General features: G+C 57.2%; 108 protein-coding genes (2 of these 108 only partly in view). 65 read left to right on the top strand and 43 right to left on the bottom strand.

Annotation, left to right across the window (positions count from 1 at the left end; genetic code table 11):
* From ACIQT8_RS19180 to rplS, 3 genes are all read right to left on the bottom strand, one after another.
* On the bottom strand, positions 1-530 hold the 5' portion of the coding sequence (locus ACIQT8_RS19180) for an amino acid ABC transporter permease (protein WP_400968729.1). It extends 232 nt beyond the left edge of the window; only the first 530 of its 762 coding nucleotides appear in the window; it begins with the start codon at positions 528-530; its stop codon lies beyond the left edge, outside the window.
* Between the two features lie 82 nt (positions 531-612).
* Positions 613-1,410, bottom strand: a complete 798-nt coding sequence (locus ACIQT8_RS19175; protein WP_400968393.1) for a transporter substrate-binding domain-containing protein — start codon at positions 1,408-1,410, stop codon at positions 613-615.
* A gap of 125 nt (positions 1,411-1,535) precedes the next feature.
* A complete protein-coding gene (rplS, locus tag ACIQT8_RS19170; RefSeq protein WP_138795244.1) occupies positions 1,536-2,075 on the bottom strand; it encodes a 50S ribosomal protein L19 in 540 nt (179 codons plus the stop codon).
* 266 nt (positions 2,076-2,341) lie between these two features.
* On the opposite strand from rplS, the gene ACIQT8_RS19165 reads away from it, so the two are divergent.
* The gene (locus ACIQT8_RS19165) at positions 2,342-3,088 is read left to right on the top strand and encodes a sulfite exporter TauE/SafE family protein (protein ID WP_400968389.1); all 747 of its coding nucleotides are present in this window, start codon (positions 2,342-2,344) and stop codon (positions 3,086-3,088) included.
* Here the strand turns inward: ACIQT8_RS19165 and trmD are convergent.
* The 5 genes from trmD to ffh all read right to left on the bottom strand — a co-directional run bounded on the left by trmD (position 3,070) and on the right by ffh (position 6,774).
* Positions 3,070-3,774 carry a tRNA (guanosine(37)-N1)-methyltransferase TrmD gene (trmD, locus tag ACIQT8_RS19160; RefSeq protein ID WP_400968386.1) on the bottom strand — a complete coding sequence of 235 codons (705 nt, stop codon included), beginning with the start codon at positions 3,772-3,774 and terminating at the stop codon, positions 3,070-3,072. The two genes, ACIQT8_RS19165 and trmD, sit on opposite strands and share 19 nt — an antisense overlap.
* A 3-nt stretch (positions 3,775-3,777) precedes the next feature.
* Positions 3,778-4,344: a ribosome maturation factor RimM gene (gene rimM, locus ACIQT8_RS19155; RefSeq protein WP_138795247.1), complete on the bottom strand. Its 567-nt coding sequence runs from the start codon at positions 4,342-4,344 to the stop codon at positions 3,778-3,780.
* A 120-nt stretch (positions 4,345-4,464) separates the two neighbouring features.
* Positions 4,465-4,842 (bottom strand): 30S ribosomal protein S16, encoded by a 378-nt coding sequence (rpsP, locus tag ACIQT8_RS19150; RefSeq protein WP_138795248.1) that lies wholly within the window; start codon positions 4,840-4,842, stop codon positions 4,465-4,467.
* Positions 4,843-4,873: 31 nt separating this feature from the next.
* Complete coding sequence (locus tag ACIQT8_RS19145; protein WP_138795249.1) at positions 4,874-5,191, bottom strand: chorismate mutase; 318 nt, start codon at positions 5,189-5,191, stop codon at positions 4,874-4,876.
* A gap of 14 nt (positions 5,192-5,205) precedes the next feature.
* On the bottom strand, positions 5,206-6,774 hold the full coding sequence (ffh, locus tag ACIQT8_RS19140; protein ID WP_138795250.1) for a signal recognition particle protein: 1,569 nt from the start codon (positions 6,772-6,774) through the stop codon (positions 5,206-5,208).
* A gap of 328 nt (positions 6,775-7,102) precedes the next feature.
* Here ffh and ACIQT8_RS19135 point away from each other — a divergent pair, with 328 nt between their 5' ends.
* The 7 genes from ACIQT8_RS19135 (at position 7,103) to ACIQT8_RS19105 (ending at position 14,513) form a co-directional block, all read left to right on the top strand.
* Positions 7,103-8,182 carry an MBL fold metallo-hydrolase gene (locus tag ACIQT8_RS19135; protein WP_400968381.1) on the top strand — a complete coding sequence of 360 codons (1,080 nt, stop codon included), beginning with the start codon at positions 7,103-7,105 and terminating at the stop codon, positions 8,180-8,182.
* A 113-nt stretch (positions 8,183-8,295) separates the two neighbouring features.
* Positions 8,296-9,198, top strand: coding sequence for a diaminopimelate epimerase (dapF, locus tag ACIQT8_RS19130; protein WP_400968378.1), 903 nt, complete (start codon positions 8,296-8,298; stop codon positions 9,196-9,198).
* Positions 9,195-10,469, top strand: coding sequence for a tRNA (N(6)-L-threonylcarbamoyladenosine(37)-C(2))-methylthiotransferase MtaB (mtaB, locus tag ACIQT8_RS19125; protein WP_400968375.1), 1,275 nt, complete (start codon positions 9,195-9,197; stop codon positions 10,467-10,469). Before dapF ends, mtaB begins: the two co-directional genes overlap by 4 nt.
* A 23-nt stretch (positions 10,470-10,492) precedes the next feature.
* Positions 10,493-11,956, top strand: a complete 1,464-nt coding sequence (ftsY, locus tag ACIQT8_RS19120; protein ID WP_400968372.1) for a signal recognition particle-docking protein FtsY — start codon at positions 10,493-10,495, stop codon at positions 11,954-11,956.
* A gap of 2 nt (positions 11,957-11,958) precedes the next feature.
* Positions 11,959-12,609 (top strand): septation protein A, encoded by a 651-nt coding sequence (locus tag ACIQT8_RS19115; protein WP_138795255.1) that lies wholly within the window; start codon positions 11,959-11,961, stop codon positions 12,607-12,609.
* On the top strand, positions 12,606-13,202 hold the full coding sequence (locus ACIQT8_RS19110; RefSeq protein WP_400968369.1) for a DUF2585 domain-containing protein: 597 nt from the start codon (positions 12,606-12,608) through the stop codon (positions 13,200-13,202). Before ACIQT8_RS19115 ends, ACIQT8_RS19110 begins: the two co-directional genes overlap by 4 nt.
* Before the next feature lie 123 nt (positions 13,203-13,325).
* On the top strand, positions 13,326-14,513 hold the full coding sequence (locus ACIQT8_RS19105) for a GGDEF domain-containing protein (protein WP_400968367.1): 1,188 nt from the start codon (positions 13,326-13,328) through the stop codon (positions 14,511-14,513).
* Positions 14,514-14,534: 21 nt separating this feature from the next.
* On the opposite strand, the gene ACIQT8_RS19100 is transcribed toward ACIQT8_RS19105, so the two are convergent.
* From ACIQT8_RS19100 to ccmA, 5 genes are read right to left on the bottom strand one after another with little or no spacing between them, the layout of a single operon-like run.
* Positions 14,535-15,134, bottom strand: coding sequence for a DsbE family thiol:disulfide interchange protein (locus tag ACIQT8_RS19100; protein WP_400968364.1), 600 nt, complete (start codon positions 15,132-15,134; stop codon positions 14,535-14,537).
* Positions 15,131-15,304, bottom strand: a complete 174-nt coding sequence (ccmD, locus tag ACIQT8_RS19095; protein WP_400968361.1) for a heme exporter protein CcmD — start codon at positions 15,302-15,304, stop codon at positions 15,131-15,133. Before ccmD ends, ACIQT8_RS19100 begins: the two co-directional genes overlap by 4 nt.
* Positions 15,305-15,308: 4 nt before the next feature.
* Positions 15,309-16,070: a heme ABC transporter permease gene (locus tag ACIQT8_RS19090; RefSeq protein WP_400968358.1), complete on the bottom strand. Its 762-nt coding sequence runs from the start codon at positions 16,068-16,070 to the stop codon at positions 15,309-15,311.
* Between the two features lie 59 nt (positions 16,071-16,129).
* Positions 16,130-16,789, bottom strand: a complete 660-nt coding sequence (gene ccmB, locus ACIQT8_RS19085; RefSeq protein WP_138795260.1) for a heme exporter protein CcmB — start codon at positions 16,787-16,789, stop codon at positions 16,130-16,132.
* A complete protein-coding gene (gene ccmA / locus ACIQT8_RS19080; RefSeq protein WP_400968354.1) occupies positions 16,789-17,430 on the bottom strand; it encodes a heme ABC exporter ATP-binding protein CcmA in 642 nt (213 codons plus the stop codon). The genes ccmB and ccmA overlap by 1 nt, the downstream gene beginning before the upstream one ends.
* Before the next feature lie 272 nt (positions 17,431-17,702).
* On the opposite strand from ccmA, the gene acnA reads away from it, so the two are divergent.
* The 3 genes from acnA (at position 17,703) to ACIQT8_RS19065 (ending at position 22,027) form a co-directional block, all read left to right on the top strand.
* Entirely contained in the window at positions 17,703-20,396 is a 2,694-nt protein-coding gene (gene acnA, locus ACIQT8_RS19075) for an aconitate hydratase AcnA (protein ID WP_400968351.1), read from the top strand.
* A gap of 201 nt (positions 20,397-20,597) precedes the next feature.
* A complete protein-coding gene (locus tag ACIQT8_RS19070; protein ID WP_138795263.1) occupies positions 20,598-21,338 on the top strand; it encodes a thioredoxin family protein in 741 nt (246 codons plus the stop codon).
* 296 nt (positions 21,339-21,634) lie between these two features.
* Positions 21,635-22,027 (top strand): DUF2794 domain-containing protein, encoded by a 393-nt coding sequence (locus ACIQT8_RS19065; RefSeq protein WP_400968348.1) that lies wholly within the window; start codon positions 21,635-21,637, stop codon positions 22,025-22,027.
* 109 nt (positions 22,028-22,136) lie between these two features.
* Here ACIQT8_RS19065 and ACIQT8_RS19060 read toward each other — a convergent pair whose 3' ends face one another.
* The 3 genes from ACIQT8_RS19060 to ACIQT8_RS19050 all read right to left on the bottom strand — a co-directional run bounded on the left by ACIQT8_RS19060 (position 22,137) and on the right by ACIQT8_RS19050 (position 26,348).
* Entirely contained in the window at positions 22,137-22,874 is a 738-nt protein-coding gene (locus ACIQT8_RS19060) for a Bax inhibitor-1/YccA family protein (RefSeq protein WP_138795265.1), read from the bottom strand.
* A gap of 217 nt (positions 22,875-23,091) precedes the next feature.
* On the bottom strand, positions 23,092-25,641 hold the full coding sequence (locus tag ACIQT8_RS19055) for an ABC transporter permease (protein WP_400968345.1): 2,550 nt from the start codon (positions 25,639-25,641) through the stop codon (positions 23,092-23,094).
* On the bottom strand, positions 25,638-26,348 hold the full coding sequence (locus tag ACIQT8_RS19050) for an ABC transporter ATP-binding protein (protein WP_262523407.1): 711 nt from the start codon (positions 26,346-26,348) through the stop codon (positions 25,638-25,640). Before ACIQT8_RS19050 ends, ACIQT8_RS19055 begins: the two co-directional genes overlap by 4 nt.
* Before the next feature lie 92 nt (positions 26,349-26,440).
* Between ACIQT8_RS19050 and ACIQT8_RS19045 the strand changes: the two genes are divergently transcribed.
* Positions 26,441-27,091, top strand: a complete 651-nt coding sequence (locus ACIQT8_RS19045; RefSeq protein WP_138795268.1) for an arylesterase — start codon at positions 26,441-26,443, stop codon at positions 27,089-27,091.
* A gap of 68 nt (positions 27,092-27,159) precedes the next feature.
* A complete protein-coding gene (thpR, locus tag ACIQT8_RS19040) occupies positions 27,160-27,753 on the top strand; it encodes an RNA 2',3'-cyclic phosphodiesterase (protein ID WP_400968341.1) in 594 nt (197 codons plus the stop codon).
* On the opposite strand, the gene ACIQT8_RS19035 is transcribed toward thpR, so the two are convergent.
* Positions 27,687-28,166 (bottom strand): low molecular weight protein-tyrosine-phosphatase, encoded by a 480-nt coding sequence (locus tag ACIQT8_RS19035; protein ID WP_400968338.1) that lies wholly within the window; start codon positions 28,164-28,166, stop codon positions 27,687-27,689. The two genes, thpR and ACIQT8_RS19035, sit on opposite strands and share 67 nt — an antisense overlap.
* A gap of 80 nt (positions 28,167-28,246) precedes the next feature.
* Between ACIQT8_RS19035 and ACIQT8_RS19030 the strand changes: the two genes are divergently transcribed.
* The 7 genes from ACIQT8_RS19030 (at position 28,247) to ACIQT8_RS19000 (ending at position 34,049) form a co-directional block, all read left to right on the top strand.
* A complete protein-coding gene (locus tag ACIQT8_RS19030) occupies positions 28,247-28,552 on the top strand; it encodes a 4a-hydroxytetrahydrobiopterin dehydratase (RefSeq protein ID WP_400968336.1) in 306 nt (101 codons plus the stop codon).
* A gap of 51 nt (positions 28,553-28,603) precedes the next feature.
* Positions 28,604-28,984 (top strand): YkvA family protein, encoded by a 381-nt coding sequence (locus tag ACIQT8_RS19025; RefSeq protein ID WP_138795271.1) that lies wholly within the window; start codon positions 28,604-28,606, stop codon positions 28,982-28,984.
* 296 nt (positions 28,985-29,280) lie between these two features.
* Positions 29,281-29,784: an invasion associated locus B family protein gene (locus tag ACIQT8_RS19020; protein WP_138795272.1), complete on the top strand. Its 504-nt coding sequence runs from the start codon at positions 29,281-29,283 to the stop codon at positions 29,782-29,784.
* Between the two features lie 204 nt (positions 29,785-29,988).
* Positions 29,989-31,227: a 23S rRNA (adenine(2503)-C(2))-methyltransferase RlmN gene (rlmN, locus tag ACIQT8_RS19015; RefSeq protein ID WP_400968334.1), complete on the top strand. Its 1,239-nt coding sequence runs from the start codon at positions 29,989-29,991 to the stop codon at positions 31,225-31,227.
* 108 nt (positions 31,228-31,335) lie between these two features.
* Positions 31,336-32,289 (top strand): ABC transporter substrate-binding protein, encoded by a 954-nt coding sequence (locus tag ACIQT8_RS19010; RefSeq protein WP_262523401.1) that lies wholly within the window; start codon positions 31,336-31,338, stop codon positions 32,287-32,289.
* An 87-nt stretch (positions 32,290-32,376) separates the two neighbouring features.
* Positions 32,377-33,258: an ABC transporter permease gene (locus ACIQT8_RS19005; protein ID WP_400968332.1), complete on the top strand. Its 882-nt coding sequence runs from the start codon at positions 32,377-32,379 to the stop codon at positions 33,256-33,258.
* On the top strand, positions 33,255-34,049 hold the full coding sequence (locus ACIQT8_RS19000; RefSeq protein WP_138795275.1) for an ABC transporter ATP-binding protein: 795 nt from the start codon (positions 33,255-33,257) through the stop codon (positions 34,047-34,049). The genes ACIQT8_RS19005 and ACIQT8_RS19000 overlap by 4 nt, the downstream gene beginning before the upstream one ends.
* A 30-nt stretch (positions 34,050-34,079) precedes the next feature.
* Here ACIQT8_RS19000 and ACIQT8_RS18995 read toward each other — a convergent pair whose 3' ends face one another.
* Both ACIQT8_RS18995 and ACIQT8_RS18990 read right to left on the bottom strand, forming a co-directional pair.
* A complete protein-coding gene (locus ACIQT8_RS18995; RefSeq protein ID WP_138795276.1) occupies positions 34,080-34,727 on the bottom strand; it encodes a LysE family translocator in 648 nt (215 codons plus the stop codon).
* A 135-nt stretch (positions 34,728-34,862) separates the two neighbouring features.
* On the bottom strand, positions 34,863-35,717 hold the full coding sequence (locus ACIQT8_RS18990) for an SDR family NAD(P)-dependent oxidoreductase (protein WP_400968329.1): 855 nt from the start codon (positions 35,715-35,717) through the stop codon (positions 34,863-34,865).
* Positions 35,718-36,051: 334 nt separating this feature from the next.
* On the opposite strand from ACIQT8_RS18990, the gene ACIQT8_RS18985 reads away from it, so the two are divergent.
* Positions 36,052-37,275, top strand: coding sequence for an argininosuccinate synthase (locus ACIQT8_RS18985; RefSeq protein ID WP_138795402.1), 1,224 nt, complete (start codon positions 36,052-36,054; stop codon positions 37,273-37,275).
* 60 nt (positions 37,276-37,335) lie between these two features.
* Here ACIQT8_RS18985 and ACIQT8_RS18980 read toward each other — a convergent pair whose 3' ends face one another.
* From ACIQT8_RS18980 to ACIQT8_RS18970, 3 genes are all read right to left on the bottom strand, one after another.
* Complete coding sequence (locus tag ACIQT8_RS18980; RefSeq protein WP_400968326.1) at positions 37,336-38,532, bottom strand: multidrug effflux MFS transporter; 1,197 nt, start codon at positions 38,530-38,532, stop codon at positions 37,336-37,338.
* A 3-nt stretch (positions 38,533-38,535) separates the two neighbouring features.
* The gene (locus ACIQT8_RS18975) at positions 38,536-38,997 is read right to left on the bottom strand and encodes a MarR family winged helix-turn-helix transcriptional regulator (RefSeq protein ID WP_138795279.1); all 462 of its coding nucleotides are present in this window, start codon (positions 38,995-38,997) and stop codon (positions 38,536-38,538) included.
* A 135-nt stretch (positions 38,998-39,132) separates the two neighbouring features.
* Positions 39,133-39,558, bottom strand: coding sequence for a hypothetical protein (locus ACIQT8_RS18970; protein WP_400968322.1), 426 nt, complete (start codon positions 39,556-39,558; stop codon positions 39,133-39,135).
* Positions 39,559-39,730: 172 nt separating this feature from the next.
* Here ACIQT8_RS18970 and ACIQT8_RS18965 point away from each other — a divergent pair, with 172 nt between their 5' ends.
* The 4 genes from ACIQT8_RS18965 (at position 39,731) to ppa (ending at position 45,172) form a co-directional block, all read left to right on the top strand.
* Positions 39,731-41,791: a M3 family metallopeptidase gene (locus tag ACIQT8_RS18965; protein WP_400968319.1), complete on the top strand. Its 2,061-nt coding sequence runs from the start codon at positions 39,731-39,733 to the stop codon at positions 41,789-41,791.
* Positions 41,792-41,939: 148 nt separating this feature from the next.
* Positions 41,940-43,760: a translational GTPase TypA gene (typA, locus tag ACIQT8_RS18960; RefSeq protein ID WP_138795282.1), complete on the top strand. Its 1,821-nt coding sequence runs from the start codon at positions 41,940-41,942 to the stop codon at positions 43,758-43,760.
* A 198-nt stretch (positions 43,761-43,958) separates the two neighbouring features.
* On the top strand, positions 43,959-44,465 hold the full coding sequence (locus ACIQT8_RS18955) for a GNAT family N-acetyltransferase (protein WP_138795283.1): 507 nt from the start codon (positions 43,959-43,961) through the stop codon (positions 44,463-44,465).
* Between the two features lie 173 nt (positions 44,466-44,638).
* Complete coding sequence (ppa, locus tag ACIQT8_RS18950) at positions 44,639-45,172, top strand: inorganic diphosphatase (RefSeq protein ID WP_138795284.1); 534 nt, start codon at positions 44,639-44,641, stop codon at positions 45,170-45,172.
* Between the two features lie 107 nt (positions 45,173-45,279).
* Here ppa and ACIQT8_RS18945 read toward each other — a convergent pair whose 3' ends face one another.
* Complete coding sequence (locus tag ACIQT8_RS18945; RefSeq protein ID WP_138795285.1) at positions 45,280-45,570, bottom strand: YggT family protein; 291 nt, start codon at positions 45,568-45,570, stop codon at positions 45,280-45,282.
* A 135-nt stretch (positions 45,571-45,705) separates the two neighbouring features.
* Here ACIQT8_RS18945 and ACIQT8_RS18940 point away from each other — a divergent pair, with 135 nt between their 5' ends.
* Positions 45,706-46,941, top strand: a complete 1,236-nt coding sequence (locus tag ACIQT8_RS18940) for an MFS transporter (RefSeq protein WP_400968313.1) — start codon at positions 45,706-45,708, stop codon at positions 46,939-46,941.
* Positions 46,942-46,956: 15 nt separating this feature from the next.
* On the opposite strand, the gene ACIQT8_RS18935 is transcribed toward ACIQT8_RS18940, so the two are convergent.
* From ACIQT8_RS18935 to hemC, 6 genes are all read right to left on the bottom strand, one after another.
* Positions 46,957-47,688, bottom strand: a complete 732-nt coding sequence (locus ACIQT8_RS18935) for a glutamine amidotransferase (protein ID WP_400968310.1) — start codon at positions 47,686-47,688, stop codon at positions 46,957-46,959.
* A complete protein-coding gene (locus ACIQT8_RS18930) occupies positions 47,678-48,166 on the bottom strand; it encodes a TerB family tellurite resistance protein (RefSeq protein WP_138795288.1) in 489 nt (162 codons plus the stop codon). Before ACIQT8_RS18930 ends, ACIQT8_RS18935 begins: the two co-directional genes overlap by 11 nt.
* Positions 48,167-48,182: 16 nt before the next feature.
* Positions 48,183-49,799: a heme biosynthesis protein HemY gene (locus ACIQT8_RS18925; protein WP_400968306.1), complete on the bottom strand. Its 1,617-nt coding sequence runs from the start codon at positions 49,797-49,799 to the stop codon at positions 48,183-48,185.
* A gap of 4 nt (positions 49,800-49,803) precedes the next feature.
* A complete protein-coding gene (locus ACIQT8_RS18920; protein ID WP_400968303.1) occupies positions 49,804-51,153 on the bottom strand; it encodes a mitofilin family membrane protein in 1,350 nt (449 codons plus the stop codon).
* A 73-nt stretch (positions 51,154-51,226) separates the two neighbouring features.
* On the bottom strand, positions 51,227-51,967 hold the full coding sequence (locus ACIQT8_RS18915; RefSeq protein ID WP_400968300.1) for a uroporphyrinogen-III synthase: 741 nt from the start codon (positions 51,965-51,967) through the stop codon (positions 51,227-51,229).
* Positions 51,968-51,971: 4 nt separating this feature from the next.
* Positions 51,972-52,901, bottom strand: a complete 930-nt coding sequence (hemC, locus tag ACIQT8_RS18910; protein WP_400968297.1) for a hydroxymethylbilane synthase — start codon at positions 52,899-52,901, stop codon at positions 51,972-51,974.
* Positions 52,902-52,973: 72 nt separating this feature from the next.
* Between hemC and tsaD the strand changes: the two genes are divergently transcribed.
* From tsaD to ACIQT8_RS18885, 5 genes are read left to right on the top strand one after another with little or no spacing between them, the layout of a single operon-like run.
* Positions 52,974-54,071 (top strand): tRNA (adenosine(37)-N6)-threonylcarbamoyltransferase complex transferase subunit TsaD, encoded by a 1,098-nt coding sequence (tsaD, locus tag ACIQT8_RS18905; protein ID WP_400968294.1) that lies wholly within the window; start codon positions 52,974-52,976, stop codon positions 54,069-54,071.
* Positions 54,071-55,054, top strand: coding sequence for an NAD(P)H-dependent glycerol-3-phosphate dehydrogenase (locus ACIQT8_RS18900; protein ID WP_400968291.1), 984 nt, complete (start codon positions 54,071-54,073; stop codon positions 55,052-55,054). Before tsaD ends, ACIQT8_RS18900 begins: the two co-directional genes overlap by 1 nt.
* Positions 55,055-55,082: 28 nt before the next feature.
* Complete coding sequence (locus ACIQT8_RS18895) at positions 55,083-55,376, top strand: YciI-like protein (protein ID WP_400968288.1); 294 nt, start codon at positions 55,083-55,085, stop codon at positions 55,374-55,376.
* Between the two features lie 6 nt (positions 55,377-55,382).
* Positions 55,383-55,826, top strand: coding sequence for an EVE domain-containing protein (locus ACIQT8_RS18890; RefSeq protein ID WP_138795296.1), 444 nt, complete (start codon positions 55,383-55,385; stop codon positions 55,824-55,826).
* 10 nt (positions 55,827-55,836) lie between these two features.
* Positions 55,837-56,481, top strand: coding sequence for a class I SAM-dependent methyltransferase (locus ACIQT8_RS18885; protein ID WP_400968285.1), 645 nt, complete (start codon positions 55,837-55,839; stop codon positions 56,479-56,481).
* Positions 56,482-56,524: 43 nt separating this feature from the next.
* Here ACIQT8_RS18885 and ACIQT8_RS18880 read toward each other — a convergent pair whose 3' ends face one another.
* Complete coding sequence (locus ACIQT8_RS18880) at positions 56,525-56,893, bottom strand: hypothetical protein (RefSeq protein WP_400968283.1); 369 nt, start codon at positions 56,891-56,893, stop codon at positions 56,525-56,527.
* Positions 56,894-57,198: 305 nt separating this feature from the next.
* Between ACIQT8_RS18880 and sdhC the strand changes: the two genes are divergently transcribed.
* From sdhC to ACIQT8_RS18805, 15 genes are all read left to right on the top strand, one after another.
* A complete protein-coding gene (sdhC, locus tag ACIQT8_RS18875; RefSeq protein ID WP_138795299.1) occupies positions 57,199-57,591 on the top strand; it encodes a succinate dehydrogenase, cytochrome b556 subunit in 393 nt (130 codons plus the stop codon).
* 12 nt (positions 57,592-57,603) lie between these two features.
* The gene (gene sdhD, locus ACIQT8_RS18870; protein ID WP_138795300.1) at positions 57,604-57,984 is read left to right on the top strand and encodes a succinate dehydrogenase, hydrophobic membrane anchor protein; all 381 of its coding nucleotides are present in this window, start codon (positions 57,604-57,606) and stop codon (positions 57,982-57,984) included.
* A 7-nt stretch (positions 57,985-57,991) separates the two neighbouring features.
* On the top strand, positions 57,992-59,836 hold the full coding sequence (gene sdhA / locus ACIQT8_RS18865; protein ID WP_138795301.1) for a succinate dehydrogenase flavoprotein subunit: 1,845 nt from the start codon (positions 57,992-57,994) through the stop codon (positions 59,834-59,836).
* Between the two features lie 17 nt (positions 59,837-59,853).
* Positions 59,854-60,633, top strand: coding sequence for a succinate dehydrogenase iron-sulfur subunit (locus tag ACIQT8_RS18860; protein ID WP_138795302.1), 780 nt, complete (start codon positions 59,854-59,856; stop codon positions 60,631-60,633).
* A 205-nt stretch (positions 60,634-60,838) separates the two neighbouring features.
* Complete coding sequence (locus tag ACIQT8_RS18855) at positions 60,839-61,378, top strand: protease inhibitor Inh/omp19 family protein (RefSeq protein WP_138795303.1); 540 nt, start codon at positions 60,839-60,841, stop codon at positions 61,376-61,378.
* 50 nt (positions 61,379-61,428) lie between these two features.
* Entirely contained in the window at positions 61,429-62,592 is a 1,164-nt protein-coding gene (zapE, locus tag ACIQT8_RS18850) for a cell division protein ZapE (protein ID WP_138795304.1), read from the top strand.
* A 179-nt stretch (positions 62,593-62,771) separates the two neighbouring features.
* Positions 62,772-63,734, top strand: coding sequence for a malate dehydrogenase (gene mdh, locus ACIQT8_RS18845; RefSeq protein ID WP_138795305.1), 963 nt, complete (start codon positions 62,772-62,774; stop codon positions 63,732-63,734).
* Between the two features lie 31 nt (positions 63,735-63,765).
* The gene (gene sucC, locus ACIQT8_RS18840; RefSeq protein ID WP_138795306.1) at positions 63,766-64,959 is read left to right on the top strand and encodes an ADP-forming succinate--CoA ligase subunit beta; all 1,194 of its coding nucleotides are present in this window, start codon (positions 63,766-63,768) and stop codon (positions 64,957-64,959) included.
* Between the two features lie 19 nt (positions 64,960-64,978).
* On the top strand, positions 64,979-65,881 hold the full coding sequence (sucD, locus tag ACIQT8_RS18835; protein ID WP_138795307.1) for a succinate--CoA ligase subunit alpha: 903 nt from the start codon (positions 64,979-64,981) through the stop codon (positions 65,879-65,881).
* Positions 65,882-66,052: 171 nt separating this feature from the next.
* The gene (locus ACIQT8_RS18830; RefSeq protein ID WP_138795308.1) at positions 66,053-69,049 is read left to right on the top strand and encodes a 2-oxoglutarate dehydrogenase E1 component; all 2,997 of its coding nucleotides are present in this window, start codon (positions 66,053-66,055) and stop codon (positions 69,047-69,049) included.
* 56 nt (positions 69,050-69,105) lie between these two features.
* Positions 69,106-70,323 (top strand): 2-oxoglutarate dehydrogenase complex dihydrolipoyllysine-residue succinyltransferase, encoded by a 1,218-nt coding sequence (odhB, locus tag ACIQT8_RS18825; RefSeq protein WP_400968274.1) that lies wholly within the window; start codon positions 69,106-69,108, stop codon positions 70,321-70,323.
* A gap of 66 nt (positions 70,324-70,389) precedes the next feature.
* On the top strand, positions 70,390-71,037 hold the full coding sequence (locus tag ACIQT8_RS18820; RefSeq protein WP_400968271.1) for a LysE family translocator: 648 nt from the start codon (positions 70,390-70,392) through the stop codon (positions 71,035-71,037).
* Positions 71,038-71,101: 64 nt separating this feature from the next.
* A complete protein-coding gene (gene lpdA, locus ACIQT8_RS18815) occupies positions 71,102-72,508 on the top strand; it encodes a dihydrolipoyl dehydrogenase (protein WP_138795310.1) in 1,407 nt (468 codons plus the stop codon).
* 110 nt (positions 72,509-72,618) lie between these two features.
* Complete coding sequence (locus ACIQT8_RS18810; protein WP_400968268.1) at positions 72,619-73,119, top strand: cytochrome b; 501 nt, start codon at positions 72,619-72,621, stop codon at positions 73,117-73,119.
* A 121-nt stretch (positions 73,120-73,240) separates the two neighbouring features.
* Positions 73,241-73,729, top strand: a complete 489-nt coding sequence (locus ACIQT8_RS18805; RefSeq protein WP_400968265.1) for a DUF2867 domain-containing protein — start codon at positions 73,241-73,243, stop codon at positions 73,727-73,729.
* On the opposite strand, the gene ACIQT8_RS18800 is transcribed toward ACIQT8_RS18805, so the two are convergent.
* On the bottom strand, positions 73,713-74,807 hold the full coding sequence (locus ACIQT8_RS18800) for a TraB/GumN family protein (RefSeq protein WP_400968262.1): 1,095 nt from the start codon (positions 74,805-74,807) through the stop codon (positions 73,713-73,715). The genes ACIQT8_RS18805 and ACIQT8_RS18800 overlap by 17 nt on opposite strands.
* Before the next feature lie 80 nt (positions 74,808-74,887).
* Positions 74,888-75,835 (bottom strand): tyrosine recombinase XerC, encoded by a 948-nt coding sequence (locus tag ACIQT8_RS18795; protein ID WP_400968260.1) that lies wholly within the window; start codon positions 75,833-75,835, stop codon positions 74,888-74,890.
* Between the two features lie 121 nt (positions 75,836-75,956).
* Between ACIQT8_RS18795 and ACIQT8_RS18790 the strand changes: the two genes are divergently transcribed.
* From ACIQT8_RS18790 to fdhD, 8 genes are all read left to right on the top strand, one after another.
* Positions 75,957-78,173, top strand: a complete 2,217-nt coding sequence (locus ACIQT8_RS18790) for a primosomal protein N' (protein ID WP_400968257.1) — start codon at positions 75,957-75,959, stop codon at positions 78,171-78,173.
* Between the two features lie 78 nt (positions 78,174-78,251).
* Positions 78,252-78,638 carry a phage infection protein gene (locus ACIQT8_RS18785; protein ID WP_400968254.1) on the top strand — a complete coding sequence of 129 codons (387 nt, stop codon included), beginning with the start codon at positions 78,252-78,254 and terminating at the stop codon, positions 78,636-78,638.
* A 261-nt stretch (positions 78,639-78,899) separates the two neighbouring features.
* A complete protein-coding gene (locus ACIQT8_RS18780) occupies positions 78,900-79,466 on the top strand; it encodes a F0F1 ATP synthase subunit delta (RefSeq protein ID WP_178340610.1) in 567 nt (188 codons plus the stop codon).
* A complete protein-coding gene (gene atpA / locus ACIQT8_RS18775; RefSeq protein ID WP_138795318.1) occupies positions 79,466-80,995 on the top strand; it encodes a F0F1 ATP synthase subunit alpha in 1,530 nt (509 codons plus the stop codon). The genes ACIQT8_RS18780 and atpA overlap by 1 nt, the downstream gene beginning before the upstream one ends.
* A 28-nt stretch (positions 80,996-81,023) precedes the next feature.
* A complete protein-coding gene (locus ACIQT8_RS18770; RefSeq protein ID WP_138795319.1) occupies positions 81,024-81,902 on the top strand; it encodes a F0F1 ATP synthase subunit gamma in 879 nt (292 codons plus the stop codon).
* A gap of 23 nt (positions 81,903-81,925) precedes the next feature.
* Positions 81,926-83,377 carry a F0F1 ATP synthase subunit beta gene (gene atpD, locus ACIQT8_RS18765; protein ID WP_138795320.1) on the top strand — a complete coding sequence of 484 codons (1,452 nt, stop codon included), beginning with the start codon at positions 81,926-81,928 and terminating at the stop codon, positions 83,375-83,377.
* A 125-nt stretch (positions 83,378-83,502) separates the two neighbouring features.
* Positions 83,503-83,913 carry a F0F1 ATP synthase subunit epsilon gene (locus tag ACIQT8_RS18760; RefSeq protein ID WP_138795321.1) on the top strand — a complete coding sequence of 137 codons (411 nt, stop codon included), beginning with the start codon at positions 83,503-83,505 and terminating at the stop codon, positions 83,911-83,913.
* Between the two features lie 231 nt (positions 83,914-84,144).
* On the top strand, positions 84,145-84,957 hold the full coding sequence (gene fdhD, locus ACIQT8_RS18755; RefSeq protein WP_400968248.1) for a formate dehydrogenase accessory sulfurtransferase FdhD: 813 nt from the start codon (positions 84,145-84,147) through the stop codon (positions 84,955-84,957).
* A gap of 12 nt (positions 84,958-84,969) precedes the next feature.
* Here fdhD and ACIQT8_RS18750 read toward each other — a convergent pair whose 3' ends face one another.
* From ACIQT8_RS18750 to ACIQT8_RS18730, 5 genes are all read right to left on the bottom strand, one after another.
* The gene (locus ACIQT8_RS18750; RefSeq protein WP_400968245.1) at positions 84,970-86,745 is read right to left on the bottom strand and encodes a methyl-accepting chemotaxis protein; all 1,776 of its coding nucleotides are present in this window, start codon (positions 86,743-86,745) and stop codon (positions 84,970-84,972) included.
* Between the two features lie 333 nt (positions 86,746-87,078).
* The gene (locus ACIQT8_RS18745; protein WP_003504949.1) at positions 87,079-87,555 is read right to left on the bottom strand and encodes a chemotaxis protein CheW; all 477 of its coding nucleotides are present in this window, start codon (positions 87,553-87,555) and stop codon (positions 87,079-87,081) included.
* A gap of 168 nt (positions 87,556-87,723) precedes the next feature.
* Positions 87,724-91,878: a translocation/assembly module TamB domain-containing protein gene (locus ACIQT8_RS18740; RefSeq protein ID WP_400968242.1), complete on the bottom strand. Its 4,155-nt coding sequence runs from the start codon at positions 91,876-91,878 to the stop codon at positions 87,724-87,726.
* Between the two features lie 45 nt (positions 91,879-91,923).
* Entirely contained in the window at positions 91,924-93,849 is a 1,926-nt protein-coding gene (locus ACIQT8_RS18735; protein WP_400968239.1) for an autotransporter assembly complex family protein, read from the bottom strand.
* 174 nt (positions 93,850-94,023) lie between these two features.
* Positions 94,024-94,275: a YMGG-like glycine zipper-containing protein gene (locus ACIQT8_RS18730; RefSeq protein WP_004443753.1), complete on the bottom strand. Its 252-nt coding sequence runs from the start codon at positions 94,273-94,275 to the stop codon at positions 94,024-94,026.
* A gap of 374 nt (positions 94,276-94,649) precedes the next feature.
* On the opposite strand from ACIQT8_RS18730, the gene hemA reads away from it, so the two are divergent.
* Complete coding sequence (gene hemA, locus ACIQT8_RS18725; RefSeq protein WP_138795326.1) at positions 94,650-95,867, top strand: 5-aminolevulinate synthase; 1,218 nt, start codon at positions 94,650-94,652, stop codon at positions 95,865-95,867.
* Positions 95,868-95,901: 34 nt separating this feature from the next.
* On the opposite strand, the gene dxr is transcribed toward hemA, so the two are convergent.
* Positions 95,902-97,095, bottom strand: coding sequence for a 1-deoxy-D-xylulose-5-phosphate reductoisomerase (dxr, locus tag ACIQT8_RS18720; RefSeq protein ID WP_400968726.1), 1,194 nt, complete (start codon positions 97,093-97,095; stop codon positions 95,902-95,904).
* 134 nt (positions 97,096-97,229) lie between these two features.
* Here dxr and ACIQT8_RS18715 point away from each other — a divergent pair, with 134 nt between their 5' ends.
* Together ACIQT8_RS18715 and ACIQT8_RS18710 are read left to right on the top strand one after the other, a co-directional pair.
* Positions 97,230-97,919, top strand: coding sequence for a phosphatase PAP2 family protein (locus tag ACIQT8_RS18715; RefSeq protein ID WP_138795327.1), 690 nt, complete (start codon positions 97,230-97,232; stop codon positions 97,917-97,919).
* Between the two features lie 36 nt (positions 97,920-97,955).
* Positions 97,956-99,206, top strand: coding sequence for an FAD-dependent oxidoreductase (locus tag ACIQT8_RS18710; RefSeq protein WP_400968233.1), 1,251 nt, complete (start codon positions 97,956-97,958; stop codon positions 99,204-99,206).
* A gap of 14 nt (positions 99,207-99,220) precedes the next feature.
* Here ACIQT8_RS18710 and ACIQT8_RS18705 read toward each other — a convergent pair whose 3' ends face one another.
* Genes ACIQT8_RS18705 through ACIQT8_RS18690 form a run of 4 tightly spaced genes read right to left on the bottom strand, consistent with a single transcriptional unit; the run spans position 99,221 to position 103,120 of the window.
* Positions 99,221-100,144, bottom strand: a complete 924-nt coding sequence (locus tag ACIQT8_RS18705) for an ROK family protein (protein ID WP_400968723.1) — start codon at positions 100,142-100,144, stop codon at positions 99,221-99,223.
* Between the two features lie 3 nt (positions 100,145-100,147).
* The gene (nagA, locus tag ACIQT8_RS18700) at positions 100,148-101,320 is read right to left on the bottom strand and encodes an N-acetylglucosamine-6-phosphate deacetylase (protein WP_400968231.1); all 1,173 of its coding nucleotides are present in this window, start codon (positions 101,318-101,320) and stop codon (positions 100,148-100,150) included.
* Positions 101,317-102,339, bottom strand: coding sequence for an SIS domain-containing protein (locus tag ACIQT8_RS18695; RefSeq protein WP_138795329.1), 1,023 nt, complete (start codon positions 102,337-102,339; stop codon positions 101,317-101,319). Before ACIQT8_RS18695 ends, nagA begins: the two co-directional genes overlap by 4 nt.
* A gap of 25 nt (positions 102,340-102,364) precedes the next feature.
* Positions 102,365-103,120, bottom strand: coding sequence for a GntR family transcriptional regulator (locus ACIQT8_RS18690; RefSeq protein ID WP_262523373.1), 756 nt, complete (start codon positions 103,118-103,120; stop codon positions 102,365-102,367).
* 429 nt (positions 103,121-103,549) lie between these two features.
* Between ACIQT8_RS18690 and ACIQT8_RS18685 the strand changes: the two genes are divergently transcribed.
* From ACIQT8_RS18685 to ACIQT8_RS18665, 5 genes are all read left to right on the top strand, one after another.
* Positions 103,550-104,731, top strand: a complete 1,182-nt coding sequence (locus ACIQT8_RS18685; protein ID WP_138795331.1) for a Gfo/Idh/MocA family protein — start codon at positions 103,550-103,552, stop codon at positions 104,729-104,731.
* A gap of 11 nt (positions 104,732-104,742) precedes the next feature.
* Positions 104,743-105,627 carry a carbohydrate ABC transporter permease gene (locus ACIQT8_RS18680; RefSeq protein ID WP_138795332.1) on the top strand — a complete coding sequence of 295 codons (885 nt, stop codon included), beginning with the start codon at positions 104,743-104,745 and terminating at the stop codon, positions 105,625-105,627.
* Positions 105,624-106,481, top strand: a complete 858-nt coding sequence (locus ACIQT8_RS18675) for a carbohydrate ABC transporter permease (protein WP_138795333.1) — start codon at positions 105,624-105,626, stop codon at positions 106,479-106,481. The genes ACIQT8_RS18680 and ACIQT8_RS18675 overlap by 4 nt, the downstream gene beginning before the upstream one ends.
* Before the next feature lie 40 nt (positions 106,482-106,521).
* Positions 106,522-107,754 carry an extracellular solute-binding protein gene (locus ACIQT8_RS18670; protein WP_138795334.1) on the top strand — a complete coding sequence of 411 codons (1,233 nt, stop codon included), beginning with the start codon at positions 106,522-106,524 and terminating at the stop codon, positions 107,752-107,754.
* 195 nt (positions 107,755-107,949) lie between these two features.
* A complete protein-coding gene (locus ACIQT8_RS18665; protein ID WP_262523370.1) occupies positions 107,950-109,062 on the top strand; it encodes an ABC transporter ATP-binding protein in 1,113 nt (370 codons plus the stop codon).
* A gap of 134 nt (positions 109,063-109,196) precedes the next feature.
* Here the strand turns inward: ACIQT8_RS18665 and ACIQT8_RS18660 are convergent, their stop codons facing one another.
* The gene (locus ACIQT8_RS18660) at positions 109,197-109,682 is read right to left on the bottom strand and encodes a hypothetical protein (RefSeq protein ID WP_400968223.1); all 486 of its coding nucleotides are present in this window, start codon (positions 109,680-109,682) and stop codon (positions 109,197-109,199) included.
* Positions 109,683-109,924: 242 nt separating this feature from the next.
* Here ACIQT8_RS18660 and ACIQT8_RS18655 point away from each other — a divergent pair, with 242 nt between their 5' ends.
* The 3 genes in view from ACIQT8_RS18655 to ACIQT8_RS18645 are tightly spaced (at most 45 nt apart) and all read left to right on the top strand, a layout consistent with a single transcriptional unit that may run on beyond the window.
* Entirely contained in the window at positions 109,925-110,788 is an 864-nt protein-coding gene (locus ACIQT8_RS18655; RefSeq protein WP_262523368.1) for a MurR/RpiR family transcriptional regulator, read from the top strand.
* A 33-nt stretch (positions 110,789-110,821) separates the two neighbouring features.
* Entirely contained in the window at positions 110,822-111,604 is a 783-nt protein-coding gene (locus ACIQT8_RS18650; protein ID WP_400968220.1) for an SDR family oxidoreductase, read from the top strand.
* 45 nt (positions 111,605-111,649) lie between these two features.
* On the top strand, positions 111,650-113,434 hold the 5' portion of the coding sequence (locus ACIQT8_RS18645; RefSeq protein ID WP_400968217.1) for a beta-N-acetylhexosaminidase. It continues 135 nt past the right edge of the window; the window shows 1,785 of its 1,920 coding nt (coding positions 1-1,785); it begins with the start codon at positions 111,650-111,652; the stop codon falls past the right edge of the window.

Raw genomic sequence — 113,434 nt, 5'->3', positions numbered from 1 at the left:
CTCAATGCCTGTGGCAACACAATCAGTCTGAAACGATGATAGCGATTGAGACCGAGCGCTTTCGCAGCCTCGATCTGCCCGGATGATACCGACTGAATGCCTGCCCGAAAGATTTCGGCAATGAAGGCGGCATAACAAATCGCCAGAGCAATGATTGCACGCCATGTCAGCGAGACGTCGCGCACCAACAAGGGCTCAAGCAATCCGCTCTCAGCCAGAGGTACAGTCAGCCAATTATAGAGACTGACAAGTCCCGGCGTGCCGACAAAGGCGATGTAAAAGAGCAGGACGAGAACCGGTATGCCGCGGATCACTTCGATGTAAAATCGAGCGAACTGTCGCAACACGATGTTGTCGGCCATGCTGAGTAGTGAAATGCCAAGGCCCAGAAGTGTCGCGAGGACGAAGGCGACTAGCGTCACGAAGATCGTTATACCGATACCCTTCGCGACGGTGGTGAAAACCTGGGTGTAAAGGTCATTGACTGCGATTAGGGCCGCAAGCCCGATGCCAATGGCAAGGATCGCCATCAGCCACCACGGAAAATCCTCGTCATTCTTCGTCTGTCCGGCACTCAAAACGATTTCGTCCCCATCACATCGCCGACTCAGGTCATTCGCCGAGCTTGTAATCCAGGAACCACTTCTTATCGAGAGCCGCTAAGGTGCCATCGGCCTTCAGAGCCGCAATGGCCGCATTTACGGGCGCGACAAGATCGGAGCTCTTCTTGAAGATGAAGCCGAAATCATCGCCCCCCAATGGATCGCCGATCAGCTTCAGAGCGCCTTTCGAGACTTCCACATATCCTTTGCCCGCCACGCCATCCGTGAGCACGAGATCGACATCGCCCGTCATCAAAGCCTGGACGCTGGCGCCGAAGGTTTCTACGAGCCTGATGCGGGGGTTCTGTTCATTGCCATCGAGAATATCGTAGACGGCCGTATAAAAGGGGGTGGTTCCTGCCTGTGCCCCGACCAGGCCTTTTTCAAAGGCCGCAAAGCTCTTTGCGTCGGTGAAGCGCGTTTCGGCGGAACGCACCAGCATGAACATTTCAGAGCGCATGTAGGGGTCGGAAAAATCGACCTTCGCTTTGCGTTCATCCTTGATGCTGATGCCGGTCATGCCGATGTCGTACTGCCCGTCCGACACGGCCTGGATCATCGCATCCCAGGAGATATTCCGGTATTCGAGCTTGAAGTTCAGCCGCTCGGCGATCGCCTTCATGGCATCGTATTCCCAGCCGATCGCATCGCCTGATTTCGGATCGATGAACTGCAGCGGCGGGTAGGCATTCTCGGTCACCACGACAACGGTACGCCCCTTGAGGTCGGGCAGTTCGGCCGCGCGCGCCAGAAGAGGAGCGGTGCTCAGAGCGGCGAGGGTGGCGAGGAACAGGCGTCTGGTGGTCACGAGGCATCTCCTGAAAGAGTTTTCTCGAAAATGCACGGTTGCGACGGCTGGGGCAAGTAAAGAGCGGGCAACAAAAAAGGCGGTCCAAAGACCGCCTTTTCGAAAAAATCCCGTAATGGGAAATCTTATTCTGCTGCGCCTTCAGCAGCCTTTGCTGCTTCTTCCGCTGCCTTTGCTTCTGCGGCTTCGGCTGCTGCCTTCTCGGCTGCGAGAGCCTGTGCTGCTGCAACCTTTTCAGCTTCCAGACGTGCCTTTTCGTCGGCAATAGCCTGACGCTCGGCTTCGTTCAGCTTGCGAGCGCGCGTACCGGTGTTTTCAACGATACGTGCAGACTTACCGCGACGGTCGCGCAGGTAGTAGAGCTTCGCGCGGCGAACCTTACCACGGCGTACGACTTCAACGCCTTCAACCAGCGGAGAGTAAACCGGGAATACGCGCTCAACGCCTTCGCCGTAGGAGATTTTGCGAACCGTGAAGTTCTCGTTCAGGCCGCCGCCGGAGCGGGCGATAACAACGCCTTCGTAAGCCTGTACGCGGGTACGGTTACCTTCCGTAACGCGAACGTTGACGCGAACCGTGTCGCCCGGAGAAAAGTCTGGCAGGGTGCGCTTGGCTTCGATCTTGGCAGCCTGTTCGGCTTCCAGCTGCTGAATGATGTTGGTCATGTTAACCTCTAATTTCTTCTGAAACAGCCAGAGCGCTCAACATCTCATCCTTCGGTCACAGCCTCGGGATCGTGCCTTTCGGCAGGAGCGGGTTCGCCATTCTTTGCTTGCGGTTAAGGGAGTTTTCCCATTTCCACGCGGGCACATACACGACGACGCGCCTTTTGTCATCCCTTTTGTGACAATATTTTATCTTCCGCTCGTTGATCGAGGCGGTTGTCGGGATCGAGCTTCGCCTTTATGGCATGAGAACCTTGGGAGGGGCCATGTCCATTTTTATCGTTCTTCTGCTTTTCGCGACCGGCTTTCTTTCGGGCGTCGTGAATGCCATTGCCGGTGGCGGCACATTTCTGACTTTCGGGGCAATGACACTTGCCGGTTTGCCGCCAATCGTTGCCAATGCCACGTCCGCCATTGTGCAGTTTCCCGGTTACATCACCTCTGTGATCGCCTATGGCCCGGAAATTCGCAAACACTGGCGCGAGGCAATCTTGCTCTCAGCCGTTTCCGTGGTGGGTGGACTGGCCGGCGCGTTACTTCTCCTGTCGCTTGATAACCCTTCTTTCCGCCAACTGGTGCCGTGGCTGCTGCTTGCCGCGACAGCAGTATTTGCGGCGGGGCCGTGGCTGCGTCCGAGATCGAGCGATGAGCGCTCTCCAGGCAATCTGCCGAGCCTTGTCTTCCAGGGGGTAGCATCGGTTTATGGCGGCTTCTTCGGGGCCGGTATGGGCATCATGATGCTCGCCATTCTGGGCGTCACGTCCGGCGGCAGTTATCATCATCTCAATGCGCTGAAAAATCTGCTGTCGGTGGTGATTGCCATCATCGCGATTACGATCTTCGTCAGTGGTGGCGTCGTGTCGTGGTGGGCGGCACTCATCATGTTTCCGGCAGCCGCACTTGGCGGTTATGCTGGTGTTCACGCGGCAAGGCGGGTGCCGCAATGGATCATCCGATGGCTTGTCATTGCCGTCGGGCTGGTGTTGACGGGCTATTATTTCCTGTCGGCCTGAGACGCAGGCTTGTCCAGCAGGTCCGGACGACGTTCTTTTGTCAGCGCCAGCGCTTGAGCCTGCCGCCATTTATCGATGGCGGCATGATTGCCGGAGGTCAGAACGGCAGGAATGTCGCGTCCTTCCCATATCTGCGGTCGGGTATAATGCGGATGCTCCAGCAATCCGCCTTCAAAGCTCTCATGAACGCCTGAGAGATCGTTGCCCATGACGCCCGGCAAGATCCGAACAATCGCGTCGAGAAGTGTCAAGGCCGCCGGTTCTCCGCCGGACAGAATGTAGTCGCCGATGGAAACCTCTTCCAGTTCGCGCGAATCGATCACACGCTGGTCGACACCCTCGAAGCGACCGCAAACAATGATTGCGCCCTCACCAGCGGCGAGTTCGCGAACGCGCTCCTGGGATAAGGGTTTGCCACGCGGGCTCATCAGTAGGCGCGGGCGCGTATCGCCTTCGGATACACGATCGATGGCTGCGGCCAGAACGTCCGGTTTCAGCACCATCCCGGCACCACCGCCAGCAGGTGTATCATCGACGCTGCGGTGTTTGTCCGTCGTGAACTCGCGGATCTGCACCGCTTCCAGTGACCATTGCCCTTTATCTAGGGCCTTGCCTGCCAGAGAATAGCCAAGGTGGCCCGGAAACATTTCCGGGTAGAGCGTCAGGACGGTAGCCTTGAAGGTCATGGATTATTTCTTGCCGAACGGCGAAACGCCGGTTTCGTCCTTGTCGTCGGGATTGTCGATCAGGCCTGCCGCCATGGGATCGATCAGAATTTTTCCGGCATCGAGATCGATTTCGAGAACTGCGGCTTCCGAAAAGGGGATCAGCGTCGGGCGTCGGCCGGCACCCTTCAGTTCCAGCAGATCGCCTGCACCGAAATCAAATACGGCACTGACCGCGCCATAGCTGTTTCCTTCGGCATCGACGGCTTCCAGCCCTTCGAGATCGGCGTAATAAAATTCGTCGTCATCCAACTCTTCGTCGGGCAGGTTGTCGCGATCGACAAAGAGTTCCAGCCCGTTCAGGGCTTCGGCGGCATTGCGGTCGTTGACGCCTCTGAAGCGGATGACCACGACGTTCTTGCCTTCGCGAACTTCCAGTATCTCGAAGACGCGGCCATCGGCGCTGACCAGATTGCCGTAGTCGCCCAACGCCATTGGATCGTCCGTATACGAACTCACTCGCACTTCGCCGCGCAGGCCCTGCGCGCCGCCAATCTTTGCCATGAGAACCGGGTTTTCCAGTTTTGCCATCGGGCCGTCCGTCATCTGGTGTTTATCGTCTTCGGTTTATGGCGTTTTCACAGCACAATAAACCAAAAACGGGCGGCGCGGTAAACCACGCCACCCGCTCTTCAAGCGATCGCTTGCAGATTATTCTGCAGCAGAAGCTTCTGCGGCAGCAGCAGCGGCGTCTTCAGCCTTCTGCTTCTTCTCAGCAACGCGCTCCAGAGCGCGCTTGCCCGGCTTTGCCTTTTCAGGGTTGTTGCGAGCGTCGCGCTCAGCCAGGCCAGCTTCTGCGAGGAAGCGCAGAACGCGGTCGGTCGGCTGTGCGCCCTTGGCGATCCATTCCTTGATAAGGTCAACCTTCAGCTCAACGCGCTGCGGGTTATCCTTTGCAAGCATCGGGTTCCAGGAACCAACCTTTTCGAGGAAACGGCCGTCGCGCGGCGAACGGGCGTCAGCAACGACGATCTGGTAGTACGGACGCTTCTTGGAACCGCCGCGGGCGAGACGAATTTTCAGTGCCATGTTATTTACTCCTTGAGGTGTTTTCCGCCGGTCAGGCGGTTTTTTCGTTGCCGCCATGTTCGGCGGCGATTGCTTCATGATGCCGGATGACTTCGGTGATGATGAAGTTCAGGAACTTCTCGGCGAAATCCGGGTCCAGATTGGCGTCCTTTGCCAGACGGCGAAGGCGATCGATCTGGTATTCCTCGCGCGCCGGGTCTGCCGGCGGCAAATTGTATTTTGCCTTCAATACGCCCACTGCCTTGGTGCAGCGGAAACGTTCGGCAAGAATGTGAACCAGTGCGGCGTCGATGTTGTCGATCGACTGGCGGTATTCTGAAAGCTGGGCCTTCACTTCGGTCGTGGTCATGATGTCCCCCTGCCTTACTTCTTCTTCGGAAAGCCGGGCAGGCCCGGAAGTCCACCAAGACCGGGCAGTTTGCTGCCCAAGCCGGGAAGTCCGCCGGGCAAGCCCTGTCCAAGACCTGGCGGCATGGCGCCAGGCTTACCGAGGCCTGCAGCTTCTGCCTGTTTCTGCAGCGCTTCCAACTGCTTGGGATCGATGTTCGACAGGTCGGGCATACCGCCCATTCCACCAAGACCCATCTTGCCCGCAAGGCCACCCATCATCTGTTTCATGATGCCGCCCTTGCCCTTGCCGCCCATGGCTTTCATCATGTCGGCCATGCCGCGATGCATCTTGAGCAGCTTGTTGATCTCGGCAGCGTCGGTGCCGGAACCGGCGGCGATGCGCTTCTTGCGGCTATGCTTGAGAATATCCGGGTTGGCGCGCTCTGCCTTGGTCATAGAAGAGATGATGGCGATCTGGCGGTCGAACATCTTGTCATTCAGACCGGCGGAGGCCATCTTGTCCTTCATGCCGGCCATGCCGGGCATCAGACCCATGATGCCGCCCATGCCGCCCATCTTCTTCATCTGGCGAAGCTGGTCGGCGAGGTCGTTCAGGTCGAACTTGCCCTTGGCCATTTTTTCGGCCATGGCCCGCGCCTTCTCGGCGTCGATATTTTCCGCAGCCTTTTCGACCAGCGAAACGATGTCGCCCATGCCGAGAATACGGTCGGCGATACGGCGCGGATGGAACTCGTCGAGTTCGCCCATGCGCTCGCCGGTACCAATCAGCTTGATTGGCTTGCCGGTAACGGCGCGCATCGACAGAGCCGCGCCGCCGCGACCGTCGCCATCCATACGGGTCAGAACAAGACCGGTGATACCGACACGCTCATCGAAATTGCGCGCGAGGTTGACGGCGTCCTGACCTGTCAGGCTGTCGGCTACCAGCAGAATTTCGTGCGGGTTGGACTTTTTCTTGATCTCGGCCATTTCCATCATCAACGGTTCGTCGATGTGGGTGCGGCCTGCGGTGTCGAGGATCACGACGTCATGGCCACCAAGCTTCGCGGCCTGTACTGCGCGCGAGGCGATGTCGGTCGGAGACTGGCCGGCGATGATCGGCAGCGTATCGACGCCAGTCTGGACGCCAAGCTGTCTGAGTTGTTCCTGTGCGGCGGGGCGGCGCGTGTCGAGAGATGCCATCAGCACCTTCTTCTTCTCGCGATCCGTCAGGCGCTTGGCAATCTTGCCGGTGGTTGTGGTTTTACCGGAGCCCTGAAGGCCCACCATCATGATGACGACGGGGGCTGCGGCATGAAGGTCGATGGAGACGCCTTCTGTGCCCAGCATTTCGACAAGCTCGTCATGAACGATCTTGACGACCATCTGGCCAGGTTTGATGGATTTCAGGACGGCTGCGCCGACCGCTTTTTCACGCACCTTGTCGGTAAAGGAACGAACGACTTCAAGCGCCACGTCTGCTTCAAGAAGCGCACGGCGAACCTCGCGCAGAGCTGCGGAAACATCGGCTTCCGTCAGTGCGCCACGGCCGGTCAGTCCATTCAAAATGGAGCCAAGGCGGTCCTGGAGGCTTTCAAACATCGTCTTTTCCTTCTTCGTTCCGGGGTTTCCGAAACGTCGGTGCTTTTGCTGTCAAAAACAAGACGCAAAGCCAAAAAGCACCCGAGGGCGCATCGCGCTGTCGGGTGTTGACCTCCGGGATCTCTTTATACCTTTTCGGGTCCCGGTCGGTGGCTTGGAGTCTTGAAACTGCCAGCTAATCGGGCCGGATAAACAGTAAAGCCGGGCGAAAGTCAAGGCGTGCAGGCATTTTAGCTGACATGCGCCCGCAGTGACGACTTCGTGAGGGCGCATTTATGCGGCGCAATGTGCCTTGAACGCGGCCATGAGGCTTCTTATAGCTTTTGTTATGAAACGTCGAAACTTCTTCCGCCTTGCTGCAATCGGCACGCTTGCTCTGGCAGGCGGCGGGCTTTTTGCAAGCCGTTCCAATGCTGGCGCCTATTATTCCGGTCCGGCGTCCGACCATTTCGATGGTGTGCGTTTCTTCAATCCCGGCGGTGCGCCGCCAGGCGGTTTTCTCGATCTGATGAAATGGCGGTTCAACGGCCAGAAATCCACCTGGCCGGAAGACTATCCGAGCCCTTTTCCCCTGGCAAAACCCAGCGAACGGGTCGTGGGCAAGGATTTACGCATTACCTTCGTCGGCCACGCTTCCTTTCTCATTCAGACGGCGGGGCTGAACATTCTCGCCGATCCTGTCTGGTCGGAACGCACCAGCCCTTTCAGTTTTGCTGGGCCAAAACGCGTCAATGCTCCCGGTATCCGTTTCGAGGACTTGCCGCCGATCGATGTGGTGCTGATAACGCACAATCACTACGACCACATGGATCTTGAAACGCTTCATCGACTGCATGTGAACCACAAGCCTCTGTTTGTCGCACCGCTTGGAAACGATGCGATCATCCGTACGCGCGTCGAGGCTGCACGGATTTCGACGGGGGACTGGGGCGATATTGTTGCTGTCGGTCCGGATGTGAAAATCCACTTCGAGCCCTGCCATCACTGGTCAGCGCGCGGGCTGAACGATCGGCGTATGGCGCTCTGGGCGGCCTTCGTCATCGAAACGCCGGGTGGCAAGATCTATCACATTGGCGATACCGGCTTTCATAATGGTCTCAACTATCATGCCATGGCCAAGAAGCACGGCGGCTTCCGTCTCGCCAACCTGCCTTTCGGAGCATATGAACCGCGCTGGTTCATGAAAGGCCAGCACCAGAACCCTGCAGAGGCAGTCGAGGGCATGAAGATTTGCGGCGCTGCCTATGCCTGCGGTCATCATTGGGGAACGGTTCAGCTCACTGATGAAGCCATCGATGCACCGGTCATTGCACTCAAGGCGGCACTGAGCGAACATGGGGTTGCAGACGGTCGTTTCCGGCCTATGCGTCCCGGCGAAGTGTTCGATGTGCCAGTCACCTCGTCCTAGGCGTTTCGGCGCGCCCGGTCTGGTAATTTACTGCCTTTTCCGCCATATAGGGCGAAAGTACCGGATCGATCCGGTGCGCGTTTCCATTTTTAGCGGTTTTCAGGTTCAGAACGATGGCGGATACGGTCGAATTTGCAAAGATGAACGGGCTTGGCAACAAGATCCTGGTTGTCGACATGCGCGGCCGCAAGGATATGGTCAGTGCTGAGGCTGCGGTTGCGCTCAATACCGATCCGGCGACGCAGTTCGACCAGATCATGGCCATTCACGACCCGCGCACAAGTGGAACGGACGCCTATATTGATATTCTAAACTGCGATGGGACCAAGGCGCAGGCCTGCGGCAACGGAACGCGCTGTGTGGTGCAGGCGCTGGCCTCGGAAACAGGGAAGAAGGTTTTCACCTTCCAGACGGTCGCGGGTATCCTCAATGCCGTGGAACATGAAGACGGGATGATCTCCGTCGACATGGGGCTTCCGCGTTTCCGCTGGCAGGATATTCCGCTTTCGGAAGAGTTCCACGACACAAGCCGCATCGAATTGCAGATCGGACCGATCGATAACCCGATCCTGCATTCGCCTGCCGTGATGTCGATGGGCAATCCGCATGCCGTGTTCTGGGTGGATCGTGATCCGATGAGTTTCGATCTCGAGCGCATCGGGCCGCTTCTCGAAAACCACCCGATGTTTCCTGAGAAGGCCAATATCACACTGGCGCAGGTCACATCCGATAGCGCCCTGCGCACGCGGACCTGGGAGCGTGGGGCAGGGCTTACACTTGCCTGCGGTTCGGCTGCGTGTGCTGCGGCGGTGTCGGCCGCCCGAACAGGTCGTACCGGAAAGTCGGTGACCATCGATGTCGCTTCCAGCCCGATCCGCGTGCCGCTGACGATCGAATGGCGCGAAGATAATCATGTCATCATGACAGGTCCCGCTGAATGGGAATGGTCGGGGTCGGTTGATCCTGCCACGGGTACATGGCAGCGCGATGCCGCTGCCGAGCAGGGGGCGATATGAGCGGCGTCGAGGTCATAACCTTCGGCTGCCGTCTCAATACCTATGAATCGGAAGTGATGCGGGCGGAGGCGGAAAAGGCCGGGCTCAACAACGCTGTTCTCGTCAATACCTGTGCTGTCACAGGCGAAGCCGTACGGCAGGCCCGTCAGGCGATCCGTCGTGCGCGACGCGACAACCCGCATGCACGCATCATCGTTACAGGCTGTGCCGCGCAGACCGAAAAACAGACTTTTGCCGACATGCCGGAAGTCGATGCCGTGCTTGGCAACGAAGAGAAGCTGAAAAGCGCCTCTTACCGCTCCCTTCCCGATTTTGGCGTTTCGGCCGAAGAGAAGCTACGCGTCAATGATATCATGAGCATCAAGGCGACAGCGCCGCAGATGGTCAAGCATATTGACGGGCATGTCCGCGCCTTCATTCAGGTGCAGAATGGCTGCGATCATCGCTGCACCTTCTGCATCATTCCCTATGGCCGCGGTAACTCCCGATCCGTACCGATGGGCGCGGTGGTGGAGCAGGCCCGCAAGCTGACGGAAGGCGGTTATCGCGAAATCGTTCTGACAGGGGTAGATGCAACCAGTTACGGCGCTGATCTGCCGGGTGAGCCGTCGCTCGGATATCTGGCAAAAACACTTTTGAAACAGGTGCCGGAAATCCTGCGCCTGCGGCTTTCCTCCATCGACAGCATCGAAGCCGACAAACATCTGATGGACCTGATTGCCGACGACCCGCGCTTCATGCCGCACCTGCATCTTTCGCTACAGCATGGCGACGACATGATCCTGAAGCGTATGAAACGTCGCCATTTGCGCGACGATGCAATCCGTTTCTGTCGCGACGTGCGGGCGCTCCGGCCAGACATTGCCTTCGGGGCCGACATGATTGCCGGTTTTCCGACCGAAACCGAAGAAATGGCGGAAAACGCTGCAACGCTCGCGGAAGAGTGCGGGATTTCCAGTCTGCATGTTTTCCCCTACAGCCCGCGTCCCGGAACGCCGGCGGCGCGTATGCCGCAGCTTGATCGCGGCCTGATCAAGGAGCGGGCTGCCCGACTGCGCGAACGCGGTGAGGCGTTGAAGCATGCCCATCTCGAGACTATGGTCGGTTCTGTGCAGACGATCCTCGTGGAGAATAACGGTTTTGCCCACACCGACAATTTCACGCTCGTCGAAGCACCTGCACTGATGCCGCGCACGCTTGCGCAGGTTGCGATTACGGGCCACAACGGCAAACATCTCAGCATGGAGCTTCTGGCTGCGAATGCGGCCTGACGCTCACAAGACACGGAACACTCATGGCCCTCGGCTTCATCAAGAAAGTCTTTTCATTCGGTAAGGATAAGGCCGAGACAGGCGAGAAGCCGCTCGACGATTCTGCGCCCGCCAAAGATGACGCGCTTTCATCCTTTGAAGAGGTCCTGCATGAAGCCGAAGCGACCGCTCCGCTCGCGGATGATCCTGTCCTTGCCGTCGAGGTGGAGACAGCCGGTGGCCCTTCACCTGATGACGTCGCTGTCGATTTGAACGAAGACGAGGCGGCTTCCGAGGAGGAGGACGCGCCTATTCTGCCCGGTAGCGAACAGGTTGGTGAGATTGGCATGGTGCCGCTTTCGCTGCTTGAGGCCGAGGCTGCGGCAGAAGAGGAAGCCCTCCAGCCCGAGCCGCTTCCCGAGGTTGTTCAGCCTGTCGAGGTTGTTGAAAGCGCCGATCTGGCGCCAGAGACCAATATCGATGACACGCCTGAAGTCGAGGAGACCTCTCTGCCGGCCGTTGCGCCATCCCTGCCAAAGGGTTTTTCGTCGGCCAGCGAGCGTGTCGAACCCGTGGACATTGCTCCGGCGGCCAAGCTGACCTGGTTTCAACGTCTGCGCGCCGGGCTTGCCCGCACCTCTTCACAGCTGACAAGCCAGATTTCGGCACTCTTCACCAAGCGCAAGCTGGATGAGGACACGCTTGATGAGCTTGAGGATCTGCTCATCCAGTCTGACCTCGGCGTCGAGACAGCCATGCGCATTACTGGTGCCCTGTCTTCGGAGCGTTACGGCAAGGATGTCAGTGGCGAAGACGTGGCGCGTATCATGGCCGGCGAGATTACCAGGGTTCTTGCCCCTGTCGCCAAACCGCTCGAGCTTGATCTTTCTCACAAGCCGCATGTCATTCTGGTCGTGGGTGTCAACGGCACCGGTAAAACGACGACCATCGGCAAGCTGGCTGCCAAGCTTTCCGGCTCCGGCCTCAAGGTCATGCTGGCGGCGGGCGATACGTTCAGAGCCGCTGCCATCGAACAATTGAAGATCTGGGCAGACCGCACGGGTTCGGAGTTCATCGGTACCAAGCTCGGTGCTGATGCCGCCGGTCTCGCTTACGACGCATATGAGCAGGCGCTGGCGAAAAAGAGCGACGTGCTGATTATCGACACAGCCGGGCGTCTGCAGAACAAGGCCGAACTGATGGCGGAGCTTGAGAAGATCGTGCGCGTGCTTGGCAAGCTCGATCCGGATGCGCCGCACACCGTTCTTCAGACGCTTGATGCGACCACCGGTCAGAATGCCATGAACCAGGTGGAAATTTTCCGCAACGTCGCGGGCGTTTCGGGCCTGATTATGACAAAATTGGATGGCACGGCCCGAGGCGGTATCCTCGTTGCCATTGCTGCAAAACACAAGCTGCCGGTCTACTTCATCGGCGTGGGCGAAGGCGTGGACGATCTGGAGCCGTTCGAGGCGGAGGATTTCGCCAAGGCCATCGCGGGAGTTTGAGTATGGATATCGAAAGCAATTCCAAGGAAAGCGAAAAGATGGTGGCGGAGATCAGCCCGCTGCTGAAATTTGTGCTCGAGCTTGGCCCGCTGCTTGTTTTCTTCTTTGCCAATTCGCGTGGTGAATGGCTTGCGACGCATTTCCCGGTCCTGACGGAATTCGGCGGCCCGATCTTCATCGCTACCGGCCTGTTCATGATTGCCACGGCGCTGGCGTTGAGCATCTCCTGGTTGCTGACTCGCAAGCTGCCGATCATGCCGCTGATTTCCGGTATCGTGGTGCTGGTGTTTGGCGCCCTGACGCTCTGGCTGCAGAACGATACCTTCATCAAGATGAAGCCGACCATCGTCAATGCGCTGTTCGGCGTTATCCTTTTGGGCGGGCTGTTCTTCGGACAGTCGCTTCTGGGTTACGTCTTCAACTCGGCATTCAAGTTGACGGATGAAGGCTGGCGCAAGCTGACCCTGCGCTGGGGCGTGTTCTTCCTGTTCCTGGCGGTACTGAACGAGGTCGTGTGGCGTATGTTCACCACCGACACCTGGATCGCGTTCAAGGTGTGGGGTACCATGCCGATCACGATCATCTTCACCATGGCACAGATGCCGCTCGTCATGCGTCACTCGCTTGAGCCGCTGAACAAGGACGACAAATGACAGTTGCGGAGATGCCGGCTTCCCGCTCGAGCGCGCTGAAGTGGTTTGGTGTTGCTGCCGGGCTTCTTCTTTTGCAGATCGTCATTCTCTATTTCATGGGCCGCATTCCGATCTGTGAGTGCGGTTACATCAAGCTGTTCGAGCCAGGTGTGAATACGCCGGGAAATTCGCAACATCTTGCCGATTGGTACACTCCCTCGCACATCATTCATGGCTTCCTGTTTTACTGGTTCGCCTGGCTGCTGTTTCGCAAGAAGCCGCTCATCATGCGGCTTTCGCTCGCGGTTCTGGTTGAGGCGGCGTGGGAAATTCTCGAAAACTCGCCTATTATCATTGATCGTTATCGTACTGCGACCATGGCGCTTGGTTACACCGGTGACAGCATTTTGAACTCTGCCATGGACACGATCTTCATGGCGCTCGGCTTTCTGTTCGCGGCCCGTGTTCCGGTCTGGCTGACCGTCATCATTGCCATTTTCTTCGAAATATTCACTGGCTGGCTGATCCGCGATAACCTGACACTCAATGTCGTCATGCTTGTCTGGCCGGTTGAGGCTATCAAGGAATGGCAGAGCGCGCTCCCGCAAATGTGAATGGTATGATCCCGCCTTGAGCCATAATGGGCCGGATCTTCCCGCATGGGGCAGGTTTTCTTAACTGGCAACTGATAGCGTCCTTGGTTTCAAACCCAAGATTCTGGTTTCGGGCAGAAGACGTTGCAAGATAATTTCGCCTACCTGCTTCCTTTCATCATGCTGACATTCGGCGTGATATTTCTGTTCCTGCAGAGGATCGGTCATGCCTCGTCGTTGTACTGGGGTATCGGCTATCTTTCTGCTTGCGCCGGTTTTGCGACACCTTTGGTGCTGGGTGCCTTGCCGTTCGAAGTGCAAGCCATTCTTTCCAACCTTCTGTTTTTCTCCGCCTTCTTCTTTTACGGCCATGCTTTGCTGGTGCATTTCCAGCGGCCAACCTACACGAAAGCCCGGCTGTCGATCGTCTTCCTGGCTTTCGTGCTCGTTTCCTTCCATGTCTTTGTCACACCCGATCTGAAACGCGAACTGGTGATTGGCGATACTGTCGTCGCCATATTGCTGGCCTGGCCTGTCTGGATGGTGCGAAAGCGCCCTCAGGTATTGGCTGACAAGGTCTTGATGGCGGCTGTGTCGCTGGTTGTGCTTGAAACCATTTTCAGGATCATTGTGCTGATCGTGATGACCCCGCACGGGACCATGGTCGAACTGGGGGAATTCTTCGAGTCCGACTATGCCTTCTACATGCAGGTCGCTGCGAGTATCTTCGGCTTTCTGATGGCGCTTGCCGTCCTTGCAAGCCAGATATCTGTCATCGTGGACAGGCATCTGCATGCCGCGGAACATGATCCGTTAACGGATGTGCTGAACCGCCGTGGTTTCGAACGTCGCATTCCGGATTTCCGGGAAGGAGCGCCTGTTGGTGCGGTAATCGCCTGTGACATCGATCATTTCAAGCAGATCAACGACCGCTTTGGACATGCCGCCGGCGATATCGTTCTGATCGGTCTCTCCGACTTGCTGAAGCGTACGATTTCGGAAAATGGCCTGGTTGCACGTTTTGGAGGAGAGGAGTTTATCGCCTTCCTGCCGGATTGCGCTGCTGAAACGGCGGGCACCTTTGCCGAAGCTGCGCGTTCTGAACTTGCCGGAATTGACTGGAGTAGCCGGGGGATTTCAACCCGGATCACGGCAAGCTTCGGGGTGTCGGCTGTTGCGCGTGGTGACCACTCCATTCACGATGCCATCAAGCGTGCTGACGACAGCCTCTATGCTGCCAAGAGAGGCGGGCGTGATCAGGTGGTGCTCGAAGGTGAGCATCCGCCCGCAGCGGCACCGCAGACAATCCGGATCATCTCCAAGAATCAATAGGCGCCGATAAGCTGCGGAACGTTACTTTTTGACAGCCGCCTCGATGGCTGGGAAAAGACCCTGCTGCAGGCTCTGTGCATCGAAAGGGCCGACCTTTTTATAGAGGATCGTGCCATCGGCAGCGACAAGATAGCTTTCAGGAATGCCGTACACGCCCCAGTCAATCGCTGCCTTGCCGTTGGGGTCAATGCCGATTGCCGAATAGGGATTGCCGAGTTCGCCGAGGAAGCGCAGGGCGTTGTCGGACTTATCCTTGTAATTGATGCCGACGATGCTGATGCGGCCGTCTTTCGACAGTTCCTCCAGAATCGGATGTTCCTGTCGACAGGGGATGCACCAGGATGCGAACACGTTGACGAGCGTCAGCTTTCCTTTGATGGCCGCATCAGTCAAAGCCGGAACGTTCGCCCCTTCCAGCGGAGGCAAGGCGAGCGTTGGTGCCCTGGTGCCGATCAGAGCGGACGGAATGGCGCTGACATCCAGGCCATTGACATCCTGATCATAGAGCATTTTGCCTGCGACGAGCGCGAAACCGCCAAACAGTAACAAGGGTAGAAGCGCCAGCACGTAGCGTGACCGGCTCTTTGGTGGCGGTTTGGTATCCTGGTCGACGTTTGTCATGATGCGTCGCTCGCAGGCCCGGTTTTTGATCTGCGGCGAACACCTGCCGCTTCCAGTTCCCTCAGTTCTCGCTGGCGTCCTTTGCCATCTGCAATCACCCAGATGATAAGGCCAAGAACCACAAGGCCAGTCGCCGCATAGGACATGCCGATATAGAAGGTGTGTGTCATTGCCTCATCCTTCCCGATTGACCATGCGGGCTGCAAGGCGTCGCTGGGCAGCAACACGGCGCCGCCAGATTTCGTTGCGCATGGCGGCGATGTGCAACGTAAAGAACAACAGGGTGAAGCCGATGGCCATTGTCAAAAGCGGCCAGAGGAACGTCGGATCGATTGCGGAGCCGACCATGCGAATGACGCTGGCTGGCTGGTGAAGTGTGTTCCACCATTCAACCGAAAACTTGATGATGGGGATATTCACGAAGCCGACAAGGATCAGGACAGCGCTCAGACGCGCAGCCCTCGAAGGATCGTCCATAGCGCGATTGAGCGCGATCAGCCCCAGATACATCAAAAACAGGACGAAGACGGATGTCAGTCGTGCATCCCAGACCCACCATGTACCCCACATGGGTTTGCCCCAGAGAGAGCCCGTGACGAGAGCGATCAGCGTGAATGCGGCACCGATGGGCGCGGCTGCCCTATGGCTGACGTCGGCCAAGGGGTGGCGCCAGACCAGGGTGCCGATCGCCGACAGCGCCATGACCGTGTAACACATCATCGACAGCCAAGCCGCAGGCACATGAACATACATGATGCGAACGGTATAACCCTGCTGATAGTCCCCTTCAGTCGTAAAGGCCATGTAGAGGCCCGCGGCAAGACAGAGTGCCGACAAGGCCGCAAGCCACGGAAGGATACGGGCCGCCAGCGCCAGAAACCGGGTAGGGTTGGCAAGGTCGCTGAACTTGGTGATGGCGAAAGTCTGTTGGTTCATGGTTTTTCTGTAACCCGATAAGGCTTTTGCCGCAATTGATCCCTGTCAATGGCGGCGGTTCAATCCATAGCATTGCGCAGCGCCAACGCGGCAAAGAAAGGGCCGATGACGGCTGAAAATAATGTGATCGCGCAAAGAATGAGAAACGGCGGCATGAACGGTGCCGGGTCCTGGACAGCGGCATAGGATGCGCTGACGCCGAAAATCAACACAGGAATCGCCAGCGGCAATACGAGGATGGAGACGAGAAGTCCACCGCGCGGCAGCGCGACGGCAACAGCGGCTCCAACCGCACCAATGAAGGTCAGCGCGGGAGAGCCGACAAGCAGGGTCACCATGACCGCACCGATTGCCACTTCGCTCATGTTCATGAACAGGCCGAGCAATGGTGAGGCAATCACGAGCGGCAGACTGGTTGCCGTCCAGTGAGCGAGGCATTTTACGAACACCGTCAGCACCAACGGGTTTTCATGCATCAGCAAGAGGTCGAGAGAGCCATCGTCGCGTTCTGCCTGAAACAAACGGTCAAGACCAAGAAGGGCTGCCAGCAACGCACCGATCCAGACAATGGCTGGCCCGATACGCGATAGAAGGTTGAGGTCCGGTCCAACACCAAAGGGAATGACGGCAACCACGGTGAGGAAGAACAGCACGCCGATCAGTGCGCCGCCGCCGGCGCGAATGGAAAGTTTCATGTCGCGAAAGAAAAGGGCGGTCATCACCAGGCGAGCTCCGTTCCGGCAAATCCCGTCATTTTCAGTTCCTGGGCATGGTCGAGCCCGAGGGGCTGGTGCGTGGCAGCGATGATAATGCCGCCCTTACCGAGATGGTCTTTGACCAGTCCCGTGAACATTCGGTCTGCGCTGGCATCAAGGGCGGCGGTTGGTTCGTCCAATATCCAGATGGGGCGCCAGGCGATCAGCAACTTCGCCATGGCAAAGCGTCGTTGCTGGCCGGCCGAGAGATAACCGAATGGCAGATGGGTAATACCGGCAAGACCGACAGCCTCGGCGGCTTCGCCAATGTCCAGTGACGTGCCGCCACTGAAATCGCCCAGAAAGTCCTTCCAGAAGTGGAGGTTTTCAGAGACCGTGAGCTCCTGTTTCATCGCGTTGCGATGACCAAGGTAGTGGCTTGCTTCCGATGGGCGAGCGTCTTTTGGAACTCCTTCGCCGGCTATTTTTATGGAGCCCGATTCGGCGCTGAAAAGTCCGGCCAGAACACGCAGTAACGTGGATTTTCCCGAGCCATTCGGTCCGGTCAGGATAAGGGCGTCTCCGGACACTAACTTGAGGGAAATATTCATAAATATGAAATCTTCCCCACGCCGGGCGCTGAGGTTTTCCGCAGTCAGCAGCATGATCCGGTCTCGTTCAAGATTTTGGTCATCCGATATAAAAAAATCAATTTAGCACTGCTTCCGGTCTGGCACGTTTCGGAGAAATTATCTATATGGATATCAACCACGCCAGCGGCCGGCGTGATCACCATATAGCGCCGGACCTGAATGTTGCAAAATGCGACTTTCACGTGCGGACAGCGGAAATGGCCGTACCCGCATCCTGATGTGCACTTTGATGCACGGGTGTCCGCACGCGCGTGTTGGCTATCAGAGGAAGCGGGGTTTTATCCGTGGCCAAATCTCTTGACAGTTTCCAGTGTCGCTCTGTCCTTACCGTTGACGCTAAGGACTATGTCTATTTCAGCCTTCCGAAGGCTGAAGCCAACGGCTTGAAGGGCGTCTCCAAGCTGCCCTATTCCATGAAAGTCCTGTTGGAAAACCTGCTGCGTTTCGAAGACGGTCAGTCGGTAACCAAGGAGCATATCCTCGCTGTCGCCGAATGGCTCGACAACAAGGGCCTGACCGAAAACGAAATCGCCTACCGCCCGGCGCGCGTGCTGATGCAGGACTTTACCGGCGTTCCCGCTGTGGTTGACCTTGCGGCAATGCGCGACGGCATCAAGGCGCTGGGTGGCGACCCGGAAAAGATCAATCCGCTCGTTCCCGTCGACCTTGTTATCGACCACTCCGTGATCGTCGATGAGTTTGGTACACCGCAGGCTTTCGCACGCAACGTCGAGCTTGAATACCAGCGTAATGGCGAGCGCTACCGCTTTCTGAAATGGGGCCAGCAGGCGTTCAAGAATTTCCGCGTCGTGCCGCCTGGCACCGGCATCTGTCATCAGGTCAACTTCGAGTATCTCGGCCAGACCGTCTGGACGAAGGAAGAAGACGGCGAAACCTTCGCTTATCCGGATACCTGCGTCGGAACCGACAGCCACACGACCATGATCAACGGTCTTGGCGTTCTAGGTTGGGGCGTTGGCGGTATCGAAGCGGAAGCTGCCATGCTCGGCCAGCCGGTATCGATGCTGCTGCCTGAAGTCATCGGCTTCAAGTTGACCGGCAAGCTGAAGGAAGGCGTTACAGCGACCGACCTCGTGCTGACCGTCGTGCAGATGCTGCGCAAGAAGGGCGTTGTTTCCAAGTTCGTGGAATTCTTCGGTCCTGGCATGGACAACATGCCGGTCGCCGACCGTGCCACGATCGGCAACATGGGTCCGGAATATGGCGCGACCTGCGGTTTCTTCCCGGTTGACGCAGAGACGCTGAACTACCTCAACATGTCTGGCCGCACCAAGGAGCGCATCGCTCTGGTCGAAGCCTATTCCAGGGCACAGGGCATGTGGCGCGACAATGATGGTTCCGACCTCGTTTTCACCGATACGCTGGAACTCGATCTCGGCGATGTCGTCCCGTCCATGGCCGGCCCGAAGCGCCCGGAAGGGCGTCTGCCGCTAGAAACCATCGCGCCGAACTTCGCTACGGCGCTCGAAAACGACTACAAGAAGCCCGGCCAGATTGACGCGCGTTATGCCGTCGAGGGCACGGATTTCGATCTCGGTCATGGCGATGTAGCGATTGCTGCCATCACCTCCTGCACCAACACCTCGAACCCCTCGGTGCTGATTGCTGCAGGTCTCCTTGCCCGCAATGCCGTGGCCAAGGGCTTGCAGTCCAAGCCTTGGGTCAAGACGTCGCTTGCCCCCGGGTCGCAGGTCGTTGCCGAATATCTCGCCAAGTCCGGTCTGCAGACTGACCTCGACGCGCTCGGCTTCAATCTCGTCGGCTTCGGTTGCACCACCTGCATCGGCAATTCCGGTCCGCTGCCTGCGCCGATCTCCAAGACGATCAACGACAAGGGGCTGATCACTGCGGGTGTTCTTTCCGGTAACCGTAACTTCGAAGGCCGTATTTCGCCTGATGTTCAGGCGAACTATCTGGCGTCTCCGCCGCTCGTCGTCGCCTATGCGCTGGCTGGCACGGTGCAGAAGGATCTGACCAAGGAGCCGCTTGGCGAGGACAAGGACGGTAATCCCGTTTTCCTCAAGGACATCTGGCCGACGTCCACGGAAGTTCAGTCCTTCATCCAGAAATATGTCACGCGTGAACTGTTCGAAACCAAATATGCCGATGTGTTCAAGGGCGATGAAAACTGGCAGGCCGTGCAGGTACCTGCGGGTCAGACCTATGCCTGGGATGACCAGTCGACCTACGTTCAGAACCCGCCTTACTTTGTTGGCATGGGCAAGACCGGCTCCGGCCTTAAGAACATCAAGGGCGCGCGCGTGCTTGGCCTGTTCGGCGACAAGATCACCACCGACCACATCTCTCCGGCCGGTTCGATCAAGGCAGCCTCGCCAGCCGGTGCCTACCTGACGGAGCATGGAGTGGGCGTTGCCGACTTCAACCAGTATGGTACGCGTCGTGGCAACCATGAAGTGATGATGCGCGGCACCTTTGCCAATATCCGCATCCGCAACCACATGCTCGGTCCGAACGGCAAGGAAGGCGGATACACGATCCACTATCCATCCAAGGAAGAGATGTCGATCTACGACGCTGCCATGAAGTACAAGGAAGAGGGTGTGCCACTCGTCATCTTCGCCGGTGTCGAATACGGCAACGGATCGTCCCGTGACTGGGCCGCCAAGGGTACCAACCTGCTCGGCGTGAAAGCCGTCATCGCCCAGTCGTTTGAGCGTATTCACCGTTCGAATCTGGTCGGCATGGGTGTGGTTCCCTTCGTCTTCGAGGAAGGCACGACCTGGGCAAGTCTCAATCTCAAGGGCGATGAAATCGTCGAGATTGACGGTCTGGAAGGCGAGATCAAGCCGCGTGAAAAGAAGATCGCCACGATCACCTACAGTGACGGTACGGTGAAGGACGTTCCACTTCTTTGCCGTATCGATACGCTGGACGAAGTTATCTACATGAACAACGGTGGCATTCTGCAGACCGTTCTTCGCGATCTGGCAGCCTGATCAACAAGGCACCGATACGAGAAACGCCGGGAGACATCTCGGCGTTTTTTCATGTTTTCAGGGGCACGTAATTTGTGAAGAGCGCTCACCCCTTCGTGACTTTCTATTGAAGGTCGTTCGACGTTATTTTCCGGCTTGCATCCCGACACATATTGATCGCATCAATTCGTCTGGATATTCGTCCGGATAGAGGTTTTCGTAATGCCGTTGAAATTCCGCCTTTCGCTCTGTGTTCTCGGGACGCTGATGGTCACCTCTGCGCATGCGCAGGAGGCGGTGAAGGGCGTCGTCGAGTTGTTCACATCGCAAGGCTGCTCATCCTGCCCCCCTGCTGATGAGGCATTGCGCAAGATGATCCGCAAGGGCGACGTGGTTGGTCTTTCCTACCATGTCGATTACTGGAATTACCTTGGCTGGACGGATTCACTGGCGTCGAAGGAGAATACCGAGCGGCAATACGGTTATATGCGAGCACTTGGACGCAATGGCGTCTACACCCCGCAGGCAATCCTGAACGGTCGTGATCACGTCAAAGGCGCTGATGTTGCCGGTATCTACGATAAGCTTGACGCATTCAAGCGCACCGGTGCTGGTCTGACCGTACCTGTCAGCTCAAAATTCGCTGGAGATGAGGTGGAGATCGATATTGGCGCCGGCAGTGGCAAGGCCGATGTCGTGGTCGCCTACTTCACCCGTGAGCAAACGGTGGATGTGCAGAAGGGTGAAAACCAGGGCAAGAAAATGTCTTATTGGCACAGCGTCTACGATGTTCAGACGGTCGGCATGTGGGATGGTTCGCCAATGACGGTCAAGCTTCCAGCCAGCGTCGTTGCCAAGGTCAAGAAGGGCGGCTGCGCCGTTCTGCTACAGACGGCGAATGCGAACGGTGATCCGGCAGCGATCGTTGGCGCGAGCATGCTTATGGGAGACGAAACACCATAATCGCCTCTGGGCGATTGGAGATCCGGTCCGGGCATTGGGGGCTGGGGGTAAAGGGTCAATGCACCGGACCGGGTCATCTTGGTGCCTAGGCATCAATTGACGATAAAACTATTCCACCCAATTCGGGCCATGATTTGACCGAAATACGGCAGCAGGTACCAAATTGCCTGCCTAAATGGTTACCGTGGTTTCAAGGTATTTCGCTATCAAACGGACCGTGAAATGGCCAAGACTTGCAATTTCACGCCAGCGGCTTCACATTGAGCCATGAGATTGGGTGGAATCGGAGGTACTGGATGACCGATCAACCGGATGTGCAGCAGGTGCAGACCAGCGCACGTGACAATTCCACCGTCGTAGATCTTCGTGAATACAAGCGAGACAAGGACCCCTTACCGGTCACGTTCCATAGACGTGAACTGGATGCGATCCTGCGCATTTACGGGCGCATGGTTGGTGAAGGTGAGTGGCGAGATTATGCCATCGACCACCTGAAGGAAAAGGCGGTGTTCTCGGTCTTCAAGCGCTCCGGTGAGATGCCGCTTTACCGCATCGAGAAAAATCCCAAGCTTGCGGCGAAACAGGGAGCCTACTGCGTTCTGAATACGGATGGACGCATTCTCAAGCGCGGGCATGAACTGCCACAGGTTCTCAAGGTTTTCGACAAGGTTCTTAAACTGATTAAATGAAAGCACCTGTTCCTCGTCAGAGGACTGCGGCTGCGTTCACAACGAAACGTGTAAACGAAAAAGGCGGCCATTTGGCCGCCTTTCTTATGTCGAACCTCAACGGGGTTCCTTAGTCGTCGCGGTTCCCGAGGAACTGCAGCAGGAACGTAAAGAGGTTGATGAAGTCGAGGTAGAGTGTCAGCGCACCCATGATTGCCTTGCGGCCAGCCACGGCAACGTCGTCGCCATCAAAGTACATTTCCTTGATCTTCTGCGTGTCGTAGGCGGTTAGGCCTGCGAAGATCAGTACGCCGATTGCGGAAATCGCGAACTGCAGAGCAGAGGAAGCGAGGAAGATGTTGACGATTGAAGCGATGATGAGACCGAACAGACCCATGATCAGGAACGAGCCGAGACCGGAAAGATCCTTCTTCGTGGTGTAGCCGTAAAGCGACAGAGCGCCGAACGAAGCAGCCGTGACGAAGAACGTCTGAACGATGCTCTGGCCGGTGAAGACCAGGAAGATCGACGACAGCGATACACCCATCAGCGCCGCATAGACCCAGAAGGTCGTCTGGGCAGCAGAAACGCTCATGTTCTGGATGCGGAAGCTAAGGAAGAAGACCAGCGCCAGCGGTGCAAGCATAACGACCCAGCGCAGCGGGGACGCGTAAAGCATCTGGGCGAAAGCCGGGTTCGAGGCAGCCAGCGTGTAGGTGCCGAAGGCCGCGATGCCGGTGATGACCAGAGCCAGCGCCATAAGGTTGTAAACCTTAAGCATGTAGGTGCGGAGACCTTCATCGATCATCGCACCAGTCTGTGCACGGTTCTGCGCCATGCGGTTCTGGTAGTTGTTGAAGTCAGCCATTGTTTCCTCTTTTGAGCTCCGTGATTGCTACGGTGTCGGGATCGCTCCCTGGCGCCGCTGCGGAGCCACAGCAAGCCTACCTCAGAATATGATGGCAGAACGTGTTCGATACAAGACCTTTTGCGACCGAAAAGACACCATAGACGCGAAAATCGCTCACGTTTTGGCGATTATTACAAAGAATTAATCGCTAAAGTTAAGCGCCGCAGATTCACAATCACTCCCCTGCCTGACGCAAAATCGGCGCTGCCTTCTGGCCGAGAATACGCCACGTTCCGGCAAGCCCGATGCCAACCGTCATGACGAGGGCAACAATGAGCGTGCCAACCGCCACGTCAGGCAAAAAGCTCGAGGGCAGTTTCATGATGCGGGCGATCACGAACCACGCGGAGACACCGCCTGCGAGAAGTGCAAAGACCGCAGTGGCAAGGCCGAGGATCATATATTCGTAAGAAAAAGCGCGGATCAGCATTGAACGTGTGCCGCCCAGGGTTTTCAGGATAACGGCATCATGCGTCCGGGCGCGATTTCCTGCCGCCAGTGCTCCGGCAAGAACGAGCACCGAAGCAACGAGAGCAACGGCGGCCGCGGCACGGATGGCCGTGGCAAGCTGACCGACGAGCTTGTCGACCACATCAAGCGCATCCTTCACGCGAACGCTGGTGATCGTTGGATAGGCGTTGGTAACAGCACGTAATATCTGCCCCTCACGCTCAGGCGTTGCAGAGGGGTCGGCGAGCGTGGCAAGCCAGGCGTGTGGCGCACCGCGGAAGGTATTTGGGGAAAAGACCATGACGAAGTTGATCGACAGGGATTCCCACTCGACGTTGCGCAGATTGGCAATCTTTGCCGTGATGCTGCGGCCAAGAACGTTGACGGTAACGGTATCGCCGATCTTGAGACCCAGTTCAGCCGCTTCCTCGGCTGCGAACGATACCAGCGGTTCCCCGCTGTAGTCCGTGTTCCACCATGTCCCTTCCGTCAGTTCTGCGTTTTCCGGCAGGTCCTCGGAGTAGGTGATGCCGCGATCGCCACGCAAAACCCAGCGTCCGGAAGGCGGAACCTCCATCTTCGTCACGTCCTGACCGTTCAGGGCCAGGATGCGGCCGCGCAGCATCGGGACTTCAGTAAGATTGCCTTCGGGAGCTTCCCGTTTGAGAAGGTCGCGAAAGCCCTGCAGCTCGGTTCCCTGAATATCGACGAAAAAGAAATTCGGAGCCCGTTCCGGCAGACTGCCAGTCAATTCGCGCCGCAAGTTGCCGTCTATCAGTGTGAGCGTGACTAGCAGCGTCAGGCCAAGTCCCAGCGAGAGAACAACGGAGGGTGTCAGGGCGCCGGGCCGATGAATGTTGCCGATTGCAAGGCGCAATGCAGCGGAATGGACACGCGGGCTTCGTTTGGCGATCGCTTTCACGCCTGCAGCCACGGCGCGCAGGACAACGAATGCGAATGCGACTGCTGCCAGGAACACAGATGCAATGAAGCGGTCTTCCGCTGAAAAGATTGCAAGAGCAGCAAGCGTCGCGAGAAGCAGGCCAGTTGCCGCGAGATAGGGCCAGGACGGCCAGCGGCTCTCATCGAAGCTCTGTTCGCGAAAGAGTGCCGTCGCTGGAACTTCGCGCGCGTGGCCGAGCGGTAAAATCGCGAATGCAAGCGTCGTCAGGATGCCAAACAGGGCGGCGAGCCCGAGCGCCTTCGGATAAAAGGCCAGACCGTCAGGGACAGGGAGCACACCTTCCAGAAAACGCATTGCAACCAATGGGGCGATTGCACCGAAGGCGAGCCCGACCATGATGCCGACAGTGGCAATGAAGACGATCTGGAAGAGATAAGTCATCGTCACCACCGAGGCGGGTGCGCCAAGGCATTTCAGGGATGCGATCGTGGTGCGTTTTGAATCGAGAAACGCCCGCACGGCATTCGCCACGCCAACGCCCCCGACGATGAGGGCTGTCAGTCCGACCAATGTGAGAAACTGGGAGAAGCGATTGACGTTTTCGGTCAGGGAAGGTGCGGCACGATCACTGGTGCGAATGGACCAGCCCGCATTGGGGAAGGTCTTGTTGGTATCTTCGGTAATCGTCGCTCGTTTGGAAAGGTCATTCAGCCTGATCTTGTAGGCATGCTCGACCAGGCTGCCGGTCTGGATAAGGCCGGATGCAAACAGTGCATCGCGGCTGAGCATCAAGCGCGGCGCGAAACCGAAACCATCGGAAAGCGCGTCCGGTTCATCCACAACAGTGCCTGTTACCTTCAGTTTGACGGTGCCGAGCAGGACCTCGTCGCCGACCTTGATGCCAAGGCGTTCAAGCAGAAGTGGCGCAACGACGGCGCCATAGGTGTCGCCATTCTTTTCGAGAAGTTCCGGAAGCGGGCGGGCCGGATCAGCGGCAAAGCTGCCGTAAAGCGGATAGGCGCCGTCGACAGCTTTCACTTCCGTCAACGTCTGGGCGGAACCGTCTGCCAGACGTGTCATCGACCGCAATCCCGTGGAAATGGCGACCTGACCGAGATTGCCGAGATAGGCTCGTTCTTCGTCGCTCGCTTCGCGGTTGCGCAGTTCGAAGCGGACATCGCCAGCCAAAATGGACTGCCCCTGTGTAGCGATTGCATCGGTCACGGCGCGGGAAACGGAATTCACCGCAGCAATCGCGCCCGTTCCGAGCGCTATACAGGCCAGGAAAATGTAAAAACCTCGCAGACCGCCGCGAATTTCGCGTCGGGCAAGCCGCAATGCATTCTGAATGTGCGCAGCCGACGGGATCATGCCATGACCTTTTCAGTAGCTTTTGCCTTGGCGCTGTCGCCTTCGATCTGGCCGGAGCGCACCTTGATCTGGCGCGAGCAGCGCGCCGCAAGGGATGGGTCATGGGTAACGAGGATCATGGTCATGCCACGTTCGGCCTGTTTGGCGAACAGAAGGTCGGCGATCTGTTTTCCGGTCTCCGTATCAAGATTACCTGTCGGTTCGTCGGCGATCAGGACGGCTGGGGAAGGAGCCAGTGCACGGGCGATGGCGACACGTTGCTGCTCGCCACCCGAAAGCTGGCCTGGATAGTGGTTCAGGCGCTCACCGAGACCAACGGCGACAAGTTCGCGTCTGGCAATATCAAAGGGGTTTGGCACATTTGCCAGTTCCAGAGGCACGGCAACGTTTTCGAGGGCGGTCATATTGGCGATCAGATGAAACGACTGGAACACGATACCGATATTGCGGCCGCGGAAGTCCGCCAGCGCATCTTCGCTCAATTTGTGCAGTGCCGTGTCGTCGATAATGATTTCGCCGCTGTCCAGCCTTTCCAGGCCGGCTAGCACCATCAGCAAAGTTGATTTACCCGAACCCGAAGGACCGACGATGCCGACGGCCTCGCTTTCGCCGATCGTCAGGTCGATGTTCTTGAGAACGTGAACGGAGGCGGCGGCATTGCCCAGGGTGAGGTCGGCTTTCTTGAGCTCTATGATGCTTTTCGTCACAATTCGCGTTCCTATATAGGATGACAAAGCGGTCTGGCGGTGCGGACCCAGACGGAATTTCGAGTAATGCGAACCAAATTAGGAAAGCCGTAATGAGATTTAAAGCTGCCCTGTTTCACTTCATCGTCATTTGCGCCGCAACATTTGCCGCGGTCTCCGCCAAAGCGCAGGATCGCACCCTCCAACTCGTCGGGTTTGGCGACAGCCTGATGGCAGGTTATCAACTGCCGCCAACCGAGAGTTATACCGCGCAGCTCGAAGCTGCGTTGAAAGCCAAGGGCACCAATATTGCCATCACCAACGCCGGTGTCTCAGGTGATACCTCTTCAGGCGGCCTCGCACGTGCCGACTGGTCTGTTCCTGATGGTACGGACGGCGTCATTCTGGAGCTTGGCGCCAATGATGCGCTTCGCGGTATCCCGCCCGATCAAACGGAAAAGAACCTCGAGGCGCTCATTACCGCCTTCAAAGGCCGAAACATACCGGTCCTTCTCGTCGGCATCATGGCACCTCCGAATATGGGTGAGGATTATGCCAATCGCTTCAACCCGATTTTCCCGCGTCTGGCGGAAAAACACAATCTCCCGCTTTACCCTTTCTTTCTGGATGGCGTGGTGCTGGATGACGCATTGAAACTGGATGACAAGATGCATCCAAACGCCAAAGGCGTGGCGGTGATGGTGGAGAAATCTTTGCCGGCTGTCGAAAGCTTCATCACGACAATCAGTGCGCAAAAAAAATAAGCACTTGCGCCAATCCGCATTGCATGATTCGCTATGCTTGTTCTGCCAAGAGATTCGGGGAGCTCGCCATGCCGAGACTGTTTACCGCCCTCGAAATTCCGCGCAATGCGGCCATGAGCCTCTCATTGTTGCGCGGTGGTCTGCCGGGAGCCCGGTGGATCGATGTGGAGAATTATCACATAACCTTGCGTTTTATCGGTGATATCGACGGGCGAACCGCCGATGAGGTCGTTGACCGGCTGGACCGGATCGACCGTCCGGAATTCCAGATCAACCTGACCGGAATGGGGTCCTTCGGTTCAAAGAAGCCGCATTCCATCTGGGCTGGCGTTTCCCCCTCACCGGAAATGAATGCGCTGCAGGCAGAGATCGAACGAATCTGCCAGAAGATCGGTCTCCCACCCGATCCGCGCAAGTTCATGCCGCATGTGACGTTGGCAAGGTTGCGCAATTCAAGACTTGATGATGTGGTCCATTATCTTTCTGGACGCGGAAACTTCCGCACCTCTCCCTTCGGGATCGGTCGATTTGTTCTGATGTCATCGAAGGAATCGGTTGGCGGCGGCCCATACATCGTGGAGGAAGCGTTTCCGCTTCACGAAGCGCGGTCCAGTTCCAGCTTCTCGAGCAACGAGCTGCATCCCGTCAAAAGCATGTTGTAGACATTGAGAAACCCGTCCTCGCCCCCGTAGTAGGGGTCGGGGACGCTTTCATGGCGACCGGATGCAAAACCAAGGAACAGATGGACCTTGTGCTTTTGCGCTTCGGGGCAGATTTGCAGCAGTTTCGACAGATTGTTCTCGTCGAGGGCGAGAACAAGATCGAATGTCGCGAAGTCAGCTTGCTTGACCTGTCTGGCGTGTTGTCCGGAAATATCGATGTCGTGTTTTTTCGCAATCGCGATGGAGCGCGGGTCCGGCGGATCGCCCGCATGCCATCCGCCCGTCCCGGCCGAATCCACCAAGAGCCGATCCATCACGCCTTGCACAAATGCCTGATGTACCAAGATACCTTCGGCCAACGGAGAGCGACAAATATTGCCCATGCAGACAAAAAGAACGGATGTGCGTTTCATAAGACCCATAAGCCGATCTGATAAACGAGGCGTCCTCCAAGCTTCCTGATGAAGCAAGACGCCGACAAAGGAGGTACACCATGAAATATCCCAGACTTGAACCGGACGCCATCAAAACAGAACTGGCCAAACTCGAAGGTTGGACGTTGCGGGAGGATGGCGCGGCCCTTGTTAGAGCGTTCAAGTTTTCCAGTTTTGCCGAGGCTTTCGGCTTCATGGCGGAATGCGCTCTCGTTGCAGAGAAGCTCAACCATCATCCGGAGTGGTCGAACGTTTATTCGCGTGTGAAGGTTTGCCTGACCACCCACGATTCGCAAGGTGTGACGGAGCGTGATTTCCTTTTGGCCGAGGCGATGCAGAAAGCTGCGGCCGGGCGAGGGAATTGAACGCCAGACTTCGGTCCCCATATAATATCCGTGACTGGAGGACCGTCGATCATGGATGATGTGAAAATCGGTGAAATTCTCCTGCCCGGCGAACCCGACAAGCAGGAAGAACGTGAGCGCGTGATCCGCGCCAAGTTCTGGCCGAAAATGAAGCGGGTGATGACAAAGGTGCCGTTCGCTCGCGACGCGGCAGCCGCTTATTACTGCGCGGTCGATCGTAGCACGCCGCTGAAGGCCAAAGGTATTATCCTGGCTGCGCTTGCCTATTTCGTCATGCCGATGGATGTGGTTCCTGATGTTCTGGCGGTCATCGGGTTTACGGATGACATTGCGGTTGTCACCGCAGCCCTTGCCATGATCCGTGCTCATATCAAGATGGAGCATTACGAGGCCGCGGACGCCATGCTGAAACGACAGCAGGAGCAAGGGTAACGCCTCTGTGATGTGCCCAATCCGCAGAGCCCGATAGCTGACAAATTCTTGCCTGAATTTGTGTGTCATACACGAAGCGGAAGGTCGTGCCACGTCCTTCCGCTCAGGGTGCTGGGAGTCGCCGATCTGTAACACCACAGGACGTTTTCGGCATTTTATGCGTGCTGTTGACGGTTTGGTAACCGCTTCCTGACCACAATGAGAAAAGACGATCCGCACCTGAAAGTGGCCGTTCTGAAAACGGAGCCCGCAGCCGCTTCGGGCCAATGGAAGATAATAACCCGGCAGGAAATTCTATGTTTGTAAGAAGTGTAGCAACCGCAGTAGCCATTTTGCTGACCAGCGTTGGCGTAGCATCTGCACAGTCGCCCACGCGTATCCAGCAGTTCAATGCATGGGGCGCGTATTCGTACAAATCGGGCAACAGCACCGTCTGCTACGTTCTGTCCATTCCAACCGCCAAGGAGCCCGCTAGCGTCGATCACGGTGATATTTTCTTCATCGTTTCGCAGCGCCCTGGCCAAAACATTTCCTATGAGCCGCAGGCCATGGTGGGTTACTCGCTGAAGCAGGGCTCGAAGGTCAATGTGACCATCGACAACAAAAACTTCGTGATGTTCACCAAGGACAAGGCTGCCTGGGTTGAAAACGCTGCTGAAGAGCCGGCACTTGTTGCCGCGATGAAGGGTGGCAAAAGCATGACCGTGAAGGCAACGTCCGGACGCGGTACCGCCACCTCCTACTCCTATTCTCTGTCGGGCATTTCCGCTGCCCTGAAGCAGATCGAAAGCTGCAAGTAAGTTTTTCAGCTTCCTCAACGTTTGAAATGGCCGGTCTTCAGGATCGGCCATTTGCGTTTTTGCCGTATTGATGGTAAAGGCGCGGCAACAGGATAAGGCGGAAGCGTGTTGCGTTGTCCGCCTTTTGAATTTCACGACATGCCGACGATTTTCCGCCTTCCCAGAAGGCTGGTCCGGCGATGCATTGGATGATGGGATAGTGTGATGTCCGTAATGGAAGCCACTGCCGGACTGGCAGTCAAAACGCCACTTGTGGCCAATAGCGACCTTATGTCCGGAAAACCCTCGCTGATCGGCATGACGCGTGAGGAGATGGCGGACGCGTTGATGGAAATCGGCGTACCGCAGAAGCAGACGAAAATGCGCGTCAGCCAGTTGTGGAATTGGCTCTATGTGCGTGGTGTTTCAGACTTCGACAACATGACGAATGTCGCCAAGGAGCTTCGCGAGAAACTCAAGGCCGCCTTTACCATTGCTCGCCCTGAAGTCGTGGAGGAGCAAATCTCCAACGACGGCACGCGCAAATGGCTCCTGCGCTTCCCGCCGCGCGGTGCTGGCCGTCCTGTCGAAGTGGAAACCGTCTACATTCCCGAAGAGGGCCGTGGCACGCTGTGCATTTCCAGCCAGGTTGGTTGCTCGCTGACCTGTTCCTTCTGCCACACCGGCACGCAGCGTCTGGTGCGCAACCTGACCGCTGAAGAAATCTTGGCTCAGCTACTGCTGGCACGCGATCGTCTTGGCGATTTTCCCGATGGTTCGACGCCTGTCGGTGCATATGTTCCGAGCGAAGGTCGCAAGGTCTCCAACATCGTCATGATGGGCATGGGCGAGCCGCTTTACAATTTCGACAATGTAAAGACCGCGCTGTTGATTGCGACCGATGGCGATGGCCTCTCGCTCTCCAAGCGTCGTGTGACGCTGTCGACATCCGGTGTCGTGCCGGAAATCTTCCGGACCGGCGATGAAATCGGCGTTATGTTGGCAATTTCGCTGCATGCCGTGCGCGACGAGCTGCGCGATATGCTGGTGCCGATCAACAAGAAGTATCCGCTGAAGGAGCTGATCGAGGCCTGCCGCAAGTATCCCGGCCTGTCGAATGCCCGCCGCATCACTTTTGAATATGTGATGCTGAAGGATGTGAACGACAGCCTGGAAGACGCCAAGATGCTGATTCAGCTTCTGAAGGGCGTGCCTGCCAAGATCAACCTCATTCCGTTCAATCCGTGGCCCGGCACCAATTACCAGTGCTCCGATTGGGCGCAGATCGAGAAGTTTGCCGATTTCATCAATCAGGCCGGTTATGCTTCGCCGATCCGTACTCCGCGTGGGCGCGACATTCTGGCGGCCTGCGGCCAGCTCAAGTCCGAATCCGAGCGCATGCGCAAAACCGAACGTCTTGCCTTCGAAGCAATGATGATCGCCAATCATGGCGCTGACGACTGATTTTCTTGCAAAAGAAGAATTGATGGTTGCCATAGAGCTTGCGTGATTGATTTCGACTTGCTGCTTTCCTAAAGAAGGCAAAGAAACGAAAACAATCGGAGGATACCCATGCGCGCACTTATTCTGGCACTGGCGGCTGCTACCGCCCTTGCCATGCCGGCCAAGGCAGAAGACGTAACCGTTGCCGTCACCGCAATCGTTGAGCATCCGGCACTTGACGCCGCTCGTGATGGCGTCAAGGCAGCCCTTGCGGAAGCCGGTTACAAGGAAGGTGAAAACCTGAAGTTCGTCTACCAGTCCGCGCAGGGCAATCCCGGCACGGCAGCACAGATCGCCCGCCAGTTCGTTGGCGATGCGCCGAGCGTGATCGTACCGATCTCCACGCCATCCGCACAGGCCGTGGCTGCTGCCACGCGGGATATTCCGGTCGTATTTACTGCCGTTTCCGATCCGGTCGGTGCGCAGCTTGTGAAGTCGATGGACAAGCCCGGCCGCAACGTCACCGGTCTTTCCGATGCGCTGCCAGTGAATGAGCATCTGGCATTGATCAAGGAAATCACGCCGAACGCCAAGACCGTCGGTTACATCTACAATTCCGCCGAGGCGAACTCCGTTTCGACATTGGAAATGCTGAAGGCTGAAGCCGAGAAGGCCGGTCTCAAGGTTGTCGAATCCGTCGCCACGAAGTCTGCCGAAGTGCAGGGTGCGACCCGCGCACTGGTTGGCAAGGCGGACGTGATCTACGTTCCGACCGACAACACCATCGTTTCGGCCTTTGAGGCTGCTGCGGGCGTCGCGTCCGAAGCGAAGATCCCGCTTTATGCCGCTGACACGGATTCGGTTGCGCGCGGTGCCATTGCGGCTCTTGGCTTCAACTACTTCGACGTAGGCAAACAGACCGGTGCCGTGGTTGTTCGCATCCTCAAGGGTGAAAAGCCTGGCGATATTCCGGCGACGGTTGCTGTTGGTACCGATCTTGTTCTCAACAAGACCGCCGCTGAAAAGGCTGGTGTGACTTTCCCGGAAAGCGTCACGAAACGCGCCACCAAGGTCATCGACTAATCCCTGCGGGGCCGCTTTAAAGCGGCCCTTCTGCTATCCCCAGCCGCAACCGTTTCTTGTGCGGCGGGTAAACCAAGGACTTTTCTTGTGAGCCAAATCGCTTTCTGGGGTGCCGTCGAGCTTGGGCTGGTTTTTGCCTTTGTCGCTATCGGCGTCTATCTCGCTTTCCGCGTACTCGATTTTCCGGACCTGACGGTCGACGGATCGTTCCCGCTTGGGGCTGCTGTTGCGGCGGTGCTGATCATTGCCGGATTGAACCCGTGGCTTGCCACGGGTGTTGCCATGCTGGCGGGCGCGGCGGCTGGCATGGTGACGGCGCTGTTGAATGTCCGTTTCAAGATCCTCAATCTTCTCGCCTCGATCCTGACCATGATCGCGCTGTTCTCCGTCAACCTGCGCGTCATGGGCAAGCCAAATGTGGCTCTGCTCAACCAGGAAACGGTTATCGAACCGTTCTATGGGCTCGGTGTTTCCGAATACCTGGTTCGGCCGCTGTTCGTTGGTGTACTGGCGGTGGTCGTCGTCATCGTTGTCTGGCGTTTTCTGGAAAGCGATGCGGGCCTTGCCATGCGCGCTACCGGCGCCAATGCCCGAATGGCGCGGGCGCAAGGCGTGAAGACCGGCAATCAGATCTATCTTGGCATGGCGCTTTCCAACGCGCTCGTAGCACTGGGCGGAGCGCTGTTTGCGCAGACCAACGGTTTCGCTGACGTGACATCCGGCGTCGGCACGATCGTGGTTGGCCTTGCTGCCGTCATCATCGGTGAAACGCTGTTTGGTTCGCGTGGCATTCTCATTGCCCTGATCGGTTGTGTGTTTGGTTCGATTGCCTACCGTCTGGCTATCCAGCTCGCGCTTTCGAGCGATGCGCTGGGCCTGAAAGCCTCCGATCTCAATTTCGTTACAGCCGTGCTGGTCGCCGTTGCGCTGATCTTGCCGCGTCTGCGCCGCGGGGGAGCCGCATCATGATTTCTCTGTCCGATATTCAGGTCGTGTTCGGCAAGGGGACGCCCTTGCAGAAGCAGGCGCTGGCGAAGATTGATCTGACCATCGAAGAAGGTTCCTTCGTGACGGTCATCGGTTCGAACGGCGCGGGAAAATCCACGTTGCTCGGCGTGCTGGCTGGCGATGTCCTGCCAACAGCGGGAAAGGTCACGATTGGCGGTGTGGATGTGACACGCAAGCCGACGGCGAGCCGGGCCGGTCAGGTGGCACGTGTCTTCCAGGACCCGTTGGCAGGCAGTTGCGGTGTTTTGAGCATTGAAGAGAACCTTGCTCTGGCAGCGGCACGCGGCAAACTGCGCGGGCTGATGCCAGCGCTTGGCGGTGGACGCCGCGACTTCTTCAAGGACCGTATTGCCTCGCTCGGCCTCGGCCTTGAAAATCGCCTGAAAGACCGGATGGATTTGCTGTCTGGCGGTCAGAGACAGGCCGTTTCGCTTGTTATGGCAACCCTTTCCGGGTCCGATGTCCTGTTGCTTGACGAGCATACCGCCGCGCTCGATCCGGGGATGGCGGAATTTGTCATGGAACTCACCCGCAAAGTGGTGTCCGAGCGCAAGCTGACGACCCTGATGGTGACGCACTCCATGCGCCAGGCGCTCGACTATGGTGACCGTACGATCATGTTGCACGCCGGCGAGATCGTCCTCGATGTCTCCGGCGAAAGCCGCAAGGGCTTGCAGGTGGAAGATCTGATCGAGATGTTCCGCAAGATCCGCGGACAGAAACTGGATGACGATGAGCTGTTGATCGGCTGACGGATTAAAAGGCGCTCCTTGTGGCGCCTTTTATTTTGCCTGTGTCAGGAAGATCTTGACGGCAAACAGCGAGAAGACACCGGCAATCGTGTAATCGAGCCCGCGCAGGACCTTGCGGTTGCTTTGCAGCCAGCTCGACAGGGAATCCGCCGCAACCACAATGCCGATACCGATCGGAAGCGCGACAATGATTGACCAGATGCCAAGAAAGATCAGTTTGCCGGTGACGTGAGGGTCAGAGGCGCTGACGAATTGCGGGAGGAAGGTCATGAAGAAAATGATGACCTTGGGGTTCAGCAGGTTCACCCATATGCCGTTCAACAGGGCAGACTTCAGGGACGCCTGAGGTTTTGCGCCCGTGGTCTTCACCATCACGAAATCAGAACCTTTGCGGATTGCCTGAATGGCCAGCCAGACGAGATAGGCGGCCCCACCTGTCTTCAGAACCATGAAGGCGGTTGGTGACGCAACGATCAGTGCTGCGACGCCGAATGCGACCAGCAGGGTGTGTACCGTAATGCCGATGTTGGAGCCGACAAGAGTCACGAAACCGGCCTTCCGGCCTTCCCGAAGGGATCGGCTGATCCACAACGTCATGTCGGGGCCGGGTGTTACGGCCAGAAGCAGGATGGCGATGGTGAATGCAGCAAGAGTTGGCAGGCTTGGAACGAAATCCATCACGGCACCTGAAAAAACTGGAGATGCTGTTGATTAACGCGATTTCGCGCTTCTGCCAATGCCTTTGAATCCTCGGGGCAAAGGAGGAACAGAGCGCGCCTGCCGCACGGTTCAAGGCGCGGCAGGTTCAAAAAATCAGTTCTTGAGGAACGTTGTAAATTCGGCCGAATACTCCGTATGCCAGCGCGACAACGGCGGACGGTTCTGAACGATATCGTAGGCGGCCCACAGAATGCGTTTTTCGTCCGTCGGGCGGTCCACCTCTCCGTCTGGGCAAAGAATATAGAAATCGCCATTACCAAGACTGTCGACCATGAAATCGACCGTCTGTTCGGCCGTCCATGCACCTGAGGGTTTTTCCGTTCTGCCATTGGCGGTCAGACCGGTGAAAACATATCCCGGGATGAGCAGATGCGCAGAAACAGCGCTGCTGGCGATATTCCGCAGTTCATGTTGCAGCGCCTCGGTGAAGGCTTTGACGCCGGCTTTAGAGACATTGTAGGCCGGATCGCCGGGCGGCGTGGTGATGCCCTGTTTCGAGCCGGTGTTGATGATGAGTGACGGCTCAGCATGCGCGACCATACCCGGTCCGAAAACCCGACTGCCGTTCACCACGCCCATCAGGTTGACGTTGATGATCTTTTCCCAATTGGCTTGTGGGCCGAAGATCGCACTTCCCGGCTGAATTCCGGCATTGTTCATCAGAACATGTACGCGCCCAAAACGCTGGATGACGGCACGTTCGAGTGCTTCAAGTTCATCGAGCTTCGATACGTCGGTCGGCACGGTGACAATTTGCGCCTCGCCATCCTTGGATAGCTTGAGAACCTCGGCATGTGCTTCGGCAAGCTTGTCTCCATCGAGATCGGCGAGCACGACGCTCATGCCAAAGCCGGCAAACTTACGCGCCGCAGCAAGACCGATGCCTGACGCGGCGCCGGTAATGACGGCAACATTGTCTTCCTTGAATGCTGGGTGGATGATCGTCATCGGTTTCTCCTTCCCGTCGTTTCCTGCTGTTTCCAGCGGCTTGCAACGTTTCTTGAGCCCTGAGTGGCTTCATTCACGCTTTCTGTTTCGCGTCCGTGGATGTTACGGCGCGAAACACATAATGCATGTGACAATTCCTTCGTTCCAGCCCCCACTCAAGCTTCGGCCTGTCCAGCCGTACCGTTCCCCGGGTTTCGGTTCTCCAATTCTTTGTTTTGGCGCATGTCTTTTTGGGAAAAGCGCTTCACACCTTCGGGGTTGCACTGTAAAAGTGCCGAAATCCCAAGGAAATGGCGGCATACCCCATGCCGCCATCATGCAGATGGACATCACTATGGCACTCCCGAAAGACGTAAAGAAAGTCGTTCTTGCCTATTCCGGCGGTCTCGACACCTCGATCATCCTGAAATGGCTTCAGACGGAACTCGGCGCGGAAGTCGTCACCTTTACGGCTGATCTCGGCCAGGGTGAAGAACTTGAGCCTGCGCGCAAGAAAGCCGAGATGCTGGGCATCAAGGAAATCTTCATCGAGGACGTCCGTGAAGAGTTCGTGCGCGACTTCGTCTTCCCGATGTTCCGCGCCAATGCCGTTTATGAAGGTGTCTATCTGCTCGGCACATCGATTGCCCGTCCGCTGATTTCCAAGCACCTTATCGACATCGCCAAAAAGACCGGTGCTGACGCGATCGCGCATGGCGCGACCGGCAAGGGCAACGACCAGGTTCGTTTCGAACTCTCTGCCTATGCGCTCAACCCGGATATCAAGATCATCGCTCCGTGGCGCGACTGGTCGTTCAAGAGCCGTACCGATCTCCTGAAATTCGCTGAAGAGCATCAGATTCCGGTTGCCAAGGACAAGAAGGGTGAGGCGCCTTTCTCCGTGGATGCCAACCTGCTGCACTCGTCTTCCGAGGGCAAGGTTCTGGAAGATCCTGCAGTGGAAGCGCCGGAATACGTGCATATGCGCACCATCTCGCCGGAAGCCGCTCCAGACAAGGCTACCGTTATCAAGATCGGTTTCCGCAAGGGCGATGCCTGCTCCATCAACGGTGTTGAGATGTCGCCGGCAACCCTGCTCGCCACGCTCAACAACTATGGTCGCGAAAACGGTATCGGCCGTCTCGACCTCGTTGAAAACCGTTTCGTCGGCATGAAGTCTCGCGGCGTTTATGAAACGCCCGGCGGCACCATCCTGCTTGCCGCACATCGCGCCATTGAATCCATCACGCTCGATCGCGGTGCTGCTCACCTCAAGGACGAGCTGATGCCGCGTTATGCCGAGCTTATCTATTACGGCTTCTGGTTCTCGCCGGAGCGTGAGATGCTGCAGGCGCTGATCGACAAGAGCCAAGAGCATGTCGAAGGCGAAGTGACGCTGAAGCTCTATAAGGGCAACGTCATGGTAACCGGCCGTGAAAGCGAAAAGTCGCTGTATTCTGACGCTCTGGTAACCTTCGAAGACGACCACGGCGCCTACGACCAGAAGGATGCCGCAGGTTTCATCAAGCTGAACGCGCTGCGCCTTCGCACGCTAGCAAAGCGCAATCTTCTCGGCTGATCGTCGAGACGATTTTGGGATTACTACGTCAGCCCGCGGATCTTCTGGTCCGCGGGTTTTTCATGCGCTCTTTTGGGAGATGACGCGGAAGGCGATGTAACTCGCGACGGCAGTGAACTCCATGACGGGAATGATGATACCGAAGCTCGTCAGCGGCGAATTGATCAGCGAGGCGGCTGCTCCACCGATAAAGCCAGAGCCAATCTGAATGAAGCCCATCATGGCCGACGCCGATCCGGCAATGTGCGGGAAGGGGGCCAGTGTTGCGGTGACCATGGAAGGGGTGAGCAGCGCGATCCCTACGGTTGCTACGGCAACCGGCCCCATGATGGATAGGAAGGACGGCGGCAGGAGAAACACCGACAGCATGATGAGAAGCCCGCCCGTGCCTGAAAAACAGAGGCCGAGAACGGTTGAATGCCGATCCCCGAGCTTCGGTGCGATGTAGCGCAGGGCGATCGAGCCGAAGAAATAGGAGCCGGATTGCATCAGCATGCCGACACCAAAGGCTGTCGGCGACAGGCCGACATCCTTGATGAGGATGAAGGCCAGCATGGTCGCTTGCGCATAGAGGGCGCCAATCGAGCCACCGAGAACGAGTGCGCCTAGCAGAAAGCGTGGTTGCCCCAGCAGTTCCCGATAGGCGGAAAGAAGCCGCGTCGGCCGTATGCGGCTTTTGTCCGGAATTGTTGTCTCCCGGAGGTAGAAAACAACCGATAGAATGGCGATGACGCCAAGGCCGGCCAGCAGATAGAAAATTGATTGCCAGCCGAAAGCGGCGAGCGACAGGCCGCCGATCGTCGGGCCCATTGCGGGGCCAATGGCAAGCATGATGCCGATGAGGTTCATGATGCTGGAGGCTTCGGCGCCCGTAAACTGGTCACGTACAAAGGCACGGGCAACGGTCATGCCGACGGAGGCGCCAATGCCCTGCACCAGACGCGCCAGCAGCAAAAACTCGATCGTCGGGGCAAGAATGGCGAGTACACTACCGAGCAGAAAGATCGACAGAAAAATCAGGCTTGCCGTGCGCCGTCCGAACGCATCAGAGGCGGGACCGGCAATCAGTTGTGCCAAGGCAAATCCCGCGAAATAAAGCGAGAGGCTCATCTTCACAGCGGAGTCCGTCGTGGCAAAGCCATGCACCAGCTCCGGCATGGCCGGCGTATAGATCGCCATGGAGATCGGGCCGAGTGCGGTCAAGAGCGCGCCGAGCATGGCCGTGCGCCGCCTGGACATGATGGTTTTTGATGACATGTCTTACTGACCGCTCTGGGACGGCTGTTCCGGTTGAAGATTTTCCCGAAGGGCCTGAAGGCAATTGCGGAATGTAGCGATATCGGCTTCGCTCAAACCCTGCGTGGCCTGACGCAGAAGTTGGTCGATTTCCTGCCTCACGGCTTTCAGCATCTCGTCTGCATTTTCCGTCAGCACGATGCGCTTTGACCGGCGATCATTAGGGTCCTGCTGGCGCTCGACGAGATCGAGAGACTGAAGTTTGTCGATATAGGCACATATCGTCATGGGCTCGATACCAAGACGTGCGGCGATGTCGGATTGCTTGCTGCCGTCGATGATGGCAACCGTCAGCAGCGCCCTCGCTTCGCCGGGTGTCAGTCCAAGACCGGCATCGGCGATGCGGCGCTCAAAAGCTGTATTCAACAGGCGTGCGCTGCTGTTGAGCAGAAAAGCCAATGAATCTTTTTCGAGTTTCGTGCCCATGATCCGCCTTTTCGTAAGTCAGCCTTACTAAAATCCCGGCGACAATCAATGGCATATGACAGATTTTGTCGTAAATGGACAAAGTATTTCCCGACCCGGTCAATATACCGGGCGATATTCCTTTACCGCAACACTTCAAGCCGACGCGAAAAAGGACAAGACGTTTTCTATCTTGTCCGTTTCTTCGACGGTGCCGATCGATCGCGCTATTTCAAGGCGGTCCGAGAAGTAGCCGACAAAATCGAACTGAGTATCATCTGTGACATTGCTGGTATCGACAACTTCGCCATTGGCGTTCAGCGTTTGCATTGGCAAGTCGGACGAGAGCTCGACCCATGTGTCATGGCTGATCTTGCCGGTGTCGTAGCAACCTTGGGCAAATTCCCGCACTTCCCGCGGGCTCAGGCTGGTAAAATCGACGCGCTTTACGGAATCTTCAAACGTCGCGGTCGTTTCGTTGTGCGTGGTCTGTTCAAAATCAGGGGTGGCCACGGCCCTGGTGTTTCTGGAATCTTCTCTGAAGAAAAAACTGCTGGCAGACCTTAAGGAATAAATCTCCATAATACATATCTCCATCATGGGATATGGATGGAAATGTAACCATGTCATCGCTGATATGGTCAATATTCGGCACCTGTCGGGTCATCGTCCTCCACATCAAATCCCGCGTATTGAATTGATGGGGAAGGCATGCCCATATGATGCAAAGCAGCAATCGCATGAGGAATACGAAATGGCATCCGCAGCCGCTCCCCATCCCGCACTCGTAGACTGGAATGGCCCGAATGGGCTGCCAAGGTTTGAAGCTGTTAGGGACGAGGATTTCGCCGAAGCCTTCGATGCGGCACTTCTTGTGCACGACAAGGAAATCGATGCGATTGCCGATAACTCCGAACCGGCGACATTCGTGAATACTATCACTGCACTCGAAATCGCCGGAGACGATCTTTCGCGGGTCTCGGCACTCTTCTGGAATAAGGCAGGTGCACACACCAATCCGGTCATTCAAGGACTGGAGAGGGAGATCGCACCGAAAATGTCGCGCCATTATTCCAGGATCGGCATGAACGAGGCGTTGTTCAAGCGTATTGATGCCCTTTGGGAGAAGCGTAATGATCTCGGCCTTACAGGCGAGGAAAAGCGTGTTCTGAAACGCCATTGGAAGGGCTTTGTCCGCTCCGGCGCGAAGCTGCCGAAGGAGAGCCAGGAACGGCTTGCGTCGATCAACGAGGAACTGGCCGGGCTCGGCGCTAAATTCGGACAAAATGTCCTGGCTGATGAAAAGAACTGGAAGCTTCTGCTGTCCTCCGAAGAGGAACTCGCCGGAATTCCTGCATTCCTGCGCGATGCGATGGCAGGAGCCGCGCGCGAGCATGGTGAGGATGGAAAATTTGCTGTGACGCTGTCGCGCTCGATCATCGAGCCGTTCCTTACCTTCTCCGAGCGTCGTGATCTGCGCGAGCAGGCATTCAAGGCTTGGGTGGCACGCGGTGAAAACGGTGGCGAAACTGACAACCGTGCAACGGTGAAGCGGACATTGGAGCTGCGCGAAGAAAAGGCGAAGCTTCTGGGATATGCGACTTTTGCCGCCTACAAGCTGGACGACACCATGGCGAAAACGCCCGATGCGGTGAATGGATTGCTTGGTCAGGTCTGGGAAAAGGCCGTTGCCCGCGCTGGTGAAGAAGAGGCTGAACTTTCGGCAATCATTGCGGAGGAAGGCAAAAACCACGACGTGATGCCATGGGATTGGCGTCATTATGCGGAAAAGCTCCGCGCTCAGAAGTTCAACTTCTCTGAGGCTGAGCTCAAGCCTTATCTGCAGTTGGAAAAAATCATCGACGCCTGCTTCGATGTTGCCAACCGGCTTTTCGGTATCCGCGCGGTCGAAACGAAAGGTGTCGCGGCCTATCATCCCGATGTGCGGGTTTTTGAAATCCGCAATGGCAGCGGCGAACTGAAGGCAATGTTCCTCGGCGATTATTTCGCCCGCCCATCCAAGCGCTCCGGCGCATGGATGAGTTCGTTCCAATCACAGCACAAGCTGCCGCTCAAGAACGGCGCTGTCGGTGAGTTGCCGATCATATACAATGTCTGCAATTTCGCAAAACCCGCCGAAGGCAAACCGGCGCTGCTTTCGCTCGATGACGCCCGGACGCTGTTTCATGAATTCGGTCATGCCCTGCATGGCATGTTGTCTGATGTGACGTATCCTTCTGTTTCGGGGACGGGTGTATCCCGCGATTTCGTGGAATTGCCGTCGCAGCTCTACGAACACTGGCTGACCGTTCCGGAAGTTCTGGAGACATACGCGCTTCACTACCAGACTGGCGAGCCCATGCCCAAGGCGTTGCTCGACAACGTGCTGGCCGCGCAGACATTCAATGCCGGTTTCAACACGGTCGAGTTTACCTCTTCGGCAATCGTCGACATGTCCTTCCACACGCGCGATGCGGTGGCTGATCCTATGGCGGTACAGGGTGAGGTGCTGGACGAGCTGAAAATGCCGAAATCGATTGTAATGCGGCATGCAACCCCGCATTTCCAGCATGTATTCTCGGGTGATGGCTATTCCGCCGGTTATTACTCCTACATGTGGTCGGAGGTGCTGGATGCTGATGCCTTTGCCGCTTTCGAGGAAACCGGCGATGCCTTCAACGCGGAAATGGCGCGCAAGCTGAAGGACAATATCTATTCCGTGGGCGGGTCGATTGACCCTGAGGAAGCCTATCTCGCTTTCCGCGGCAAGATGCCCAGTCCGGATGCGATGCTCGCCAAACGCGGGCTTGCATAAAGACCGTCACATTTCTCAGCTAGAACCTAGGCGCAGGGGGCTTATGACAAAGCCCCCCTTTCGCATTTACAAAAAAAAGGTTATGAGCGCGCCAAACTAAATTGGCGCACCCCATACGATTAGCGCCCCAACCTCAGAGATTTATCATATGGCCCTTCGCAACATCGCGATTATCGCGCACGTTGACCATGGAAAAACGACGCTCGTTGACGAGCTTCTGAAGCAGTCCGGCTCCTTCCGCGACAACCAGCGCGTTGCAGAGCGCGTGATGGACTCGAACGACCTGGAAAAAGAACGCGGCATCACCATTCTCGCCAAGGCGACTTCGGTTGAGTGGAAAGGTGTTCGTATCAACATCGTCGACACCCCCGGCCACGCCGACTTCGGTGGTGAAGTTGAGCGTATTCTCTCGATGGTGGACGGTGCAATCGTTCTGGTCGACTCGTCTGAAGGCCCGATGCCGCAGACGAAGTTCGTGGTGTCCAAGGCTCTCAAGGTTGGTCTCAAGCCGATCGTTGCGATCAACAAGATCGACCGTCCGGATGGCCGCCATGAAGAAGTCATCAACGAAGTTTTCGACCTTTTCGCCAATCTGGATGCTACCGACGAACAGCTCGACTTCCCGATCCTCTACGGTTCGGGCCGCGATGGCTGGATGAACGTCAACCCGGAAGGCCCGAAGGATGAAGGTCTTGCTCCGCTGCTCGACCTGGTTCTGAAGCACGTTCCTGAGCCAACCGTTGAAGAAGGTCCGTTCCGTCTGATCGGTACGATCCTTGAAGCCAACCCCTTCCTCGGCCGTATCATCACCGGCCGTATCGCTTCGGGCTCGATCAAGCCGAACCAGGCCGTGAAGGTTCTCGGTCAAGACGGCAAGACCGTTGAAACTGGCCGTATTTCGAAGATCCTCGCATTCCGCGGCATCGAACGCACCGCCATCGACGAAGCTCATGCGGGCGATATCGTGGCTATTGCCGGCCTTTCCAAGGGTACGGTTGCCGATACGTTCTGTGATCCTTCGGTCAACGAAGCAATGAAGGCGCAGCCGATCGACCCGCCAACGGTCACCATGTCCTTCATCGTCAACGACTCGCCGCTGGCTGGTACGGAAGGCGACAAGGTAACGTCGCGCGTTATCCGCGATCGTCTGTTCAAGGAAGCCGAAGGCAACGTTGCGCTGAAGATCGAAGAAGCCGAAGGCAAGGATTCGTTCTTCGTTTCGGGTCGCGGCGAATTGCAGCTTGCCGTTCTGATCGAAACCATGCGTCGTGAAGGCTTCGAGCTTGCCGTTTCACGTCCGCGCGTCGTTATGCACAAGGACGAAAACGGTCAGACCATCGAGCCTATCGAAGAAGTCGTTATCGACGTCGATGAAGAGCATTCCGGTGTCGTCGTTCAGAAGATGTCCGAGCGCAAGGCTGAAATGACCGAGCTTCGTCCGTCCGGTGGCAACCGCGTTCGTCTGAAGTTCCTCGCCCCGACGCGTGGTCTGATCGGTTACCAGTCCGAACTCTTGACCGACACGCGTGGCACGGCGATCATGAACCGCCTGTTCCACGACTACCAGCCCTTCAAGGGTGCGATTGCTGGCCGTGTCAACGGCGTTCTGCTGTCCAACGGTTCCGGCGAAGCTGTTGCCTACGCCATGTTCAACCTGGAAGATCGTGGTCCGATGATCATCGAGCCAGGTGAAAAGGTCTATGCCGGCATGATTATCGGCATTCACACGCGCGACAACGATCTCGAAGTCAACGTGCTGAAGGGCAAGCAGCTCACCAACATTCGTGCCGCTGGCAAGGATGAAGCCGTCAAGCTGACGCCGCCGATCCGCATGACGCTCGACCGCGCCCTCTCCTGGATTCAGGACGACGAACTGATGGAAGTGACGCCGAAGTCGATCCGTCTGCGCAAGATGTTCCTCGATGCTAACGACCGTAAGCGTTTCGAGAAGGCAAAGCTTGCCGTCTAATCGCCAATCGCGACTGATCTTGAAAACCCGGCCTTCGTGCCGGGTTTTTTATTTGGGGATGAGTCGAAAGCGGCTTGTATTAAAGGTTAAGGATGCGTTAATTTTTTCTGGTCGTCCACATGAATAGGCTGTGGGTAAGCTTGGTGCCGTTAACCTTTATGGCTGGCAAGTTTCCGCAGTCGGGGCCAGAATCGCGTTATGAAAACGTTATCCATAGATGTTCGCCGTGCCGAAGCGCATGATGCGCGCGCCATCTCAGAGGCGCACCGTCTGTCGTGGCAACAGGCTTATGCCGGGTTGATCCCGCACAAGCCGTTGACGCAGATGCTCGAGCGTCGTGGCGAATTGTGGTGGAAGAAGGCAACCCGTGGCTCAGCCACGATGCTTGTTGTCGAGGTGGCCGGCGTGGTCGCCGGTTATGCGACGCTGGGCCTTAGCCGCGCGCGCGGCCTTCCGCATGATGGTGAAGTCTACGAACTTTATCTCCGACCGGAATATCAGGGAATCGGCCTCGGTTCGCTGCTGTTTACCGAGGCGCGCAGACTGCTGACGTCGCTTGGTTGCCAGGGGATTGTTGTCTGGTGCCTTGAAGACAGTGATGTCGCCAATCGCTTTTTCCGTTCGCATGGCGGGCGTGACATTGCCGAGGGCATGGAAGATTTCGGCGGCACCTCGTTGCGCAAGATCGGTTTCGTCTGGAACTGAGCGAAACGGATGTTGCCGGTGGCTTGCCGCCCTCCGTTTCATTTCCAAAAATCGTGGATAACCTGACAGCGAAGGATGAGGCATTCTGCCTGATCCTTTTAAAGCCATGTTGCAATGCCACGACTTTCCCATTATCGAAAACCGAACCCAACCCGTCGAAATGAGGGAAGCGAATGCGTATTGATGCAATCTCCGTAGGCAAGAATCCGCCGGAAGACGTGAATGTTATTGTGGAAGTGCCGGTTGGCGGTCAGCCGATCAAGTACGAGATGGACAAGGACGCCGGTGCGCTGATCGTTGATCGTTTCCTCTACACGCCAATGACTTATCCGGGTAACTACGGCTTTGTGCCGCACACCCTGTCTGATGATGGCGATCCGATCGACGTTCTCATCTGCAACACCCGTCCGCTCGTTCCGGGCTGCGTCATCAACGTTCGTCCGATCGGCGTGATGATCATGGAAGATGACGGTGGCAAGGATGAGAAGATCATCGCCGTGCCGGTGCCGAAGCTGACGCGCCGCTATGACAAGATCGAAAACTACACGGATCTGCCGGAAATTACCCTGAAGCAGATCGAGCACTTCTTCGAACACTACAAGGATCTGGAGCCCGGCAAGTGGGTGAAGATCGGCGGCTGGCAGAATGTCGACGTTGCCAAGAAGCTGATCGTTGAAGCCATCGAGCGCTACAAGACGCAGGGCTGATTAGCCCAGTTTCTCAAGTGATAAAAAAACCTCCGGCTCGACATCGATCCGGAGGTTTTTTGTTGTTGGCGCTGAATATCGCGATCAACGCTCTCGGGCACTCTGCTTCAGACAAGCGCTGGATAAAGCGTGTTCCACATGAAGGAGCGGATGAAGAAGATGATCAGCAGCAGGATCACCGGCGAAATGTCTATGCCGCCGAGATTGGGCAGGATGCGACGAATGGGACGCAGAACCGGTTCCGTAATGTTGTAAAGGAAGCTGCCGATCGCATTCACGAACTGGTTTCGGGAATTGATGACGTTAAAGGCATAGAGCCAGGAAAAAATAGCACTGGCAATCAGCACCCATACAAAGAGGTTCAGGGCCAGATCGATTGTCTGAAACAGGGCAAGCATCAATATCTCCGTGTCTTCGTTGCAAGACATTTAGACATTGGCGCGTTAACCGGCAAGTGTTGCCCAAACAGTGCTGGCGATTCTTGTGATATCCTTCTATGGGAAAGCCCTCATATTATCGAGAGCGCTCAGCCGATGTCACTGATTTCTGCCGAAAACCGTTTCGGCGCATTCCGGCATAGTTCCTACCGTCGTTTCTTCACGGCCCGGTTTTTCGCGGCGTTTGCGTTTCAGATCGTCAGCGTGTCAGTTGGCTGGCAAATGTATGAGGTGACGGGAAATGCCTTCTACCTCGGTCTGATCGGTCTTTTTCAGTTTTTGCCATCGCTGCTTCTGATCCTCGTTACCGGTACGGTTGCCGACAGGCACAATCGCCGACTCATCATGGCGATTGGTTTCATCGTTGCTGCCGTGTGCGCCGCTGCTTTGCTTGGTCTGACGCTCACCCATACCTTCGCACCCTGGCCGGTCTTCGCCATCCTGGTGGTAATCGGTATTGAGCGCGCATTCATGGGGCCTGCTGTTCAGTCGCTCGGACCCAATCTTGTCCCGGTTGAAGATCTGCCAAATGCGGTGGCGTGGAATTCGTCGTCTTGGCAGATGGCCTCCATTCTTGGTCCTGTGGTTGGTGGCCTGCTTTACGGTGTGGGTGCCTCCCTGGCTTACGGGGTGGCATTTTCCCTTTTTGCGCTTGCTGCCATTCTTGCTTTTATCATCCGCAAGCCCGAGCAGCGCAGCCCCGCAAAAGCGGTCAGCCTTGAGAGCATGCTGGCGGGTTTCCGCTTCATAGCGCAGGAGAAGGTGGTTCTCGGCGCGATTTCGCTCGATCTGTTTGCAGTTCTGCTCGGTGGTGCGGTTGCTCTGATGCCGATTTTCGCCAAGGAAGTGCTGACACTGGGGCCATGGGGACTAGGGCTTCTGCGCGCTGCTCCAGGTATCGGCGCGATTGTCGTTGCCGTCATTCTCGCTTTCAAACCGATCCGTCACCATGCGGGTTTGCTGATGTTTGTCGGCGTCGGATTTTTCGGGGTTTCGACGGTGGTCTTCGGCCTTTCTGACACAGCGTGGCTCTCTATCGCGGCGCTGGTTGTCATGGGCGCATCCGATATGGTGTCCGTGTACGTGCGTGAAACACTGATCGCGCTTTGGACGCCGGATGAGGTTCGTGGGCGTGTCAACGCCGTCAATTCCGTATTTGTCGGTGCATCCAATGAATTGGGCGAATTCCGCGCCGGTACGATGGCACATGTCTTCGGGGCTGTACCGGCGGTCGTCATAGGCGGTGCCGGAACGCTCGCCGTTGCGGTTATATGGGCGCTCGGTTTTTCCAAGTTGCGGAAAATCGACAGTCTGGACCTGCCGAAGGATTAAAAGCGCTTCGCCTCATCAGCGCTGCGGCTTGCCCTCAAAAACCAGGTCGAGGAAGTTGCCGAGCCACGCGCGAAGCGGCGTGTCGAACAACATGCGTCCTTCGAGATGCTGACTGCCCACCTGTGCGTTCGGCATGCCGAAACGCTGCGCACCGCGCACCACCCAGCTATGCATCATGGCGCGTGTCAATTCCGCATGGAACTGCAGTCCCCAGGCATTTTTTCCGTAGCGGAAAGCCTGATGCGGATAGGTGTCGCCAGCGGCAAGCAATTCTGCGCCGCGTGGAAGCTCGAAACCTTCCTTGTGAAAATGATAGACCATTTTCGGCCAGTGCGGCATCAGCAGACGGCCATGTTCCGTGGGATGCAGCGGATACCAGCCGATTTCGACCTTGCCTTCCTTGTCGGCCTCAACCTTGCCGCCCAGATGCTTGGACAACATTTGCGCACCGAGACAGATGCCGAGGAATGGCTTGTTTTCCTTCAGAGGCACCTTCAACCAGTCGATTTCGGTCTTTACATAATCATGGTGGTCATTGGCGCTCTGCGGTCCACCGAAGATGACGGCGCCGACATGTTTTTCCAGCGTCGTCGGCAGGTCGTCCCCGAGCGCGGGGCGCCGGATATCGAGCCTGTAGCCTTTTTCCAACAGCATCTGCCCGACGCGCCCCGGCGTTGAACGCTCCTGATGCAGAACGATGAGGATCGATGGTTGTCTTCTCTGTTGCCGGGAGGGGTCAAACAGCATCTTCGTCGTTTTCGCTTTCTTCAGAAGGCAATGACCGCGTGGCTGCCTGCTGACGTTGCAGAACCCTGTCACGAGCAGAAACACCGAGAAGATCGGCAACACGCCAGATCACGTGGTCTTCCATCTCGCTTCGCTCACCATCAGCGTAAACAATATCCCACAGTATACCAATAAGCTCGATACGCTGATCCTCATCGAGGTGACGGCGGATATCGATTGTGAAGCGATAATAATCGACGGCTTCCTTGCCTGCTTCCTGCCCCGCAGCAAGCAGGGCGTCGAGTTTTCCGGAGTCCAGGTGATAATAGTCCTGAAGGATCTCGCGGAGACGATTCCGCTCGCTCTTTGAAACAGTGCCGTCTGCCTCCATCACCTGAAAACAGAGCGCGGCAACAGCTACTCTCAAATCATCGGGGCTGAAGTCGTCGGTGTGCGGGCCAACAAGGGTTTGGAAAAACGACTGGATACGGTTGAGCATATCTGTCCTTGTGCTCTCAGAAAAGTTTGAGCCTGGTTTTGGCTTCCGGTTCGCTGCCCGGTTTTTTCACACCCGGATCATCGGGTGCGCCGCCAAAAAAGGGAACGGGTTCAGCATCGCCGTTGATTGGCGCAGCCGGTGCAGGCGCTGGCGCCTTTTCTGGTTCCTTCACGGCCACCACAGCGGGTTTGATCTCCACGGTCTCGGGTTGTTTTTGGGTAACCGTGATGTCGTTGTCTTTGCGCGGAGGCTCATTTTCGACAACAATTCTCGGCGCAGGTTCCGACTTTGCAGGAGCCGCTGCCAAAGCATGGTCGATGCCGACGTCTTCGACTGGTCCTTCGAGCTGGCCGAACGGTGCCTTCCATTCAAACGCATCCAGGCGCCCGGTAACAGGCGAGACTGGAAGCCATTTTTCCGAGACGATGCCGTCTGCAACCCAGGCCGGATCGCGTGGTGCACGCAGTCCCTGCGCCATCCAGTAGCGCACTCGCCCCTGATCACCGGTTTCCGCTTCCTCGATGTCCGCCATCAGCAGGAAAATGCTTTCCCGAGGCTCGATACGCGCTGCGGCTTCGGCCTTCGTGCGCGCTTTGGCAAATTCCTTGGCGTCGAGGGCGGCTTGCGCCACCGCAAACAGCGACTCGATGTTGTTCGGCTTGAGGCTTTCCAGTCGCTCGGCGCGCTTGAGGCGGTCTATTGCCGTGTCGCCGCTGCGGGCCCGAACGTAGAGTTCGGCGATTTGCGGATGCGGGCTGCTTTTCCATACCGGCTCAAGAACAGAAGCGGCCTTGCGAAGGTTGTCTTCGCGCAGATAGGATTTCGCCGCAACGAGAGCAGCGGGAACCAGTGTTTTCGCCAGCTTCAACGCCTGCTTGGCATCGTCTCGAGCGCCAACCGGATCGCTTTCGAGCTTTTCGCCGGCTTTTGCCGTCAAGAGTACGGCTTTCAGGCGTTCGGCTTCGCCACGTTCGATGACACCTGCTGCTTTTTGCTGATCGAGAAGACGGATAGCGTCATCCCACTGATTGTTGCGACATTTGTTTTCCAGCGTCGCCTGCGCTGCCCAGGGCAGATAGGGTGCTTTTTCGGCGGCATCTTCGGCATATTGCAGGGCTGCTTCATGAGCGCCCTGTCGCCGGGCTTCGATGTAGAGACCACGAAGGCCCAATTCGCGTGTTTCAGGGTCCTGCGCCATCGCATCGAACTTGCGGCGTGCGGCGTCGTATTTCCCTTCGATGAGGTCTGCCTGTGCTTCAAGCAGATGGATCAAAGGTTCCTGGTCGGCGTTAAGCAGGCCTTGCGTCCGCGCCGTCATCTTGCGGGCGAGAAGCGCGTTGCCGGCACCAGCCGCAATCAGGCCCGTCGACAAGGCCTGATAGCCGCGATCACGCTTGCGGGCCCTGAAATAACGCCGTGCTGCATTCGGTGAGGTCCAGATCGCATTGACGACCCACCAGACGAGCATGACGACGGCAACGAGTGCTGCGACGATGGATGCCGCAACCATCAGGCTCATCTCAATCAGCTGTCCCTGCCAGACGATCGACAGGACGCCAGGTCTGTCTGCCAGCCAGGAAAAACCGAAACCAAGAGCCAGAACGATAGCGACGAAAGTCAAAATTCTGGTCATGCCCTTACCCCTGCTTGCCAGTGCTGCCAATGGCGCGGTTCAGCGTATCACCCACCAGATTCTCGACGTTAATGCGTGCATACAGAGATTTCTTGTAGTCGGCGGATACGGTTTTGGCCGCATCGGGCAAGGTATCCCATTCAAGCGCTGCGCCCTGGAGATCGCCATTGCGAAGCTTGTTCTCCATACGCGCAATGACGGCATCAGGGGTCTCTCCCTCGATGTTTCCGACGGGGCGGACCTTGACCAGCGAGAAGGCGCTTTCCGTCAGGCGCTCAACGATCCCCTGATTGGGATCAGGCTGATTGATGGCCGACAGCATGGTGTTGGCGACATCGGGGAAGTTTCGAAGCAGCTCGGCGCGGGACGGAACGCCTGTCGTGGCGAATGATCTCAAGGACGCAATGGCCGGGTCATCTGGTGTCACCTTGGCGAGTGTGTCGAGTTCGGTTAGGAAAGGACCGCCACGGTCGATTGCCGCCTTTAACGCTGCCGATGCGATGGCACGGGCGACTTCGATATCGTCACGTGGTTCGTTGATCTTCGCTTCAGCTTCCCCAAGACGTCGCGTCAGGTCTTCTGTTGCCGAACCCTGCGCCGACGTCTGCGATTGCAACGCGGTTTCCAGCGCGGCGATTTTTTCAGACAGCGCAGAGGTATCGGCACTGCCGCCACTTTCAAGGGCCGCGATGCGCTGCTCCAGGGCGGATGTATCGGTCGTGGCTGCTGGCGTGTTGGCGACCTGCTCGCGCAGGTTGGCAATCTGTGTTTTCAGCGCATTCAGTTCTTCGGCAGAGCTGCTCGTTCCGGAGAATGGTGGCAGGTAACCGGCATATTGCATGCTGCCCGCCGCAAGAAGGGCAACGAGGCCGCCGACGATACCCGCTGCAATCAAGCCGGAATTGTTCGAACGGCCCGGCTCGCCTTTTTTCGGTGGGGGTGTCGTGGCGCCAAAGCTTTTCGTCTCGGGCGACGGCTTCGTCGCTTGTGGTTTTGGCGGCTCTGTCTTGGCTTGCTCCGGTTTCTGTTCTGCACTCGAAACCGGTTTGGCAGTGGCCTCCGGCTTCGGCCCGTCTACCTTTACGCCTTCCGTCGTCCCGACGTTGGGTTGTGGTTCGATCGGTGTCCTGACCGGTTGATCCCAGATGGGTTTAGGCGCTTCAGATTTGACGTTTTCCGTCCCGGCGGTATCGGCGGGAGCGTTTTTCGGCGTCTCGGTCTGGTCGGTGGAGACTGAAGCCTCCGGCGTCGGTGGGCTTTCCTTGCCGATTTCCGTCACATCCTTTGCGTCCAGATCAATCGTGACTGGCTCGGCTTTGGACTTGGAGTGGCGTGGCGGCTTTCCCGATACCATGACAACCTCATTTCTGCCTGCAATAGTCTAAACCTAGTCAGTGATGACGGCAAAGGAAAGAGGCGAGAGGGAATTAGGTTCCTGCGATGGCGTGCAAGATTTCTAACATTGTAGCCTCGCTTGGCGTCGCTGCCGTGCGGGTCTGGGCGCTAAAAGCATCGGGGATATGGGCTTTCACGTTTTCGCTCATGCAGATGAAGCGTGTGCCCGCCAACGCTGAAGCATAAGGCGGTTTTGTTGCGATGCGAAAAAAAGCCTGCGCCGCCTCGGCCGAATAAAGCAGAATCACATCCACTTTTGCAGAGACAAGCGCCGCATCCCAGATGTCAGGGCTAAAATCATTCTCCCGCATTTCGTAGCACTCGGCCACCGTAAATGCGATGGCGGCTGACTGAAGTCCTGCTTCGAAGGAAGGGGCACGCGGTGTGCCGGCAAGATAAAGCAGTGGTTCGCTGCGCGACAACAGGGCGCGATTTTCCACCACAAGCGTTGCCAGCGATTTCCCGTCGCCAGCAGCGGTGAAAATGTTTTGAAAACCTGCCTGCCTTGCGGCGTCAGCGGTTGCCTCGCCAACAGCAAAGATCGGCTTCGTGAAATACGGGGTGAGTGACGTGCCGAGCGGTTTCAGCACCCGGATCGCTTCGGCGCTGGTGACTGCGAGTGCGGATTTTGGCGCGGCGAGAGCCGCCTCGGCCAGGTCGCCATGGTGGATCGGATGGAACAGGGGCAAAGGCACTGGATCGTGGCCCAGCGCCTTCAGCTTTGCCGCCGTCTTCTCGCCGGAACGTTCCGGCCGGGTGACGACGATCCGCATGAGCCTAGCTCCACCCTTCGAAGAAACTGGAGCCCGCTCTGGAGCGAACGTCTTCCCCGGCTTTTCGACCCAGCGATGCGGCATCCGCACATTTGCCCGATATCTCGACGCTGTGGCTTGTCTGGCCATCGGGCGTAAGGATCAGGCCATGGAAATGAAGTTCGCCATCATCGCAAACGGCAAGGCCGGCGATTGGAGTGCGGCAAGAGCCGTCCAGCGCGCCGAGGAACGCGCGTTCGCACGTCACCGCATCAAATGTCGGCTTGTGATTTATCGCGGCCAGCAATTCATCAATGCGCGTATCGCCGATGCGGCTTTCTACACAGATCGCCCCTTGCGCGGGTGCAGGAGGAAATTCCTTCGGATCGAGAATTTCCGTCGGAACCGCCTCTTTTCCGAGACGCTTCAATCCCGCAAAGGCGAGCAATGTCGCATCGGCATCGCCTTCCGCAAGTTTTCGCAGGCGCGTATCGACCAGACCGCGGAAAACGATGACGTTCAGATCCGGGCGCAGTCGGCGTATCAGGGCCTGACGCCGCAACGAGGCCGAACCGACGACGGCGCCCTGTGGCAATTCCAGCAGTTTCGGCGCGGTGCGGCCGATAAAGGCGTCGCGGACGTCTTCGCGCGGCAAAAATGCGGAAAGGTGCAGCCCTTCAGGCAAGATCGTTGGCATGTCCTTGGACGAATGGACGGCAATATCCAGTTCGCCGGAGGCAAGCTGGTTTTCCAGCTCCTCGGTGAACAGGCCCTTGCCACCGATTTCGGATAGAGCGCGATCGGTGATGCGGTCACCCTTGGTCGACAGGACGACGATTTCGAACATGTCTTCCGGCAGTGCATGCGCTGACATCAGACGGTTCCGGGTTTCATAGGCCTGCGCTAGCGCCAGAGGGCTGCCGCGTGTGCCGATTCGGAAAGGTTTTGTTTGCATCCGCGTCTATCCATTGTTACCGGGTGTTTCCGTACCTAAGTTTCCCTTTGATCGCAATGAACGAACAGGTTGATGGCCTCCTTTCTTCGTATCCTTGGCATAGAGACGAGCTGTGATGAAACCGCTGCATCCGTGGTGGTTCGCCATGCCGACGGGCGTGGAGAGATCGTTTCGGATGTCGTTTTGTCGCAGCTCGACGAACACAGCGCTTATGGCGGTGTGGTGCCGGAAATTGCTGCACGTGCTCACGTTGAAGCGCTCGACACGCTTGTCGAGGAAGCACTCGAGCAGGCAGGCGTGACCCTGGCCGATGTTGATGCCATCGCCGCCACCTCCGGGCCAGGTTTGATCGGTGGCCTGATCGTCGGTTTGATGACCGGCAAAGCGATTGCCAAGGCGGCCGGCAAGCCGCTTTATGCGATCAACCATCTGGAAGGCCACGCGCTGACGGCGCGTCTGACCGATGGTCTGTCTTTTCCCTATCTGATGTTGCTGGTCTCCGGCGGTCACACGCAGCTCGTTCTTGTTCGTGGCGTGGGGCAATATGAACGCTGGGGCACGACCATCGACGATGCGCTGGGCGAGGCCTTCGACAAGACGGCGAAACTTCTGGGGCTGCCTTATCCAGGTGGACCTGCCGTCGAGAAAGCTGCAGCGACAGGAAATCCGGACCGATTTTCGCTGCCCCGTCCAATGGTCGGCGAAACAAGGCTGGACTTCTCCTTCTCCGGTTTGAAAACGGCCGTGCGGCAGGCAGCGACGGCCATTGCGCCGCTTTCCGATCAGGACATTGCCGACATCTGCGCTTCGTTCCAGAAGGCCGTATCGCGTACCCTGAAGGACCGTATCGGCCGTGGGCTTGCTAGGTTCCGCGAGGAGTTTACGGATATCGCTGGCGAACCGGCATTGGTGGTGGCTGGCGGGGTTGCTGCCAATCAGGAAATTCGAAGCACATTGCAGGCGCTGTGCGATAGCTACAGGTTCCGCTTCGTTGCGCCACCACACCATCTCTGTACCGACAATGCTGCGATGATTGCCTGGGCGGGTCTGGAACGTATGGCCGATGGCCGTAAGCCGGATTCGCTCGATATTCAACCGCGTTCGCGCTGGCCGCTTGATGCCAATGCGGAAACCCTGATCGGGTTCGGCAAAAGAGGAGCCAAGGCCTGATGCAGCGTGAAAAAATCGTCGTGATTGGCGCAGGTGCCTTCGGAACCGCGCTGGCCGTGGTCGTCGCGCTGGAAAACCGCCATGACGTCACGCTGCTTGGTCGTGATCCGGCGCTGATGGCCGATCTTCGATCCGACAGGGTGCATGAGGCGGCGTTGCCGGGTGTCAGTCTGCCGGATGCGCTGGCATTTTCGGCAGAAGAAAATGTGCTCGCCGATGCCGGTATCGTCCTTTTCGCCATGCCGTCGCAAGCGCATGCGGATGCAGCACGACATTATGGCCCCTATCTTGCCAGGGATGCCGTCATTGTCACCTGCGCCAAGGGCATCGATCGCGCCTCTGGTCGGCTTTTGACTGAGCTTCTTGAAGCAGAATTGCCGCACCATCCGGTCGCGGTTCTCTCCGGTCCTGGATTTGCTGCCGATATCGCCCGTGGACTACCAACCGCAATGGCGATTGCCGCCGAAGAGGTGGCTGTTGCGGAGAGGCTGGCAGCAACCATCAGCGGCAAGACGTTCCGTCTCTATGCATCCGCCGATCGTATCGGCGTACAGCTCGGCGGCGCCTTGAAGAATGTGCTGGCCATTGCTGCCGGGATCGTTGAGGGCGCCGGGCTTGGCGATTCTGCCCGCGCTGCACTCATTTCTCGCGGGCTTGCGGAAATGTCGCGTCTCGTTGTTGCCATGGGCGGCAAGGCGGATACGGTGCGTGGTCTTTCGGGGCTTGGCGACCTGGTGTTAACGGCGACCAGCCATCAATCACGAAATTTGCGTTTCGGTATCGCGCTCGGCCGCGATGAAGGCAAGGACGCGTCCGGTGGTCTGGTAGAAGGCGCTTTTGCAGCTGCCGTCGCGGCTCGACTTGCCGCACAATATTCAGTCGATATGCCCGTGACGGAAGCTGTTGCAGCCATCATCGACGGCAATCTGGACGTGGCAAGCGCCATGCAACAATTGATGACACGGCCGATCACCACCGAATAAGGTTGGCAGGCCAAATGAGGAGACGAGAATGCTGTTTGCTTTTATCTGCAAGGACAAGCCTGGCCATCTGAACGTGCGCATGGATACGCGTCCGGCGCATCTGGAGCACCTGAACAAGCTGAATGCCGAGGGCACGCTGAAGATCGCCGGCCCGTTTCTGGATAGCGACGGCAAGCCGAATGGCAGCCTGGTTATCGTCGAAGCAGCGGATGTCGATGCTGCCAAGGCGCTGGCCGATGCCGACCCCTATGCTAAGGCAGGATTGTTCGAGAGCGTTGATGTAAAGCCCTACAACTGGGTCTTCAACAATCCGGGAGCGTAATTGGCGATGGCGAATTACTGGCTGTACAAATCTGAACCGTTCAAATGGTCCTGGGAGCAGCAGAAAGCCAAGGGCGAAGAGGGTGAGGAGTGGACCGGCGTTCGCAACTATCAGGCGCGCAATAACATGCGCGCCATGAAGATTGGCGACAAGGGCTTCTTCTATCACTCCAATGAGGGGCTGGATGTCGTCGGCATCGTTGAGGTTTGCGAGCTGTCGCGGCCGGATTCCACTGCGGAAGGCGATGCCCGTTGGGACTGTGTACATATCAAGGCTGTCCGCGACATGCCGAAGTCCGTCTCTCTGAAGGACGTGAAGGCGAATCCTAAGCTTGCCAACATGTCGCTGGTCACCTCGATGCGGCTTTCTGTGCAGCCGGTGACCGAAGAGGAATATTTCGAGGTCTGCCGCATGGGTGGTCTCGACAATCCTCCTCTTTCGCCAGAATGATGCTGAAGGCGTGAAAACCGATCCCGAACGTTTCATCCTCGACAACACCGGCATCATGCGCCCTCCGCATGTGCCGGAACTGCAGCTCCATCTGGCGACAGAGGCCCATGATCTGTGGCTGAAGACGGAAGAGGAGCTGGAGGAGATCGGTTTGCCACCGCCTTTCTGGGCCTTTGCCTGGGCGGGCGGGCAGGGACTTGCCCGCTTCGTTATCGATCATCCTGAAAGTGTGCGGGGAAAGCGCGTGCTGGATTTCGCAAGCGGCTCGGGCATGGTTGCCATTGCAGCCGCGATGTCCGGGGCTGCAGCGGTGGAGGCTGTCGATATCGATCCCTGGGCGGGAGCGTCGGTGGCTTTGAATGCTGCGCTGAACGGCGTCGATGTTGCGTTTTCGGCGGCCAATCTCATCGGTCAGGACATCGGCGCCGAGGTGCTGCTTGCCGGTGACGTGTTTTATGACCGTTCTTTCGCTGATCTGCTGGTGCCTTGGTTAAGGCATCTGGCGACACAGGGCGTTACCGTTCTGGTCGGTGATCCCGGCCGAGCTTATCTTCCGAAAGATCGCCTTGAGGCAATGGCAACCTATCAGGTGCCGGTGACGCGTGCGCTGGAAGACAGCGAAATCAAGAAGACAACCGTCTGGCGGTTTGTCTGAGTTCGGCGCAGAGAGAGTTTTTCAACGGATTGAAGCAGGTCGCTCATGGGCGGATCACGCAGACGCCATGCTCCCAGGCACAGGCTTCGTTCGCCGTTACGGCATCCACCTTGATGATTTTGGCTCTCGGGGCAGGCTGCAATCCGATCGAAGCGGGTCTGTTTCCAGAGGACAAACCACCGCCAATGGCAAAGTAGTTGCCGTTGCCACGGACTCTCAGCGCGGCAATAGCACCGCTGTAGGTGCCGCCGGGGAGCGTGGAGGGCAGACCATCGGTTGAAAAGCTGGTCTGCTGCTGTTGGTGCCGATTATAATGGCGATAGCTGAAATTCTCTGCTGACGCGGAAGGCAAAATCGTGAAAATGAGGCTTGTAGATGCAAGGGAGAAGCCGGCGATTCGACGCAGTAACATGATCCTTTTTCTCCGGTTTTTTTAGTTAACAAAATGTAAATTACAGCATTTTTGATTTACGTAAAGGTCAAAAATTTCGGGCTGGTGATCTTGGAAACGCTCGACTTTTTATTTTTGCGACACTTTTTTTGCAAAAAATCGTCCGCCCCAATCGATTAAATTCGAATCGACCGTGGAATCTGCTTGTGGTGATGTTCCCATGCGATTAAACGTCGCGGTTGGTGCAATGCACATTCTTTCGTCATGTGCTGTTGCTTGGGGGCGTTCGCAGTTGCGAGCGCACGGGAAAACGCCGCGAGGTTCTGATGGCGAACACGACAAATAATCGGCCTTTGTCGCCGCATCTTCAAGTCTACAAGATGATTCCGACGATGGCTGCATCCATCGTGCACCGTATTACGGGCGGCGCACTGTATTTCGGCACGCTACTCGTCGCCTGGTGGCTGATCGCCATTTCGACCGGCGAGGCTTATTACGCCTGGGTCGACTGGGCGATGGGCACGATCATCGGCAAGCTCATCCTGATCGGTTATACTTGGGCGCTTGTTCATCACCTGCTGGGCGGTCTGCGCCACTTCATGTGGGACCTGGGGCACGGTTTCGACAAGCACTTCACGACCAAGCTTGCGAAGGCTTCCTTCGTCGTGTCGATCTGTCTGACCGCGCTGATCTGGGTTATCGCCCTGATCGTGCGCTGAGGAGATATTTTCATGGATATGCGTACACCTCTCGGCAAGGTCCGCGGTCTTGGCTCCGCCAAGGAAGGCACAGAGCATTTCTGGCGTCAGCGCGTCACGGCTGTTGCCAACGTTCCTCTGCTGATCTTTTTCGTGATCTTCCTGATCAAGTATGCTGGCGCTCCCTATGCGGACGTCGCCGCTGCGCTGTCGAACCCGCTTGTTGCGGTGATCATGGGTCTGGTGGTCGTTTCCGGCCTCATCCACATGAAGCTCGGCATGCAGGTGATCATTGAAGACTACATTCACGCCGAGGTCCCGAAGCTCGTTCTTCTGATGCTCAATACGTTTTTCGCGATTCTGGTTGGCGGCCTTTGCGTCTTCGCCATTCTGAAAATCGCATTCGCAGGATAATCCGGTCATGGCATCTCCAAGTTCACCTTCCCAGAATGGCAAGGCCTACACCTATGTCGATCACTCCTATGATGTGATTGTTGTTGGTGCCGGCGGTGCTGGTCTTCGCGCCACGCTCGGCATGGCCGAGCAGGGGTTCCGCACGGCCTGCATCACCAAGGTTTTCCCGACGCGTTCGCATACGGTCGCGGCTCAGGGCGGTATTGCCGCTTCGCTGACCAACATGACGCCCGACTGTTGGCAGTGGCACCTTTACGACACCGTGAAGGGCTCTGACTGGCTCGGCGACGTCGACGCCATGCAGTATCTCGCCATGGAAGCGCCCAAGGCGGTCTATGAGCTTGAGCATTATGGTGTTCCGTTCTCGCGTAACGCCGAAGGCAAGATTTACCAGCGCCCGTTCGGCGGCCACATGCAGAACTATGGTGAAGGCCCGCCGGTGCAGCGCACCTGCGCCGCAGCCGACCGTACCGGTCACGCCATCCTGCACACGCTTTACGGCCAATCGCTGCGCAACAACGCGGAATTCTTCATTGAGTATTTCGCGCTCGACCTCATCATGTCGGATGACGGCAGCCGTTGCACCGGTGTCGTCGCCTGGAACCTTGATGACGGCACGATCCATCGTTTTTCCGCCAAGATGGTCGTTCTGGCCACCGGCGGTTACGGCCGCGCCTATTTCTCGGCGACCTCTGCGCATACCTGCACGGGCGACGGCGGCGGCATGATCGCACGCGCGGGCCTTCCGCTTCAGGACATGGAATTCGTTCAGTTCCACCCAACCGGTATCTACGGCGCAGGCTGCCTGATCACCGAGGGTGCACGCGGTGAAGGCGGTTATCTCGTCAACTCCGAAGGTGAGCGCTTCATGGAGCGTTACGCGCCTTCCGCCAAGGATCTTGCCTCGCGTGACGTCGTGTCCCGCTGCATGACCATGGAAATCCGCGAAGGCCGTGGCGTTGGCAAGAACAAGGACCACATCTTCCTGCATCTGGATCACCTCGATCCGGCGATCCTGCACGAGCGCCTTCCGGGTATCTCCGAAAGCGCCAAGATTTTTGCCGGTGTGGATGTGACGCGCGAGCCGATCCCGGTTCTGCCGACGGTTCACTACAACATGGGTGGCATTCCGACCAACTATTGGGGCGAAGTGCTGAACGCTGACAGCAGCAATCCAGAGCGTGTCATTCCCGGCCTAATGGCTGTGGGTGAAGCCGGTTGTGCATCGGTTCACGGTGCTAACCGTCTCGGTTCCAACTCGTTGATCGACCTCGTTGTGTTCGGCCGTGCGGCGGCAATCCGCGCTGCAGAGGTGATTGACCGTGCAGCGCCGGTACCGGCGTTGAACGTTGCAGCCTGTGACAAGATCATGGAGCGCTTCGACAGCCTGCGTTACGCCAATGGCGCAACGCCAACCGCTGTTCTGCGCGACAAGATGCAGCGCGCCATGCAGGACGACGCTGCGGTGTTCCGTACACAGGAATCGCTTGAGAGCGGTTGCCGCCGGCTCTCGGCGATCTGGAAGGAACTGCCGGATGTCAAGGTCACCGACCGCTCGATGGTCTGGAACTCCGATCTGGTCGAAACGCTGGAACTGCATAACCTGATGGCCAACGCCATCACCACGGTTTACGGCGCAGAAGCCCGCAAGGAAAGCCGCGGTTCGCATGCGCGTGAAGACTTCGTGGACGGCCCGTTTGCCGGTCGTGACGACGTCAACTGGCGCAAGCACACGCTCGCTTGGGTCAGCCCGGAAGGCGACGTGAAGCTCGACTACCGCCCTGTTCACACCGAACTGATCGCCGATGGCATCGATCCCAAGAAGATCGCGCCGAAGGCGCGCGTCTACTGATTTGAGAGGAATTGGACATGGTTGAACTTGCTCTCCCCAAAAACTCTCAGATCAACGAAGGCAAAGTCTGGCCGAAGCCGGACGGCGCCAAGAATGTTCGCGAATACCGGGTCTATCGCTGGAACCCTGACGACGGTCAGAATCCGCGCATCGATACCTATTACATCGATGTCGAGGATTGCGGCCCGATGGTTCTCGATGCGCTTCTCTACATCAAAAACAACATCGATCCGACGCTGACGCTGCGCCGGTCCTGCCGCGAAGGAATTTGCGGTTCGTGCGCGATGAACATCGATGGCACGAACACACTCGCCTGCACCAAGGGCATGGATGAGATCAACGGTACCGTAAAGGTCTATCCGCTTCCGCACATGCCGGTTGTGAAGGACCTCGTTCCTGATCTCAGCAACTTCTACGCCCAGCATCGTTCGATCGAACCCTGGCTGAAGACGGTTTCCCCGACGCCTGCCAAGGAATGGAAACAGAGCCATGAAGATCGTCAGAAACTTGACGGCCTTTACGAGTGCATTCTCTGCGCCTGCTGCTCGACCTCCTGTCCCAGCTACTGGTGGAACGGCGACCGTTATCTCGGCCCGGCTGTTCTGCTGCAGGCTTATCGTTGGCTGATCGACAGCCGCGACGAGGCAACCGGTGAGCGTCTCGACAACCTCGAAGACCCTTTCCGCCTGTATCGTTGCCACACCATCATGAACTGTGCGCAGGCCTGCCCGAAGGGGCTGAACCCCGCCAAGGCCATCGCAGAAATCAAGAAGATGATGGTCGAGCGTCGCGTTTGACGGCGGTTTCCGGCAATCAGGAATATCAGGGCCGCGGGCAAAACCGCGGCCTTTTTTCGCAACCGAATGATGAGAAATTTCGGTAAAAATCGACTAAAACGGCAATTATCGTTGCCGTCGCTTGCTTACGATAAGGCTTTAGTAATAATTCGGTCTTCTTGTTCGAACATGGTCTTTCCGGAAGCGAGAGAATCGGGAGTTTGATATGCAATTCAGATATATGGTAACAGGTCTCGCCGTTGTGATGAGCCTTGCCGGTTGCCAGCGCACCTCCTACGATTACAACAACAACAGCGGTAACCCTGGTTACACGCCGCCGCTTCAGGCACAGCCCGTTCCATCCGTTCAGTCTGGCGCCCTGCCTCCGCCCGGCGGCGCATCTGGCAGCCAGTTCCCGACGGCTCCGACATCGGCGGCGCCCGGTGGCACCAATGTCGCTTCGGCTGCTCCGCCGCCCGCCGCTCTTGACGTGACCAAGGAATCCATGGTCGGCAACTGGCGCGTTTCAAATGCAGGCGCAAGCTGCGACATGTTCCTGACGCTCACCAACCTCGGTAGCGGTTCGCGTGGTGGCACCCGTGGCTGCGCAGGCGAACTTACGGCAATGGGCTCATGGGAAGTTTCCGGCAAGATGGTCCTCTTCAAGGACCGTTCCGGCAACACCATCGGTCGCGTTTACAAAAGTGCCGATGCACGTTTCGACGGTACGACGAACAGCGGTCAACCGCTCAGCCTTAGCCGATAATCCCTTTCTTGGCGGACGCAGCCTTGCGTCCGCACCGAGGGCGCGTCCTCATGCAGCCATTGCCCGATTACAATCATAGTGTCGTTGAACAGCTCAACGCGCTGACAGCAGCCGGCACCTTGCAGGCGGACGCTGCTCAGCTGGGTGTTGCAGCCCATCTCGATCGTATCCTCACAGATCTCAAGGCCCGCAAGCCTGCCAAGAAAAAAAGTGCTCTTGGCTGGATGTTTGCACGTAAGCCCGGGCCTTCAGCGGCTGTGAAGGGACTTTATGTCTATGGCAGCGTCGGGCGCGGCAAGACAATGCTAATGGACATGTTTTATGAAATGGCACCTGTCGCGGCCAAGCGACGTTGCCACTTCCATGAGTTCATGGCGGACGTACATAACCGGGTGCATGCACATCGGCAGAAGCTGAAAAACGGTGAAACCAAGCAGGCCGACCCAATCCCCCCTGTGGCAGCGCAAATTCTGGCTGAGGCGGAGCTTCTCTGCTTCGATGAATTCACCGTGACGGACATTGCTGACGCGATGATCCTGGCGCGGCTTTTCAGCGAATTGTTTGCCAATGGCTGTACGCTGGTCACGACATCGAATGTCGTGCCTGACAATCTCTACAAGGATGGTCTCAATCGCGGCCTTTTCCTGCCTTTTGTGGATTTGCTCAAAAAACATGTCGAGGTGGTGTCGCTCGACAGTCCTACCGACTACCGAATGGAAAAGCTGGAGAGCCTGCCCGTTTACGTGACGCCGCTTGATGGCGCTGCCGATCAGGCAATGGACATGGCCTGGCGGCATATGACGGCGGGGCATCTGGTTGCACCCACCGAAATCCCCATGAAGGGCCGTTCCATTCTGGTTCCGAAGGCTGCCGGCCGTGTTGCACGGTTTACCTTCTCCGATCTTTGCGAGAAGCCACACGGCGCTTCCGATTTTCTGGCGATCGCCAACCGTTTCGATACCGTATTCGTCGATCACATTCCGTTGCTCGATGCCGACAAGCGCAATGAGACAAAGCGTTTCATCATCCTGATCGACGCTCTATACGACCACAGCGTCCGGCTTTTTGCGTCTGCGGCGGCTATGCCCGAAAACCTTCTGGGCAAACGCAAGGGCACGGAAGGTTTCGAATTCGATCGCACCGCCTCGCGGCTTTTCGAAATGCGAAGTGCGGATTATCTGGCTCTCCACCACGAAAAACGGCAGCGAGTTTGACATTCTTGTGACGCAATTTCTTACGTTTACGTAAGAAATTATGCATCTAAACGATTGAAAATACTCGCCACAAAAGAATCTGTTGCCAATTCTGGTCAATAGGGCTAATCGGGGTGCGACAATTTTGCCCTCCCACTTTGTGTGGTGAAATTGAATTGAAGCTCGAGAGGAAGCATTCGATGGCTCGCAAAAAGATTGCACTTATTGGTTCTGGCATGATCGGCGGTACGCTGGCACATCTCGCCAGCCTGAAAGAACTGGGCGATATCGTCCTCTTCGATATTGCTGATGGTATCCCGCAGGGTAAGGGTCTGGATATTGCCCAGTCCGGCCCGGTCGAAGGTTTCAATGCAAAGCTCTCGGGCGCTTCCGACTACGCCGCCATCGAAGGCGCTGATGTCTGCATCGTCACCGCAGGCGTTGCTCGCAAGCCGGGCATGAGCCGCGACGATCTTCTCGGCATCAACCTCAAGGTCATGGAGCAGGTCGGCGCCGGCATCAAGAAATATGCCCCGAACGCATTCGTGATCTGCATCACCAATCCGCTCGATGCAATGGTCTGGGCACTTCAGAAGTTCTCTGGCCTGCCGAAGAACAAGGTCGTCGGCATGGCTGGCGTTCTCGACAGCGCGCGCTTCCGTCTATTCCTCTCGGAAGAGTTCAATGTTTCCGTTCAAGATGTCACTGCCTTCGTGCTCGGCGGCCATGGCGACACGATGGTGCCGCTTGCTCGCTACTCCACCGTTGGCGGCATTCCGCTGACGGACCTCGTCAAGATGGGCTGGGTCACGGCTGAGCGTCTCGAGCAGATCATTCAGCGCACCCGTGACGGCGGCGCCGAGATCGTTGGTCTGCTGAAGACCGGTTCTGCCTATTATGCTCCGGCCGCCTCGGCAATCGAAATGGCTGAGTCCTACCTCAAGGACAAGAAGCGCGTTCTGCCGGCAGCAGCTTACCTTTCCGGCCAGTACGGCGTTGACGACATGTATGTCGGCGTACCCACCATCATCGGTGCCGGTGGCGTCGAGCGCATCATCGAAATCGAACTGAACAAGGACGAGGAAGCTGCTTTCCAGAAGTCCGTCGGTGCCGTTGCAGGTCTTTGCGAAGCCTGCGTCAACATCGCTCCGTCGCTGAAGTAATAGCCGAAGCGGCTCAAACAGGGATTATTCCATGAATATTCACGAATATCAGGCCAAGGCTCTCCTCAAGGGCTACGGTGCGCCGGTTGCTGAAGGCGTTGCCATTCTCAAGGTCGAAGAAGCCGAAGCTGCTGCAAAGCAGCTTCCTGGCCCGCTCTACGTGGTCAAGAGCCAGATCCATGCTGGCGGCCGCGGCAAGGGCAAGTTCAAGGAACTCGGCCCAGACGCCAAGGGCGGCGTTCGCCTGGCAAAGTCCATCGAGGAAGTTGTTTCTCACGCCAAGGACATGCTCGGCAACACGCTGGTTACCGCGCAGACCGGCGACGCCGGCAAGCAGGTCAACCGTCTCTACATCGAAGACGGCGCTGACATCGCTCGCGAACTCTACTGCTCGCTGCTGGTAGACCGCTCTGTTGGTCGCGTTGCTTTCGTTGTTTCGACCGAAGGTGGCATGGACATCGAAGCCGTTGCTCACGACACGCCCGAGAAGATCCACACCATCGCGATCGACCCGGAAGCTGGCGTAACCGAGGCTGATGTCGCTGCCATCAGCAAGGCTCTCGAGCTTTCCGGCGTTGCTGCTGAAGATGCGAAGTCGCTCTTCCCGATCCTCTACAAGGCGTTCAACGAGAAGGACATGGCTCTTCTCGAAATCAACCCGCTGATCGTCATGGAAAATGGCCATCTGCGTGTTCTCGATGCCAAGGTTTCCTTCGACGGCAACGCCCTTTTCCGTCACGACGACGTGAAGGCGCTGCGCGACGAAACCGAAGAAGACGCCAAGGAAATCGAAGCCTCCAAGTGGGACCTCGCTTACGTGGCGCTCGACGGCAACATCGGCTGCATGGTCAACGGCGCCGGTCTCGCCATGGCAACGATGGACATCATCAAGCTGTACGGTAAAGAGCCTGCAAACTTCTGCGACGTCGGCGGTGGCGCTGGCAAGGAGAAGGTCGCGGCTGCCTTCAAGATCATCACGGCTGACCCGAAGGTCGAGGGCATCCTCGTCAACATCTTCGGCGGTATCATGAAGTGCGACGTTATTGCCGAGGGCGTTATCGCCGCGGTGAAGGAAGTGGGCCTCAAGGTTCCGCTCGTTGTACGCCTCGAAGGCACCAATGTGGAACTCGGCAAGAAGATCCTGAACGAATCCGGTCTCGCTATCACGGCAGCCGACGATCTGGACGATGCGGCCAAGAAGATCGTTGCCGCGGTGAACGGCTAATTTTGAAGGATCTGAATTAATGTCTATTCTCGTCAATAAAGACACGAAGATCCTTGTTCAGGGTCTGACCGGCAAGACCGGCACCTTCCACACCGAGCAGGCGCTTGCTTATTACGGCACGCAGATGGTCGGCGGTATCCACCCTTCCAAGGGCGGCACCAACTGGACTGGCTCCAAGGGCGAAACGCTGCCGATCTTCGCAAGCGTTGCCGAAGGCAAGGAAAAGACCGGTGCAGACGCGTCTGTGATCTACGTTCCGCCGGCAGGTGCCGCTGACGCGATCATCGAGGCGATCGATGCGGAAATCCCGTTCATCACCTGCATCACCGAAGGTATTCCGGTTGCGGACATGGTTCGCGTCAAGGCTCGCCTCGACCGTTCGAAGTCCCGTCTTCTCGGCCCGAACTGCCCAGGTATCATGACGCCGGAAGAGTGCAAGATCGGCATCATGCCGGGCTCCATCTTCCGCAAGGGTTCTGTCGGCATCGTTTCGCGCTCCGGCACGCTGACCTACGAAGCTGTGTTCCAGACTTCGAACGAAGGCCTTGGTCAGACGACGGCCGTCGGTATCGGTGGTGACCCGGTCAAGGGCACCGAGTTCATCGACGTGCTGGAAATGTTCCTGGCTGACGAAGCAACCACTTCGATCATCATGATCGGCGAAATCGGCGGTGCGGCTGAAGAAGATGCGGCACAGTTCCTCATCGACGAAGCCAAGAAGGGCCGCAAGAAGCCGATGGCCGGCTTCATCGCGGGCCGTACTGCTCCGAAGGGCCGTACCATGGGTCACGCTGGTGCAGTTGTTTCCGGCGGCAAGGGTGACGCAGAGTCCAAGATCGCTGCCATGGAAGCAGCAGGCATCAAGGTTTCGCCCTCGCCGGCGCGCCTTGGCAAGACACTGGTTGAAGTCCTCAAGGGCTAAGACCACATGAGACTGCATCGGGTGGTCCCGCGCTTCATGCGATGAGACTACCCGATGATTTGCACGAAATGACTGGCCGCTTCGGCGGCGACATACCAAACAATTAAAGCGGCAGGCCGGCTAACGGCCCTAACGGCATCGAGGAGGCGGACGGCGCGTCCGCAAAACACAATGGCAAGGCAAGAAGCGAACGAGCAGTTTCAGATCACGTCGTTTCTGGACGGCGCGAATGCGGCCTATATCGAGCAGCTCTATGCCCGGTACGAAGAGGATCCCTCTTCCGTGTCGCCGGAGTGGCAGAGCTTTTTCAAGGGATTGGCCGAAAACCCTGACGACGTGAAGAAGGCCGCCAAGGGCGCGTCCTGGAAGCGTTCGAACTGGCCCATTCCGGCCAATGGCGATCTGGTTTCCGCTCTGGACGGCAACTGGGCCACGGTCGAAAAGGCTGTCGAGAAAAAGGTTCAGGCGAAGGCTGAGGCCAAGAGCGCCGAGACCGGCAAGCCGGTCAGCGAAGCGGAAGTGCTTCAGGCGACGCGCGACAGTGTTCGCGCCATCATGATGATCCGCGCTTATCGTATGCGTGGCCATCTGCATGCCAAGCTCGATCCGCTTGGTCTTGCTGCACCCGTCGAAGACTATAACGAGTTGTCTCCGAAGTCCTATGGCTTCGAGGAGAGCGACTACGACCGCAAGATTTTCATCGATAACGTGCTCGGTCTGGAATACGCCAGCGTTCGCGAGATGATCGATATTCTCGAGCGTACCTACTGCTCCACCATCGGTGTCGAGTTCATGCACATGTCCAGCCCGGAAGAAAAAGGCTGGATTCAGGAACGTATCGAAGGTCCGGATAAAGGCGTTGCTTTCACAGCCGAAGGCAAGAAGGCCATCCTTTCCAAGCTGATCGAAGCTGAAGGTTACGAGCAGTTCCTGGACGTTCGTTTCAAGGGTACCAAGCGCTTCGGCCTCGATGGCGGTGAATCACTGATCCCCGCGCTCGAGCAGATCATCAAGCGTGGCGGCCAGGACGGTCTCGAAGAGGTTGTTCTCGGCATGGCCCACCGTGGCCGTCTTAACGTTTTGACCAACGTTATGGGCAAGCCGCACCGCGCCGTGTTCCACGAGTTCAAGGGCGGTTCGTTCAAGCCTGATGATGTCGAAGGTTCGGGCGACGTCAAGTACCACCTCGGCGCTTCCTCCGACCGCGAGTTCGATGGCAACAAGGTTCACCTGTCTCTGACAGCAAACCCGTCGCACCTCGAAATCGTCAACCCGGTTGTCATGGGCAAGGCCCGTGCCAAGCAGGACCAGCTTGCCAAGGTCTGGGACGGCGACATCATTCCGTTGTCCGAGCGCGCCAAGGTTCTGCCGTTGCTGCTGCACGGCGATGCTGCTTTCGCAGGTCAGGGTGTCGTTGCTGAAATCCTCGGCCTGTCCGGCCTGCGTGGTCACCGCGTTGCCGGCACCATGCACTTCATCATCAACAACCAGATCGGCTTTACGACGAACCCGGGCTTCTCGCGCTCGTCGCCTTATCCGTCCGACGTTGCCAAGATGATCGAAGCGCCGATCTTCCACGTCAACGGTGACGATCCGGAAGCCGTTGTCTATGCGGCAAAGGTTGCCACCGAATACCGCATGAAGTTCCACAAGCCTGTTGTGGTCGACATGTTCTGCTATCGCCGCTTCGGCCACAACGAAGGCGACGAGCCGGCGTTCACACAGCCGAAGATGTACAAGGTCATCCGCGCTCACAAGACCGTCTCGACACTGTATGCCGAGCGCCTGATCGCTGAAGGCCTCCTGACCGAAGGCGAATTCGAGAAGATGAAGGCCGACTGGCGCGCGCATCTCGAGCAGGAATTCGAAGCCGGCCAGAGCTACAAGCCGAACAAGGCCGACTGGCTGGACGGTCAGTGGTCCGGCCTGCGTGCCGCTGACAATGCCGATGAGCAGCGTCGCGGCAAGACCGGCGCTCCGATGAAGCAGCTCAAGGAAATCGGCCGTAAGCTGTCGACCATTCCGGACGGCTTCAAGGCGCACCGCACCATCCAGCGTTTCATGGAAAACCGTGCGCAGATGGTTGAGACCGGCGAAGGTCTCGATTGGGCCATGGCGGAAGCACTGGCCTTCGGTTCGCTCGTCGTCGATGGTCACAAGATCCGTCTGTCCGGTCAGGATTGCGAACGCGGTACCTTCTCGCAGCGCCACTCGGTTCTCTACGATCAGGAGACCGAAGAGCGTTACATTCCGCTTGCAAACCTCGCGCCGACGCAGGCCCGTTACGAAGTCATCAACTCGATGCTTTCGGAAGAAGCCGTTCTCGGTTTCGAATACGGCTACTCGCTGGCTCGCCCGAATGCACTGACGCTTTGGGAAGCCCAGTTCGGTGATTTCGCCAACGGTGCACAGGTCGTGTTCGACCAGTTCATCTCGTCTGGTGAACGCAAGTGGCTCCGCATGTCCGGTCTCGTCTGCCTTCTGCCGCACGGCTATGAAGGTCAGGGTCCGGAACACTCCTCGGCTCGTCTGGAACGCTGGTTGCAGATGTGCGCCGAAGACAACATGCAGGTCGCAAACGTTACGACGCCGGCGAACTACTTCCACATCCTGCGCCGCCAGATGAAGCGTGACTTCCGCAAGCCGCTGATCCTGATGACGCCGAAGTCGCTGCTGCGTCACAAGCGCGCCACGTCTTCGCTGGCCGAGCTTGCCGGTGAGTCCTCCTTCCATCGCCTGCTTTGGGACGATGCGGAAGTCATCAAGGACGGTCCGATCAAGCTGCAGAAGGACTCGAAGATCCGTCGCGTCGTCATGTGCACGGGCAAGGTCTACTACGATCTGCTGGAAGAGCGCGAAAAGCGCGGCATCGACGATGTGTACCTGCTTCGTATCGAGCAGCTTTATCCGTTCCCGGCCAAGGCGCTCATCAACGAGCTGAGCCGCTTCCGCAATGCGGAGATGGTATGGTGCCAGGAAGAGCCGAAGAACATGGGCGCGTGGTCGTTCATCGACCCGTATCTCGAATGGGTTCTGGCTCATATCGACGCCAAGTATCAGAAGGTCCGCTACACGGGCCGTCCGGCTGCCGCCTCTCCGGCGACGGGCCTTATGTCCAAGCATCTGGCGCAGCTTGCTGCGTTCCTGGAAGACGCGCTGGGAGAGTGAAAACTCTCCCGCACCGCCCCTCGTTGAAAAAGACACCTGAATAACGGAACTAGATCATGGCCACTGAAATCCGCGTACCAACCCTCGGCGAGTCCGTTAGCGAAGCGACCGTCGGCACCTGGTTCAAGAAGATCGGCGACACCGTAAAGGCCGATGAGCCTCTGGTGGAGCTGGAAACCGACAAGGTTACCGTTGAAGTCCCGTCGCCCGTTTCCGGCGTATTGACGGAAATCGTTGCCCAGAACGGTGAGACTGTCGGTCTCGACGCTCTGCTCGGTCAGATCGCCGAAGGCGCTGCTGGCACTGCGACTGCCGCTGCGCCCGCACCGGCTGCCGCACCTGCACCGGCTGCCGCCGCCGCTGCTGCACCTGTTGCCAGCTCCATGCCGCCAGCACCTGCTGCTGGCAAGCTGCTTGCTGAAAACAACCTCTCTGCTGACCAGGTCGATGGTTCCGGCAAGCGTGGCCAGGTTCTCAAGGGTGACGTTCTGGCCGCTGTCGCCAAGGGCGTTTCCGCACCTGCCGCCGCGCCGGCTCCGGCAGCTCCTCGTCCGGTTTCTGCTGAGCAGGATGCCGTTCGTGAAGAGCGCGTGAAGATGACGCGTCTGCGTCAGACGATCGCGAAGCGTCTCAAGGACGCCCAGAACACGGCTGCAATGCTGACCACCTACAACGAGGTGGACATGTCTGCGGTGATGGATCTGCGTAACCGCTACAAGGACGTGTTCGAAAAGAAGCATGGCGTAAAGCTCGGCTTCATGGGCTTCTTCACCAAGGCTGTCACGCACGCCCTGAAGGAACTCCCAGCCGTTAACGCAGAAATCGACGGCACCGACATCATCTACAAGAACTATTGTCACGTTGGCATGGCTGTCGGCACGGACAAGGGTCTTGTTGTTCCGGTTATCCGTGACGCCGACCAGCTTTCCATCGCTGGCGTTGAGAAGGAACTCGGCCGTCTCGCCAAGGCAGCACGTGACGGCTCGCTCGGTATGGCCGACATGCAGGGCGGCACCTTCACCATCACCAACGGTGGTGTCTACGGTTCGCTGATGTCTTCGCCGATCCTCAATGCACCGCAGTCGGGCATCCTCGGCATGCACAAGATCCAGGAGCGTCCGGTTGCCATTGGCGGTCAGGTCGTCATCCGTCCGATGATGTATCTTGCGCTCTCCTACGATCACCGTATCGTTGACGGCAAGGAAGCCGTAACCTTCCTCGTTCGCGTCAAGGAAAGCCTGGAAGATCCGGAGCGTCTGGTTCTCGATCTCTAAAAAGCACACCGAGCGGGGGGCTGCGGTAACGTCGCCCCCGTTTTCATGGTTGGTGGAGAATAGTCCGTGCATCAGTATCTGATCGAACTTGCGTCCCTGATGGCCATTTTCTCCTTCGCCATCGTTTCTCCCGGTGCAGACCTTGCAATGGTCATGCGTCAGGCGATGGTGCATGGACGTCGGCAGGCAATCATCACCAGCTTTGGTGTCGGAACGTCGCTGATGTTCCATGTCACCTATACGATCCTCGGACTTGGTCTGATCATTTCCCAGTCGATCTATCTCTTCAATATCGTCAAGTGGCTCGGTGTCGCCTATCTCATTTATATCGGGATCAAGGCGCTGCGGGCCGGCAAGACCGAAATGCCTGCTGCAGAGGATGAGATCAGCGGCTCTGCCAGAAAAAGCGAGCAGACGGCTTTGAAAGCCTTCACGCTGGGCTTTGCCGCGAATGCGCTGAACCCGAAGCCGGTTTTCTTCTTTCTGTCGATTTTCTCGACGGTGGTTCATGCCCATACCCCTGTTGCCATCAAGTTTGGCTATGGGTTGGTGATAGCCAGTTGCCTGATCGCCTGGTTTGTTGGCGTCAGCCTCTTCATGACCACGCCGCGCATGCGCGCGGCATTTGCCCGCGCCAGCCAGTGGATCGATCGTACCAGCGGCGTGGTGTTCATCGCTCTCGGTATAAAACTCGCAACGGAAAAAGCGGCCTGATTTTCAGGTCAAACGAAGTTGGGCAGCGCACACTGTCTGTCCGCAATCAATCAGGAACACGAATATGGCATACGATGTAGTTGTAATCGGTACAGGCCCCGGCGGTTATGTCTGCGCGGTCAAGGCAGCCCAGCTTGGTCTGAAGGTGGCTGTTGTTGAAAAGCGCGCGACCTATGGCGGTACCTGCCTCAATGTCGGCTGCATTCCCTCCAAGGCTCTTCTGCACGCTTCCGAAACCTTCGCGCACGTTGCTCATGGCGTCGATTCGCTCGGTATCGAAGTCGCTGCACCGAAGCTCAACCTCGACAAGATGATGGCGCACAAGGACGGCGTGGTGAAAGCCAACGTCGATGGCGTCTCGTTCCTGTTCAAGAAGAACAAGATCGACGCTTTCCAGGGCACCGGCAAGGTCGTTTCCGCCGGCAAGGTCTCCGTGACCAACGACAAGGGCGAGACCCAGGAAATCGAAGCGAAAAACATTGTCATCGCGACCGGTTCCGATGTTGCCGGTATTCCTGGCGTTCAGGTCGAAATCGACGAGAAGGTCATCGTTTCCTCGACCGGCGCAATTGCGCTTTCCAAGGTTCCAGAAAAGCTGATCGTCGTTGGCGGCGGTGTCATCGGCCTCGAACTGGGTTCGGTTTGGGGTCGTCTTGGTGCCAAGGTTACGGTCGTTGAATATCTCGACAACATCCTCGGCGGCATGGATGGTGAAGTTTCCAAGCAGGCGCAGCGCCTGTTTGCCAAGCAGGGTATCGACTTCAAGCTCGGTGCCAAGGTAACGGCTGTCGAGAAGGGTGCGAGCGGCGCGAAAGTGGTGTTTGAGCCGGTCAAGGGCGGTGCGGCTGAAACGCTGGAAGCCGATGTTGTGCTGATTTCCACCGGCCGCAAGCCTTACACCGAAGGTCTCGGCCTCGCGGAAGCGGGCGTTGCTCTTGATAGCCGCGGTCGCGTCGAAATCGACGGTCATTTCAAGACCAACGTTCCCGGCATCTACGCTATCGGCGATGTTGTGAAAGGCCCGATGCTGGCACACAAGGCCGAAGACGAAGGCGTCGCGCTGGCGGAAATTCTCGCTGGCCAGCATGGTCACGTCAATTACGACGTCATTCCGGGCGTCGTCTACACACAGCCGGAAGTCGCCTCCGTTGGTAAGACCGAAGAGGAACTGAAGGCTGCAGGCGTTGCCTACAAGGTCGGCAAGTTCCCGTTCACTGCCAATGGCCGTGCGCGCGCTATGCAGGTTACGGACGGCTTCGTGAAGATCCTTGCCGACAAGGAAACCGACCGCGTTCTCGGTGGTCATATCGTCGGCTTCGGCGCAGGCGAAATGATCCACGAAATTGCTGTTCTGATGGAATTCGGTGGCTCTTCGGAAGATCTCGGTCGCACCTGCCACGCACATCCGACGATGTCGGAAGCGGTCAAGGAAGCGGCTCTCGCAACTTTCTTCAAGCCGATTCACATGTAATCGGCAGAATTAAATTTTATTCATTCGGATAACCCCGGCTTGCCATGCAGGCCGGGGTTTTTCATATTTGCACTGAAAGCGTGTCTAACCTTTTGATAAAAGGCAATAAAATGGCATCTTCCAGTCAAGTTTCCTTTTCCATGCCACAGCGCGTCCTTCATTGGGCGATGGCACTCCTGATCTTCTTCAATCTTTTGTTTCCGGATGGCATGGAGCATGCCTACCGACTGATGAGGCGAGGGGAGGCGTTGACGTCCGATCAGATCTTCTCCGCCAATATCCACGCCTATGTCGGCTTTGCCATTCTGGGGCTTGCACTTCTCAGGCTCTGTCTTCGTTTCGTGCAGGGCGTTCCTCCGCATCCGCAAAATGAGCCCCGCCTGTTAAAGATTGCCGCGTCCATCGCGAATTTCACTTTCTATGCGCTGTTTTTTATCCTGCCTTTGTCCGGCATCGCTGCTTACTACTTCGGAGTGCAGGCGGCTGGGCAATTGCATTCCGGTCCGTTCAAGGTGCTGATGTGGGTGTTGATCGTCGCGCATATTGCCGGAGCCCTCGTCCACCAGTTCTATTGGAAGACGGATGTGGTGAAGCGCATGACACATGGGTAAGCGACGGTTTGTCACCTTGGCACCGCACTGCCTAACGTGAAATCTACCCTCTGAAGTGCCTGGCCGAAAATAGAAACAAATTTTCGGCCGCGTAGGCGCTCTCGTATCGAGGGGTGCTGATATGCGTGACGTCGAGACAATTCTTGCAAAAGCCGACTGGTTGGATCGTTTCAGTGGGGAGCTGATTTCGGCGGATGCCGACTCCTTGCAAGTCAGCCAGATGCTGTTGGAACATCCTCCTAGATGGATCAGCGCCTTGATGTCGCTTCGAAACCGGATCGTCGCTATTGCGGGCTTGAAAACGGTCGCGTTTGTGGCTGGCGCATCGGCAGGTGGTTTTCCTGTTGTGTCATCGACACCGCAACGTACCGTCCTTGGTTTCGATGACCGTCACCTGAATTTCCGCATCGTTGTCGACATCAGAGAAGGAGCGGATCGAAGGTATCTCGATGTAACAACGCTCGTTCGGCGTAACAATCTGTTGGGACGCCTCTATTTGCTGGCGGTTGGGCCTTTTCATCGTCGCATCGTACCGGCGACGATGCGGCCGATATGCGTGAATGTCATGCCTGTCATTCGGGAAGACGGCAAACCTACTCGACGCGCGTAACCCTGAAGCCCTGGGCACGCAGCAGCTCGATCACGCCTTCTGAACCGGGAAGGTGCAGCGCTCCAACAGCCATGAAGACATTGCCTTTTTCAAGTTCGGGGGCTGCGCGCTCTGCCATGACGTGATTGCGGTCGGTGATGATCCGCTGTTCGAAAGCGGCGTATCCCTGCTCACTTGTTCCTGCGGTCTTCGTATCGAGGCTTTTGAGCATCGGCATGGTCATGCCAATGTCGCCACTGACGTAGAGATCTGTCATGGTTGCCATGACGTCGTCCATCCGGTCACCCAGTTCCAGCGTCTCGATCAGCGACTGCAGATGAAACTCCATCGGAAGTTCCGACATGGCCGTCAGTTGCTCGACCATCGTTTCGAGGCCAATGAGGCGTTTGCCATTCTTCAGAGCATCCTCGGCCAGCTTCTTGTCCAAGAAGGAAGCGCCAGCAGCCTTGCGCGTAAACTCGCAGGCAGGAAGGGCAACGAAGCCCGACAGCATCCATGGTTTCATGCGCGAAACGGCATTCAGCGGAATGCCGCGGTCTTTCAGTCCCTTCTCAAGCCGGGCAGCATTTTCAGGGGAAAGGATGTCGGTGATGGACTTGCCATCCAGAAACATGGTGAGTTCTGGTTTGCTCAGCAGCGACACCGCGACTTTCTGATCGTCGACGATTTCGTCAGACTCGACGATCACAGCGCCAGCTTTTTCAAAAGCTGCTTTCGCGCCGTTTGGCATCTCCAGAACCCGTGGGTCGGTCACATGCATCGTCCCCAGAAGGTAGGATGGCTCAGCCCCTGACTTTTCAATCCGCCAGAACGTGCCTTTGCCGTTCGGAATGGCCGCGGCTTCCTGCTCGATCGCCTGGTATCGTTGCGGATCGTTCTTCTGCATGGTGACAAGAATATCGGCGCCGCCACAGCTTGTTTCCTGTGGGGCCGCCTCCGCTTCACCAAGTGACAGCAGGGTCATCAGAAGGATTGCAAGGGCAGTCACATGCAGCAAGGCGAGCAGCCAGAGGACGGCATCTCCCGCTTTTCCCATGAGGGCCAGTGTCAGGTTTTGGGGTTTGTTCAGACTATGCATGGGCGTTATCCGGTTCTGGATCGCTTATAGACCGGCGGCTTGGATGTCTGGTTAATGCTTATGGTTAAGCATGTCTTAATTCAGGCGCGCGGGTGAGCGCTATCGTAGATCTCCAGCAGTCTCGCCGTGTCGACGCCGGTATAAACTTGCGTGGTCGACAGGCTGGCATGGCCCAGCAGCTCCTGAATTGTTCGAAGATCGCCGCCGCCGCCCAAAAGATGGGTGGCGAAGGAATGGCGTAGTGCATGCGGGGTGGCATTTTCTTGCAGCCCGAACGCTGCCCTGAGTTTCTGCATTTCCCGCTGGATAATAGCAGGCTGCAATTTGCCGCCACGGGCGCCAAGGAAAAGCGGCTCATTGGCTGGAAAATGATGAGGGCAAAGCTTTTTGTAGCTTTCAACGGCCTCAAGCACGATCGGGAGAAGCGGGACGATACGTGTCTTGTTGCCCTTGCCGGTTATGCGCAGGCTACGCGCATGCGTCGTGAGATCGTCTGGCGTCAGGTCGAGAGCCTCAGAGATGCGAAGCCCGCAGCCATATAGCAACGCCAGCACGGCGGCGTTGCGCGCGGCAATCCACGGTTCGTCCGAAAGCTGCGCTTGAGCGGTGGTGATTTTAAGTGCCTGTCGATCAGTCAGTGGTTTGGGCAGGGATTTGGGCTGTTTAGGCGCGCGCATGGCGGTCGCGCCAGCCGCATTCACCAGGCCCTTTTTTTGCAGATGCCGAAGGAAGGATCGCAATCCCGCAAGATGGCGGCCGAGAGAGCGGGCGCCGGCACCTTCCTTTCGACGGCTTGCCAGGAAACCGCGAAGATCTGCAGGACGAAGATCGGCAATATCGGCGACCCGCGTCGGTCTGCCGACATAGCCCGTCATGAATATCAAAAACTGGCGGGTATCGCGCTCATAGGCCTCGACCGTGTTGTCCGACAGACGCCGTTCGCCGGCGATGGCGGCCAACCAGATCTCGCGCTCCTTCAGCAAGGTGGTGTCGGCGAAAGTGAGAATTTCGTTCACGGCGATCTCCATTTCCGTGACCCAATCTAGCCGTTTATGGTCAGCATTTGGTTAAGGCGTGGACTTCGCGGCTCACGCCTATTACATCCGGGCGGTTTCCTTTTTCACTCGACCGGGGCATGGTCGCCACATCATGGCAAAAGATTCGTCCGATCTGTTTGGCGCATTGTTCGATCCGCCGTCGCTGGTGCGTTCAGTGCCTGTTTTGGTGCCGATGCCTGCGCCAGGTCCTTACAGCTACTCTGTACCTGAGGATATGGTAGTGGAGCCCGGCTCCGTCGTGCAGGTACCGCTTGGTCCGAGACAGGTCATTGGTGTCGTGTGGGATGACGGGGATGCCAGCAAGGTTGACCCAAAAAAGCTGCGTCCAATTACCAAGACATTCGATTGCCCCGCCCTGAAGCCGGAGATGCGTCGCTTTGTCGATTGGGTTTCGGCCTATACGCTTTCACCGCCCGGTCTCGTTGCGCGTATGGCACTTCGTGCTCCGGCCGCGTTTGATCCGGAGCCGATGATCGAAGGATTGCGTCTGACTGAAGGCCGACCGGAACGACTGACGCCGGCGCGTGAGCGGGTCATGGAGTTGGCGGCGGAAGGACATGGCTGGACGAAAAGCGGTCTCGCACACGCTGCTGGCGTGTCCACCAGTGTTGTGGATGGTCTTGTCAAACAGGGGGTGTTTGAAACGATCTTTTTGCCGGCTCCTCCTGTTGTGGCCGAACCTGACCCAGACTATGTCGAGCCGCGTCTGGAAGGCCCGCAAAAGCAAGCTGCGTCTGAAATTCTAGATGACGTCAAAAAGGGCACCTTTGCCGTCTCGCTGATCGATGGTGTGACGGGCTCCGGAAAGACGGAGGTCTATTTCGAGGCGGTTGCCGAGACGCTGAGGCAAGGCAAGCAGGTTCTTATTCTCCTGCCGGAAATCGCCCTGACGGCGGCGTTTCTGGATCGTTTTCACGATCGCTTCGGTTCACGACCGGCGGAATGGCATTCTGATCTTTCGCCCCGCATGCGTGAAAAGGTCTGGCGACAGGCTGTCACCGGTGAGGTGAAGGTTGTTGCGGGTGCACGGTCGGCGTTATTTCTGCCGTTTGACAATCTCGGTCTCATCATTGTCGATGAGGAGCACGATCCGGCTTACAAGCAGGAGGACCGGGTTTTTTACAATGCGCGTGACATGGCCGTCGTTCGGGCGCGGATCGCCGATTTTCCTGTGGTTCTGGTGTCCGCAACGCCGTCGGTGGAAAGCCAGGTCAACGGGAGTTCGGGCCGTTACAACACAATCCATCTGCATACCCGTTTCGGCGATGCCGCCATGCCGGATCTGCACCTTGTCGATATGCGCAGGCATCCTCCCGAAAGGGGTGGTTTCCTTTCACCGGTTCTGTTGCGTGGAATTGGCAAAACCATTGAAAAGGGTGAGCAGGCTCTGCTTTTCCTGAATAGGCGCGGATATGCCCCGCTGACGCTTTGTCGTGTCTGCGGGCACCGCTTCCAGTGCCCGCAATGCTCAAGCTGGCTCGTCGAGCACCGCTTTCGCAATCAGTTACAGTGCCACCAATGCGGCCATAACGAACCAACACCCGACCATTGCCCCGAATGTGGGACCTTCGATCATCTGGTCGCTTGCGGCCCGGGCGTGGAGCGCATTGCCGAGGAGGCGGAGAAACATTTTCCCGAGGCCCGCACCATTGTCCTTTCCTCCGACCTTATGGGCGTCAAGAGGTTGCGGCTGGAGCTGGAGGCGATCGTCAAGGGCGAAGCGGATATCGTCATTGGAACCCAGCTTGTCGCCAAGGGGCATAACTTCCCGCTGATGACGCTCGTGGGTATCGTTGACGCCGATCTCGGACTTGCCAACGGAGATCCCCGCGCTGCGGAGCGGACGTTCCAGTTGCTTTCTCAGGTGACAGGCCGAGCCGGCCGAACCGGTTTGAAGAGTCATGGCCTCCTGCAGACCTATCAACCGCAGCATCCGGTGATGCAGGCGATCGTTTCCGGGGATGCCTCGGCATTTTACGAACGCGAGATCGTCGAGAGGGAAAAGGCGATGTTGCCGCCATTCGGGCGTCTGGCCTCCGTCATCATATCGGCCGATAGCCGCGCGGAGGCCGAAACGCATGCGCGTGGACTGCGCGCCGCCGCACCGCAAGCGACAGGCATTATGCTTCTCGGTCCAGCAGAAGCACCGTTGGCGCTGATCCGTGGCCGATACCGTTTCCGACTGTTGGTGCATGGTCGTCGTAACTCCGACATGCAATCTTTCCTGCGCACCCTGCTGACGAATGGTCCGAAGGAGCGCGGCAGTATTCATGTCCAGCTGGATATCGATCCGCAAAGTTTCCTTTGAACTTTCGTACCGGAACCGTTTTCCTGCGGTCGTGACCATGCCATAAGGCAACGGGGCACAGGTGATTTGGGGAGCAAGATGGAGTTTTATTTTCCGACGGAATTTGGCGAGCAACTGGCATTTGGCGCGGCTGCGCTTTCGGTGCTGATCGGCCTCGTCGTCATGTTTGCTCCAGGTGTCACGCTCCGCGTGTTCGGCCTTCAGTCCGCAAGTGAGCGCAAGGACGGTTATATGCTGGTCCGCTCCTCACTCGCCGGATTCTACCTTGGTCTGGGCGCGGCTGCATTGCTGCTCGCACAGCCGATGGTCTATCTCGCATTTGGCGCGGCCTTCACACTTGCTGTCTTCGGCGGCATCCTGTCGATCCTCTCCGACGGAGGAGCAACAGTGCGGAATTTCATACTTCTGGTTGTGCATCTTTTGCTGTCGGCGCTCTCGCTGGGCTATGTATTCGGGCTGGTTTGAAGCGGGCAGTTTGGCATTTCTGCCGCAACAGACGCGCATCCGCGCCGAAATCCGAAAATTTAAGCGCTTTCCCCCTTGTCCAAACCGCGCTTTCCGTTATTACGCGTGTTGCGAGTCCCGGCATCCTATGCTAGACGGACCGCGAAATTGGGAAAAGACAGGGGGGAATTCCAGTCTTTTTCGGGGAAATTGAAACGATTTCAAGAATTTGATGCGGAGGAACCCCTTCGTTGATGATCTTGGACGATTAGCAGGGAAAAAGTGCCCGTGGCAGATACCTCCCATGGAACATCCGGTGTAGCGGAAAGGTATGCGTCGTCGCTTTTCGAGCTTGCTTTGGAAGCGGGTGCGGTTGATGCGGTCGGGTCCGATCTCGACAAGTTCGGCGCGCTTCTCGACGGAAGTGACGATTTGAAGCGTCTGGTTGCGAGCCCGGTATTTTCTGCCGAGGATCAGCTCAAGGCGATTTCGGCGATCTGCGAAAAGGCTGGCATCGCCGGTCTTGCGGTCAATTTCCTCAAGGTTGTTGCGAACAACCGCCGCCTGTTCGCTGTTCCGGGCATGATCCGGTCTTACCGCGCCATTGCTGCCGCTCATCGCGGCGAAATCACCGCCGAAGTGACTTCGGCTCATGCGCTCGATGAAGCGCAGGAAACTGAACTGAAAGCGGCGCTGAAGAGCGTAACCGGCAAGGATGTGGCGGTCTCCGTCACTGTCGATCCGTCGATCCTTGGTGGCCTGATCGTCAAGGTCGGTTCGCGTCAGATTGATACGTCTCTTCGCACCAAACTTTCCACCCTTAAGCTTGCACTGAAAGAGGTTGGCTGATGGATATCCGCGCCGCGGAAATTTCCGCAATTCTGAAAGATCAAATCAAAAATTTCGGCAACGAGGCGGAAGTCTCCGAAGTCGGTCAGGTGCTGTCCGTTGGTGACGGTATTGCTCGCGTTTACGGCCTCGACAATGTTCAGGCCGGTGAAATGGTCGAGTTCCCTGGCGGTATCCGCGGCATGGCGCTCAACCTCGAGAGCGACAACGTTGGTGTGGTTATCTTCGGTTCTGACCGTGACATCAAGGAAGGCGACACCGTAAAGCGCACCGGCGCTATCGTTGACGTTCCAGTTGGTCCGGAGCTGCTCGGTCGCGTTGTTGACGCGCTTGGCAATCCGATCGACGGCAAGGGCCCGATCAATGCGACCCGTCGTGCTCGCGTTGACGTCAAGGCGCCTGGCATTATCCCGCGTAAGTCGGTTCATGAGCCTATGTCGACCGGTCTCAAGGCTATCGACGCCCTGATCCCTGTTGGTCGTGGCCAGCGCGAGCTCGTCATCGGCGACCGTCAGACCGGCAAGACCGCGATCATTCTCGACACGATCCTGAACCAGAAGGCCATTCACGACAACGGTCCTGATGGCGACAAGCTGTACTGCGTGTACGTTGCTATCGGTCAGAAGCGTTCGACCGTCGCTCAGTTCGTGAAGGTTCTGGAAGAGCGTGGCGCTCTGCAGTACTCGATCATCGTTGCCGCAACGGCTTCCGATCCTGCCCCGATGCAGTATCTTGCTCCGTTCGCTGGCTGCACCATGGGCGAATACTTCCGTGACAACGGTCAGCACGCTCTGATCGGTTACGACGACCTTTCCAAGCAGGCTGTCGCTTACCGCCAGATGTCGCTTCTTCTGCGTCGTCCTCCGGGCCGCGAAGCTTATCCGGGCGACGTTTTCTATCTTCACTCCCGCCTTCTCGAGCGCGCTGCAAAGCTCTCCGACGAAAAGGGTGCAGGTTCGCTGACGGCTCTGCCGGTTATCGAAACTCAGGGTAACGACGTTTCGGCGTTCATTCCGACCAACGTGATCTCGATCACCGACGGCCAGATCTTCCTTGAAACTGACCTGTTCTATCAGGGCATTCGTCCGGCTGTTAACGTTGGTCTGTCGGTTTCGCGCGTTGGTTCTGCCGCTCAGATCAAGGCCATGAAGCAGGTTGCTGGCTCGATCAAGGGTGAACTCGCCCAGTATCGTGAAATGGCAGCGTTCGCGCAGTTCGGTTCGGACCTCGACGCTTCCACGCAGCGCCTCCTCAACCGCGGTGCACGCCTGACGGAACTTCTCAAGCAGCCACAGTTCTCTCCGCTCAAGACGGAAGAACAGGTTGCGGTGATTTTCGCTGGTGTGAACGGTTATCTCGACAAGATCCCGGTCGCTCAGATCGGCAAGTTCGAGCAGGGTCTGCTCTCCTACCTCCGTTCTGAAGGCAAGGCGATCCTCGACACCATCCGCACGGAAAAGGCTATCAGCGACGACACCAAGGGCAAGCTCAAGGGCGCTCTGGACAACTTCGCGAAGTCTTTCTCGTAATTGAGCTCTTGACTGGGACGGATAACGGATGCCTTCACTAAAGGATCTGAAAAACCGCATTGCCTCCGTAAAGGCGACGCAGAAGATTACCAAGGCGATGAAAATGGTCGCCGCGGCGAAGCTTCGGCGCGCCCAGGAAGCTGCGGAGGCCGCCCGGCCTTATTCTCAGCGCATGAGCGCCGTGCTTGCCAACATCGCCCAGGCGGTTGAGGCAGACGTTGCTCCGGCGCTGATGACCGGTACCGGCAAGGACGACGTGCATCTGCTCGTCGTCTGCACGGCTGAACGTGGCCTTTGCGGTGGTTTCAACTCGCAGATTTCCCGTTTTGCTCGCGATCACGCTCGCAAGCTGGTTTCCGAAGGCAAGACGGTCAAGATCGTCACGGTCGGCAAGAAGGGCTACGACAGCCTTCGTCGCGAATTTGCATCGAACATCATCGAGCGCATTGAGTTGCGCGATGTGAAGAGAGTCGGTTTCGAGAACGCCGATCAGATCGCCAAGAAGGTCATCTCCCTGTTTAACGCAGGTGAGTTTGACGTCTGCACGCTGATCTACTCGGAGTTCAAGTCCGTTATCAGCCAGGTTCCGACCGGCCTTCAGCTCATCCCGGCAGCAACGCCGGTTGTTGAAGAAGACCAGGCGGCGGCGAATGCGGTCTACGAATACGAGCCGGATGCGGCTTCCATTCTCGAAGATCTTATTCCGCGCAACATCTCGGTTCAGGTTTTCCGTGCTCTGCTCGAAAACGTTGCCGGTGAAATGGGCGCCAAGATGAGCGCGATGGACAATGCAACGCGCAATGCCGGTGAGATGATCAACAAGCTGACGCTTTCCTATAACCGTCAGCGCCAGGCTCAGATCACCAAGGAACTCATTGAAATCATTTCGGGCGCGGAAGCGCTCTGAGGTAAGGAAAGAGGGTAAGGATAATGGCTAAGGCAGCTACCCCCAAGAAAACCGCAGCGGTCAACGGCGCGGGCAAGGTTACCCAGGTTATCGGCGCTGTTGTCGACGTGGCGTTCGAAGGCGAACTGCCTCCGATCCTGAACGCGCTCGAGCTGGACAACAACGGCAACCGCCTGGTTCTCGAAGTCGCACAGCACCTCGGTGAGAACGTTGTTCGCACCATCGCTATGGACTCCACCGAAGGTCTCGTTCGCGGCCAGTCCGTAACGAACACCGGGGCTCCGATCTCGGTTCCTGTTGGTGACCAGACGCTCGGCCGCATCATGAACGTCATCGGCGAGCCTGTTGACGAAGCTGGTCCGCTCGACACGACGAACCTGCGCGCCATCCACCAGGAAGCTCCTGCTTATGTTGAGCAGTCCACGGAAGGCCAGATTCTCGTAACCGGCATCAAGGTCGTTGACCTTCTCGCTCCTTACGCAAAGGGCGGTAAGATCGGCCTGTTCGGCGGCGCCGGCGTTGGCAAGACCGTTCTCATCATGGAACTCATCAACAACGTCGCTAAGGCGCACGGCGGTTACTCGGTATTCGCCGGTGTTGGTGAGCGTACGCGTGAAGGTAACGACCTTTACCACGAAATGATCGAATCCGGCGTCAACAAGCATGGCGGTGGCGAAGGCTCCAAGGCTGCGCTGGTTTACGGCCAGATGAACGAACCGCCGGGTGCGCGTGCTCGTGTTGCTCTGACCGGTCTGACGATCGCTGAAGATTTCCGCGACAAGGGCCAGGACGTTCTGTTCTTCGTGGACAACATCTTCCGCTTCACGCAGGCTGGTTCGGAAGTGTCGGCTCTTCTCGGCCGTATTCCTTCCGCTGTGGGTTATCAGCCGACGCTGGCAACCGACATGGGCCAGATGCAGGAACGTATCACGACGACGACCAAGGGCTCGATTACCTCGGTTCAGGCCATTTACGTTCCGGCCGACGACTTGACCGACCCGGCACCGGCAACATCGTTCGCCCACCTGGACGCAACGACCGTTCTGTCGCGTTCGATCGCAGAAAAGGGTATCTACCCGGCTGTTGACCCGCTCGACTCCACGTCGCGCATGCTTGACCCAATGATCGTTGGTGAAGAGCACTACGAAGTTGCCCGTAAGGTTCAGTCGACTCTGCAGCGCTACAAGTCGCTTCAGGACATCATCGCCATCCTCGGCATGGACGAACTGTCGGAAGAAGACAAGCTGACCGTTGCTCGCGCCCGTAAGATCGAGCGCTTCCTGTCGCAGCCGTTCTTCGTTGCTGAAGTCTTCACCGGTTCTCCGGGTAAGCTGGTTGCTCTCGAAGACACCATCAAGGGCTTCAAGGGTCTCGTCAACGGCGAGTACGACCATCTGCCGGAAGCTGCATTCTACATGGTTGGTTCGATGGAAGAAGCCATCGAAAAGGCCAAGAAGCTGGCTGAAGCTGCCTGATACTGAAATACGAGGCGCGCGGTTCTTCTGTGCGCCTCCGTATGCTTCATGCGAAACATCTTGTTAGCGTGGTTTGCATATAATGACATTTGACCGTCCGCGTAATTGAAAAGAAGTGAATAGCCATGGCTGACAGTTTCAAGTTTGAACTGGTTTCCCCGGAACGTCTGCTCGTTTCCGAGACGGTTACGGAAGTCGTCATTCCGGCTACGCTCGGTGAGATGACCGTGATGGCCAACCACGCACCGACGATGACCACGATCAAGCCGGGTATCGTGAGCGTAACGTTTGCCTCCGGTGAGAAGCACAAATACGTCGTATTCGGTGGCTTCGCCGACATTCTGCCGACGGGCTGCACGCTTCTGGCGGAATCGGCTGTTTCCGCAGACGATATTTCGCCTGATACGCTGCAGAAGCGCATCGACGCTGCGAAGGCCGAGATCGATGAAGGTAATCACCACCACGATCATCTGACGAAGCTTGAAAAGCATCTTTACGAGCTGACGAACCTGCATGAGGTTCTCGTCGCGGCTTGAAAGAACCGGGCGGGTTCCAAGGAATGACTGCCCACAAAAAATTTCAAACAAAAAAGCGGTCCTAGTGGCCGCTTTTTTGTTTCTGATACCTAAGTATGGTCGAACAGGCGCTTGACGCGAGTTATCGTCGCAGCAATGTCGTTTGTCTGTAGCCAAGCGCACGGGGCTTTGCCGCGGACTGAAGTTCCGGGCGAGCGTCCGTCCCGTCTCAGAGAGAAATGAGCCCATAGAATGTCTGCGGAAGCGAGTTATCGACGTGTTCTAAGAACCGCATCCAAAGGCGGATCTGTCGATATCGGTCATCGATCGGTACCGGAGGAAAGGGCTGTGGCTTTTTCCTATGGCGGTTCAACCCATGCGGTGATGATGGCAAGCCCTGCCGATCTTGAGGACTTCGCTGTCGGATTCAGCCTGACGGAAGGAATCATATCGCGACGCGACGAGATCGACACCATTGAGGTCGTTGATGCCGGCCAGGGTTTCGATGTGCAGGTCGGACTTCAGGACGAGAAGGCCGATGTTCTCAGGGCAAGACGTAGGCATATGGCCGGCCCGGTTGGTTGTGGTCTCTGCGGAATTGAATCCATCGAACAGGCGGTTCGGCCCATTCCCGATGTCGGCGCTGTGGGCCTCAAGCTGCCAGGCCGTGAACTGGTCGAAGCGATCAAGGCGTTGAATGATGGGCAGCCTTTGCATCAACAGACCCGCGCGGTTCACGGTGCGGGCTTCTATGTACCGGGCAAGGGACTGGTTGCTGTTCGAGAGGATGTCGGGCGTCACAATGCCTTGGATAAGCTGGTCGGCGCTGCGATCAATGCCGGCTATTCTGGGGCTACAGGCGTTGTCGTTGTTACCAGTCGTCTGTCCGTCGAAATGGTTCAGAAGGCAGCGATCTTCGGCAGCTCGATGCTGATCGCAATTTCTGCTCCGACGGCGCTGGCCATCGAAACGGCTGAGACGGCAGGTATGACGCTGGTGGCTATCGTTCGCGGTGAAGACTTTGAAGTCTTCACCCGCGCCGACAGGCTCATTCTATCCGCTTAAGTCGCTCCGCTTTCAGAACTCCGTCCAATCGGCGGCGACATTGGCATATGTGCCGGTCGCTGCAAATCTCGGCTGAGGGGCAAGCCTAGCAACTGGAGCCGGCACTTTCCTGATGTCTGCCGACTGCATGACGCGGATTTGCTGTTCCTGTGCGATCTTGAACTGGGCGAGGAGCTGGTGCAGATCGGCAGCTTCCTTGGCAAGTCCGTGGCTTGCTGCCGTGGTTTCTTCCACCATCGCCGCATTTTTCTGTGTCGCCTGATCCATGACGTTTACCGCCTGGTTGATTTCGGCGAGACCGTTGGCCTGTTCTCTCGAAGCTTCGACGATCGCGGCGACATTGGTGTCGATCTCCGTCATTTGTGAGAGGATGTCTCGCAGGGCGCTGCCCGTTTTGCCCACCAGATCCACGCCATTTGCGACCTGTTCGCGTGACTTGTTGATCAGCGACTTGATCTCCTTGGCGGCGAGGGCCGAGCGCTGTGCAAGTTCACGCACCTCCTGCGCCACGACGGCAAAGCCCTTGCCGGCCTCGCCTGCACGTGCCGCCTCAACACCTGCATTTAACGCAAGAAGGTTGGTCTGGAAGGCAATGTCATCGATGACGCCAATGATGTTGGTAATTTCACCCGATGAGCGAGAGATTTCATCCATGGCCGAAATGGCTTGCTGAACGATCTTGCCGGAGCTGTCGGCGTTGTCTCGGGTATCAGAGACAAGCTTTCCTGCGTCGCCAGCGCGTCGGCTGGCGTCGGCCACTGTCGTGGTGATTTCCTCGAGAGCAGCAGCGGTCTCTTCCAAAGATGCGGCTTGCTGCTCGGTTCGTTGCGCGAGTTGGTCGGCGGCCATCCGTATCTCGCTTGAACCGGATGCGATGGTCGAAGCGTTGTGGGCAACCGTCTGCATGGTCGTCTGCAGCTTGGCCACGACTTCGTTAAAGTCTTTTCGCAACTGCTCCATGCTCGGCACGAATGTCTGCTCAAGTCTTTGCAACAGATCGCCGTCGGCGAGATCGCGGAGCGCGCCTGCAAGTACAGTGATTGCGCTCATACGCGGCGTTACGTCAGTCGCAAACTTGACCACCTTCGCGACTTTTCCGGCTTCATCCAGAACGGGATTGTAAGCGGCCTGAATCCAGATTTCCTTGCCATTTTTTCCATATCGCACGAACTCGTCGGAGATGAATTCTCCTGCTGCCAGGCGCTGCCAGAAGTCGGCATAGGCAGGGGAGGCAGCATAGGCCGGATCGCAGAACATGCGGTGGTGCTTGCCCTGTATCTCCTTCAGATCGTAATTGACCGCGTTGCAGAAGTTCGGGTTTGCCGTGATGATGGTGCCGTCGGGGAAAAATTCGATCGTCGCCTGCGAGCGCGAAAGCGCTTCAAGCTTTCCGGCATCCTCAACGGCTTTGATTTTCTTTGCGGTAATGTCTGTCGCGATCTTCACGACCTTGTACGGTTTGCCGGAGCGAAAGACCGGGTTGTAAGATGCCTCGATCCAGATTACCGAGCCGTTTTTGGTGATGCGGCGGTAGTCGTTCGCCTGAAACTCGCCCCGTGCGAGCGAAGCCCAGAATTCCTGATATTCATGAGACGCGGCCAGTTCCTTATCGCAGAAGATGCGGTGATGCTTTCCGACGATTTCCGAAAGCTCGTAACCGAGCGCCTGACAAAAATTGCGGTTTGCCGTCAGAATATTGCCTTTGAGGTCAAACTCGATGACAGCCTGCGATTTCGATATTGCATCAAGAACGTTTTTGTTGTCTGCACTTTTCCCAAGCCCCAGCATTGGACGTCCCCCAGATTTGGCCACACGGTACAGTCTGTCGCTCTGCGGACCGCTGTAGAGTGTTGAAAAAGATGAATTCCCTTTTCGTCTCGAGCAAATGAAGTAACGTTGTTCGTATCGTTTTGTGTGACTTCGTTTGGCTCTTCAATATTAGAAATAAATAATATTAAAATGTTCTTATTTGATTTGAGGGAAATAAAAATAAAAGCCACCGAGCGGGGCCGCCGGTGGCTTTATTGTTCAGGAAACGCAGGCTCTGTTCTTCTCAGATATCAAGATCGGCACCGAGCTACGCTTGCTTTGAAAACTACTTTGATATGATTTTGTTTCGGATCAGGCCGCGAGATCTTCCGCTTCCGTTCCCTTGAACATCTTTGCCAGGTTGAGGAAGCAGATCATGCCATGCTCGTTAGCGATGATGCCCTCGGAATAGGACTTGTCGAACGAGGCGGAAATCTCCGGAACCGGCTGAACCTGGTTGGCAGGAATGGTCAGTATGTCGGAAACGCGGTCAACAAGCATGCCGATGACCATGTTGTGCACTTCTGCGACAACAATGGCGCTACGCTCGTTTGCGACGGTGCTTTTCATGCCCAGCTTGTGTGCGAGATCGATGATCGGGATAACGGAGCCGCGCAGGTTCATGACGCCGATAACGTCTTTAGGAGCGTGTGGGATCGGGGTCGACGGCGCCCAGCCACGAATTTCGCGGATCGTCGTTGTCTTGACGCAAAATTCCTGATCGTGCAGGCGGAATGCGATGATTTCCAGCGTCTCGCCGCCAAAGTTGGTGGAGTTAATCATTGCCATCAGAATTCTTCCCAATTTTCGCTGAGGAGGCCAGAGCAAGTGCACCGACACTTGCATATGCGGAGTTTGGCGTTCTGCCTGGTGCCTGAACGGCCGGGAGGAGACTTCCGGCTTCATAAGGGAGATTCGTAACACAAGATCGTTTCGCAAACCTAAATGCGAAGGGTCTCAATACTCCTTCTCGTAGAATATGCCGGCCGCCCCTTCACCGTCACCACCGGCCTCACCACGCAGCTTGACGCCCTTGCCGACGTCAAGGTTGATGATCGCCTTGGCGCCGGAATCGCCGCTCTGTTGCAGCTCGAGATAGGTTCGTTCGTTGAGGTATTTGCCGGCCGAAACGCGAGCTTGTCCCTCCGAGTCCGTCGAGATGTCGAGATCGTCCACGCCGAGATTGCTTCGCAGCTTGTCGAAGAGGGACGTGGAGCGACCTCCGGCCAATTGTCCTGCGGCATCCGCCAGTCGGGCAATCTGCAAGGCAGACAGTTTCGACATGGATTGTCCGAAGATCAACTGCGCCATCACTTCATCCTGCGGCAGAACCGGTGAGGACGAGAAAACGAATGCCGGATCATTGGCATTGCCCGTCACAGCGACCGTCACTGTTGTCGATCCAACGGACGATTGCGCTTCCATATCCAGGACAGGCACCAGACCGCCGCCAAACGTGATGTTGCCGGTATTGAAGTCCAGGCGGCGCGTCAGAATTTCCAGTCGTCCACGGCGCATTTCGAAACCGCCGGAAATAACCGGCACCGCAGCCGTGCCGCGAATGGTCAGATTGCCGGTCAGTTCTGCGTCGATACCGCGGCCACGGACAAAAATACCACTCGGCGCGTTGACCTGCAGGTCGAGGTTGATGGTCGAGGAACTGCCACTGCCGCCCTGGTCTGCACCAAGTGCCTTGTTCTGGGCACGGACCTGAGGGGGAGCGTTCTTGTGCTTCACATCGATTTCGGTCAGTGACGCCGGAAGCCGTTCGGGAATGGTGATCGCACTTCTGTCCAGCGTGAGATTGCCGCCAAGAACCAGGCCGCTGAGCAATGGCCCCTTGAGCGTCACTGTGCCGCTGACAACGGTTGTGACCAATGTACCATCATTATAACCGGCGCGGTTGAGCGTGATTGTCAGATCGGCAGGAAAGCCTCCCGTTATGCCAACCGAACCGGCGCCTGAAATCGTACCGCCGCCGGCCAGTTTGCCAGTCAGGCGCGAAATGACGGCGCGGTCGCGGTCGAAGGTGATAGTGGCGCCGACATCGTTCAACGTCAGGTTCCGGCGCACGTCGATTACACGGGTGCCATCGGTCGTGACGGAACCGGTTATCACGGGCGATGTCGCGCTTCCGCTGATCTTCACGTCGATTGCGGCCGTTCCACTGACATCGAGACCCTGTGCGGCAGTCTGTGCGGCAAGGGCAGCAAACGGCAAATTGCCGGAGAAGGCCATGGAAATCGGTCGGTTGCCGGAGATGCCGAGCGAACCGCCACCGGAAAGTGCCATGCCGCCCTGGCCGGTCACATTGGTGTCGATCTGCAGGTTGCCACCGGCAAAACGGCCGTTGGCCTTGATACCAAGCGGTGCGAGACCCGCTGCCCTGGTCTGGGATACTGCAGCATCCGCCCAGTTTAAGTCATATGTCACTGCCGGATCGGATGCGGCGCCCTTGGCCGTAACAGTGCCGGAAATGTTACCGGCGGCATCCAGCCCGGCGGCAAACGCATTGGCCAGGCTGGCAGGCAGCGCGCGGATATCAACATTCAGATCGAGAGCGGAGCCTGCGGTTCCGTTGACTTCAATGCGCCCTTGACCGGTGACGATTGCAAGGTCTGAAATTCGCGCCGTGCCTTGCTGGATGGCGATGCTGGTCGGCTTTTCGAGACGGACCGGAATACCCTTTGGCGCTGCAGAGAACTCATCGATCCGGACCGTCATCGGAGAGCCGCCGGTTTCGGCGCTACCTTTCGCGACAATGGGGGCATTGTCATAGCGACCGTTGAGATTGAATTCGGTGCTTGTTCCCGTGTGAGCGACGGTTGCGGTCAGCCCGGAGATCGCGGCCGCACCGGCATTGATGCTGTCTGCCTTCACCGTCCCATTGATTGCCAGCGCCTGTAGGTCATCGATGGTTACATCGGCAGCGAGCTTGGAAATCGTGGTCGTGCCCTGCCTGATTGTCCCGCCATTCGCCTTGATCGTTGCGGCGATCTTTCCATTGTCGTTGCTGAGAACGATGTTGCCCGCAACGTCACCAGCGGCTTGTTGTGCGGCCAGAGCCGCGAGCAGGGAAAGGTCCGGGAAATCAAACGACAGGTTGCCTTCTGGAAGAAACTGAGGCGAAAACTGTAATTGCCCCTTCAGAATGTTCTTCCCGACCGCGACATTCAGTTCCGGTATCGCCGTTCCCGTTTCCGTCTGCACGACGTTTGCATCGACATTGATCGCCTGTTTATCGAGACTGCCACTTGCCGTCAGCTTTGCCTGGGGGGCTGAAGCGTCTGCCTTGCCGCTTGCGTTGAGTTTCAGTGCTTCAAGTTTACGCCCAGCGAGAACAGCACTCTCCGAACTGATGCCGATATTGAAGTCGGGTGCAGATAACGCGCCGCTGGCATCGACCGTGAAGTCGGCTGTTCCTGTCGCTTGCGGCGTCAGCTTCTGAAGTTGCGGCAAGCGTCCGGTGAGGTTTGCTCGGATCGAGCCATTTTCCAGACTGACATCGCCAGCCGCTTCCAGCGTCCCGGATTTCAGGTCGAGATTGCGAACGCTTGTGCTTCCGCCGATGACAAGATCGATATCGCCCTTCAGCGCAATGGTGGTGTCAAACTTGGAGGCTAGCGCTTCAGGAAGTGTTGCCGGAAGTGCAAAAAGTTGAACCGCAGACGACAGCCTTTTGCCGGAAAGATCGAATGCTCCATTGATCGTCCCACCGACGCTGGCGCTTTCCAATGTCGCGCCATCGAAACCGATTGCCGTTTCGCTGATCGTCAAAGGTGCCTTGATGGTCACGGGCGCCCGCACGACCCGATCAATGTCCGGGCTTGTGAACGACGATTGAGCGACGGTGAACACGGTTTCGACCGTACCACTGCGATCCGTGAGATTGAGGTCATTGCTGGTTGCTGTCAGCTTGACAGCATCCAGCTTTCCCTGTGGCAAAGACAGGCTGCGTATCGACGCGGATGCGTTGAGGCTTGCTGCGTCGGCATTGCCACGCAAGGAAAGATCAATCCCGTCAATCAGAGCCTGGAGTTCGCCATTTTCAATCGGCCAGCGAAAATCGACCGGTCCAGCCATGCCGATGAGATTGGCGTTGAGATCGTTCTGACCAGTAGGGTCAATGTTGCCCGATGCTGTCAAAAGCAGGGCACCTGTTTCCAGTGTGCTGTTGCCAACCTCTATCCGGCCCTGCGGGAAGAGTGTTGTCGTTGCGTCGAGCTTTGTTTCGCCTGCAAAGAGCTGACGGAAATCAGGGGGGAGCAGCAAGTCGGGCTGTCCGCCACCGGTGATTTCGATGCGGCGCGCACCATCCGCGGCCAGTACGTGGTGGCCGGAAAGATTAAGAACGCGATTGCCAGCGACATTGCCGTTCAGTGTGCCGGTCCAGTCGGAAAGCGGACCTTCGCCATTGAGATCGATTGACACCGCAGGTGCATCTGGAAGCGATAGCAGCGTTGCCAGCAGGCCACCCTGGGGCTCCCTCAGTTCCGCCTTGAGTTTGAGAACATTCTCGTTCGGCAGGAAGGCGATGTCGGCGTTGACTTCGGCATCCTGCAGATCTTGTCGGTTTGCTGCGAGAGAAAGCCTGATGTCATCAGTTGCGGCTTTCAAGCTGCCTTCGGCGCGAAGGTCGAAAGAACGCCCAAGCAATGGTTCTGCAAGGCTGATATCCGGGAAATTGAAATTATCGACGCCGATTTCGATTGGCAGTGAGAAACCGCTGGAGCTTGTTTCTGCCTTCTCTGCCGCAGGAAGCGGTTTGCGATCCACCTCGATCGAGCGCGCCGAAACCATGTCAGCATGAAATGTGCCGGCAAGCAAGGACAGCGGCGACCAGTCTACGGCAATGTCATCAACGCGCGCGTAAGCACCTTGACGGTCGGAAAGGGTGACGTTGTCCAGCCGCAGACGTCCGGTCAGCAGGCCGCGCGGCGGCGAGATTTCAATCTTCTGGTCCGGTGACGAAACGAGTGAAGAAACCTGGTCTGCAGCAATTCTCGCGCCGATCGGTGTAAAGCCGACGAACAGAACGGCAAGCAATAGCAGTACAACACCGCATAAAACGATGTATCCCAGCCACTTCAACAATCGAATCAACATCGTCATAAAAGGTAATCTACACTCAGTTTTAAGGTCGTTCGACCGCGATGCCTAAAAAGACTGGCCAATGCCGGCGTAAATACCGAAACTGTTGCCGTCTTCATATTTCTTAAGCGGCATGGCGACGTCGAGACGCAGAGGTCCGAAGGGGGTCGCATAACGCAGGCCAATACCGGCACCTGCGCGAATATCAGAGAAATCCGGCGCCATGTCAGGAGAGACAACGCCCGCATCGATGAACGGCACGATGCCGATCGTCTCGGTCAGCTTGATACGAGCTTCCACCGAACTGACGATGTAGGATCTGCCGCCCGTTGCATCGCCTGCATTATTGTAGGGCGATATCTCCTGATAGCTGTAACCGCGAACCGATCCGCCACCGCCAGCGTAGAAGCGACGGGTGGTGGGAATGTCCTGCAGCTCGCTGCCGCCTACCAGAACGCCGCCGGAAAGTTTTCCGGCCATGACCAGGCGGTCTTCGGCGCCAAATCCCTTGTAACCTGTCAGAGATCCTTCGAAGGATGAGAAGAACGTGCCGTTCAGCGCCTCGTAGCTTGGTTTGGCCGCAATCGAGGCGCGGAAGCCCTCTGTCGGATTGAGCTTGTCGTCACGGGTATCCCGGACGAATTCAAGGGGGATGGATGTCGTCAGGTACTGGTTTTTACCAAAGGCATCTTCGGTATCCGTCCATTGCACCTCGAGGCCGGCGGATGCGGTATCCGTATCGTTCAGTTCGTAACTGAAACCGGCCGCACCGGTAATGGACCGTGCCTCATATGTATCCGGATGCTCCGTCTTGGCGATAAGGCTGGTCTTGAAGGTGGTACGGGGATTGAACATGCCCGGCTTGGTGAAGGTAATGCCGGCCGAATAGTCCATGCCCTCGACGCTGGAGGCTTCACCCAGGCGCGAAACAGCGCCTTCGATACGAAGCGATTCTGCCTTGCCGAAAAGATTTCGATGTCCCCAATAACCCTGCAGGCCGATGCCTTCAGTGGTGGAGTATTGCGCACCAACGCCGAAATAGCGGTGCTTGCCTTCCGAGACCTCGATGGTCAACGGGATGGACCCGTCGCGCGCAAGGGTTCCCGCTTCCTTGATTGTCAGACTGGAAAACACGCCGAGCTGCCGCAGTCTGTCCGAGGCCTTGCGCAGCTTCTCAGGCGAATAGGGTTCGCCGCCATTGAGGCGCGAATAGCGGCGAATGAAATCGCCATCAACCGTCTTTTCACCTTTGACGGCAACCTCACCAAGCGGTGCAATCGGCCCGCCTTCGGCTCCCATGGTAATGTCGACCGTGTTGGTTGCGTGGTTTGCGACCGCTTCACGTTTCGTCAGTTTCGCCAGTGGGCGACCTTCAGCCTTGAGATCGTCGATCAGCTTGTTGCCAGCGCGAATGATTGCGAGCGAACCGGCATCGCCGCCGGTCGTCAGGCCGTAATCCTCAAGATTGCGCCCGGTCACGTCACCCTCGAGTCTCACAGCGCCGAGTGTGAACACCGGGCCGGGTGTAACAGTGATGACCACAGGAACCGGTGCAGAATGATCGAAGACAGGGTTTGGCGGCAGCGCATCGACATTCGTGCCGGCAACCGTGACGCTCACGATGCCACCGTAACGCGCGTTTTCGTAAAGTGCTGCGATCAGACGGTCGCGATCATCGCGGGCCTTGATCAGCAAGCCGAGATCGCCTGAAGCAGGCTTGTCCTTGTCTGCAAGAAGGAGAGAGCTGTTCTCAAGGCTGCTGCGGAGGCTTTTGTCCGCATCCGGCGCGTTCAAGGTGACGGAATAGCTGACGGGATTGGTGACTTCGACTTCCGGCTCATCCGATCCCCACAGCCGTATCCCGAACAGTTTGAAGGCGTAGGCATCACGGATGAGGGCTGGGTACGCAGCTAGCGCGACAGCAACCGCCAAAGCGGTGCCGACTTTCCGATACGCAATACTTGTCTTCGGGGCAGTTCGTGTTTTTCGCATAAGCTGCTTTATGGTTGAGCATTTATTTTCGCTCCAACCCGTTTCCTCTCCGTTAACGTTGCAATTTAATCATAAATGAACCGCTTTGAGGACTCTCGGACTCCAATTTACCGCCTTAAAAACAAAAAGCCCCGGAGAACCGGGGCTTCTGTGCAACGCTATTGCGTCTTGTAATTATCGGCAACGAGCCGTGTAACGCTGACCGTACTGGTCGCGATAGTAGCAATAACCTGGTTCAGAAGCGTTACCGATAAGGGCGCCACCTACGCCACCGATCGCTGCACCGACTGCTGCGCCACGGACGTTACCCGTTACAGCGCCACCGATGACCGCACCGGAAACGGCGCCGATCGAAGCTCCCTTTTCGGTCTGGGTGCAGCTTGCAAGCGACAGGCCGACCAGCGCAAATATGATTGCCTTTTTCATGAAACTCTCTCCAACGTTACAATGAGCTCTGTGGCTCGGTAGGCGTCCCATATTTATCTCTGCGGCGACTGCAATTTCCGACCGCCACAAATAACTATCAATTCGATTCGCTTTAGGGAAGCCTTGTCTGTACCGGCTTTCCTTTACGCGTAAATTGATTGCGTTCGATAGAACGGGCTTTGTCGCCAAAGGTTCCAAATCTCGCGCTTTTTTGATGTGGATCAAGTTTGCACTTCCCATCTCGGCGTATAAGAGCTTTATTGGAATGGTTCAAAACAACGGCGAATTGACGCAGGCGTGGCTAAACTTGCTGAACGGGGTTGACGGTTTCGGTCACGAGGCAGAGAACACAGCGATCAATTCTGGAGCATGGAATGGATTTCGAGGCATTTTTCACGGCGGAACTGCAAAGTTTGCACTCTGAAGGCCGCTATCGTGTTTTCGCGGATATCGAGCGTCATCAGGGTAATTTTCCCCGTGCGACACGTTATAACGCCAATGGCGAGCGTCAGGATGTGACCGTCTGGTGCTCCAATGACTATCTCGGTATGGGTCAGCACCCCAAAGTTGTCGAAGCGATGAAAGCGGCGATCGACCACTGTGGCGCGGGTGCGGGAGGCACCCGGAATATTTCTGGCACCAACCACTACCATGTTCTTCTCGAGCGCGAACTGGCCGATCTGCACGGCAAGGAATCGGCGCTGATCTTTACCTCGGGTTACGTCTCCAACTGGGCCACGCTCGGAACGCTCGGTCAGAAAATCCCTGGCCTCATCATCTTTTCCGACGCGCTGAATCATGCCTCGATGATCGAAGGCATTCGTTATGGCCGTTGCGAGCGTGTGATCTGGAAGCATAACGACCTCGAAGACCTTGAGGCAAAGCTCAAGGCTGCCGATCCGGCTGCGCCGAAGCTGATTGCTTTTGAGTCCGTCTATTCGATGGATGGCGATATTGCGCCGATCAAAGAGATTTGTGACCTCGCCGACCGGTATGGCGCAATGACCTATCTGGACGAAGTCCATGCGGTTGGCATGTATGGTCCGCGTGGTGGTGGCATTGCGGAACGCGAAGGCATTATGGATCGTCTGACGATCATCGAGGGTACGCTCGGAAAGGCATTCGGTGTCATGGGCGGCTATATTGCCGGCTCTGCCGCAGTGTGTGATTTCATCCGTTCTTTCGCGTCGGGTTTCATTTTTACAACGGCGTTGCCGCCGTCGCTCGCAGCCGGTGCGGTCGCTTCGATACAGCATCTGAAGGCAAGCCCGTTCGAACGTGCCCGCCATCAGGAGAGGGTTCGCAAGCTGCGTGGACTTCTCGACGCACGCGGTATCCCGCACATGGACAATCCCAGCCACATCGTACCGGTGATGGTCGGGGATGCGGCAAAGTGCAAATGGATTTCGGACATTCTGCTCGACAGCCACGGCGTTTACGTTCAGCCGATCAACTATCCGACCGTACCGCGCAAGACCGAGCGCCTGCGTATCACGCCGACGCCGCTGCACAGCGATGCCGATATCGAGCATCTTGTCGGCGCGCTGCATCAGCTTTGGTCGCACTGTGCGCTGGCGCGTGCCGTGGCCTGAGACGCGATAAAGAGAAAAGACGAAAATGGCCGCTTCAAGCGGCCTTTTCTTTGGCGGAAATCAATTCCTGCGCATGACGGCGCGCTTCGGCATCTGCCGAAAAAACATCTTCCGTTGTTGAGGCAGAGCGGCCGTCATTCATGCGCTCCATGACACGTTCAACGATCTCAGCCATATCGAGAAAGCCGATATTGCCATCGACGAAAGCGTGAAAGGCGGTTTCTTCAGCCGCATTCAGCACAGCGCCCTGCAGTCCACCGCGTTCGAGCGCAGTACGGGCCAGCCGAAGTGCGGGGAAGCGCTCTTCATCGGGCGCTTCGAAATCGAGGCGTGCAAGCCGTGAAAAATCGAGCCGTTCGACATTCAGTTGACCCCGTGCCGGATAGGTCAGGGCGTAGCCAATAGCGGTTCGCATATCCGGCGATCCAAGCTGCGCGATGTAGGAGCCATCGGTATAACCGACCATCGAATGAATGATGGACTGTGGGTGGACGATGACTTCCACCTGGTCGGGTCTGAGATCGAAGAGGTATTTTGCCTCGATCATTTCCAGCCCCTTGTTGAACATAGAGGCACTGCCGATGGAAACCTTCAGTCCCATCGACCAGTTGGGATGAGCGCGGGCGATATCCGCAGTGACACCGGCCATCTGTTCTCGTGTCCAGGTACGGAATGGTCCGCCTGATGCGGTCAGGACGATCCGTTCGACAGCCTGTTTGTGATCTCCGGTCAGGCACTGGAAAATGGCACTGTGCTCACTGTCCACGGGAACGAGTTTGCCCCCCCCCTGCTTGACGGTACGCAGAAAAACGTCGCCTGCCGAAACGAGGCATTCCTTGTTTGCCAGGGCAATATCTGCGCCGCGTCGCGCCGCCGTGAGCGTCGGAGCCAGACCGGGTGTTCCGGCAATGGCCGCCATGACCCAGCCAGCGTCCATTGACGCGGCTTCTTCAAGACCCGTTTTGCCGGCTGCAACCGCGATATCCGTGTCTGCGAGGGCGGATTTGAGGTCGTCGTACCTGTCTTCGTCTGCCGTGACAGCCAGTTTGGCGCCGAATTCGCGCGCCTGTTCTGCCAGCAGTTCGATGTTGCCAGCACCGGTCAGCGCCATGATCTCGAAATCATCACGGCCGCCAAGCTGCCGCACCACATCCAGCGTATTGGTGCCGATGGAACCCGTCGATCCCAAAATCGTCAATTTGCGTGGCGTGTTCTTGGCATTCGTCATGTTCAGCCCGTCGACAGTCTCAATCATCCGTTTCTAGGCTCTACAAGTGAAACCCGGCCATAACAAGCACAAAGCCCTGCTATTGTTTTTGGGCACGGTAAAGCCATATGCTTGAAAACGATAAGAGGACCTGAATGCGACGTTTCCTTGTTTCCAGTGGTTGGATCTTTGCCACAAGCCTTATTCTTGTGTGTGTCTTCATGCCGTTCGACCCGCGGCTGTCCGAGCGGGCGCAGGCCCTTCCTGGTGCGGTGGTGTCTTTCAACAGGGCGGTTACCGATTTCGGTACCTTCCGATGGATGCTGTATTCCTCCGGTGTTCTGGCTATCGGCGTCTACATCGCCGCCCGCATTTTCCAGGCGAGAACCTATTCGGGACGTCTGAAGGCAGCGTGGCGGCTTCTCACCTATTTCTTTCTGACCATCATAACTGCCAGCGTTCTTGTTCATGCCCTGAAGTTTTTGATAGGCCGTGCACGGCCTGAATTGCTTCTGGAGTTGGGCGCTTACAGTCTCACGCCCTTCACCGGCGACAATCTCTACGAGAGCTTTCCCTCCGGGCACTCCACGGCCGCAGGCGCGTTTTTCGGCGTGTTCGCGATGCTGATGCCCCGGTTTCGCTGGGTGTTCCTGTTGTTGGCGCTTGTCATCGGCATTTCGCGTGTCATCGTTGGGGCGCACTATCCAAGCGATGTCGCTGCGGGGCTGTTGCTCGGCTTGTGGACGGCGGTTGCTTACGCTTTTATTTTTGCGCGATCCGAAAAGCTCTTTCGTTTCGACGCCAACGGCTGGCCGCAGCCAAAAAATGTGCCGCTGCCAGTATGAATGTTTGATGCGAGAGGGGGCTCTCCAGTGGATGGAATGAACCAGGCAAATCCGCAGGCGCAGGCCGATGCCGGGCGGGCGGGTCGCATCAAGGTACGGGTTGCGATTGCCGGGGCAGGGCCAGCGGGTTTGATGCTCGGGCTTTTGCTGGCAAGAGCCGGCGTCGATGTTGCCGTCATCGAAAAACATGGCGATTTTCTACGCGATTTTCGTGGTGATACGATCCACCCGTCCACGCTCGATATTGTCGAGCAGCTTGGATTCATCCGCGAGTTTCTCGAGCTTCCGCACACACGTGCCCCCAAACTCCATGCCGAGATCGGTGGTGAGAAAATCACCATCGCCGATTTCTCGCGTCTGCCGGTCAAGAACCGTTTTATCGCCTTCATGCCGCAATGGGAGTTTTTGAGTTTTCTGGCCGGAAAGGCCGGCCAATACGATAGTTTTCGGTTGATGATGAATGCTCGTGTTTGCGGCATTGTCGAGCAGAACGGTCGGGTGTCAGGGCTCGAGGTTGAAACACCAGATGGCGCACTCGTGGTGGAAACGGACCTTGTTATCGGTGCAGACGGGCGCAACTCCATTGTTCGCGACAAGGCCGGGCTGGAGGTTGAAAGTTTCGGTCAGCCAACCGAGGTCTTGTGGCTGAGGCTTTCAAAAAAAACCGGTGACCCCAGGGAAACGATGGGGCATGCGGGACCACAACAGGGTTTTGTCCTGATCGACCGTGGTGACTATTGGCAGTGCGGCTACGTGGTTCGCAGAGGCACGTTTGCCGAGATGAAAAGCAGAGGGCTCGATGCTTTTCGAGATGCTGTTGCCAAGGTGTGCCCTCTGCCTGCGGAGAGGTTGCTGGAGATCGGAGACTGGAGTGATGTCCACCTTTTGAGTGTCAGGATCGATCGCCTTAAACGATGGTGGAGGCCGGGTCTGATCTGCATCGGGGATGCAGCGCATGCGATGTCTCCGATAGGCGGCGTTGGCGTCAATCTGGCGATCCAGGATGCGGTTGCCGCTGCCAATATTCTGATCCCGGCGCTTGGTTTTGACGGTGCTGTGCCAGACAAGGCACTGGCTGCCATTGAGGTGCGGCGGTCCTTCCCGACCAAGGCGACGCAAAAATTACAGTTGATGATGCGCAGCCGCCGCAAGAAAGATCAGAGCGATGCGCAGAAAGCCAAGGGTCCGTCGGGCTTTGTTCGCACCATCGCCCGGTTTCCTTTGCTTGCCCATCTTGCCGGAAGGCTCATCGGGCTTGGTTTCAGACGAGAGAAACTGGCACGCTGAACAATTGGCCGGGGTCAGGCGATTTCCGGTTTTTCGGCAAATTTCAACCCTAGAACGGCGGAGCCAATAAGCCCCGGCTCAATTCGGCATATGGCCGGAACGACCAGAGGGCGGTCGAATCGTCTGAGAATACGGGCTCTGACGGCCTCATCCAGCGCCGCGAGCAATTCTTTCGAGTTCGACAACCCACCTCCAACCGGCACAATGGTCGCGCCCGTGACATTGATGACCATGGCGAGAGGCGAGGCAAGGATGTCGATGAGAATGTCGATGGTCCGCGCGGCTTCAGCATCGCCGCTCTGCCAGGCGTCAATGATCTCTTCGCTGCTCATCGTTTTCGCATACAGATGCTGATGCAGTTTTTCCATGCCGCGGGCGCTGCCAATGGCGTCGACACAGCCGGTAAGCCCGCAGCCGCATTCGAAACGCGGCAAAGTGGCGGGGGGATTGCCGGCAAGTGTCGCAGCAACCGGACCATGCCCCCATTCCCCGGCAAAACCACCATCGCTGTTGATGAGCTTGCCATCGATCACCAGTCCACCGCCGACCCCCGTTCCGAGAATGACGCCGAAAACAACGCGGTGTCCCTTGCCAGAGCCGATCTCCGATTCGGCCATCACGAAACAATCGGCATCGTTGGAAACGATGACTGGCAGGCCGAGTGCCTTCTCCAGATCATCTTTCAACCGCCTGCCATGGATACTTGGAATGTTGGCGACCGTCGCCTTGCCGGTCTCCGCATCGATGACCCCGGCAATCGACAGCGACACACAGTCCGGTGTCGTGCCGCTTGCGTCTATGACCGCCTTCAAGCGCGCGGCAAAATCCTCGAAACTGGTTTTTGGAGTAGGGATGCGGGGTGCCGGCCTGATGTCATCTGGCGCGTAGGCAGCCGCGCCCTTGATGGTCGTTCCACCGATGTCGAAGCAAACGATCATCATTCACATCCCGGAAGTGTTCGCGTCAAAGATCTTTTCCCCGCCGATCCAGCTCGAATCGATATCAAGGCTTGGCGTGAGCAAGACAAAATCGGCATCGAAACCAGGCAGAAGCTCGCCTTTTCCTGATGCCGCGATGGCTTGCGCTGGATAGGTGGACGCCATTCGCAAGGCTTCTTCAAGGGGTATCTGCAATTTTTCGTGGACGAACCGGATGCAGGACAGCATGTCGATATCCGCTCCAGCAAGCGTACCGTCGGCCAATGTCAGGCGTCCGCCGTTGCGATAAACCCGGCGGCCATTCAGTTCGAAGCCGTCATCGTTCGTGCCGATGGTGGACATGGCGTCGGTCACGAGGAAGATTCGTCCCGGACCGTTTTTTGCGCGCAAAGCAATTCCCATTGCGGCAGGATCGACATGGAAACCGTCGGCGATGAGACCGCAGTCCAGCTTGCCGTTTGAAATTGCCGCACCGACGAGGCCGGGTTCGCGGTGACCAAGCGGGCTCATGGCGTTGAAAAGATGCGTGACCATGGAGGCGCCTGCATCCGCATAATTTTTCGCAACAGAAAATCCGGCTTCGGTATGCCCAAGACTGACGATGATGCCAGCTTGCCGAAGCGCGCTGACCTGCTCGGTTGAAACGCTCTCCGGGGCGATCGTCGTCAAGATATAAGGAAGGTCTGCCTTTGAGGCGGTCAGCAAGGCCAGATCGCCTGATTCCATTTTCCGGATCAGGTTGGGATCGTGGGTGCCCTTGCGTGCGACCGAGAGATGCGGCCCCTCGAAATGCAGCCCGAGAAAGCCCGGAACTTTGTCATTCCAGGCTGCGATCCCTGCCTGCGCCGCTTTTGCTGTGACGTCTGGCCGGTCGGTAATCAACGTTACCATCAGGGCCGTCGTACCAAATTTGGCATGAGCGGCGCAGATGCGGGCAACGCCTTCTACATCCGGCTGGTTATTGAACATCACACTGCCGCCGCCGTTGACCTGCAGGTCAACGAACCCCGGTACCATCAAAAAGCCTGCGGCATCGATCGATATTGTCCCCGAGGGCAAAGCTTCCCTGTCGATGATTTGCGATACCCGTCCGCCATCAATCAGCAGGGCCTTGCCTTCATGCCACGTCGTGCCATCGAAGATGCGGGTGCCAACCAGCGCTTTCATGCTGCTCATTGGGTTTCCGTTACCTTCTTCAGTGCGACGGGCGCATCCGGGTTGAAGCCTCGTGCACGTGAAAGCTGCTCGATGAAGCCGTAAAATGGTGCGATCAGCAACAGCGCGTCGGTCAGCGGATGATTGGTTTCGACGAATGGCAACGATGTGGCCGGTGATCCCTTGGTGGACGTGACAAAGACGCTTGCGCCTTTCTTGCCAAGTCCGCTGGCAATCTCCGTGACAGATGCCTCGGCGCGATCGCGTGCGGCAAACGCGATGACCGGGAACTTCGGCGACACCAGAGACACCGGACCGTGCATAACTTCAGCGGAGGAGTAGGCCTCCGCGTGCAACTCGCAGGTTTCCTTGCATTTCAGCGCGGCTTCAGCAGCAATTGCCAACGACGGGCCACGGCCCAGCATATAGAGCGATTCCTCATTCTTGACGGCCTCGCCGATGTGGCTCCAGTCAAGCGCGATGGCCTTGGCAAAATTTTGCGGGAGCGCGCTGACGGCTTTCGCGAGCAGATTGTCTTCCGTCCACGCTGCGAGGATTGCCAAGCCTGCGACAATCGAATTGACGAAGGATTTGGTTGCTGCGACAGCCTTTTCCGGTCCAGCCTGAATGTCTATCGCATGATCGGCCATATCGCCCAAGGGAGAGGGCAAGGTGTTGACGAGGGAAAATGTCAGTGCGCCGCCTTTGCGGGCACTTTCTGCCAGCGCCACGATATCGGGGCTTTTGCCCGACTGCGAGACGGCGATCGCTGCTGCCCGTTCCAGCCGCAATTTTGTCTGATAGATCGAGGCGAGCGAAGGGCCGAGAGAGGCAACGGGAAGGCCGGTCTGTAACTCGATGGCATATTTCAGGAAATGTGCGGCATGGTCTGACGATCCACGGGCGATGGTAACGATGACAGCCGGGTCCCGGGCCATCAACTTTCGCCCTGCCTCCTGAAATTCTGTCGAGGCATTGTCCAGCAGGCGAGCAACTGCATCGGGAATCTCGTCGATTTCCTGGCGCATCAGGGTTGTCATCGGTTTGGTCCTTGATCGATTTGTTTCAGTCGGAGGCTATCGTCAGTTCCGCTACGAGGTCGTAGGCGTCACTTCTGTAAAGCGCGTGTGATATTTCCATGAGACGTCCACTCTCCAGATAGGCCATGCGTTGCACGGAAAGAGCGGCGGACCCGGGCGGAACACCCAGGAGCAATGTTTCCTCGTCTGTCAGAGTGCGTGCGGAGATGCGCTGAATGGCGCGGACAGGGCGAATGCCGTTTCGTTCCAGCACCAGATAAAGCGAGTTTTCCACCTGTTGTGGTTCAGGCAATATGTCGTCCGGCAGGGTCGTGACTTCCAGCGCGATTGGCTGGTCGTTGGCAAGGCGAAGACGGGTCAACCGGGCCACCATGGCGGAATGGGAGAGGCCGAGTGTCATCATCTCATCGCCGGTGGGGTAAAAAAGTCCCCGGTCGAGCCATCGCGTGCTGGCTGTCATACCCCTGCGACGCATGTCCTCGGTAAACGAGGTCAGCTTTGTCAGGGGTTGCTGCATGCGTGTTATCGGCTTCACAACGAACGTGCCCGAGCCATGCCTGCGTACCAGAAGGCCATCGCGAACCAGATCGTCTACGGCCTTTCTCACCGTCACGCGGCTTACGCTGGCGTTTTCGGCAATATCTCTTTCCGGGGGGAGGGCATCGCCGTGTTTCAGGCGGCCGCCATTGATCGCGTCTTCAATCGTCTGGCGCAGTTTCAGATAAAGCGGTCCGCCGCTTCCTGATTGCAGGCCGTCGAGATTCAAGGCTGCCTCGTTCATCTGTCACCCTCTGTCGCCAGTCCTTGGCTGGTTTCGCTATATCACAGGTGATACCACCGACAATACCAAAATCAAACCATTTGCAAAAATCCGTTCAGCTATGAAGAATTTTCATCGCTTTCGAGCTTTTTTACGCCGTTTTCGATGATATTTCAGCGTTAACCAAAAAAAATTTCCACTTTGCGTTTCCTCTCTGGACGAGTGGCATTTTTTTGGTATTGTTTTTGTATTGGCCCTCGGTTGAGGTTTGTCCATTGAGTTGGGCGGCCGTGAAAAAATCTGGGCCAAGAGCTGGAAGTCTAGAATTTGATTTGACCATCTTGAAAATTAATTTCATGATGGATCAAAATTATCGCAGTTGATTGAACGGCCGACGCAGAAATGGCTGCAATTGCGAAAATTAATTACGGTAAAGCAGGGAACAGCTTCATGAAAGTGGGAATTATCGGACTCGGATTCCGTCTTGGATATCTGGGCTACGTTTTCAGTGAAATCGACAAGGATTTCGAAATCGTCGGCTATGTCGATCCTGCCCCTGCTGGCCTTCCTGGCTTGCAGGAAAAGGGAATTTCCGCTGGTCGGGTTTATGATACTCCCGAAGAGCTGATCGCCAACGAGACCTTCGATCTGCTGATGATCGGGTCTCCCAACCATATGCATCTCGACCACATCCGCATCGGGCTTGAAGCCGGCTGCACGATCTTCACCGAAAAGCCGATTGTCGTCAGTATTGCTGAAAGCCTCGAGCTTGCTCGCCTGCTGAATAAGCATGGGCATGAGCGGCTGATGGTTGGCCTCGTCCTGCGTTATTCGCCACTTTACCGCGATCTGCGCGCGGCTCAGGCGGAGGGCAAGCTGGGTGAGGTCGTCTCCATCGAGGCTTCAGAACATATTCCGCCTTATCACGGCGCGTTTTTCATGCGCGACTGGCGGCGTTACGAGCATTATTCCGGTTCGTTCATGCTGGAAAAATGCTGCCATGACCTCGATCTTTACAACGGTGTTGTCGGGGCGCGGCCACGTTTCGTGTCGAGTTTCGGCGGGCGCAAAAGCTTTACGCCAGCCAATGCGCCGCAGAACGACGGCATCAATGACATGGAGGTCTATCATCGCAAGCCAAGTGGCTGGATGGGGTCCGACAAGGTCTTCGACAGCGATGGCGATATTATCGACTATCAGACGGCAATCGTCGAATATGAAAATGGTGCCTCGCTGGCTTTCCATACCAATCTGAATGTGCCGGACGATTTTCGCCGTTTCTGCGTCATGGGCGCAAAGGGCATGGCGGAAGGTGATTTCGTGCGTGGCTTCCTCAATGTACACAATGCCCGCACCAACGAGAAAACCGTTTCGAAGACCTACTCCGCAGCAACGGCCCTGTCGCAGCACTATGGTGCCGACGAACAGATGGCCGCTGATGTCGTGGCGCATGTGGTGAATGGGACGCCGCTTCCGGTTTCGGCGCTTGATGCAATCGAGGCTGGCATTCTGGCGCTTGCCATGGATGAGGCTCGTCATGGCCGCAAGGTCGTGGACCTGAAGCCAGTCTGGGAAGAGTATGATCTCGCGCTCCATGGGCAGGTAAAAGCGCCCACGGCGAAATCCGCGTAAGGGGACGGGCGATGGAAGCGAAACGTAGCGCGGTCATCTTCGCCTGGCTTCTCCTTCTTCCGGCACTCCTCTATATAACGGTTATCGTTGCCTACCCGCTGGTTGATACGTTCATTCTCTCCTTCACTGATGCGTCGCTTCGCAAGACGACGAATTGGGTTGGGTTTCTGAACTACGAGAAGATTTTCAACGAGACCTTTGCCGGAGTCATCACCCGGACCTTCATCTGGACGTTCTTTTCCGTCTCGATCAAGATGATCATCGGCACGTTCGGAGCAGTTTTGCTGAACTCGGCCGTTCCAGGTCGAGCACTTTTCCGCATCCTGACCATGCCGCCGTGGATCGTGCCAATGGCGATCGGCATTTTCATGTGGGGCTGGATGTATAACGGCCAGTTCGGCATGATCTCTGGCGTCTTGCAGAACCTCGGCCTGGTCGATGGACCGGTTGCATTTCTTGCCTACGGTAATACCGCATTCTGGGCGACAGTCGTGACAGACGTCTGGATCGGCGTGCCGATGGTGACGCTCTACCTTCTGGCAGCCATACAGGCCATTCCGCAGGATCTCTACGAGGCTGCGTGGACCGATGGAGCAAGCCGTATGTATCGTTTCCGCCGCATCACGCTGCCGCTGATGTTGCCTGCGATGATCACCATGTCGATGATTTCGCTGATCTCGACGTTCAACTCTTTCGACATCATCTGGATTTTGACGCAGGGCGGTCCGACCGGTCAGACGACAACGATGATTATCGACACCTACAAGACCGCGATCGGTTCCTACAAATACGGGGAAGGTGCCGCGCGTGCCGTGCTGATCTGCATCTTCCTGTCGATTTTCACCTTCTTCTATTTCCGCGTCACCAGCCGTATTTCTCAGGAGGCCACCCGATGACCGACAAGAATGCGATGATCAACCGCTACAAGTGGTATGAAATCGTCGGGATCTATTGCGGTATCGCCGTGTTCCTGACCTTCGTGCTGGCACCGTTTGTCGAGGGTTTTCTGGTTTCGCTGAAGCCGCTCAGCCTGCTGTTTTCCTCGCCATATCGTTTCTGGCCGGAAAACGGCTCGTTCGAAGCCTACAAGACCATGTGGGTCAGCGTTCCGGGCTTCGCCCGTTACGTCTTCAACTCCTTCTTCATTTCCACCATCTCGACGGCGATCGTGCTGCTTCTGGTGGTCCCCGCATCCTACGCCTTCGCCCGTTTCAAGTTTCGCGGCCGTGGGCAGTTGCTGGGCGCGTTTCTGGCCATCAACATGTTTTCAGGTGCGGTTCTCCTGATCCCGCTCTACCGGTTGATGCGCAACATGGGTGTCCTCAACACTTATTTCGCAATGATCATCCCAGGCGCGGCGTTCCTGATTCCAACCGCCATCTGGCTGCTCAGAACGTATATGCTGCGCATTCCACGCGAACTTGAAGAAGCCGCTTATGTGGACGGCGCCAGCTATTTCTACACGTTCCGCCGTGTGATCCTGCCGCTTGCCATGCCTGGCATCGCCGTGGTGTCGATCACCACCTTCATCGGCGCTTACGCCCAGCAGTTCATCTTCGCCCTCACCTTCAATTCCAAGACCGAATTTATGCCGCTGCCTATTGGCCTGTTTGCCTATTTCGGTCGTCAGGAAGTCATCTGGAATGAGTTGATGGCGGCCAGCTTTGTCGGCATTGCGCCGGCCATGGTCGTGATCTTCTTCATGCAACGATATCTCGTCAGCGGTCTGACCGCCGGCGCGGTGAAATAAACAACAACCGGAACGACCACCAGAGAATGGGAGACTACTTATGGCACTGAAACATTACGGATTGGCGCTCTGCGCTCTCGCATTTGCCGGTTCAACCGCGCTTGGCACGGTGACGGCGCACGCTGCCGACAAGGAAATCAGCTGGATCTATTGCGGCGACAAGATGGACCCCATCCATGAGAAGTACATCAAGGAATGGGAAGGCAAGAACGAAGGCTGGAAGGTTGTTCCGGAAGTCGTCGGCTGGGCACAGTGCCAGGACAAGGCAACCACGCTGGCTGCTGCCGGCACGCCGGTCGCCATGGCCTATGTCGGTTCGCGCACTCTGAAGCAGTTCGCGCAGAACGATCTCATCGTTCCGGTGCCGATGACGGAAGAGGAAAAGAAAAGCTATTACCCCAACATCGTTGACACGGTGACGTTCGAAGATACCCAGTGGGGCGTTCCGGTCGCGTTCTCGACCAAGGCTCTCTACTGGAACAAGGATCTGTTCAAGCAGGCCGGTCTTGATCCGGAAGTGCCGCCGAAGACCTGGGCTGAAGAAATTGCGTTCGCAAAGCAGATCAAGGAAAAGACCGGTGTGGCCGGTTACGGTCTGCCAGCAAAGACCTTCGACAACACCATGCACCAGTTCATGCACTGGGTTTACACCAATAACGGCAAGGTCATCGACGGCGACAAGATCACGGTCGACAGCCCGCAGGTTCTGGCAGCACTGCAGGCCTACAAGGACATCACGCCTTACTCCGTCGAAGGTCCGACTGCCTACGAGCAGAACGAAATCCGCGCGATCTTCCTCGATGGCAAGGTCGGCATGATCCAGGCAGGCTCCGGTGCCGCTACGCGTCTCCAGGCCACCAAGATCAACTGGGGTATCGCAACACTTCCGCTCGGTCCGGAAGCCAAGGGGTCTGGCACGCTGCTCATCACCGACAGCCTTGCTATCTTCAAGGGTACGGGCGTTGAGGAAAAAGCGACCGAATTCGCCAAGTTCATTACCTCTCCCGGTCCACAGGGCGAATATGAACTGCAGGGCGGCGCCGGCCTGACGCCGCTGCGTCCATCGCCGAAGGTTGACGAATTCATTGCCAAGGACCCCTTCTGGAAGCCGCTCGTCGACGGTATCGCCTATGGTGGTCCTGAGCCGCTCTTCACCGATTACAAGGGCTTCCAGGACGTCATCATCGAGATGGTACAGTCCGTCGTCACGGGCAAGGCGACACCGGAAGATGCCGTGAAGAAGGCATCGGGTGCGCTCGAGCAATACAAGTAAGCCAAATGCGCTGATGACTGCGGGCTTGTCGTAAAGCCCGCAGTTCCCCCAATTTCGCTGCGGAAACATCATCACTTCATCAGAAGGGGCAAGGTTTCCGTCTTATTTCAAACGGTTTCGGTCCGAACGGCCCTGTTCGTTCTGGAACGTCTCTGAACGCAGCCGTGTTTTGGCTGGTGACGGGAGAGGCAAGTCTTGGGTCAACTCTATCTCAACAACGTCCGCAAGAATTATGGACATTTCGAAGTCATCAAGGGCGTTCAGCTCGACATCAAGGATGGTGAGTTCGTCGTTTTTGTCGGACCTTCGGGATGCGGCAAGTCCACGCTGCTGCGGATGATCGCAGGTCTGGAAGACATTTCTGGTGGTGACGTCGTCATCAATGGTGTGAAGGTCAACGAGCTGCCACCCGTCAAACGCGGCATTGCCATGGTTTTCCAGTCCTATGCGCTTTATCCGCATATGTCTGTCTTCGAAAACATCGCCTTTCCGCTGCGTGTCGAAAAGATGGAAGAAAGCAAGATCAAGGAGAAGGTCGAAGGCGTCGCCAAGATCCTGCAGCTTGATCAGCGCCTTGAACAGCGACCGGGAATGCTTTCTGGCGGTCAGCGCCAGCGCGTTGCAATCGGGCGCGCGATCGTCCGTGAACCGAAAATCTTTCTGTTCGACGAGCCGCTGTCCAACCTCGATGCGGCGCTGCGCGCGGACATGCGTATCGAGCTTACCAATCTGCATCGTACGCTGAAGGCGACGATGATCTACGTGACCCACGACCAGGTGGAAGCCATGACCATGGCTGACCGTATCGTGGTGCTGAATGCTGGCGAGATTGCACAGGTCGGCGCGCCGCTGGAACTTTACCACAAACCCGCCAATCTTTTCGTTGCCGGATTTATCGGTAACCCCAAGATGAACTTCCTGAAGGTGACCTGCGTGAAGGCAGATGCCGATGGTGTCACTGTGGACTATCAGGGCCAGCGGATCACTGTTCCGGTCGAACCGCGTGCCGGTCTCGAAGGTTCGCAATTGACGCTTGGAATTCGCCCAGAACACACCGGTCTTGAACCTGCAGACCTCAATATCACGGTGGCGCCAAGCGTGATCGAGCGGCTCGGTGTGAACACCATTGCCTATGGTGTTTCTCCGACCGGAGAAAACTATTGTGCGTTGCTGTCTGGCTCCGCACCGGTGGTTGTCGACGAGCCGATCGTCACAGGTATCAAGGCATCCGATTGCCATCTGTTTGACGATAGCGGCATCGCCCTGGACCGGCGTGTCGATCTCTCCGTGCTCAAGCTCATTCAATAGCGACAGGAGGGCGGATCATGGGATTTTCACTTACATCCGCCCCTGTTGCCAAGGCCGCATTTCGTACTTCAGATGCAGGCGTCAAACGCAAAAAAAACGCGGGGTTTTCGGCCCGGCGTTTTGCGTCTTTGCCCTTACGGCATAGGGTTCGGCATGTAGCCCGTGAAGCCGCTGATTTTCCAGCGCCCCTGGTGCAGCCGGCAATAATAAAGCGTCTGCCATTTCATGGTGTCGAAACTGCCGTCTGCTTTTCGCAAGCCGCCATCGAACTTCTTGCGAACGAGTGCTGTTTCGCCTTCAACCTCGATCTCTTCCAGCGTCGTCGTCGTGAAGATGGCTGTGCGTGGATCTTCGGCAAACTTTTCCTTCTGGAAATCCTGTGCCTGTCTCAACCATTCGTCGCGGTAGGCAACAAGCGAGGGGAAGGACAGGCGCCAGTTGTCCGGATTGGTCTCGCGGTTGGCATTGATGCCGAGAAAGCCGTCTTCGACGAAATCATCGGCGACCTTGTCCCAGTCGGCAGCGAGAAAAGCGTCGATGTCACGCGTCACCAACATCTCCCAGATGGAGTGACGGGCGAAATCGGTTTCGGGAAAGGGGTTCTTGAAGGGATCACGCATGACGACAGTCCGTTTTTGAAATTATTTTCATATTTCGTAGATTTCTCTGGTGGAGATTGTTGGCATATGCTCTCATATCAATCAACAAAGAAAATAATTTTCGTAATGGGAGCGAAAGCCTTGCCGTCAATTGGGCAAACGAACCTTGGATCAAGAATTCGGGCGGTTGACTGGCATGCCGATTTGCGGTGCATCGGAAACGAGGCCAAAGCCTGATTTTGGCGTAACGGGGACCGATGATCATGGATATTTTCGCAAAAATTCAAGAAGACAAGGCGCAGTTTTCCCAGTCGGAGAAACGCATCGCCGATATTCTGGTTTCGGACTTCGAATTTGCCGTCAATGCCTCGATCATCGAGCTTGCAGCGCGTGCCGAAGTCTCTCCGCCGACCGTTACACGTTTCTGCCGGCGCCTTGGTTGTCAGAGTTTCTCCGAGTTCAAGGTCAGCCTTGCCAAGACGGCCTATGTCGGTATCCGTTATCTGACCTCGGAGGCGACTAGTACTGGTCCCTCCGAAGTTACCGAGGAAGTTCTGGCGAAGGCGCAAGACGCGCTTTTCCTGCTTCACAAGACGCTCGATCCTGCGATAGCGGATCAGGCCGCAGCAAGGATTGCCAATAGCGGCATGATCTATGCCTTTGGTTCGGGCGGCAACTCGTCGATGATTTCGGACGAGATTCAAAACCGCCTGTTTCGCCTCGGATTCCGTGTTGCGACAAGCGCCGATCACAGCATGCAACTGATGATGACCGCTGCCGCACGCAAGGACGATGTGATTATCGGTTCATCCTTCTCGGGCCGGAACATGGAGCTGGTCAAATGTTTCAGGCTGGCGCGCGAGATGGGTGTCGCCACCATTGCGTTGACCCAGAGCGACAGTCCGGTTGCCGACGCTGCAGACATCGTTGTCGGGGTCAATGTTCCCGAAGGAAACAATATCTTCCGCCCCACTTCGTCGCGTTATGCCTATCTGGCTGCCGTCGACGTTCTCGCGACGTTGGCAGCTTATCACAACCAGCAAAGGTCGATGGTGACCTTGCGTCACATCAAGCAGCAGCTCGTGGAACACCGCGACAAGGACGACCGGCAATTGCTTGGCGACTGAGAGGGGCGGTTAACGCCAGAGGAGCTTTAGGACATGACAGACAGCAGAAGCCACGTCGCCGTGGTAACGGGTGCGGCTGGTGATATTGGTCGCGCAATTGCTGAACAGCTATCGGTGACCCATGCGACCGTTGTGCTGGTGGATATTGATGCTGCAGCGCTTGATAAGGCGCTTTCCCTGCTTTCCGGCTCCAACTTCGTTGCCAAAACCTGTGACGTGACCGATCCGGTGGATCTCGCTAGGCTGGCAGCCGACGTAGCTTTGCTTGGCGATGTCGAAACACTGGTCAACAATGCCGGCGCGGCTCGCGCTGTCAGTCTGCACGACACAACGCCGGAAATCTGGCGCAAGGATAACGCCCTCAACCTCGAGGCGCCGTTCTTGTGTTTCAGGGCTTTTGAGGAGCCTTTGAAGCGAACGCAGGGTGCGCTCGTCAACGTCGCCTCGGTGAACGGGATGTCGGTTTTCGGTCATCCGGCTTATAGCGCTGCAAAGGCAGGCCTGATCCACCTGACAAAGCTGATTGCCGTCGAATACGGAAAATTCGGCATCCGCTCCAACGCCGTTGCCCCTGGCACTGTTCGAACACAGGCATGGGAAGCGCGGGCGGCCAACAATCCGCAAGTCTTCGAAGAGGCGAAGCACTGGTATCCGTTGCGCCGCATCGTGAAACCGGAAGATGTGGCGAATGCTGTCGCCTTTCTGGCCGGTCCGCAAGCGATGGCCATCAGCGGCGTTTGCCTGCCTGTGGACTGCGGTTTGACCGCCGGGCAGGCACCGCTCGCCTACACTTTTTCGCAATCCGAACATTACTGACCCGGGCCAGAACTAGGCTCAATCTGCAATAATAAGGGGAGCATCATGGCGCTCACACGTTACCGTCTCGAAAATTCCTGGCATCCGCTGCAAGACAACGCGTCCGGTGGATTTACCTTCACGTTGTTCAACCTCTCTTCCGAACCGTTGAGCGATTTCCGTGTTGTCTACACCTCTCTGACGCGCACTGTGGACAAGCCTGTTTGTGAGAATGCCGTTTATCTGCGCCGGAATGCTAACTTCCACGAGTTTGCACCGCCGCCGGGTTTCGTTCTGGAGGCCGGAAAATCCTGGCGGTTTGTGGTCGATGGTCTACTGCGTCCGGCCCGCCACCGCACGGATGGCGCAAAATCCGCTTATGTCAGCCTTGCAGACGGCACACATCGTATCGTCGAGGTTGCCGATCTGATGCTGGATGGACGCCACAGCGAGCCGCCGCCGGTCCTGTTGCCGGAAGGAAAGCTCGATCTGCCGTTTTCGATGCAGCCATGGCCTGCTGATGTTGAGGTGCAACCCGGCGAAACCTTCCCGGTGGCGCTTTTCCCGGCGAAGGAAGCGACAACGGACGAAGTTCTTGCTGTGGACGGCGTGCTTTCGCTTTTCCGCAGACTGTTCGCGGTCGGTCATGCGCCGCTCAGTCTTGCACCCGTGCATGAAGGCAAGCCACTCAATTTCAAGAAGCATAGTGGGTTGGAAGCCGAAGGTTATCGGCTGTCCTTTGCTGCTGACAGTGTAACCGTTGAATATTCTGCTGCTGCCGGCCTCCAATATGCTCTGACGGTGCTTGCCCAGTTGCTGCATGGCGCGCGCAGCGACGCCAAATTCCGTTTCCCGGCCTCCGGTGTCATCAGCGACGCGCCGCGATATAGCTGGCGTGGGTGCCATCTGGATGTGTCGCGCCAGTTCTATCCCACGGATGATGTGCTGAGGCTGATCGATATCATGGCCTGGTTCCGCATGAACCGTTTCCATTGGCATCTGACGGATGACGAGGCATGGCGTCTTGAAATCAAGGCTTACCCGTTGCTGACCACGGTGGGTGCGACGCGTGGTCCGGACACGCAGCTTCTGCCGCAGCTTGGCAACAGCGCCGAACCGGTCTCCGGTTTTTATACGCAGGATGATGTCCGCAACGTTGTGGCGCGAGCGGCTGCATTGAACGTCGAAGTCATTCCCGAGGTCGATATCCCTGGCCACAGCACTGCAGCCCTGGTGGCCTATCCGGAATTGACGGACGGCCAGGAGGCGCCCGATAGCTATCGTTCTGTGCAGGGGTATCCCAACAACGCACTCAACCCGGCCATCGAGTTGACGTATGAGTTTCTGGGCAAGATCTTCGATGAAATGGTCGAGCTGTTTCCATCGCGTCTCATCCACATCGGTGGCGATGAGGTTGCGGATGGATCGTGGCTGGCATCGCCGCTGGCAAAGTCTCTGATGGAGAAGGAAGGGCTGGACGGCACGTTCGGCATTCAATCCTATTTCATGAAGCGCATTCAGGGCATGTTGCATGAGCGCGGCCGTCAGCTTGCCGGATGGGACGAAGTTTCCCACGGCGGCGGTGTCGATCCGCAAGGCACACTTCTGATGGCCTGGCAGAAACCGGAGGTCGGCCTTGCGCTGGCCAAGCAGGGCTACGACGTGGTGATGACGCCGGGACAAGCCTATTATCTGGACATGGTGCAGGACGAGGCCTGGCAGGAGCCGGGCGCAAGCTGGGCTGGAACGGTTCCCCCGTCGCACACCTATGCCTATGAGGCGGTGGGCGAGTTTCCGGAAGAGCTGAAGGACCGCATGAAGGGCGTACAGGCCTGCATCTGGTCGGAGCAT

It is taken from the genome of Agrobacterium sp. NPDC090273, from assembly GCF_044772305.1.
Classification (GTDB): domain Bacteria; phylum Pseudomonadota; class Alphaproteobacteria; order Rhizobiales; family Rhizobiaceae; genus Agrobacterium.
The sequence above is the reverse complement of the archived record's forward strand: the minus strand, read 5'-3'. Positions and strand labels throughout refer to the sequence as shown.

Coding starts and splice junctions, on each gene's coding strand:
- rplS (WP_138795244.1), bottom strand. CDS start 2,075: ATGACCAACATCATTCAGCAGCTGGAAGCCGAACAGGCTGCCAAGATC.
- ACIQT8_RS19165 (WP_400968389.1), top strand. CDS start 2,342: ATGTCCATTTTTATCGTTCTTCTGCTTTTCGCGACCGGCTTTCTTTCG.
- trmD (WP_400968386.1), bottom strand. CDS start 3,774: ATGACCTTCAAGGCTACCGTCCTGACGCTCTACCCGGAAATGTTTCCG.
- rimM (WP_138795247.1), bottom strand. CDS start 4,344: ATGGCAAAACTGGAAAACCCGGTTCTCATGGCAAAGATTGGCGGCGCG.
- rpsP (WP_138795248.1), bottom strand. CDS start 4,842: ATGGCACTGAAAATTCGTCTCGCCCGCGGCGGTTCCAAGAAGCGTCCG.
- ACIQT8_RS19145 (WP_138795249.1), bottom strand. CDS start 5,191: ATGACCACGACCGAAGTGAAGGCCCAGCTTTCAGAATACCGCCAGTCG.
- ffh (WP_138795250.1), bottom strand. CDS start 6,774: ATGTTTGAAAGCCTCCAGGACCGCCTTGGCTCCATTTTGAATGGACTG.
- ACIQT8_RS19135 (WP_400968381.1), top strand. CDS start 7,103: ATGAAACGTCGAAACTTCTTCCGCCTTGCTGCAATCGGCACGCTTGCT.
- dapF (WP_400968378.1), top strand. CDS start 8,296: ATGGCGGATACGGTCGAATTTGCAAAGATGAACGGGCTTGGCAACAAG.
- mtaB (WP_400968375.1), top strand. CDS start 9,195: ATGAGCGGCGTCGAGGTCATAACCTTCGGCTGCCGTCTCAATACCTAT.
- ftsY (WP_400968372.1), top strand. CDS start 10,493: ATGGCCCTCGGCTTCATCAAGAAAGTCTTTTCATTCGGTAAGGATAAG.
- ACIQT8_RS19115 (WP_138795255.1), top strand. CDS start 11,959: ATGGATATCGAAAGCAATTCCAAGGAAAGCGAAAAGATGGTGGCGGAG.
- ACIQT8_RS19110 (WP_400968369.1), top strand. CDS start 12,606: ATGACAGTTGCGGAGATGCCGGCTTCCCGCTCGAGCGCGCTGAAGTGG.
- ACIQT8_RS19100 (WP_400968364.1), bottom strand. CDS start 15,134: ATGACAAACGTCGACCAGGATACCAAACCGCCACCAAAGAGCCGGTCA.
- ccmD (WP_400968361.1), bottom strand. CDS start 15,304: ATGACACACACCTTCTATATCGGCATGTCCTATGCGGCGACTGGCCTT.
- ACIQT8_RS19090 (WP_400968358.1), bottom strand. CDS start 16,070: ATGAACCAACAGACTTTCGCCATCACCAAGTTCAGCGACCTTGCCAAC.
- ccmB (WP_138795260.1), bottom strand. CDS start 16,789: ATGACCGCCCTTTTCTTTCGCGACATGAAACTTTCCATTCGCGCCGGC.
- ccmA (WP_400968354.1), bottom strand. CDS start 17,430: ATGCTGCTGACTGCGGAAAACCTCAGCGCCCGGCGTGGGGAAGATTTC.
- ACIQT8_RS19070 (WP_138795263.1), top strand. CDS start 20,598: ATGCCGTTGAAATTCCGCCTTTCGCTCTGTGTTCTCGGGACGCTGATG.
- ACIQT8_RS19065 (WP_400968348.1), top strand. CDS start 21,635: ATGACCGATCAACCGGATGTGCAGCAGGTGCAGACCAGCGCACGTGAC.
- ACIQT8_RS19060 (WP_138795265.1), bottom strand. CDS start 22,874: ATGGCTGACTTCAACAACTACCAGAACCGCATGGCGCAGAACCGTGCA.
- ACIQT8_RS19055 (WP_400968345.1), bottom strand. CDS start 25,641: ATGATCCCGTCGGCTGCGCACATTCAGAATGCATTGCGGCTTGCCCGA.
- ACIQT8_RS19045 (WP_138795268.1), top strand. CDS start 26,441: ATGAGATTTAAAGCTGCCCTGTTTCACTTCATCGTCATTTGCGCCGCA.
- thpR (WP_400968341.1), top strand. CDS start 27,160: ATGCCGAGACTGTTTACCGCCCTCGAAATTCCGCGCAATGCGGCCATG.
- ACIQT8_RS19035 (WP_400968338.1), bottom strand. CDS start 28,166: ATGAAACGCACATCCGTTCTTTTTGTCTGCATGGGCAATATTTGTCGC.
- ACIQT8_RS19030 (WP_400968336.1), top strand. CDS start 28,247: ATGAAATATCCCAGACTTGAACCGGACGCCATCAAAACAGAACTGGCC.
- ACIQT8_RS19025 (WP_138795271.1), top strand. CDS start 28,604: ATGGATGATGTGAAAATCGGTGAAATTCTCCTGCCCGGCGAACCCGAC.
- ACIQT8_RS19020 (WP_138795272.1), top strand. CDS start 29,281: ATGTTTGTAAGAAGTGTAGCAACCGCAGTAGCCATTTTGCTGACCAGC.
- rlmN (WP_400968334.1), top strand. CDS start 29,989: ATGTCCGTAATGGAAGCCACTGCCGGACTGGCAGTCAAAACGCCACTT.
- ACIQT8_RS19010 (WP_262523401.1), top strand. CDS start 31,336: ATGCGCGCACTTATTCTGGCACTGGCGGCTGCTACCGCCCTTGCCATG.
- ACIQT8_RS19000 (WP_138795275.1), top strand. CDS start 33,255: ATGATTTCTCTGTCCGATATTCAGGTCGTGTTCGGCAAGGGGACGCCC.
- ACIQT8_RS18995 (WP_138795276.1), bottom strand. CDS start 34,727: ATGGATTTCGTTCCAAGCCTGCCAACTCTTGCTGCATTCACCATCGCC.
- ACIQT8_RS18990 (WP_400968329.1), bottom strand. CDS start 35,717: ATGACGATCATCCACCCAGCATTCAAGGAAGACAATGTTGCCGTCATT.
- ACIQT8_RS18985 (WP_138795402.1), top strand. CDS start 36,052: ATGGCACTCCCGAAAGACGTAAAGAAAGTCGTTCTTGCCTATTCCGGC.
- ACIQT8_RS18980 (WP_400968326.1), bottom strand. CDS start 38,532: ATGTCATCAAAAACCATCATGTCCAGGCGGCGCACGGCCATGCTCGGC.
- ACIQT8_RS18975 (WP_138795279.1), bottom strand. CDS start 38,997: ATGGGCACGAAACTCGAAAAAGATTCATTGGCTTTTCTGCTCAACAGC.
- ACIQT8_RS18970 (WP_400968322.1), bottom strand. CDS start 39,558: ATGGAGATTTATTCCTTAAGGTCTGCCAGCAGTTTTTTCTTCAGAGAA.
- ACIQT8_RS18965 (WP_400968319.1), top strand. CDS start 39,731: ATGGCATCCGCAGCCGCTCCCCATCCCGCACTCGTAGACTGGAATGGC.
- typA (WP_138795282.1), top strand. CDS start 41,940: ATGGCCCTTCGCAACATCGCGATTATCGCGCACGTTGACCATGGAAAA.
- ACIQT8_RS18955 (WP_138795283.1), top strand. CDS start 43,959: ATGAAAACGTTATCCATAGATGTTCGCCGTGCCGAAGCGCATGATGCG.
- ppa (WP_138795284.1), top strand. CDS start 44,639: ATGCGTATTGATGCAATCTCCGTAGGCAAGAATCCGCCGGAAGACGTG.
- ACIQT8_RS18945 (WP_138795285.1), bottom strand. CDS start 45,570: ATGCTTGCCCTGTTTCAGACAATCGATCTGGCCCTGAACCTCTTTGTA.
- ACIQT8_RS18940 (WP_400968313.1), top strand. CDS start 45,706: ATGTCACTGATTTCTGCCGAAAACCGTTTCGGCGCATTCCGGCATAGT.
- ACIQT8_RS18935 (WP_400968310.1), bottom strand. CDS start 47,688: ATGCTGTTTGACCCCTCCCGGCAACAGAGAAGACAACCATCGATCCTC.
- ACIQT8_RS18930 (WP_138795288.1), bottom strand. CDS start 48,166: ATGCTCAACCGTATCCAGTCGTTTTTCCAAACCCTTGTTGGCCCGCAC.
- ACIQT8_RS18925 (WP_400968306.1), bottom strand. CDS start 49,799: ATGACCAGAATTTTGACTTTCGTCGCTATCGTTCTGGCTCTTGGTTTC.
- ACIQT8_RS18920 (WP_400968303.1), bottom strand. CDS start 51,153: ATGGTATCGGGAAAGCCGCCACGCCACTCCAAGTCCAAAGCCGAGCCA.
- ACIQT8_RS18915 (WP_400968300.1), bottom strand. CDS start 51,967: ATGCGGATCGTCGTCACCCGGCCGGAACGTTCCGGCGAGAAGACGGCG.
- hemC (WP_400968297.1), bottom strand. CDS start 52,901: ATGCAAACAAAACCTTTCCGAATCGGCACACGCGGCAGCCCTCTGGCG.
- tsaD (WP_400968294.1), top strand. CDS start 52,974: ATGGCCTCCTTTCTTCGTATCCTTGGCATAGAGACGAGCTGTGATGAA.
- ACIQT8_RS18900 (WP_400968291.1), top strand. CDS start 54,071: ATGCAGCGTGAAAAAATCGTCGTGATTGGCGCAGGTGCCTTCGGAACC.
- ACIQT8_RS18895 (WP_400968288.1), top strand. CDS start 55,083: ATGCTGTTTGCTTTTATCTGCAAGGACAAGCCTGGCCATCTGAACGTG.
- ACIQT8_RS18890 (WP_138795296.1), top strand. CDS start 55,383: ATGGCGAATTACTGGCTGTACAAATCTGAACCGTTCAAATGGTCCTGG.
- ACIQT8_RS18880 (WP_400968283.1), bottom strand. CDS start 56,893: ATGTTACTGCGTCGAATCGCCGGCTTCTCCCTTGCATCTACAAGCCTC.
- sdhC (WP_138795299.1), top strand. CDS start 57,199: ATGGCGAACACGACAAATAATCGGCCTTTGTCGCCGCATCTTCAAGTC.
- sdhD (WP_138795300.1), top strand. CDS start 57,604: ATGGATATGCGTACACCTCTCGGCAAGGTCCGCGGTCTTGGCTCCGCC.
- sdhA (WP_138795301.1), top strand. CDS start 57,992: ATGGCATCTCCAAGTTCACCTTCCCAGAATGGCAAGGCCTACACCTAT.
- ACIQT8_RS18860 (WP_138795302.1), top strand. CDS start 59,854: ATGGTTGAACTTGCTCTCCCCAAAAACTCTCAGATCAACGAAGGCAAA.
- ACIQT8_RS18855 (WP_138795303.1), top strand. CDS start 60,839: ATGCAATTCAGATATATGGTAACAGGTCTCGCCGTTGTGATGAGCCTT.
- zapE (WP_138795304.1), top strand. CDS start 61,429: ATGCAGCCATTGCCCGATTACAATCATAGTGTCGTTGAACAGCTCAAC.
- mdh (WP_138795305.1), top strand. CDS start 62,772: ATGGCTCGCAAAAAGATTGCACTTATTGGTTCTGGCATGATCGGCGGT.
- sucC (WP_138795306.1), top strand. CDS start 63,766: ATGAATATTCACGAATATCAGGCCAAGGCTCTCCTCAAGGGCTACGGT.
- sucD (WP_138795307.1), top strand. CDS start 64,979: ATGTCTATTCTCGTCAATAAAGACACGAAGATCCTTGTTCAGGGTCTG.
- ACIQT8_RS18830 (WP_138795308.1), top strand. CDS start 66,053: ATGGCAAGGCAAGAAGCGAACGAGCAGTTTCAGATCACGTCGTTTCTG.
- odhB (WP_400968274.1), top strand. CDS start 69,106: ATGGCCACTGAAATCCGCGTACCAACCCTCGGCGAGTCCGTTAGCGAA.
- lpdA (WP_138795310.1), top strand. CDS start 71,102: ATGGCATACGATGTAGTTGTAATCGGTACAGGCCCCGGCGGTTATGTC.
- ACIQT8_RS18810 (WP_400968268.1), top strand. CDS start 72,619: ATGGCATCTTCCAGTCAAGTTTCCTTTTCCATGCCACAGCGCGTCCTT.
- ACIQT8_RS18805 (WP_400968265.1), top strand. CDS start 73,241: ATGCGTGACGTCGAGACAATTCTTGCAAAAGCCGACTGGTTGGATCGT.
- ACIQT8_RS18800 (WP_400968262.1), bottom strand. CDS start 74,807: ATGCATAGTCTGAACAAACCCCAAAACCTGACACTGGCCCTCATGGGA.
- ACIQT8_RS18795 (WP_400968260.1), bottom strand. CDS start 75,835: ATGGAGATCGCCGTGAACGAAATTCTCACTTTCGCCGACACCACCTTG.
- ACIQT8_RS18790 (WP_400968257.1), top strand. CDS start 75,957: ATGGCAAAAGATTCGTCCGATCTGTTTGGCGCATTGTTCGATCCGCCG.
- ACIQT8_RS18785 (WP_400968254.1), top strand. CDS start 78,252: ATGGAGTTTTATTTTCCGACGGAATTTGGCGAGCAACTGGCATTTGGC.
- atpA (WP_138795318.1), top strand. CDS start 79,466: ATGGATATCCGCGCCGCGGAAATTTCCGCAATTCTGAAAGATCAAATC.
- ACIQT8_RS18770 (WP_138795319.1), top strand. CDS start 81,024: ATGCCTTCACTAAAGGATCTGAAAAACCGCATTGCCTCCGTAAAGGCG.
- atpD (WP_138795320.1), top strand. CDS start 81,926: ATGGCTAAGGCAGCTACCCCCAAGAAAACCGCAGCGGTCAACGGCGCG.
- ACIQT8_RS18760 (WP_138795321.1), top strand. CDS start 83,503: ATGGCTGACAGTTTCAAGTTTGAACTGGTTTCCCCGGAACGTCTGCTC.
- fdhD (WP_400968248.1), top strand. CDS start 84,145: ATGTCTGCGGAAGCGAGTTATCGACGTGTTCTAAGAACCGCATCCAAA.
- ACIQT8_RS18750 (WP_400968245.1), bottom strand. CDS start 86,745: ATGCTGGGGCTTGGGAAAAGTGCAGACAACAAAAACGTTCTTGATGCA.
- ACIQT8_RS18745 (WP_003504949.1), bottom strand. CDS start 87,555: ATGGCAATGATTAACTCCACCAACTTTGGCGGCGAGACGCTGGAAATC.
- ACIQT8_RS18740 (WP_400968242.1), bottom strand. CDS start 91,878: ATGACGATGTTGATTCGATTGTTGAAGTGGCTGGGATACATCGTTTTA.
- ACIQT8_RS18735 (WP_400968239.1), bottom strand. CDS start 93,849: ATGCGAAAAACACGAACTGCCCCGAAGACAAGTATTGCGTATCGGAAA.
- ACIQT8_RS18730 (WP_004443753.1), bottom strand. CDS start 94,275: ATGAAAAAGGCAATCATATTTGCGCTGGTCGGCCTGTCGCTTGCAAGC.
- hemA (WP_138795326.1), top strand. CDS start 94,650: ATGGATTTCGAGGCATTTTTCACGGCGGAACTGCAAAGTTTGCACTCT.
- dxr (WP_400968726.1), bottom strand. CDS start 97,095: ATGACGAATGCCAAGAACACGCCACGCAAATTGACGATTTTGGGATCG.
- ACIQT8_RS18715 (WP_138795327.1), top strand. CDS start 97,230: ATGCGACGTTTCCTTGTTTCCAGTGGTTGGATCTTTGCCACAAGCCTT.
- ACIQT8_RS18710 (WP_400968233.1), top strand. CDS start 97,956: ATGAACCAGGCAAATCCGCAGGCGCAGGCCGATGCCGGGCGGGCGGGT.
- ACIQT8_RS18705 (WP_400968723.1), bottom strand. CDS start 100,144: ATGATCGTTTGCTTCGACATCGGTGGAACGACCATCAAGGGCGCGGCT.
- nagA (WP_400968231.1), bottom strand. CDS start 101,320: ATGAGCAGCATGAAAGCGCTGGTTGGCACCCGCATCTTCGATGGCACG.
- ACIQT8_RS18695 (WP_138795329.1), bottom strand. CDS start 102,339: ATGACAACCCTGATGCGCCAGGAAATCGACGAGATTCCCGATGCAGTT.
- ACIQT8_RS18690 (WP_262523373.1), bottom strand. CDS start 103,120: ATGAACGAGGCAGCCTTGAATCTCGACGGCCTGCAATCAGGAAGCGGC.
- ACIQT8_RS18685 (WP_138795331.1), top strand. CDS start 103,550: ATGAAAGTGGGAATTATCGGACTCGGATTCCGTCTTGGATATCTGGGC.
- ACIQT8_RS18680 (WP_138795332.1), top strand. CDS start 104,743: ATGGAAGCGAAACGTAGCGCGGTCATCTTCGCCTGGCTTCTCCTTCTT.
- ACIQT8_RS18675 (WP_138795333.1), top strand. CDS start 105,624: ATGACCGACAAGAATGCGATGATCAACCGCTACAAGTGGTATGAAATC.
- ACIQT8_RS18670 (WP_138795334.1), top strand. CDS start 106,522: ATGGCACTGAAACATTACGGATTGGCGCTCTGCGCTCTCGCATTTGCC.
- ACIQT8_RS18660 (WP_400968223.1), bottom strand. CDS start 109,682: ATGCGTGATCCCTTCAAGAACCCCTTTCCCGAAACCGATTTCGCCCGT.
- ACIQT8_RS18655 (WP_262523368.1), top strand. CDS start 109,925: ATGGATATTTTCGCAAAAATTCAAGAAGACAAGGCGCAGTTTTCCCAG.
- ACIQT8_RS18650 (WP_400968220.1), top strand. CDS start 110,822: ATGACAGACAGCAGAAGCCACGTCGCCGTGGTAACGGGTGCGGCTGGT.